This window comes from Pseudomonas moorei (genome assembly GCF_008801475.1).
In the GTDB taxonomy this organism is placed as follows: Bacteria; Pseudomonadota; Gammaproteobacteria; order Pseudomonadales; family Pseudomonadaceae; genus Aquipseudomonas; species Aquipseudomonas moorei.
This window is the reverse complement of sequence record NZ_VZPP01000004.1, coordinates 114,752-226,870: the sequence shown is the minus strand read 5'-3', so window position 1 is coordinate 226,870 and position 112,119 is coordinate 114,752. Positions and strand designations below refer to the sequence as shown.

Genomic DNA, 112,119 nt, shown 5'->3' with positions numbered 1-112,119 from the left:
AGTTGGTCGGCCACGATTCTGCCCAGCGGTTTCAGTATCAAATGGTATGCGCAGCTGTGGAGCGATCCACGGTTTCTCAGTGCCTTCGGCCAATCGCTGCTGGTCTGCATCGGCGCGCTGATTCTCTCGGTGGTGCTGATTCTGCCGCTGCTGTTCGTGGTGCATTACCACTTCCCGAAACTCGACGCGCTGATGAACATCCTGATCCTGCTGCCGTTCGCCGTGCCGCCCGTGGTGTCCTCGGTGGGCCTGCTGCAGCTCTACGGTTCCGGACCGTTTGCGATGGTCGGCACGCCCTGGATTCTGATCGGTTGCTACTTCACCGTCGCGTTGCCATTCATGTATCGGGCGATCACCAACAACCTGCAAGCGATCAACCTGCGCGACCTGATGGACGCCGCGCAACTGCTCGGTGCCAGCACCTTTCAAGCAGCGTTCCTGGTGGTGCTGCCGAACCTGCGCAAGGGCTTGATGGTGGCGTTGCTGCTGTCGTTCTCGTTCCTGTTCGGTGAGTTCGTGTTCGCCAACATCCTCGTCGGCACCCGTTACGAAACCCTGCAGGTCTACCTCAACAACATGCGAAACAGCAGCGGCCACTTCACCAGTGCGCTGGTGATTTCCTACTTCTTCTTTGTGCTGGTTCTGACCTGGGCGGCCAATATCTTGAACAAGGACAAAAGCGAATGAGCTATGTCAGCGTCCAACATCTTCAAAAGAATTACGCGGGCACCACGGTGTTCAGCGACATCAACTGCGAAATCCAGAAAGGCGAGTTCGTCACCCTGCTCGGCCCGTCCGGTTGCGGCAAGTCGACGCTACTGCGCTGCATCGCCGGCCTGACCTCGGTAGATGGTGGCAAGATCCTGCTCGATGGTGTTGATATCGTCCCATTGAGCCCGCAGAAACGCGGAATCGGCATGGTGTTCCAGAGCTACGCACTGTTCCCCAACATGACCGTGGAGCAGAACGTCGCCTTCGGTCTGCGCATGCAAAAGGTCAACGCCGACGACAGCCACAAGCGTGTTGCCGAAGTGCTGAAACTGGTCGAGTTGAACGACTTTGCCTCGCGCTATCCGCATCAACTGTCTGGCGGCCAATGCCAGCGCGTGGCTCTCGCCCGCTCGCTCGTCACGCGACCACGCCTGTTGCTGCTGGATGAACCGCTGTCGGCGCTTGACGCGCGAATTCGTAAACACTTGCGCGAACAGATCCGTCAGATCCAGCGCGAACTGGGCCTGACCACGATCTTCGTCACCCACGATCAGGAAGAAGCGCTGACCATGTCTGACCGCATTTTCCTGATGAATCAGGGAAAAATCGTACAAAGCGGTGACGCCGAAACCCTGTACACGGCGCCAGTGGATGTGTTCGCCGCCGGTTTCATCGGCAACTACAATCTGCTGGACGCCGACGCCGCCTCGAAGCTGCTGCAGCGGCCGATCAGCCATCGCATCGCCATTCGCCCGGAGGCCATCGAACTGAGTCTCGACGGCGAGCTGGACGCGCAGGTGCGCAGCCACAGCCTGTTGGGCAACGTGATCCGTTATCGCATCGAAGCCCGCGGCGTGGAGTTGGTGGTGGATGTGCTCAACCGCTCGACGTCCGATCTGCACCCCGATGGTCAGCGCCTCGCGCTTTCCATCGATCCGACGGCGCTGTGTGAGGTAGCCTGATGCCCTTGTTGATGTTGAAGAGAGAACTGCACTGATGGCCCTGGCAATTTTTGATCTGGACGAAACCCTGATCCACGGCGATTGTGCCTCGCTGTGGAGCGAGCAAATGGCCCGTCTCAACTGGGTCGACGGCGAATCCTTCCTGCGCCGCGACAGGGAATTGATGGACGCCTACGGCCGGGGCCACCTGGCCATGGAAGACTACATGGCCTTCAGTCTCGAACCGTTGATCGGGCGCACGCCGGAAGAGATCGAGCACTTGGTCAGTCCATGGGTGGAGGAGATCATCGAACCGATCATCTTCAGCGGCGCCACCCGCGCTATTGCCGAGCACCGCAAGCTCGGCGATCGCATTCTGGTGATCTCCGCCTCGGGCACGCACCTGGTGCGACCGATTGCCGAACGCCTGGGCATCGACGAGATTCTCGGCATCGAGCTGGAAGTGGCTCACGGGGTCTATACCGGCCAAACCGTGGGCACTCTGACCTACCGCGAAGGCAAGATCACCCGGCTGCTGGAGTGGCTGGATGCGGAAGAGGAAAACCTGGAAGGGGCGAGTTTCTATTCAGACTCACGCAACGATTTGCCGTTGCTGTTGAAGGTGGATTTCCCGCATGTGGTCAATCCGGATCCCGTGCTCCTTGAGCACGCCGAGAAAGCGGGCTGGCCGATCCACCTCTGGAAATAACAACGATCCCCTGTGGGAGCTTGCTCGCGATTCAGGCGACGCGGTTTAGCTGTCAAACCGCGTCATCGTTCATCGCGGGCAAGCCACGCTCCCACAGGATTCAGCTCAAGCTTTCGTCGATCACCAACACCACCTTCCCCGCCACCTTGTTGCTCGCCAGCTCCGCGAACGCCGCTTCGGCGTCCTTGATCGCAAAGGTCCTGGCCAACTGCGGGCTCAAACGCCCTTCGGCAAACAACGGCCATACCTGCTGGCTCAGATCGCTGAACAGATCGGCCTTGAACTGCTCGTCGCGGCTGCGCAGGGTCGACCCCAGCAACTGCACGCGCTTGGCCAGTACCTGAGCCAGGTCCAGCTTCGCCTCGCGGCCACCCATCAGGCCAATCAGCACCCAGCGTCCGTCCTGCTCCAGCAGCTTGAGGTTCAACGCCGAATAATTACCGCCCACCGGGTCGAGGATGACATTGAACGGTCCCAGGTCGCTCAAGCTCTCCAGATCGGTTGTGCGCACCACGCCACCCTGGGCTCCGAGCGCTTCGCAATACGCCAGACGCTCGGCAGACCCCACGCTGACCCAGCACGGGTTACCAAACGCCTTGCACAACTGAATGGCAGCTGAACCAATTCCACTGGCGCCGGCGTGCAGCAGAACTTTTTCACCAGGCTTGAGCGCTGCGAGTTGAAACAAGTTCAACCAAACGGTCGCATACACTTCCGGCAACGCGGCGGCTTCGACCAATGACATTCCGTCGGGAACCGGCAACACATGCCGTCCGTCGACAACCACCTCTTCGGCCATCCCGCCCCCGGCCAGCAAGGCGCAGACCCGATCCCCCAATTGCCAGGACGAGCCCGGCCCGACCTCGCTGATCACCCCCGAACACTCTAGACCAAGCACCTGGCTGGCCCCCGGCGGCGGCGGATACAAACCTGCTTTCTGCAACAAATCGGCACGATTGAGACCTGCTGCCGCCACTCGGATCCGAACTTGGCCGACATCACATGCCGGACTTGGCTCTTCAACCCACTCCACTTGACCGTCAACGCCTTGCAATGCTTTCACAGTGCCTCCATAGTGAGTCTGGACTGAGCCCGAAGCTGTAGCGCCGGGCTTTTTGCATCATGCGACCGGCCCTTGTGGAACCGGCGACTTCAAAGACGGCCTAATATGCGTTATCAATTGTCCCCGCGTCGAATCAACATGAAGCGTTTGTTCCCCAGCACCGCCCTCGCCCTATTCATCGGTATCGGCCTGTTGCCGATGTCGAGCAGTTCTTTCGCAGCCAACAGCTGGGACAACCTTCAACCTGACCGTGACGAAGTCATCGCCAGTCTGAACGTCGTGGAGTTGCTCAAGCGTCATCATTACAGCAAGCCGCCGCTCGATGACGCGCGCTCGGTGATCATCTACGACAGCTACCTCAAGCTGCTGGATCCGTCGCGCAGCTACTTCATGGCCAGCGACATCGCCGAATTCGACAAGTGGAAGACCCAGTTCGACGACTTCCTCAAAAGCGGCGACCTCAACGCCGGGTTCACCATCTACAAGCGCTATCTGGACCGCGTCAAGTCGCGTCTGGACTTCGCCCTTGCAGAGTTGGACAAGGGCGTCGACAAGATGGACTTCAGCACCAAGGAAACCTTGCTGGTCGATCGCAAGGACGCCCCTTGGCTCAAATCCACCGCTGAACTCGACGACCTGTGGCGCAAGCGCGTCAAGGACGAAGTGTTGCGGCAGAAGATCGCCGGCAAGGACTCCAAACAGATCCAGGAAACCCTGACCAAGCGCTACAAGAACCAATTGGCGCGCCTGGACCAGACCCGCGCGGAAGACATCTTCCAGGCGTACATCAACACCTTTGCCATGTCCTACGACCCGCACACCAACTATCTGTCGCCGGATAACGCGGAAAACTTCGACATCAACATGAGCCTGTCGCTGGAGGGCATCGGCGCCGTGTTGCAGAGCGATAACGATCAAGTGAAAGTCGTGCGCCTGGTGCCGGCAGGTCCGGCGGACAAGACCAAGCAGGTTGCACCGGCCGACAAGATCATCGGCGTTGCCCAGGGCAACAAAGAAATGGTCGACGTGGTCGGCTGGCGCCTGGACGAAGTGGTCAAGCTGATCCGCGGCCCGAAAGGCACCGTGGTGCGCCTGGAAGTGATTCCAGCCAGCAATGCGCCGAACGACCAGACCAGCAAGATCGTGCCGATCACTCGCGAAGCGGTGAAGCTTGAAGATCAGGCGGTGAAAAAATCGGTCCTCAACCTGAAACAGGATGGCAAGGACTACAAGCTCGGTGTCATCGAGATCCCGGCGTTCTACCTGGACTTCAAGGCATTCCGTGCCGGCGATCCGGATTACAAGAGCACCACCCGCGACGTCAAGAAACTGCTGACCGAGTTGCAGAAAGACAAGGTCGACGGCGTGGTCATCGACCTGCGCAACAACGGCGGCGGCTCCCTTCAGGAAGCCACTGAGCTGACCAGCCTGTTCATCGACAAAGGTCCGACCGTGCTGGTGCGCAACGCCGACGGACGTGTCGATGTACTGGAAGATGAAAATCCGGGTGCGTTCTACAAGGGCCCGATGGCGTTGCTGGTCAACCGCCTGTCCGCCTCGGCCTCGGAGATTTTTGCCGGTGCCATGCAGGACTACCACCGCGCGTTGATCATCGGCGGCCAGACCTTCGGTAAAGGCACCGTGCAGACCATCCAGCCGCTGAACCATGGCGAACTGAAGCTGACCCTGGCCAAGTTCTACCGGGTTTCCGGCCAGAGCACCCAGCATCAGGGCGTACTGCCGGACATCGATTACCCGTCGATCATCGACACCAAGGAAATCGGCGAGAGCGCCCTGCCGGAAGCCATGCCGTGGGACACCATCAAGGCGGCCATCAAGCCTGCGGTCGACCCGTTCAAACCGTACATCAGCCAGCTCAAATCCGAGCATGACGTGCGTACGGCCAAGGACGCGGAGTTCGTGTTCATTCGCGACAAGCTGGCCCTGGCGCAGAAACTGATGGCAGAAAAAACCGTCAGCCTCAATGAAGCCGACCGTCGTGCGCAACACGCCGATATCGAAGCCAAGCAACTGGCCATGGAGAACATTCGTCGCAAGGCCAAGGGCGAAGAGCCACTCAAAGAGCTGAAGAAAGAAGACGAAGACGCCATCGCGGCCGAGCCGGACAAGACCAAGCCAGAAGACGACGCCTACCTGAGCGAAACCGGGCGCATTCTGCTGGACTACCTCAAGCTCAATACCGCGGTAGCCAAGCACTAAGATGATGGCAATTTAATGCTGACGCTCCCCGGAGCGTCATCAAACAGTCATCATTCTGTCGTGAAATAGAGGACTGGGCGTGCTCCCTTACCAAGAGCACGCCCGGTCCTTTTTTTATCGCCAGAGATCGCCATGACCACGACAGAACAGCTGAGTGCGTTGAGTTCAATCCTGACTCAAGGCGGTTTGCACAGCCTGTTCCAACCGATCATTTGTCTTTCTGAACGACGGATTCTCGGCTACGAAGCACTCAGTCGCGGCCCCTCCAACAGCCCGCTGCACTCCCCTATTGCATTGTTTGCCGTCGCCCGCCAGGCCGGGCGCTTGAGCGAACTCGAAATCGCTTGCCGTGAAAGCGCCTGTCGACGCTTCAATGAACAGCAACTGCCCGGCAAGCTGTTCCTCAACGTGTCCCCGGAATCCCTGCTCGAAGCCGCACACCAACCCGGCCGAACCCTGCAACTGCTGGAGGATTTCGGCATCCCGCCGAGCCAGGTGGTGATCGAACTCACCGAGCAGACACCAACCGACGACTTCCAGTTGTTGCAAACCGCCCTGCATCACTATCGGGCGATGGGGTTTTCCATTGCCCTGGATGACTTGGGGGCAGGCTATTCAAGTTTGCGTCTGTGGTCCGAGTTGCGACCGGACTATGTGAAGATCGACCGGCACTTTATCGATGGCATACACCAGGATGCCCTCAAGCGCGAATTCGTCGGCTCGATCCTGCAGATCGCCAAGGCCTCGCGGGCACAGGTGATCGCCGAAGGCATCGAATTGCCGGAAGAACTCGCGGTGCTGACGGAAATGGGGGTCGATCTGATCCAGGGCTATTTGCTCTGCCGACCGCAAGAACATCCGCCCCGGGATGCCCGCTCCCTGATGCCGCGTCAGGACAATGCCGTTGTAGTGCTCAATGATGAAGGCAGCGACCTCAGCGCTCTGCTCAACGAGCAACCGGCGGTAGCGCGTGACACGCCGACTGCCACGGTACTGGAAGCCTTCCGCCGCCAGGCCAATCTGAATTCGCTGGCGGTGCTGGATGAGCACGGCCAGCCGTGTGGCATCGTCCACAGGCACTCGCTTTCCGATGCCCTGCTCAAGCCGTTTGCCACCGACCTGTTCGCCCGCAAACCCATCAGCCGCTTGATGAACGATGACTTCCTGGCCGTCGAAATGAGTCAGTCGCTGCAACAGGTCAGCCGCCTGATCACCAGCCGCGCCCGCCAACGTATCGAAGAAGACTTCATCATCACCCTCAACGGCAGCTATCTGGGCCTGGGTCGGGTCATCGATGTGCTCAAGCTGATTACCGAACTGAAGATCCAGCAAGCGCGCTACGCCAATCCCCTGACCCTGCTGCCAGGCAACGTGCCGATCCAGCAATGCCTGACACGGCTGCTGCAACAGCAACGGGAATCGGTGATCTGCTACGTCGACATCGACAGCTTCAAACCCTTCAACGACATCTATGGCTACGGCCGTGGCGATGAAGTCCTGCTCTGCCTGGCACAATGTCTGAACGACCGCGTCGACCCATCCCGCGACTTCGTCGGCCATATCGGCGGCGATGATTTCCTGCTGGTGCTCGGCCCGGAAGACTGGCGCAAACGTTTGAACCAGTTACTGGATGACTTCCAGAGCCAGTGCCGACGCTTCTACCGCAGCGAACACCTCGAAGCCGGCTGTTTCATCGCGCCCAATCGCCAGGGCGTGCGCCAGGAGTTTCCGTTGCTGTCCCTGTCCATCGGCGTGGTGCATTTGCATCCACAGGCCTGTGATCAACTCGACGCCAGTCAATTGGCCGAAATGGCGTCCCAGGCCAAACACCATGCGAAGAATGTGCAGGGATACAGCGTGCATGTGATCGATAGTCTGGAGGCGCCGGAGAAAGAGGATGTGCTGCTGGCCGGGCATCGATGAATGGTCTGACGCCATCGCGTCCCAAAGGGGAATGCTGAGTCACACGAATTGTGCGTCTTCAACAGATCCATTGTGGGAGCGAGCCTGCTCGCGATGGCACCCGCCGGAACAACACAATTCTGGGCTATAGCCCATCATCTCGAGCCGCCAGCTCTTTTAGCTTGAGCTCGGCCAACGGATGCCCGGCCTTCGCTGCAATGCTCCAGAAGCGTGCCGCTTCAGTCGGATCCGGCGCCTTGCCCGGCGTCCCGGCGAGGCTGATCACCCCGACCTGATAGGCCGCTTTGCCATCGCCGGCCAATGCCGCCAGGCGCAGCAGGCGAAGGCCCTCTTCGCGAGCGCCCAGACCGACACCGCGAAAGGTCAGGATGTGGCCATAGAAGCTCTGAGCGTCGACATCGCCCAAGTTAGCCATACGGGCGAACTGGCCTTCAAGCCAGCTCCAGCCACGCGGCTGTCGCACGAACCATTGCCAGTGAAAAAGCCTGCGTGCCAGCCAGTAACTGACCTGCGCCTTGAGTCGAAAAAACACTCAGGCCTCCGCCGACTCGGGGTACTCGTACTCAAATACGCGCACCACTTCCGAGGCGTGCCAGGATGCGGCGGCGACGCCATCGGATGGCCCGGAGAATCGCCCGAGGCGCTCGACACATTCAAAGAAGCCGGTGCGTGGCAGACGGCTGGCGCCCTGGCTGATCACCAGCGAACTGCGCAGCGGCTGTTCAGCTTTGGCGTCCAGCGCCGCCAAATGCTCAAGCGCGGCAGTCAAGGTTTGCATGGCGGGCGTGGGAAGCTGTAAACGCTCCAGCAGTGCCCGATAAGTCAGTAGATGACGCTGACGGCGAGCCTGATCCAGCTCGCCCAGCAACCCGTCCCAATGTTGACGACTGATGCGTACGCTCACGATTCATCCCTCCACCCTGGCACCGTCAATTCCCAGGCCAGGCTTCGGCGAATGGCAGCGTCGGGCAGACGTTCACCACTTTCGATCATGGCCAGATAAGACGGGCTGATGCCTACCGTGCGGGCCAGCGCCTCGATGGCGATGCCCTTCCCTTCGCGCAAACTGCGTAGTTGATCAAGACCTGGAAGAATCGGGTCCTGGGGTGTCGCAAGCGGCGCTGCGGCCGGACGCGACGGTGCTTCGTTGATGCCTGCTGCTTTCAGTAGAGCCTGATACTGAGCCCATGGCAGAACCGCATATTCGGGCTCGCCTTCGCGTGTAATTATCTGAATATCCATGACTACCCCGTAGGACAAAAACACTTAGCGAATCGGCACTTTTCCCTAGAAGTGTAATCCTAACAGCGGCTAAGGTCGCGGGGGGCATCTATCTGCGGGCAAGATGGGAACCGATCAGGTTTTTTTCGGTCCCTGAAGCTGGAGTTGCTCAAGGGTATCGGGCAGGCGCTCGACCACTGCGAGCTTCTCTGGCATCTGGCGTTGGCGCCAGACGCGAAACGCGTTGAGTTCGTCATCGAAGACTTTCATCAACCAGGCCAGGACCGCAATGTCGTCCAGCATGCCGAATACCGGAATGAAATCCGGAATCGCATCCACCGGACTGAGGAAATACATCAGGCCCGCTACGACCGAGACCAGCGCTTTGGGGCTGATGGCCCGATACTCACCGCGCCAGTAGGCCAGGCAAAGTGCCTGCAACAGGCGCAGATCATCCTTGAACTTGCCCAGGCGATTGCCTTGGCTGGCACCTTTGCTGGCCACTGCGAACAACAGGGTAGGCAAACGTCCACGAGCGAGCAGTCGTCCAGCCAGAGGCAGGAAACGAGCAAAATTCCAGGGCGTTTTCATCATTCCTCCCATGTAAATGTTATCCACACAAATTGTGGATAACCTTGTGAACAGAGCGACTTTTCAAGGCTGAAAGCCCCGCTGCACAAGGGCCGAACTCAGATCGGGCGTTTTTTGCCCATCTAAAAAAACCCAAGATTTCATTGACTTGGCGCTCTGGCGCGGTTAGCACCACACCTACAATGGCTATGACTCCAGCCTGCCGCATCTGTTCGCTTTGTTTACCCGCACCAGACACCAGATGCAACAACGCCCCGCAAAAGCGAGGCGTTGTTCTAAGAGCAGACGCTGATTACTTGGCAGCGTCTTCTTTTGCCGGATCCTTGATCGCCAGCAGCTCCAGGTCGAACACCAGCACCGAGTTGGCCGGGATCGCCGGGCTTGGGCTTTGCGCGCCGTAAGCCAGTTCGCTAGGAATGTACAACTTGTACTTCTCGCCTACGTGCATCAGTTGCAGGCCTTCGACCCAACCCGGAATCACACCGCTAACCGGCAGATCGATCGGGCTGCCACGCTCGACGGAGCTGTCGAAAACGGTGCCATTGGTCAGCTTGCCGGTGTAGTGGACGGTCACTACATCAGTCGGCTTTGGCTGAGCGCCATCGGCTTTCTTGATCACTTCGTACTGCAAGCCCGAAGCGGTGGTCACTACGCCAGCTTTCTTGGCGTTTTCTTCGAGGAATTTCTTGCCAGCGGCTGCCGACTCTTCGCTCATCTTGGCCATACGCTCTTCGGCACGCTTTTGCAGCGCGGCGAAGGCTTCAACCAGCTCTTCATCTTTCAGTTTCTGTTCTTTCTTGCCGACGGCATCTTCGATGCCCTGGGCTACGGCTTTGGAGTCCAGGTCATCCATGCCTTCCTGAGCCAGACTTTTGCCCATGTTCAGGCCAATTCCGTAGGAAGCTTTTTGCGCCGGGGTTTTCAGCTCTACGCTGGTCTGCGAGTCGCAACCCGCAAGTACCAGGCTAACCAGGGCCACCGCCGCCGCCAACCGATGCTGTTTCATGCTATTTCCTTGTTCATGCGCCTAAAGGGCAATCGAGTAAAGCCGCGAGCTTATCAGGCGGCCACGACCAATGGCTACCGGCATGAGAGCCGGAAATTTCGGATAAGTTCAGCTGTTTAAACGCTTTTCGCAGTGTAGATGATGAAACATCTGTCATCCGACTCATATCGAGACAGATCCCGTATCCCACAATGTCTGGCGTAATGGCCACTTGCCGCTGATCTGAGGCTAAGGCATAACAAAATATTAATCGACAGGGATGTTCATCTTGCGCCTCTTATTCCGCTCGCTCATGGCGATCGCAATCCTGCTGGGAGTGGCTCTGGCCGTGGTTCTGTACTACGTTGCCAACCCTAAGCTACCGCTCTGGTCACCCGCACAACAGGTGCATTATCTCGACCAATGGGACGATGCCGACCGCCAGACATACTACTTCACGCCTCAAGGTACGCAGGTCAAGGGCCTGCACTACGACTGGTTCACGGCCCTTGAATTGCCCTTTTCGCAACAACGATTCGCCTCCCCTGAGTACCTCGCACGCTTCGGCTTTCTGATCGACCCCAGCCAGAAACCCACCCCGAACAACCCTGGAAATCTTCCGGTGGGCTTTGCCCGGCACCAAAATCCCGGGAGTGCGGATACGTTTCTGGATATTACCTGTGCCGCCTGCCATACCGGAGAACTGCGTTTCAACGGTCAAGCCGTGCGCATCGATGGCGGTTCGGCACAGCATGTGTTGCCCTCCAGCGTTCCTACACTGCGAGGTGGCAGTTTCGGACAAGCCTTGGTAGCGAGCCTGGCCGCGACTTATTACAACCCCTGGAAATTCGAACGTTTCGCACGCCAGGTACTGGCCGGGGATTACGACTCCCGGCGCCAGCAACTGCGCAACGAATTCAAGGCTTCGCTCGATACCTTTCTGAAAGTGGCCTGGAACGATACCCATCGCGGGCTCTACCCGACTGAGGAAGGGCCCGGGCGTACCGATGCCTTCGGTCGTATCGCCAACGCCAGCTTCGGCGATGCCATTTCTCCCGACAATTATCGCGTGGCCAATGCCCCGGTGGACTACCCGCAGTTGTGGGACATGTGGACCTTCGACTGGGTGCAGTGGAACGGCTCGGCGCAGCAGCCGATGGCGCGCAATATCGGTGAAGCCCTGGGTGTCGGCGCCACACTGAATTTCTTCGACCGCGATGGTCAGCCCTTCAAGGGCGACGATCGTTACCCCTCCAGCGTCCGGGTGCGCGATCTCCATCTGATCGAAGCAACCCTGCAACGGCTCGCTCCGCCTGCCTGGCCCGAAGAACTGCTGGGGCCCATCGACAAACCCTTGGCAGCAAAGGGTCGCGCACTGTTCAGCGAAAATTGCGCAGGCTGTCACGTACCGCGGACGACCCAAGGCGAAGGACGAAACGTGCAACACCTGAAAATGCTCCCCGTGGTATACATCGGCACCGACCCCGGCGCGGCCAACAACATCGCCGATCACCGCTACGACTTGACGGCACTGCAATGGAATCCGGCGGAGCTCGGTCAACTGGATGTCGAACCCAAACCCACGCACCCCCTTGATCTGAGCCAGATGTCCGTGGCCAAAGGGCTGGCCTATGTCACGGCGTTTGTGGCAAACCGGGCCTATCGCGAGGCGGGCATCACACTCGCCGAACGGCCTGAAATGGACGGGTTCGGCTTGCCGATCGGTGTCCGCGAGTTACGCGCCTACAAGGCCCGTCCGTTGGCGGGCGTGTGGGCGACACCGCCGTTCCTGCACAACGGCTCGGTGCCAAGCCTTTATCAATTGCTCTCGCCTCAGGATGAACGCTCAACCACCTTCTACAAAGGCACGTTCGAGTACGACCCGAAGCACCTGGGCTATCGCACCGAAGCCTTTACCAATGCCTTTCTGTTCGACACGCGCATCACCGGCAACCACAACAGCGGTCACGAGTTCCGTGCCGGCAAACTGGGCAACGGCGTGATCGGACGTCTGCTGCAACCACAGGAGCGCTGGGCGCTGCTGGAGTATCTGAAGGTGTTGGGCGGCCCGCTGGAGTCGCAATTGCCATGACCCTCGCCCATTACAAAAGGAATTCCCCATGCTCATGACCCTCTGGCTGCGCCTGGCCGCTTTTCTCGGCAAGACTCTGCTCTGGCTATTGGGTCTTGGGTTGCTTGCCTGGGCCTTGGCCTCGGCGTGGTTCGCCTGGCAACACGGCGGTCCGGTATCGGCGCAAGAGCAGATTCCGGACGTTGAAGCAGCGATGACTCAGGACATCATTCAGACGGCCGTGCGCATCGTCGACCAACACCGTGAAAGCACCCGCTATCTGCGCGACGCCCATGCCAAGGCCCACGGTTGCGTACAGGCTGAAGTCCAGGTGCTGCCAGACCTGGCGAACGACTTGCGTCAGGGCGTGTTCAACGAGCCTGGCAAAACCTGGCAAGCGACGATGCGCCTGTCCAACGGCAATGCCTATCCACAGTTCGACAGCATCCACGATGCCCGGGGCATGGCGATCAAGCTACTCGACGTACCGGGCAAACAACTGCTGAGCGATCAGACGCAGCGAAGCGAACAAGACTTCGTGATGTTCAGCCACCCGAACTTTTTCGTCAGTAATGTCGCCGAGTATCGTCAGAACGTTGCCGCGCAGGCAGATGGCAAAAAAATCATGGCCTTTTTTCCGGGCTGGGATCCGCGCACCTGGCAGGTTCGTCACCTGTTCATTGCATTGGCGACCTTGTCGCCCGCGCCGCCCAGTCCGACCCAGACCACCTACTTTTCAGTTTCGCCCTACAAATTCGGTGAAGCCAACGCCAAGTTTCGTGTGATGCCCGACCCGCAAAGCTGCCCGCCCTACAGCTTGCCTGCGCAAAACCGGAAATTGCCGAACTTCCTGCGCAATGCGCTGAATCAGCAGCTGTCGACTGATCGGGTACCTGCGTGTTTCGTCTTGCAGATCCAGCGCCAGGACGCCAACAAGTACATGCCGATCGAAGACACCAGCATTGAGTGGAGCGAGAACGATGCGCCCTTCCAGACCGTGGCACGAATCAAGGTGCCCGCCCAGGACTTCGATACGCCTGCGCTGAACCTGCAATGCGATAACCAGTCGTTCAACCCGTGGTTTGGACTCGAGGCTCATCGCCCTATCGGCGGCATCAACCGGTTGCGCAAAGCCGTTTACGAAGCCGTCAGCGATTACCGACACGCCCGCAACGCCGAACAGTAGGAGCGAGCCAGCTCGCGAAAAAAACCGAGAACACCACGGAGGGGCGGATTTGCAGCGCTATCCTTGACGACCATCGTCGGAACGGCGCCCGGAGCACGTTCGCTCTTACCATGGAAGGACCGACTCGCTGCAGGAATAGCCAAATTCCAGACAGCAAAAAGCCCGCATTGAGCGGGCTTTCTGTGGTGACCTGGCGTTCAGTGTTCCAGGTTACCGAATATGGCGCAGCGGACGGGACTCGAACCCGCGACCCCCGGCGTGACAGGCCGGTATTCTAACCGACTGAACTACCGCTGCGCGTAGCGTTGAAAGTGGTGGGTGATGACGGGATCGAACCGCCGACATTCTGCTTGTAAGGCAGACGCTCTCCCAGCTGAGCTAATCACCCTTTACCTTCGTTGCGGGACACATTATGCCACAGGTTTTTATAAAGTGTTGATTTAATTGAAGTTTTTTTTCAAAAAAATCTAAAACCGGTGAAACGATGCAATCCGCAGGAACAACATACAAACTTGGGGCAGAAAAAAGCCCGCTTCAGCGGGCTTTTCCGTGGCGACCTGGCGTTCAGTGTTCCAGGTTACCGAATATGGCGCAGCGGACGGGACTCGAACCCGCGACCCCCGGCGTGACAGGCCGGTATTCTAACCGACTGAACTACCGCTGCGCGTAACACTGAATGCGAATGGTGGGTGATGACGGGATCGAACCGCCGACATTCTGCTTGTAAGGCAGACGCTCTCCCAGCTGAGCTAATCACCCTTCACGTTCGGTGTGGCGCGCATTCTACGGAGCGACCCCACCTCTGGCAAGCACTTTTTTAATTAATTTTTTCATGCCTTCCAAAGGCTTAGAGAAGGGTTGGCCTATGGCACCGCGAAGTCAATAATGCCCCCCTTTGTATAAAGGAGAGACTCACCCCATGTGGTTCAAGAACCTGCTTATCTATCGCCTGACCCAAGATCTGCCTGTTGATGCCGAGGCGTTGGAAACTGCACTGGCCACCAAACTGGCGCGTCCATGTGCAAGCCAGGAGTTGACCACCTACGGTTTCGTCGCGCCGTTCGGCAAGGGCGAAGATGCACCGCTGGTGCACGTCAGTGGTGACTTCCTGCTGATCAGCGCCCGCAAGGAAGAACGCATTCTGCCTGGCAGCGTCGTGCGTGACGCAGTCAAGGAAAAGGTCGAAGAGATCGAAGCCGAGCAAATGCGCAAGGTCTATAAGAAGGAGCGCGATCAGATCAAGGATGAAATCATCCAGGCGTTCCTGCCGCGCGCCTTCATCCGTCGCTCGTCGACCTTCGCCGCCATCGCGCCGAAGCAAGGCCTGATCCTGGTGAACTCGGCCAGCCCGAAACGCGCCGAGGACCTGCTGTCCACCCTGCGTGAAGTGATCGGTACCCTGCCGGTGCGCCCGCTGACGGTAAAAATGTCTCCGACCGCGACCATGACCGAGTGGGTCACCACCCAGAAAGCCGCGGACGATTTCTTTGTGCTGGACGAGTGCGAACTGCGCGACACCCACGAAGACGGCGGCATCGTGCGTTGCAAGCGTCAGGACCTGACCAGCGAAGAAATCCAGCTGCACTTGAGCACCGGCAAAGTAGTCACTCAGTTGTCGCTGGCCTGGCAGGACAAACTGTCCTTCGTCCTCGACGACAAGATGGTGGTCAAGCGCCTGAAGTTCGAGGATCTGCTGCAAGACCAGGCGGAACAGGACGGTGGCGACGAAGCCCTCGGCCAACTGGATGCCAGCTTTACCCTGATGATGCTCACCTTTGGCGACTTCCTGCCGGCGCTGGTCGAGGCATTGGGCGGAGAAGAGACTCCGCAGGGGATCTGAAGCCTTGTGATCTCTAATGCAGGAGCAAGCTTGCATGCGATGGAGTGTCAGCCTCCCTTTTTGTCTGACACTCCATCGCGAGCAGGCTCGCTCCTACAGGGGTCTTGTGCTGCTACTTAATAAAAAGGATCAGGCCATGCGCGCACTGGCTGCTTTAAGTCGTTTTGTCGGCAACACCTTCGCTTACTGGGTACTGATTTTCGCCGTCGTGGCGTTTCTCCAACCGACGTGGTTCATCGGCCTCAAGGGCGCCATCGTGCCGCTGCTGGGGCTGGTGATGTTCGGCATGGGCCTGACCCTCAAGCTCGAAGACTTCGCCGAAGTGGCTCGCCATCCATGGCGCGTGGCCCTGGGCGTGGTTGCACATTTCGTGATCATGCCCGGTGTGGCGTGGTTGCTCTGCCAGGCGTTTCACCTGCCGCCCGAAATCGCCGTCGGCGTGATCCTCGTCGGCTGCTGCCCAAGCGGCACCTCGTCGAACGTGATGACCTGGCTGGCACGCGGCGATCTGGCGCTGTCGGTGGCCATTGCCGCCGTCACCACCCTCCTCGCCCCGCTGCTGACTCCGGCCCTGATCTGGTTACTGGCCTCGGCCTGGTTGCCGGTGTCGTTCATGGAGCTGTTCTGGTCGATCCTCCAAGTGGTGCTACTGCCGATCGTGCTCGGCGTCGTAGCCCAGCGCCTGCTCGGCAATCGGGTTCGTCACGCGGTCGAGGTGCTGCCACTGGTGTCGGTGGTCAGCATCGTGATCATTGTCACGGCGGTGGTGGCCGCCAGCCAGGCGAAGATTGCCGAGTCCGGCCTGTTGATCATGGCCGTGGTCATGTTGCACAACAGCTTCGGCTACCTGCTGGGCTACTTCACCGGGCGTTTGTTCAAACTGCCCTTGGCTCAGCGCAAATCCCTGGCGCTGGAGGTCGGCATGCAGAACTCGGGATTGGGCGCAGCCCTGGCCAGCGCGCATTTCTCGCCCCTGGCGGCGGTGCCCAGTGCGCTGTTCAGCGTCTGGCACAATATTTCCGGGGCGTTGCTCTCGACGTATTTCCGTCGCATGAGCGAGAAGCAAGATCGGGAAATGGCGGCTCGGCAAGTCACCGATTAATCCGCAAACTTGATCCCCGGGTTAATGCTGGGCACTATATTGCGCATCGCGAGGACGACCTCGCGGCTCAATCGAGTCATTAATCTGGGGACGACCCCGTCAATCGATGGAGGTCTTCGATGTCCTGGATCATTCTGTTTTTCGCCGGCCTGTTCGAAGTCGGCTGGGCTGTCGGCCTGAAATACACCGACGGCTTCAGTCGCCCTCTCCCCACCGCACTGACCGTTGCAGCCATGGGCGTCAGTCTTGGCCTGTTGGGCCTTGCCATGAAGGAACTGCCGCTGGGCACGGCCTATGCGATCTGGACCGGTGTCGGTGCCGTCGGCACGGTGATCGCCGGGATCATTCTGTTTGGCGAGTCCATGGCGCTGGTGAGGCTGGCCAGTGTGGCGTTGATCATCACCGGACTGGTTGGGCTCAAGGTCAGCGCATAAGTCTCTAACACCATCGCGGGAAAGCCTGCTCCCACAGGGTTTGTTTTGTGCCAAACATAGCAGGCACATCACCAATCCTTGTGGGAGCGGGCTTGCCCGCGATGAGGCACGCACGAACAACTTTTATCTAACGGCCCCGCGCAACTCCCCGACCAACGCCTGCAATCTGGCTGGCTCAGCCACCTCGACCGCCACCGCCGGCCCGGCCACCAACGTCACCCGCGACCACAATCGACGAAACAACCCTTTATTCGGATCGCGACTGAAGAAACTTCCCCACAACCCTTGCAGCGCCAATGGAATCACTGGCACCGGCGTCTCTTCGAGAATCCGTTTCAGTCCCCCCTTGAACTCGTTGATCTCGCCATCGGCGGTCAATTTACCCTCGGGGAAGATGCATACCAGCTCACCATCCTTCAGATACTGCGCAATGCGCGTGAAGGCCTTTTCGTAGATCTGGATGTCTTCCTGGCGCCCCGCTATCGGAATCGTCCCGGCCGTGCGAAAGATAAAGTTCAACACCGGCAGGTTGTAGATTTTGTAATACATCACGAAGCGAATCGGCCGACGCACCGCACCGCCAATCAGCAGCGCATCGACGAACGACACGTGGTTGCATACCAGCAGCGCCGCGCCTTCGTCAGGGATCAAATCCAGATTGCGATGCTCCACACGGTACATGGAATGGCTGAGCAGCCAGATCATGAAACGCATGGTGAATTCGGGGACGATTTTGAAAATGTAGGCATTGACGCCGATGTTCAGCAGCGACACCACCAGGAACAGTTGCGGGATCGACAGTTTGACCATGCTCAGCAGGATGATCGAGACAATCGCCGACACCACCATGAACAGCGCATTGAGAATGTTGTTGGCGGCAATGACCCGCGCCCGCTCGTTTTCGGCGGTGCGCGACTGGATCAGTGCGTACAGCGGGACGATGTAGAAACCGCCGAAAACACCCAGGCCGAGGATGTCGATCAAGACCAGCCAGGTGTGGCCAAAGCCGAGAATCTCGACCCAGCCATGGCCTTCGACGCTGTCCGGAATCCCGCCAGAATGCCACCACAGCAACAAGCCGAATACGGTCAACCCGAAAGAACCGAATGGCACCAGGCCGATTTCGACTTTGCGTCCGGACAATTTCTCACACAGCATCGAGCCCAGTGCGATACCCACCGAGAACACCGTCAGAATCAAGGTCACCACGGTCTCGTCGCCGTGCATCCATTCCTTGGCATAGGCCGGGATTTGCGTCAGATAGATCGCCCCGACAAACCAGAACCACGAGTTGCCGACAATCGAGCGCGACACCGCCGGGGTTTGCCCCAGGCCGAGTTTCAAGGTGGCCCAGGACTGACTGAAAATGTTCCAGTTCAGGCGCATCTGCGGCGACGCCGCGGCGGCCCGTGGAATGCCGCGGCTGGCCAGGTAGCCCAGCACGGCAATCCCGACGATGGCCGTGGAAACGATGGGCGCATAGTGACTGGACGACATCATGATTCCGGCACCGATGGTCCCGGCCAGGATCGCCAGGAAAGTGCCCATTTCCACCAGACCGTTGCCACCCACCAGTTCATCTTCATGCAGCGCCTGGGGCAGGATCGAGTATTTCACTGGTCCGAACAGCGCCGAATGCGTACCCATGGCAAATAGTGCTACCAGCATCAGCGACAAATGATCGAACAGGAAACCCACCGCGCCGATCGCCATGATGACGATTTCGCCGAGTTTGATCAGGCGGATCAGCGCGTCCTTGGCGAACTTCTCGCCGAACTGCCCGGCCAGGGCCGAAAATAGAAAGAACGGCAGGATGAACAACAGCGCGCACAGGTTGACCCAGATCGAACGATCACCGTCGATGGTCAACTTGTACAGGATGGCGAGGATCAACGACTGCTTGAAGACGTTGTCGTTGAATGCCCCGAGGGACTGTGTCACGAAAAAAGGCAGGAAACGTCGGGTGCGCAGCAAGGTGAACTGTGAGGGGTGACTCATCTTCCGTGTCCCTGATTCAGGTGTGAGTGGCGTGGATACATTTATTGGAATGTCGCACGGCGATCCAGGCCACACATTACCTAATCTTTGCCGGTTATTTCTTCAATCCGGCAATGCACGGCGAGACAAAAAGTTCACCGCGCCAGGCACCCTGCACGGTGCGTTTGGCGACGATCAGCCACATCACGGCCAGCAAACTCACCAGCACACAACCGAAGACACTGAAAAACGTCAGGTGCAAGGTGCTGGCCAGTTTCAGCGTTGCCAGGGAATAGACGCCCAACGGAAAGGTGAAGCCCCACCAGCCGAGATTGAAGGGAATGCCGCCGCGCAGATAACGCAGAGTGATCAGCACGGCCATCAGCATCCACCACAGGCCAAAGCCCCACAGCGTGATCCCGGCGACCAGCCCCAGCCCGGCAGCGATTTCACCGATACCCGGCAGCCCATTGGCGGCGAAGATGGCCGGCGCATCGGCACCCAACAGCAACATGCCCAGTGCCCCCGTACCAATCGGCCCGAGCGCCAGCCAACTCGAAGCGGCCATGTTTTCGTGAGGCAGTTTATGCAGCGCCATGCGCAGCAACAGAATCGTCAGAATGCTGAACGCCACGGGCAGGGAAAAAGCCCAAAGCACGTAGCTGGTCACCAGCACCACCAATTGCGAGTGAGCATCGACCAGGTGTGGCGCCAGCAGGCCACCACTGGCGGCCGCCACTTCCGCCGCCACCACCGGCAACAGCCAAACCGCGGTCATCTGGTCGATGCTGTGTTCCTGGCGAGTGAACATCATGTAGGGAATCAGTACGCCGCACGCCAGCGACATCGCCACATCCAGCCACCACAACACTTCGGCCACGTGGATCACGCCTTCGCCAAAGCGCGGCAGGCCAAACACCAGAAAACCGTTGATGATGGTCGCCAGGCCCATGGGGATCGTGCCGAAAAACATCGAAACCGTGGAGTGACCAAAAATCCGCCGGGCCTCATTGAAAAACAGCACCCACCGCGCCGCGTACAGGGCGGTGAACAACACGAACAGAAAGATGTTAAACAGCCAGAGCGCTTCGGCGATAGCGCGCAAACCGGGAGTGACGACGGGCAATTGTGCCAGCGCCAACGCCAGCACTCCGGTGCCCATGGTGGCGGCAAACCAGTTTGGAGTGAACTGGCGAATGACTTCGCGGGGGTGCTGAAGGTGGCTGAACGGCTTGATACCGGGCTTGATCGTGTTGGGGCATGTCATGTCTGAACTCCTGTCCTCAAGTGAGGTGGAATCCATCATAGATCCGGATCGAATATCTATATAACGGGTAATTTCTCTAAGAGTTATCTAGTTTATAGATAAGCAATCAGACATTGCCTTCCGCCTGGATCACCATAATTCGAGCCGCCCTCAGTGAACTGGCGGCTCGGGTGCGTTTTTTCACGACTGCCCGGTAGCGCTGCAAACCCTGGAAGAGCGCCGAAGACGGTGCGCCAGCCAAGCCCCCAGGGCCAGGATGATCAGCACGACACCATAACCATCGGTGGTCATCACCAGCCCAAAGGTGCGCGTCAGGTTACCGGCCAGCAGTGACGGCAGGCAAAAGGCCAGGTAACTGAGCACGTAGTACGCCGACATCAAACCGGCGCGCTCATGGGGCAAGGCCAACGGTACTACGCTGCGCAAAGCCCCAAGAAAACCGGCACCAAAACCACAACCGGCGACCAGCGTGCCAAGGAAAAACAGCGGCAAACTGGCGTCATGCGCCCCCAGGAGAATCAGGGCAACGCCCGTCGCCAGGCAACCGGCCCCCAACTGTAGCGCGTTGCCGGCAGGCCGATTGCGCAGGATGAAAATCATCGAGGCACCGGTCAACGTCAGCACGGCGACGGTCGCGCCGCCAATCAGGTTCGAGGTTGACCCCGTCGCCGTGCGCACCAACGAAGGCGCCAGAGACGCGTAAAACCCGCCAAGCGCCCAGGTTGCGGTATTGAGCGGCAGTACCCGCCACAAGGTCGAACGCGCCTGAACCGGCACATGCAGGGTGGGTCGCAATGAAGCCCACGCTCCCGGCTGACGCGAGACACTTTCCGGCAAACGCCAGACGTACAACCCCTGCATCACGAACAACACGAGCAGTAGCCAATAGGTCAAGTGCAACGGAGCCGGGGCAAATTCGGCCAACAAACCGCACCCCATCCCACCCAGCGCCATGCCGATCAAGGGGGCGACGCTGTTGATCAGCGCCCCCTGCTGGCGATCGGTATCGAGCTGCGTAGCGCTCAATACCGCCGTCGCCATGCCGGTGGCAAAGCCTTGCAGCACCCGGGCACTGATCAGCCAGGCGACGCTGTCAGCCTGGATAAACAGCAGCATCGCGACAATGTTCAGCAGCACCGCCGTGAAAATCACCGGCTTGCGTCCAAGGTGATCCGACAGCGAGCCGACCGTCAGTAGCGCGACCAGCAGGCTGAGGGCGTACACCGCGAAAATCAGCGTCAGGATGGCGGCTGAAAACTGCAGCTGTTCCTGGTACAGGTGATACAACGGCGTGGGTGCCGTGGAGGCGGCGAGAAAACTGAGCAAGGTGATGGCCAGGAACCACAGACTTGCGCGGTTTGAATGGGTATTGGACATGGGCATACTCCGCAAAAGCTAATATTTTGCTTTTGCGGAGTGTGCTACCGCCTGGCGCTTAAAGCAAATTCTTTGTGTTAAGGTCCGATACAGCGTTTTCAGGATCGAGGCAATTGCTGGCTGGCAGGCTTCGACGCGAGACAGGAAAAGTGTGATGACAGCTCCGACTTTACGTCCCGGCGGCCGCAGTGCCCGGGTGCAGGAATCCATACACAAGGCCGTGCGCGAACTGCTCGAAGAGCAGGATCGGGCCAGCGTGACCGTGCCGCAAATCGCCGCTCGCGCGGGCGTCACGCCCTCGACCATTTATCGGCGCTGGGGTGATCTGTCGGCGCTGCTGGCGGATGTAGTCCTCGCCCGCATGCAACCGGAAACCGAGTCGGCCAATACCGGCAGCCTGCGCGGCGACGTGTGTGCCTGGGCGGAACAGTACCTCGACGAAATGAGCTCCGCCCCCGGCCGCCACATGCTGCGCGACGTGCAATCAAGCCTCAAGCCGAGCTATTGCGCGACAATCATTGGCGGACAGTTACAGGCGATTCTGGATCGCTATCCGGATCAGCCCCGCCCCAGCGTCGACCGCCTGATCAACCTGGTGGCTGCGCCCATCGTGTTTCGCATTCTGTTCTCCGAGGCACCGTTGCAAGTCGAGGAACTGCATCAGCTGATCGAAATTGCGTTGAGTCAGTAAGGCCACCATCGCGAGCCAGCTCGCGATGCGGCCGGCACAAACCGCAAAAAACCAGCTGCCCGCCCCGCTGCGACACCCCGCCACGCCACGACCTTGGTCGACACTGACTAACCGGGGCGGTCGTGCGAGACTGTCTGTCCGGGCGGGAGGCCCGGGTGTCTTTGGTTGCCGGGAGTTCCCATGTCGCTGTCCAGCGGGCTGATTGCCGCCGTCGCCCTGGCCTATATGGCCATCATGTTCACCATCGCCTTTTACGGTGACCGACGCAGTGCGCCGCTGCCGCCGCGGGTGCGTGCCTGGGTGTACAGCCTTTCGCTCGCGGTCTATTGCACCAGCTGGACCTTCTTTGGCGCGGTGGGCCAGGCCGCGGAACAGCTTTGGTCATTCGTGCCGATCTACCTGGGGCCGATCCTGCTGCTGGTCGGTGCACCGTGGGTGCTGCAAAAAATGGTGATGATCAGCAAGCAGGAGAACATCACCTCCATCGCCGACTTCATCGCCGCCCGCTACGGCAAATCCCAATCGCTGGCGGTGGTGGTCGCTTTGATCTGCCTGGTCGGCGTATTGCCCTACATCGCCCTGCAGCTCAAGGGCATCGTGCTCGGGGTGAACCTGCTGATCGGTGCCGGCGCCGACGCCATGGGCGTACGTGCGCAGGATACCGCATTGATCGTGTCGCTGGTGCTGGCGCTGTTCACCATCGTTTTCGGCACTCGCAACCTCGATGCCACGGAGCACCACCGCGGGATGGTGCTGGCCATTGCGTTCGAATCGCTGGTGAAGCTGTTCGCCTTTCTGGCAGTCGGTGCGTATGTGACCTACGGCCTCTATGACGGTTTCGACGACCTGTTTAACCAGGCCATGCTCGCCCCGCGACTCGAGGAATACTGGAAGGAAACGGTCAACTGGCCATCGATGGTGGTACAGACCGGTGTGGCGATGATGGCGATCATCTGCCTGCCACGGCAGTTCCATGTGACAGTGGTGGAAAACATCGATCCGCAGGACTTGCGCCTGGCCAAATGGGTCTTCCCGGCCTACCTGGCGTTGGCGGCGATGTTCGTCGTGCCCATCGCGCTGGCGGGTCAGATGCTGCTCCCGAGTTCGGTGCTGCCGGACTCCTTCGTCATCAGCCTACCACTGGCCCAGGCGCATCCGGCCTTGGCCCTGCTGGCGTTTATCGGCGGCGCATCGGCGGCGACCGGCATGGTGATCGTGGCCAGCGTGGCGTTGTCGACCATGGTCTCCAACGACATGCTGTTGCCATGGTTGCTACGCCGCAATAACGCCGAGCGCCCGTTCGAAGTATTTCGCCAGTGGATGCTCTCGGTACGTCGGGTGAGCATCGTGGTCATTTTGCTGCTGGCCTACGTCAGCTATCGCTTGCTGGGCTCGACCGCAAGCCTGGCGACCATCGGCCAGATCGCCTTTGCGGCGGTGACCCAACTGGCTCCGGCCATGCTTGGCGCGCTGTACTGGAAACAGGCCAATCGCCGTGGCGTGTTCGCCGGCCTCGCCGCCGGTACGTTCCTGTGGTTCTACACCCTGATCCTGCCGATTACCGCCCTTAGCCTGGGCTGGTCGCTGAGCAGCTTCCCCGGCCTGGCGTGGCTGCACAGTAACCCGCTGCATCTGCCGATCACACCGCTGACCCAGGGTGTGGTGCTGTCCCTCGCCGGCAACTTCACCCTGTTCGCCTGGGTCTCGGTACTGTCTCGCACGCGGGTTTCGGAACATTGGCAGGCCGGTCGCTTCATCGGCCAGGAAATCAGTGCCCGCCCCAGCGCACGCTCGATGCTGGCGGTACAGATCGACGACTTGCTGCAATTGGCGGCACGCTTTGTAGGCGAGGAACGTGCGCGCCAGAGTTTCATCCGCTTTGCCTACCGCCAGGGCAAAGGCTTCAACCCGAACCAGAACGCCGACGGCGAATGGATCGCCCACACTGAACGCTTGCTGGCCGGCGTGCTCGGCGCCTCTTCAACGCGTGCGGTAGTAAAAGCCGCCATCGAAGGTCGGGAGATGCAACTGGAGGACGTCGTGCGCATCGCTGACGAAGCCTCGGAGGTACTGCAATTCAATCGCGCGCTGCTACAGGGGGCGATCGAGAACATCACCCAGGGCATCAGCGTGGTCGACCAGTCGCTGAAACTGGTGGCCTGGAACCGGCGCTACCTGGAACTGTTCGACTACCCGGATGGCCTGATCAGCGTCGGCCGACCGATTGCCGACATCATTCGCCACAACGCCGAGCGCGGCCTGTGCGGTCCCGGTGAAGCCGAAGTGCACGTCGCCCGCCGCCTACACTGGATGCGCCAGGGCCGTGCACATACCTCCGAGCGTTTGTTTCCCAATGGCCGGGTAATCGAGCTGATCGGCAATCCGATGCCGGGCGGCGGTTTCGTCATGAGCTTCACCGACATCACCGCGTTCCGCGAAGCCGAACAGGCATTGACCGAAGCCAATGAAGGCCTGGAACAACGGGTCACCGAACGTACCCACGAGCTGTCTCAGCTCAACATTGCCCTGACTGAAGCCAAGGGCACCGCCGAGGCCGCCAACCAGTCGAAAACCCGTTTCCTGGCGGCCGTCAGCCATGACTTGATGCAACCCTTGAATGCCGCGCGACTCTTCTCCGCCGCCCTGTCCCATCAGGACGAGGGACTGTCCGGAGAGGCACAGAAACTGGTCCAGCACCTGGACAGCTCGCTACGTTCAGCCGAAGACCTGATCAGCGACTTGCTGGATATTTCCCGCCTCGAAAACGGCAAGATCAATCCCCATCCCAAGCCGTTCGCGCTTAGCGAGTTGTTCGACACGCTCGGGGCCGAGTTCAAGGCATTGGCGCGTGAACAGGGACTGGAATTTCGTGTGAGGAGCAGCACGCTGCGCATCGACAGCGATATCAAGTTGTTGCGTCGGATCCTGCAAAACTTCCTGACCAACGCTTTCCGCTATGCCAAAGGCCCGGTGCTGCTGGGTGTTCGCCGGCAAAAGGGCGAGTTGTGCCTGGAGGTCTGGGACCGTGGCCCCGGTATTCCGGAAGATAAGCAGCAAGTGATTTTCGAAGAGTTCAAACGTCTCGACAGCCATCAGACCCGTGCCGAGAAAGGCCTGGGGCTGGGCCTGGCGATTGCCGACGGTTTGTGCCGCGTACTCGGGCATTCCTTGCGCGTTCGCTCGTGGCCGGGGCGCGGCAGCGTGTTCAGCGTCAGCGTCCCGCTGGCCAGGGCGCAAACCGCACAGCCGGTCAAGGCTGCCGAACTCAATGGCAAATTACTCAGTGGTGCGCAGGTGCTGTGCATCGACAACGAGGACAGCATCCTGATCGGCATGAACAGCTTGCTGACTCGCTGGGGTTGCCAGGTCTGGACTGCACGCAATCGCGATGAGTGCGTGGCATTGTTCGATGAGGGGGTGCGGCCGCAATTGGCGTTGGTGGACTTCCATCTCGACCACGGCGAAACCGGCACGGAGCTGATGGCCTGGCTGCGCACCCGCTTGGGTGAGCCGGTGCCGGGCGTGGTGATCAGCGCCGACGCACGCCCCGAGACCATGGCACAGGTGCACGCAGCCGGACTGGATTACCTGGCCAAACCGGTGAAACCGGCGGCGTTGCGGGCGTTGTTGAGTCGGTATTTGCCGTTGTAGTGCCTGGCTGCCGCGGTGGTGCGACTACCGCCATCGCGAGCAGACTCGCTCCCACATTCGCCGCATTCCCCTGTGAGAGCAAGCCTGTTCGCGATGCGGTTTCGCTACTCCGGCAACTCGACCAGCCCGTCCACATCCGTCATCGCACGCTCAAGCAAATCGGCTGGCAGGCTTTTGCTTGCCCTCGCCCCCAGCAACTTGAGTTGTTCACTGCGACTGACCAGGTTGCCACGGCCCTCTGTCAGCTTGTTGCGCGCCGAACTGTAGGCCTTGTCCAGCTGCTGCAGGCGATTGCCGACCTCATCCAGATCCTGAATAAACAGCACGAATTTGTCGTACAGCCACCCGGCCCGCTCGGCGATCTCCCGCGCATTCTGACTTTGGCGTTCCTGTTTCCACAGGCTGTCGATGACACGCAGCGTCGCCAGCAACGTGGTCGGGCTGACGATCACGATGTTGCGGTCGAACGCCTCCTGGAACAGCGTCGGTTCAGCCTGCAGCGCGGCGGAAAATGCGGCTTCGATCGGCACGAACAACAAGACGAAATCCAGGCTGTGCAGGCCGTCCAGACGCTTGTAATCTTTGCCCGCCAAGCCCTTGACGTGGTTGCGCAGGGACAGCACATGCTGCTTGATGGCGATCTGGCCGATGGCTTCGTCTTCTGCGGCCACGTACTGCTGATACGCCGTGAGACTGACTTTGGAGTCGACCACCACCTGCTTGTCGCCCGGCAGGTAAATGATCACATCCGGTTGAAACCGCTCGCCATCCGGCCCTTTGAGATTGACCTGGGTCTGATATTCGCGCCCCTTCTCCAGACCGGCATGCTCAAGCACTCGCTCAAGAATCAGTTCGCCCCAGTTACCCTGGGTTTTCTGCCCTTTCAAGGCACGGGTCAGGTTGGTGGCTTCATCGCTCAGGCGCAGATTGAGTTGTTGCAGGCGCTCCAGCTCCTTGGCCAGCGAGAAACGCTCCCGGGCCTCAGCCTGGTAACTTTCCTCCACGCGTTTTTCAAAGGACTGGATGCGCTCCTTCAGCGGGTCGAGCAACTGGCCGAGGCGCTGCTGACTGGTTTCGGCAAAACGCTGCTCACGCTCATCGAAGATCCTCCCCGCCAACTCGGCGAACTGCGCTCGCAGCTCGTCGCGCGAGCCTTGCAAGTCATCAAGGCGCTGCTGATGGCTTTCCTGTTGTTCGCGCAACTCCGCGCTGAGAGCGGCGGCCTGGGCGTCCAGGCGACGCAGTTCGGCGTCCTTGCCGGCACGCTCGATATTCCAGGCGTGGGCGGCGTCGCGCGCATCGTCCCGTTCGATCTGCAGCAGTTCGACTTCGCGGCGCACGGCGGCAAGGTCGGCTTGCCGGGCGGAATTGGCCTGGCTTAAATCGGCGATTTCATCGCGACAGGCTTCAAGCTGGGCAGTCAATCCATCTTGAGCCAGATGCGCCGTGGCCAGGCGCTCTTCGAGCAACGCCACCTGCGCCTGCGCATTGCTTGCCCGGCGTTGCAGTTGCCAGGCCAACACCAGTAGCGGCAGTGCAGCACCCGCCAGACCGAGCAATGCGCTGGTCACGTCCATAGCCATAGCCATTCCTGCCATTGAAATAAAGCTTGAAGGTTAACCAAGCCGTCAGGTCTTGGACAGCTCAGTCTTCGATCAGGCCCAGTTCCTTTTGCGCGCGCAGATCGCCTGCACGCGCGGCCTGGCGCAGAAGGTCATGGCCAATCCGCCGATCCCGGGCGTTGCCACATTCCCGGCACATCAGTTGGCCGAGTCGGCTTTGCGCAGCCACGACCCCATCACGGGCCGGTTGCTTGAGCAAACGCCCGGCGATGTGTTTCACATTCGGGTTTGCGCCCAGGTGCGGACTATCCAGAAGCCACTCGGCCACACGCATCGAAAAGCGCTTGGGCGGGACAACAGCGGAAGGTTTGGCAGGGCTGGAAAGAAATTGTGAACGAAACTTCATAAAGCACTGTGGGGCATTTCGGAAGGCGCGCCACTCTACTCTTTTTTTCTTACAGGTAAAGTCAAAAAAAACGCTGCACGCCCGTCCTAGAGCAAGCGCTAGGGACAATCCACAGAAGCTGTGGATAACTCAGTGGACAACCGCCCCTGAACTCTCGCAAAGCCCTGTGGAATGGGGCCTGCAGTCAAACTGACGATTTTTTCACCAGTAAAAAAAAGCGATGTTTTTCATTGACTTAAATTTTGGTTACAGGCACCCACTGCGGTTGAAGGCTGGATGACAGTGGGGTGACAGACTGCGCAACTTATGTGCACAAGTACCTTCTCGAGGGTTATATCGATGCGCTTTTTCGGCGCATTTTGGCAACACGCTTGGGGATAAACTGTGACAAACCCATGACCAAAGCGGGTTCTGACTGGTTGGATCTCCACCGCCACTGGTCGGATGAAGGGCTATTTCAGGGCGTATCGGGAAAGCAGCAGTTGCGATCAACCGCCCTGGGGCGATGGAATTGAATGCTGCGTCAGTGATCTTTTTTGCTATCACACTTCCCTTCTCCAATTCAATCGGTTAGTATCCGCGGCGTTAGTACCAAGCTGAAAGTCAATTCTGGTCGAACAAATCCCCCCGGACAGCCTTCCCAAACGAAGCCTCCACCGAACAAGCGGGATCGACCACCTCGATGGTTTCCAGGTAAATCTTGCGCCAACACAGCCTTTGAATCGAAAGCAAAGGGTGTTGCCAGGCTCACTTACTCTGACCGAACCAACCTGCAAATTGATCAGGATCTTCACCCCGGGCCCAGAACCTTTGCCCTCGATGTGTTGCCTGCCCTCCTAAGTACCTACCTGCCAGCCCAAGCGCGCCAACTTTATCAGCGCTTCAAACTGGCTGCTTTGTTCCAGTCAGGTTCTTCGTTCGACCAATGGTGGTCGTCGTCACTGGAACGTTTTAATTTTGCACGGTTCTTATCCGTGTCGCTTGTAGGAACACCAATGACTATGTCTACTCAAATCCATACCCAGGATGCCATCCGCACCCTAACCAACGCTTTTGCACCAATGAACTGCCTGATCATGGCTGCTCGCAAAGGCTGTTTCAGCTTCACGCTGGTCAACGAACACGGCATCGCTCGTCACAGCGAACGCCTGTACCCCGATCAATACTCCAGCGCCGAACCGCTGCAGGCCGTGATCGAGCGTACCCGTCAGGCACTGGTTGCCTGATACGCCAGCAAGGCTGTAACACCAAGAGCCCCGCCTAGAAAGCGGGGCTTTTTGTTGCCCGGAATTTCACAATCCAGGCGTGCCGACTAAGCACTAACCGGTATAACGGTTATAACTCGACGCCGGAAATATTTTAAAAACAGACCTTTACGTCGTGAATATGACACTACACTTCAACTCAAGCGGCTTGTTCCGCTTCCGGCGAGCCTGAGTCGATCCACTGCTGCCAAGGCCCATTCAGGTATCGCCGCCCCATTGAGTGTTTCGAGGGTTTTATGGGTATCGCTGCCAGCGAACTGTGCCGCTATGTGATCCGTCCGACACTCCTCTATCTTGGACGCCACAGCGCAACTGCCGAATCCCTGCTGGTGGGCATCGCCGCCAGCCAGTCAGCCCTCGGCACCGCCCTTCACGACCGCCGAGGCCATGGTCTCTACCGGATCGCCGAACCACGCCATCAGGCGCTCTGGGACCACTACCTCGCACTCGACCCCGAACGCGCCAGCCTGGTACGCGGCCTGGCCAGTCAACATGCTTTCCTCAGCGGTCCGCACCTCGAATTGACCGTTAACCTGCGTTACGCCACCGCCATTGCCTGGCTGCTGGTCGAAGAACAAAACACTCCCCTGCCCGAAGCGGACGACCTGCTGGGAATGGCGCGAATCTGGCGTCAGACCTTCCAGCCCCAGGGACGCCTGCGAGACTTCACCCACGCCTGGCAAACCTGTGTTTCACCGCTGAATCAGGTAGCCTGCTGATCACCTCTGGATCCAAAGTTCGCACATCGAGCTGCGAATCTGGTCGGATTGTCCTACAAAACCGCTCTAAATCAAGCGATACAGCCTATAGCGCCGGGACGAAAATGTTGGTAATTTTCGCCCCGGTGATCACCAGGAGTTCTAATAATGAAAAAAGTAATGCTCAAAACCACCATTAGCCTCGCCGTTGCCATGGCATCCACCCAGATCTTCGCAAGTGGCTTTGCCCTCAACGAACAAAGCATCAGCGGGATGGGGACTGGTTTTGCCGGGCGATCTTCTTCTGCCGATGATGCAAGCACAGTTTTTGGTAACCCTGCCGGTATGGCCCGCCTCAAAGGCCAGCAAATCACTGGCGGTATCGCATCGATCGACGCCTCGACCGACATCAGCGATACCGGTGGCCGTTCAAGCGGAACCAACAAAGGCGATATGGTTCCGTTCACCACAGTACCGATGGGTTTCTACACAAACAAAATCAACGATGAATGGGCTTTTGGCCTTGGTGTCTACGCTCCGTTCGGGCTGATCACCAACTACGAAAACGGCTTTCAGGGCCGCGCTTTCGGCAGCAAGAGCGAAGTCAAGGTCGTCACTCTGCAGCCAACCGTCAGCTACGCGTTCAACGATAAAGTGTCGATCGGTTTTGGCCCTACCATCAACCGGATTTCCGGCACCCTGGAATCGGACATTGCCATCCCCAGGACGACTGGCGACAACAATGTGGAGATCAAGGGCGACGATACGGCCCTGGGCTTCAACGCCGGCATCCTGGTGCAAGCCACCGATACCACTCGCGTGGGCCTGACCTATCACTCGAAAGTGAACTACAAGCTCGACGGCCACACCGATGTGACTGCCAGCGCTGGCGTGCCACCTCAGGTACTCCGATCCAACCGTTACGATGCCTCGCTGAAGATCGAAACACCTGAGTCCTACGACCTTTCCGTGACTCAGGACATGAATGATGCCTGGAAGCTCTATGCCGGTGCGACCTGGACTCGCTGGAGCCGCCTGAAAGACATCACCGTCAACAACGACGGCGTAACCGCACAAAGCGGTGGTGCCCTCGCTCCACAAATCCTTGGCACCATCACGGAAGAACAAAACTGGCATGATACCTGGGCCTACGCCGTGGGTACTTCCTACCAGTTGAACAAGCAGTGGGTACTGCGTACCGGTCTCACTTTTGACCAGTCGCCTACCAACAACACTGATCGTTCGCCACGCATTCCTACCGGCGACCGGACTATCTTCAGCATCGGTGCAGGCTTTAGCCCAACCGACGACTGGACCATCGATGTGGCCTACTCCTACCTCAAGGAAGAGTCTGTCACTGTCAATCGCGCTAACGCCTTGGGTCAGTCCTACAACGCCAAGTATGAAAACAGTGCAAACGGTTTCGGTGTCGGCGCTACCTACCGCTTCTGATGATTCACGGCGAGCCTGAATCCCTCGCCACCTGAATCAAAAAAGCCCCGCACTCTTGCACAGAGGCGGGGCTTTTTATTGGGCATCGATCAGGGTGTTGAAGCTAGAGGCGGTGAAGCCAGCGCCTTCTCCACTGCCGCGATGAAGTCCGGATCATCAGGCTTGGTCAGACTGGAGAAACTGGCGATCACCTTGCCCTGGCGATTGACCACGTATTTGTAGAAATTCCACTTCGGTGCGCTGGACTGCTCGGCGAGCACCCGGAACAGGTGTGTCGCATCGTCGCCACGCACCTTCTGCGGTTCGGTCATGGTGAAGGTCACGCCGTAGTTCACGTAGCAGACCTTGGCGGTTTCCGCGCCATCTTTGGACTCCTGCTTGAAGTCATTGGACGGCACACCGATCACCTCCAACCCCTGATCCTTGAAACGCTGGTTGAGCGCTTCAAGGCTTTTGAACTGCGGGGCGAAGCCACAGAAACTGGCGGTATTGACCACCACCAAGGGTTTGCCGGCGAATCGCTGGCACAGGTCGATGGACTCCTTAGCCCGTAGTCTGGGCAGCGAACCTTCCAACAACGTCGGGCATTGCGCCGCTTGAGCCAACCCGGTAAACGCGACCAATAATGCAGGTACTGCCAGCCAGCGCATCAACATGTCAGGGCTTCCTTGTAAGTCGTCAGACTTCGAAGTTACTCGCCCGCGCATCCCGCTAGCAAGCGCCCATCCCCAATTGCATCAGGGCCAGGCCGCCCTGATGCCAGCCCCACCATGCCAGGGCAAGCAGCAAGGCACAGACAGTAAGAACAGTGATTCGCGGCCAGAGATGGTTCATGTTGCACTCATTTGCGGTTGCAGGCGCGCCACCGGTGTTTCACGCACAGGCCAGTTCAAGGCGGCGGCCATCAGGCTTAACAGAATCGCTACCTGCCAGATCAAGTCGTAGCTCCCGGTCCGGTCGTACACCACCCCGCCCAACCAGCCACCGAGGAACGAACCGAGCTGGTGAAACAGGAAAACTATCCCACCCAGCATGGACAGATTTCGTACACCGAACAAGGTCGCTACCGTGCCATTGGTCAACGGCACCGTCGACAGCCACAGGAAACCCATGGCCATACCGAACAGATAGGCGGTAGTCGTTGTTACCGGCGCCCACAGGAACAGCGCGATCACCACCGCGCGCAACAGGTAAAGTCCCGTGAGCAAACGTGGCTTGGACATGCGCCCGCCGAGCCAGCCTGCGGTGTACGTGCCGAAGATATTGAACAAGCCGATCAGCGCCAGCACCGTGGTACCGACCGTCGCCGGCAGGTGTTGATCCACCAGGTAGGCCGGCAGGTGGACGCCAATGAAGACCACCTGAAAACCGCAGACAAAAAAACCGAACGCCAGCAGCCAGAAACCCGAATGGGAACAGGCTTCGCGCAGTGCCTCGGACAAGGTCTGCTCATGACCCAGCACTGGCAAGGGCTTGTCCTTGAGCATGCTTACCAGCGGCACGATCAAGGCCACCAGACAGCCCAGGGCCAGCAGCGCCGCGGACCAGCCGAGCCAGCCGATCAACCCCAGCGTACCGGGCAACATGGCGAACTGGCCGAATGAACCGGCGGCGCTGGCAATGCCCATGCCCATGCTGCGTTTCTCCGGCGGTACCACGCGCCCGACCACGCCGAGGATCACCGAAAACGAAGTACCGGACAGCCCGATACCGATCAACAGGCCAGCGCTCAAGGACAGGGTGACTGCCGAATCCGACAAGCCCATGCACACCAGGCCAAGGGCGTACAGAACGCCACCGATCAGCACCACTTTCGCCGCGCCGAAACGGTCAGCCAGCGCCCCGGTAAAGGGTTGCGCCAGCCCCCAGATGAGATTCTGCAGGGCGATGGCGAAGGCAAAGACTTCCCGCCCCCAACCAAATTCCGCACTCATCGGCGCCAGAAACAGGCCAAAGCCGTGTCGCACGCCAAGAGACAATGCAAGGATCAGCGCACTCCCCAATAACACCCAACCACAGGTACGCCACATCGATGTCATTCTTATTCTCCAATCGCGGGTATATACCCACTTAAGGTCGGAAAAACCGGCATCAAGCCAGTTCGTCCAGCAGCTTCAACAAGGTTTCACGCTTCTCGGCGCCCAGGCGATCGATCAATCGCTGTTGCGCCGCTTCCCAGGCCGGCAAGGCCGCTTGCAAACGCTCGGCCCCGGCATCCGTCAGCCGGACGATGCGATTGCGCATGTCTTCGCCCTCGACCAGCATCACCAGGCCCTCGCCTTCCAGAACCCGCAAATTACGCCCCAGGGTGCTGCGGTCCAGCCCCATGGCCTCGGCCAGGGTGGAAATACTCGGTTGATCCAGGCGTTGCAGATTGCACAGCAAAGAATACTGCGCAACGTTGATCCCGAAACCGTCGAGAGCGCCGTCGTAATGCCTGCTGACGCCACGGGCGGCGCGACGCAGGTTGATGCATAAGCATTGGGATTCGAGCATGGTGCGTGTATATACCCGTGGTTAAATGAAAGCAATTTTTTTGTTACAGGCAACTCACAGAGCAAGCCCGCTCGCGAGTGCGTTACATCAAGGCCAGCCCGACCAGCATCGCAACTTCCAGTAATTCCAGCAACGCCCCGGCCGTATCGCCCGTCGTCCCGCCCAACCGTCGCAGCATCACCTGTCGCAGCCAGACAAACAGCACCACAGCCAGCATCACCGTAAAAAAACCACTCAGGCCAGCAATCAGCACGCAAACCAACCCACCGACCGCCAACACCTGCTTGCCCGCCGAGCGCGGCAGATGATCAGCCAGCGCCTGGCCCAAACCACCGGCTCGAACATAAGGCGTGGTCAGGAACAACCCCAGCAACGCGCTGCGCCCGAGCAACGGCACGATGATCAGCGCCATGGCCTGCTGCTGTTCGATCAAGGCCAGCAGCGCGGCAAATTTCAGCAGTAGCACCAATACCAGGGTGACCACCGCAATCGGGCCGCTGCGCGGGTCTTTCATGATGGTCAACGTGCGTTCTCGGTCGCCGAAGCCACCCAGCCACGCATCGGCGCTATCGGCGAGCCCATCCAGGTGCAATGCGCCGCTGAGCAGCACCCAGACCGTCAGCAGGAGTGCCGCGTGCAGCAGCAGCGGTGTGCCGAGCATGAGCCAGTTGAGCACCCATAGAATCCCGCCGAATAACAAGCCCACCAGCGGATAAAACAGCAGCGACCGCCCCAGCTCCTGCGGTGCCGGCATGCCCGGCAGACGAATCGGCAGGCTGCTGAGAAACTGCAAGGCGATCCAGAACGGCAGCATGGTCAGTGCACTTCCCTTAGCAATCCGCCGGATTCGACCGACAGCGAGAACAGTGCGCCATGACCGACTTCAACGTTGAGCAACTGCTCCCGCGGCAAGCCGCGCGCCTGCGCCAGCAGCAAACGCATGACGCCGCCATGGCTGACGAGCAATACCCGCTCGCCCGCGTAGGTGGCATGCAAACGCGCTACCGCCGCCAGCACCCGCGCGGCGAACGCCGCCACCGGCTCACCTTGCGGTGGTGTGAATGCGTAGGGATCGGCCCAGAACAAACCCAGGGAATCGGCATCGGTTTCCATCAGCGCCGCAGCGCTCTGCCCCTCCCAGGCGCCGAAATGCAGTTCTTGCAGGTCTGCCTGCAACTCGACCGGCAAGCCCAATCGCCCTGCCAGTTCTTCAGCGAACCGCGCACAACGCTGCAGGGGCGAACTGACCAGACGATCCCAAGGCCCTTGCGCCAATACCGCCTCGCGCATTTGCTGCCAGCCTTTTTCGGTCAGCGCATCGTCGAGGCTGCCGCGCAGGCCGCCACCGAGTTCGGTTTCGCCATGGCGCAGCAAATCCAGACGCAACGTCATGCCGGACGATCCGCCACCGCCGCCTCGGCGAACGTCGCCATCTGCCCGTGCAGGTCGCAGGCCAGGCGCAGCAATGGCACGGCCAGCGCAGCACCACTGCCCTCACCCAGACGCAGGCCGAGGTCGAGCAAGGGGTCGGCGCTCAAGGTTTCCAGGACATGGCGATGTCCCGGCTCGGCGCCGCGATGGCCGAACAGCAGCCACTGTCGGCACTCGGGATTCAAGCGCACCGCGACCAGCGCCGCGACGCTGCAAATGAAACCGTCCACCAGCACCGCAATGCCTTCCTGGGCGCAGGCCAGGTAAGCGCCCACCAAGGCCGCGATTTCAAAACCGCCAAGGTTCAACAGGGTCTGCAACGCATCGCCACGCTGAGCGCCGTGCAGGGCCAATGCGCGCTCGATCACCTGAGCTTTATGGCTGACGCCTGCCGCATTCAACCCGGTGCCCGGCCCGGTCAGATGCACCACCGGACACTCCAGCAATGCGCACGCCAGGGCACTGGCCGCCGTGGTGTTGCCGATGCCCATCTCACCACCGATGAACAGCTGGGCGCCTGACGCGAGTGCGCGCTGCACGCTGTCGCGACCGGCCTGGAGAGCTCGCTCACCTTGAGCCTGGGTCATCGCCGGACCCTGCACAAAATTCGCCGTCCCCGGACCGATGTTCAGATGACGCACACCCGACAGGTTCAATGCCGGCGTCACCGTGCCCAGGTCCACCACTTCGAGGGAAGCCCCCAACTGCCGCGCCAGCACGCTGATCGCTGCACCGCCGGTGACGAAGTTATGCAGCATCTGCCCGGTAACCTCCTGGGGAAATGCCGATACGCCTTCAGCCACCACACCATGGTCACCGGCAAAAATCGCGATCCACAGCTGATCCAGGCTTGGCTTGATCTGCCCTTGCAATCCCGCCAATTGCACCGCCACCGCTTCGAGCTGACCGAGAGAGCCGGCCGGCTTGGTCAGTTGTTGTTGACGGGCCTGCGCCTGCTCGACCACGTCGACGTCGATCGGTTTGCACGGGTTCAGCCACCAGGATTGGGTCATAACGCAGTTCCTTTCAAAGTCAGGGGCAGGCCGGCGACGGTCAGGATGACTCGCTGACAACGCTCGGCCAGAGCTTGATGCAGCCAACCGGCTTCATCGACATAGCGGCGAGTCAATTCGCCCAGCGGCACGACACCCATTCCGGTCTCGTTGCTGACAAAAATGATTTCACCCGGCAACGACGCCAGGCACTCCAGCAGGGCATCGCGCTCGGCGCCCAGGCGTTGCGCATCGTCGAGCATCAGCAGATTGGTCAGCCACAGCGTCAGGCAATCCACCAACAGGCAGCGATCGGCACTGGCGGTTTTCTGCAGGACACGAGCGAGCTCCAGCGGCTCTTCGATCAAGGCCCATTCGACCGGACGACGGGCGCGGTGATGGGCGACCCGGTCGCTCATTTCACCGTCCAGCGGTTGGCTGGTGGCTATGTAGGTCACTTGCAGCTGACTGTCCAATGCGAGTTTTTCGGCCAGACGACTCTTGCCGGAGCGGGCGCCGCCGAGGATCAGTTGGAGCATATTCTTAACCTTTCATTTGGCGGTGTAGCGACAGGCCTCATCGCGGGCAAGCCCGCTCCCACAGGTTCTGTGTGCAGACCGAAAATCGGTAGACAGCCCCGATCCTTGTGGGAGCGGGCTTGGCCGCGATGGGGCCTGTGCAGTCACTTCAAATCCCACAGAGTTCACGCAACAGCGAGGTATCCAGATGCTTCTCCACCAGATCCGCCAGCCGCTCGATATCGCGCTCGCGCAAACCGTGGTAATCCACGTCCTGCACAGCCTGCAAACCTGCCCAACGTAACAGTGCGCTGCAGGCCGCCGGGGATTCGAACAGACCATGCAGGTAGGTGCCGAGAATCTGCCCATCGACACTTTGTGCGCCGTCGCAGCGTCCGTCGTCGAGTTGTACGGCGGCGTTTTCCAGCGCCGGGCCGGTGGTTACGCCGGCATGGATTTCATAGCCGCTGACTTCCGCATTCTCCAGCGCCAGACGCCCGCGCACATTACGCAACTGCTTGTGTTCTTCGAGTCGGGTTTCAAACGCCAGCAACCCCAGCCCGGCACTGGACCCCGGAACGCCTTCCAGGCCCAACGGGTCGTGCACCTGCTCGCCGAGCATCTGCAAGCCGCCGCAGATGCCCAGCACTTTGCCGCCGTAGCGCAAGTGTCGGGAAATGGCCTGTTCCCAACCGTTGGCGCGCAGATATGCCAGGTCGCTGCGCACACTTTTCGAGCCGGGAAGGATGATCAAATCAGCTGGCGGAATCGCCTGGCCGGGACCGATGAATTGCAAGTCCACTTGCGGGTGCAAGCGCAGCGGGTCGAAATCGGTGTGGTTGCTGATGCGCGGCAGCACCGGCACCACCACTTTCAGTACCTGATCGACCTTGTCAGTCTGACGCTGGTCAATGCCGTCCTCGGCCTCCAGGTGCAGGTCCAGCACGTAGGGCAGCACACCGATCACCGGTTTGCCGGTGCGCTGTTCCAGCCAGTCGAGACCGGGTTGCAGCAAGGCGATATCGCCGCGAAAGCGATTGATGATGAAGCCCTTGACCCGCGCCTGTTCAGTGGGCGACAGCAGCTCCAGCGTGCCCACCAGATGCGCGAACACACCGCCACGATTGATGTCGGCGATCAGCAGCACCGGGCAATCCACCGCTTCTGCAAAGCCCATGTTGGCGATATCGCCAGCACGCAGATTGATCTCGGCCGGCGACCCCGCACCTTCGACCATCACCAGCGGATAGGCCTCACTCAAGCGTGCATGGGACGCCAGCACCGCTTGCATGGCGATGGCTTTGTAATCGTGATAAGCGACGGCATTCATGGTGGTGACCGCGCGACCATGGATAATCACCTGGGCGCCGGTATCGCTGTTGGGCTTGAGCAGCACCGGGTTCATGTCGGTGTGCGGCTCGAGAAAGGCGGCCTGCGCTTGCACCGCCTGCGCGCGACCGATTTCGCCACCGTCGCCCGTCACGGCACTGTTGAGCGCCATGTTCTGTGGTTTGAACGGCACCACGCTAACGCCCTGACGCGTGACCCAGCGGCACAGCGCCGTCACCAGCGTGCTTTTACCGGCGTCGGATGTGGTGCCCTGCACCATCAGCGTTGTCATTGGCATTCCCTGGCAAAAGCTTCGAACGCCGTGGCAAGACGCGACCAGTCAGCCTCATCGCCAGGCAAACCGAAACGCAGGCTGCTGTTTTGCGCGAACAAGCGCAGCAAAATGCCCCGACCGGCCATGAACTCGTGCAGTTCTTCGGCGCGCTCGGTGATCAGCCACTGGAACAACGCACAGCCACCCTGAGGTTTGAAACCGTGTTGCTCCAGTAACGCCGCCAGACGTTCGCTGGCCTCTTCAGCCCGTCTGCGCTGCAGCGCATGCCCTTCGGTGTCGCGCAGGCAGGCCTCGCCCACTACCCGGGTCGGACCGCTGACAGCCCATGGTCCCACTTGCTCGGCGAGCAACTTGAGCAACTTGCGCTCGGCCAGGACGAACCCCAGCCGTACCCCGGCCAGACCGAAAAACTTGCCGAACGAACGCAGCACGATCAAGCCGACCTGATGGGAAAATGGCGCCAGGCTCAGCTGCGGTGTGTTGTCCATGAACGCTTCGTCCACCACCAGCCAGCCACCGCGTTGGGCCAGCCGCGAGTGCCAGTCGAGCAAGCGATTGGGTGTCAGGCTCAGACCGGTCGGATTGTTCGGGTTGACCACCACCAGCACATCGAGGCTGTCGACAAAAAAGTCGACTTCCTGCTCGAGCACTTCACGCACGATGTAGCCGTTACGCCGCCAGGCTTCGGCGTGCTCGGCGTAACAGGGAGACAGCACGCCGACCTTGCCGGCCCGGCGCAGGCGCGGCAGCAACTGGATGGCCATTTGCGAACCGGCCACCGGCAACACCTGCAGAGTGCCGTAGTAGTCGCAGGCGGCCTGTTCCAGCCCGTCATCGGTTTCCGGCAAGCGCGCCCATGCCCGCAGGGGGATATCCGGAATGGGAAACGGCCAGGGCGCAAGGCCGCTGGACAGGTCAAGCCAATCGGCTTCCTCGATGCCGTATTCGAGCGCCGCCTTGCGCAACCGTCCACCGTGCTCAAGCATAAAATTCAGCCCCCAGGCAGAGAATCAGCAGCCATAACCATACCCCGCGCTGGACCAATTGCCAGCCACGATCGATGGAGTCGGCATCCGCCGGCAGGCCTTCGCCCAGTTGCGGACGTTGATGCAATTCACCGTGATAGATCGCCGCCCCACCCAACTCGACACCCAGCGCACCGGCCCCTGCGGCCATTACCGGACCGGCGTTCGGGCTGTCCCAGGTCGGACCCTGGGTCCGCCAGCATTTGAGGGCCAGTCGGGTTTTGCCCAGCAAGGCGTAGGTCAACGCCACCAGACGCGCAGGAATGTAATTGAGCACATCATCGATCCTGGCTGCCGCCCAGCCGAAACGCTCGAAGCGCTCGTTGCGATAACCCCACATGGCGTCCAGGGTGTTGCTCAAACGGTAGAGCACCACGCCTGGCGCGCCGGCCACGGCAAACCAGAACAGTGCGGCAAACACCGCGTCACTGCCGTTTTCCAGCACCGATTCGGTGGCGGCACGGGCCACTTCGGTTTTATCCAGTTCGCTGGTCTTGCGGCTGACCAGGTAACTGACGCGCGTACGCGCCTCGTCCAGATCATCGCTGCGCAAGGCCTTGGCCACCGGCTCGACGTGTTCGCCCAGGCTGCGCATGCCAAGGGCGCAATACAGCGCGAGAATCTCGACCATCCAGCCCACATAAGGCGCCCAGGAAAATGCCGTGGCCAACAAGGTCAGCGGCAACACCGCAATCACCCACGCGGTGACCCCGTGACTGCGCCAGCCGCGACCACCACCGTTGAAACGTTGCTCGATACGCTCGGCAAACCGGCCGAACGCCACCAGCGGATGCCAGCGCTTGGGTTCACCCAGCAGCGCATCCAGCGCCACAGCGGCGACACTCAACAACGCCACACTCATTGGCGCACTCCCCAATAATTTTCATACAACAGTTCACTTAGCGGACGCGCCTGCGCCCACCCTTCAAGAACCAGCATCGGCGCCGGGTAGAATTCCTTGACCGGTCCCAGGCACAAAACGGCCAGTGGCTTGGCCCCGGAGGGCAAGCCGAGCAAATCGGCCAGGGCTTGCGGTTCGAACAGCGAAACCCAGCCCATGCCCAAACCTTCGGCCCGGGCCGCCAGCCACAGGTTCTGGATCGCGCAGGACAACGACGCCATGTCCATTTCCGGCAAGGTGCGACGACCGAAAATATGCCGCTCACGATCATCCATCAGCGCCGCCACCAACACCTCGGCGCAATCATTGATGCCTTCGACCTTGAGCTGCATGAATTCGTCGGTGCGTTCGCCGAGGGCTTCGGCGGTGCGAATGCGTTCTTGCTCCACCAGTTCCTGGATCTGGCCGCGCAAGGTTCGGTCGCTGATGCGGATAAACCGCCAGGGCTGCATCAAGCCGACACTCGGCGCCTGGTGCGCGGCTTCGAGCAACCGCCGCAGCAATTCGGGCTCGACCGTACCGCCACTGAAGTGACGCATGTCGCGACGTTCGCCGATGGCGCGGTAGACCGCTGCGCGTTCGGCTTCGGTGAAGGCGTTATCGGTCATGGCCTCTTCGCTGGCAAGCCAGCGCCTACAGGGTTCAAGTGATCAACTGCAGGAGCCGGCTTGCCGGCGAAGGCGTCCTCAAGATCGGGTGCAAACAATGCGGCAATCGCAGTCGGATTGGACGGAAAATAGAAATGCACATAAGAGGCTGTCATCCGCCCCTCACGATAAACCGCCTCCGCCCCGCGTCCGCCATTGGGGCTCAAGCCTCGGGCAATCGGTACAAGCTCAGTGGTGGTCAGCGAATGGTGATAGGTGTGCCCGCGCAGCGAACCTTCCGGCAATTCGACAGCCTGCAGCGCCAGCGCCGCCAGGCGCTTTTGCATCACCGCATCCCCGGCCAGCAAGCTGACCAGTTCTGCACGCGAACCCTCGACATCAGTCAGCGAATCGAGCAGATACAGCATGCCGCCACATTCAGCGAGCAACGGCTTGCCCGCTTCGTGGTGCGCGCGGATCGCGTTCAACATCGAGGTGTTTTGCGACAACGCCACATGGTGCAGTTCGGGATAACCACCCGGCAGATAGAGGCTGTCTGCGTCGGGCAATCCGGTGTCACGGATCGGCGAGAAGAACGCCAGCTCGGCGCCCATGGCCCGCAGCAAATCCAGGCTTGCGCCGTAGGTAAAGGCAAAGGCTTCATCACGGGCCACGGCAATGCGCACACCGGCCAGCAAGGGTTCAGCTGCGATGACATCCGGGGCCGCGAATTGCACGGCCGGCGGCAGCGCCACCTCGCAACTGCTGGCCAGGGCATCGGCCGCCGCATCGAGGCGCAGATCGAGATCGTTCAACTCGCTGGCCTGCACCAGGCCGAGGTGACGACTTGGCAATTCGATTCCGGTTTCACGGGACAACGCGCCATACCAGCGCAGGCCTTCGGTCAGGCTGCCCTCAAGCAATTGCGCGTGACGCAGGGTGCCCACGCGGTTGGCCAGGACACCGGCAAATGGCAAGTCGGGTTGATAGCGCGCCAGCCCCAGGGCCAGGGCACCAAAGGTCTGGGCCATGGCGGTGCCGTCGATCACCCCCAGCACCGGCACACCGAAGTGCCGTGCCAGGTCGGCACTGGACGGCGTGCCGTCGAACAGGCCCATGACACCCTCGATGAGGATCAGGTCCGCTTCGCCCGCGGCCTCCCACAACAGCCGACGACTCTCCTGCTCGCCCACCATCCACATGTCCAGTTGATACACCGGCGCACCGCTGGCGCGCTCCAGAATCATCGGGTCGAGAAAGTCCGGGCCACATTTGAACACGCGAACCTTGCGCCCCTGATTGCGATGCAAACGGGCCAACGCAGCGGTGACGGTAGTCTTGCCCTGACCGGAGGCCGGCGCGGCAATCAGCACCGCCGGGCATTGACGAGGGATATTCATACAATACGACTCACAGCTCGACGCCTTTTTGCGCCTTGATACCGGCCTGGAAGGCGTGCTTGATCATGCCCATTTCGGTGACGGTGTCGGCCAGCTCGATCATCTCCGGCTTGGCGCCACGGCCGGTAACCACCACATGTTGCATCGGCGGGCGTGCCTGCAGATCGCCGAGCACCTGATCGAGATCGAGGTAGCCGTGCTTGAGGGCGATGTTCAACTCATCCAGCACCACCAGGCCGATGGCGGGGTCGCGCAGCAACTGTTGCGAAACCGCCCAGGCCGCTTCGGCGGCGGCGATGTCGCGCTGGCGATCCTGGGTTTCCCAGGTGAAGCCCTCGCCCATCACATGAAAACGCACCTGCTCCGGGAAGCGCCGGAAGAACAGCTCCTCACCCGTGCTGTTGCGCCCCTTGATGAACTGAACCACACCGCACTGCATGCCATGGCCCATCGACCGGGCCAGCATGCCGAACGCCGAGCTGCTCTTGCCCTTGCCGTTGCCGGTGAGTACCAGCAGCAGGCCGCATTCGTTCGGGGAATTAGCGATGCGCTCATCGATCACGGCTTTTTTGCGCAGCATGCGCGCCAGATGACGTTCGTCACGATCAGGGGTATCAGTCATGGGAGAGCTCTCCGTTGAGGCAGGATAACGGCGGGCAGGCACAAGAAAGGACGGCAAGAAGCCTGGCATCGCCCACCGTGACGCCGCTTGGATGGATCAGGCCGGTCTCCGGGCTCATGAGCGGCGTTGGCCTGACTGTGCGCCTTCCCGTGTCGATACTCGGCACAGTGGCTCAAGGCACAGTCTTCACTCATTTACCGTTGCGGGGGCAGCGCCGGGATCGCGGCCTTCGTGCTCGAAGCGTCCACTCACCGGCTTCCCTGTTTCACTCTGTCGACCCAAGCCACAGAGCACCTGAAACAAGCCGCGAAGGTTAGAGGGTTGGGGGTGGAGCGTCAAATGAAGACCGGCCGAGCGAGTGAATAACTGCCGTTGATCAATAAACTGACGCCAATCTTGTGCCACACTGCAAGCAATGATATCAAAGAGCCACAACCTACATCACAATAACAAGGGTAAGCCCCATGCAAGGCATCATCATCAGCAATCCGAAGCTGGAATTCCTGCGCCCGGTGCTGGAGCGCTGGTTTGACTGTATCGACCGCTACAACGCCGTGCGCGGCGATAACGAAACGCCTTACTGGCTCGACGAAAAAGCCAATCTCGGCCTGCTTTCCGCCGCCGCCTGGATGGCCGAAATGGTGACCCTGCAACAATCGCCCACGCGCAAACACATTGAGGAAGGCGAGCGCAACGGCCGCGCCGATCTGTTTATCGCCACGCCTGAATCACGCGCCTGGTTACAGGCCACGCAACGCTGGCCACGGGTCAACAGCCTGAACCTGACGCAAGCCCTGCAGGACATCACCAGTGACGCCAAACGCATCAGCTACGCCAGCGACCTGAAACTCGGCTGCCTGTTCGTGGCACCGCACAAAGCCCAGCAAGGCGCCACCCCGGAAGAACTGCAGGACATGGTCGACGACCTGCAAAAAGAGCACACCTGCGCCGTCGCCTGGTACTTCCCTTACGCCTACCGCAAGTTACGCAACGAAGGGGGGCACTACCACCCCGGTATCGCCGTGCTGCTCAAGGAAGCTCGCGGCTAACGGTTGAACCATCGCGCAACGAAACTTCTCTATTGATCAGGTCACTGCATTCATAGGGAAGATCAGTATGCGCAAGCCCCAGCTCGTTCTCGTTATCGCGCTCGCCGGAGGGCTCGCCGCTTGCGGTGAAACCTCCAGCCTGCAAGTCGCCGACGGCACCGGCCCGTCACCCAAGTTGCCAGAACCCAACAAGACGCTGCTCCCGACGATCAACATCGCCCCGGCGATCGGCTGGCCCGACGGCGCGAAACCCGTCGCCGCTGCCGGCACTCAAGTCGCCGCGTTCGCCGAGAACCTCGACCACCCGCGCTGGCTCTATGTGCTGCCCAACGGCGACGTGCTGGTCGCCGAAACCAATGCACCGCCCAAACCCGATGACGGCACCGGCCTACGCGGATGGGTCATGAAGAAAGTCATGGGCCGCGCCGGTGCGGGCGTGCCGAGCGCGAATCGCATCACCCTGCTGCGCGACCGGGACCACGACGGCATCGCGGAAACCCGCACGGTGTTTCTGGAAAACCTGAATTCACCCTTCGGCATGACGCTGGTCGGCAATGACCTGTACGTCGCCGACACCGATCGCTTGCTGCGCTTTCACTATGAAACCGGTGATACGGCGATCAAGTCGCCACCGGTCAAAGTGCTCGACCTGCCCGGTGGTACGTTGAATCACCACTGGACCAAAAACGTCATCGCCAGCAAGGACGGCAGCAAGCTGTACGTCACGGTGGGCTCGAACAGCAACGTCGCCGAAAACGGCATGGACAAGGAAGAAGGTCGCGCGGCGATCTGGGAAGTGGATCGAGCCACCGGCAACCACCGGATATTTGCCTCGGGCTTGCGCAACCCCAATGGCCTGTCCTGGGAGCCACAAAGCGGCGCACTGTGGACGGCGGTCAATGAGCGCGATGAAATCGGTAGTGATCTGGTGCCGGACTACATCACCTCGGTCAAGGACGGCGCGTTCTATGGCTGGCCATTTAGCTATTACGGCCAGCATGTCGACGTTCGCGTCGAGCCGCAGAACCCGGACCTGGTGGCCAAGGCGATCGCGCCGGACTATGCAGTCGGCCCGCACACGGCGTCACTGGGCCTGACATTTGCCGAAGGCAGCCGGTTGCCGGCGCCGTTCACCGAAGGCGCCTTCGTCGGCCAGCACGGCTCATGGAACCGCAAGCCGCACAGTGGCTACAAAGTGATCTTCGTACCGTTCAGCGCCGGTAAACCCAGCGGGCAGCCGGTGGACGTACTCACGGGCTTCCTCAATAACGAAGAAAAAGCCATGGGCCGGCCGGTGGGCGTGGTGATCGATCAGCAGGGCGACTTGTTGGTGGCAGATGATGTGGGGAACAAGGTTTGGCGGGTTTCAGCGGCTAAATAATGACACGTCAAGCCCGCTCCCACATGGAACCACAAGGGATCAGCGTTTGCGGCAAAGCGTGAGCCCATCGCCCAGCGGCAACAACGACAGATCCACCCGCGAGTCATCCTTCAAGGCACGGTTGAGTGCCTGGATGGCTCGGGTATCTGCACTCTGCGGATTTTCTTCCAGCACCCGCCCGCTCCACAGCGTGTTATCGAATATCGCCAAGCCACCCACCCGCAGCAGTCGCAGCGCGTGCTCGAGATAAGTGGGGTAATTGGCCTTGTCGGCGTCGATGAATACCAGATCGAACCGCCCGTCCTGCCCTTGCCGTTCCAGTTCGTCCAGGGTTTGCAGCGCAGGTGCCAGACGCAGATCGATTCGCCCGGCCAGCCCGGCCTCCTGCCAGTAACGGCGTGCGGTGGCGTTGTAGTCACCCGGCATGTCGCAGCAGATCAATGAGCCGTCATCGGGCAATGCCGCGGCCATGCACAGCGCGCTGTAACCGGTGAAGGTGCCGATTTCCAGCAGACGTCGGGCACCGGTGAGTTTCACCAGCAATGCAAGAAACTGACCCTGCTCCGGCGCCACTTGCCAGCGCGCCATGGGCAGCGCCTGGGTTTCGTCGCGCAAGCGCTTGAGCAGCGGCGTTTCGCGCAGGGATACGTCGAGCAGGTAGTGATAGAGCGAGTCGTCGAGATTGAGCGTGCGAGCGGTCATGAGAGCACTCTCTGGCAATTACGGGTTGCGCGCCAGGTGTTCCGGTTGCAGGACACGCTTGGCGCTCAGGTAGGCTTTCTGCCAATACGCCTTGGACAAGCTGTCGAGCTTGACTGTGCCGCCGGTGGCAGGTGCATGCACGAAGCGGCCTTCGCCGACGTAGATGCCCGCATGACTGACCTGTGAACCGCCATTGGTGGCAAAGAAGATCAGATCACCGGTCTGCAGGCCTTCCTTGCCCACATCGGCCGCTTGCATGGAGATCATTTCCCGCGTGGTGCGCGGCAGGGAAATGCCGGCGACATCGCGGTACACATAGCCGATCAACCCACTGCAATCAAAGCCGGAATCCGGCGTGTTGCCACCCCAGCGATAAGGCGTCCCCACCAGTCCCAACGCGCGGAACAGCACATCCTCCGCTTCAGGCGAAAAGGCCTGGGAAGAACCGAAAATAATGGGAGCGCGAACCACAGGCGCAGGTGGCGGCGTGCGGCTGGCACACGCACTGAGCAGCGCTGCGAAAAGCATGATTGTGAGGCGGGCCGACGTCGACATAAGCAGAACATCCTGATCTGGCTGCGGCTTTTTTCTGCTGGGGGCGCAGAAAACAAAACCGCCTGCGCGTCACGCAGGCGGTTTGCCATCATTCATGGATCAGATTCTAGCGCTTATGTGGCAAACTTCAAGTAAGACTTTAAGTTCGCCTTAGAAATGTCCGCTTACTTGCGTGCAGTGACGATCGGTTCAGCATTCGGTGCCATGGCGAGTGCACGCTTGGCTTCGATGAAGGTCTTGCTCCAGTAGCTGTCGCCCAGGCTATCAATCCGCACGCCACCGCTTTTGCGGCTGCTGGAGTGGATGAACTGGTTGTCACCCAGGTAGATCCCTGCGTGACTGACACGACCGCGACGACCGTTGGTCGCGAAGAACAGCAGGTCACCAGGCTCAAGCTTGCTGCGAGCCACCAGTGGCGCGTCCACGTTGATCATTTCGCGAGTGGAACGTGGCAGGTTCATGCCCGCTTCTTCGCGGAACAGATAGCCGATGAAACCACTGCAATCGAAACCGGCTTCAGAGGTACCGCCGAAACGGTAACGGGTACCGATCAGGGACATGCCACGTTCGAGGATACTGTCGGCCAGAACCGGCAGTTTGTAGGACTTGCCATCAGCGAAGGCAGCCAGTTCTTTTTCGGTGGCCGTCTCTTCCTGGAAAAGAGCTTCCTGATAACGAGCGGAAGATTGGGCGGTAACACTATTTTTAACCTGTTGGTCCTGCTGGGACACCGGAGTGTGAGCAGCGCAACCGAACAACAGGGTGACGAGTGCGAGAGGCACGAGGGGTGCGAAGCGCTTTAGCATGGGCACGACCGTGGCTGATAGTTGTAAAGAAGTCGAGACTATGCCCGCTATCAACCTCATTTGCAAATTCAATCGAACTTTTTGTGACTTTTCAGTTTCTCGCCAACATCTAAGCGCTTAAGCCCAATTTAGACACCTGCGCAGCCTACAACCCTGTAGGAAGGCGGATTTTCTGGCGCCTGAAATATGCCGAAAGCCCCGCCAGCCTTGGCATTCCCGGCTTTTTTCTACCAGCCAAGCGTCTCTTTCAAGAAGGGAATTGTCAGCTTGCGCTGTGCCTGGAGGGAGGCCTGATCGAGTCGCTCGAGCAACTCGAATAGCGCGCTCATGCTGCGAGTGCCGCGGGTCAAGATAAAATGTCCGACTTCGTCGGTCAGGTGCAGCCCCCGACGCGACGCGCGCAGTTGCAGGGCACGCAACTTGTCTTCGTCGGACAGCGGACGCATCTGGAAGATCAACGCCAGGGTCAGGCGGGACTTGAGGTCCGCCAGCTTCACCGGCAGTTCACGTGGAGATGTCGATGCGGCAATCAGCAGGCGCCGGCCACTGTCGCGCAGGCGATTGAACAGATGGAACAGCGCTTCTTCCCAGTCGGCCTTCCCGGCCACTGCCTGCAGATCATCCAGGCAGACCAGTTCGTACTGTTCAAGGTTGTCGAGGATTTCAATACCGCGATCCAGCAACTCGGCCAATGGCAGGTAGACCGCCGGTTCGCCCAACTGCTCGAAGCGCAGGCAGGCCGCCTGCAAAAGATGCGTACGCCCTACCCCGTCCTTGCCCCAGAGGTAAATCAGGCTTTCGGTCCAGCCGGCGTCGGCTTCGCATAGCCGCTCGACATAGCCGAGTGCAGCGGCATTGGCGCCTGGGTAGTAGTTGATAAAGGTGGCGTCGTCACGCAGACGCACACCTAGGGGCAGCTGAATCGGTTTCATGCTGACTGAACAGTTCCAAAGGAACCGTTAGTGGCCTCTGTGTAAAGTTTGCGAAGTTTATACCCGTGAAGCCGACCGCACAATGCGACAGACCACATGCAAAATCAAAGGTTTGCGTTGGTGCCCCGGTTTTATGACAGTTTCTTTGGCGGTGCGGACGGCAGCCCGGCATCGAACCGGGCTACCTGCGACCAGACCTAGAGCTCTGGCTCGTCGACGCCGCTGTACATATCAGAATCCTTATATAAATCATGCACATGGCGAACCAGCACCATGATCACAGCGGCAACCGGCAGCGCCAGCAGCACGCCGGTAAAACCGAACAGCTCGCCACCGGCCAGAATCGCGAAAATCACCGCCACCGGATGCAGGCCAATCCGGTCTCCCACCAACAATGGCGTCAGCACCATTCCCTCCAGCGCCTGCCCCACCATGAACACTGCGACGATCCCGACCATGGGGTACAGATCGCCACCAAACTGAAACAGGCCCGCGATCAGCGCCGCGCCGATCCCGATGACAAACCCCATGTACGGCACAATGGCCGCCAGACCGGCAATCAGGCCGATCAACAGCCCCAGCTCCAGCCCCACCAGCATCAGACCTGCGGCGTAGATCACACCCAGCGCCACCATCACCAGCAACTGGCCACGGACAAACGCTCCGAGCACTTCATGGCATTCACCGGCCAGCAACACCACGCGCTCTTCACGATCACGCGGCAGCAGGCTGCGAATCTTGGCCATCATCAGGTCCCAGTCCCGCAGCAGATAGAAACTGACGACCGGGATCAACACCAGATTCGCCAGCCAGCCAATCAATGCCAGGCCGGATGCCGTGGCCTGGCTCAGCACCACACCGACGATGTCGGTGGTCTGACCCATATGCTCGCTGATCGCGGCCTTGAGCTTGTCGAATTTCCAGAAGCCTTCCGACAAACCGAACTTCGATTGCGCCCATGGCAGGGCGGTGTGCTGCAACCAGTCGAGCATCTGCGGTGCCAGCTCATACAAGCGGAACAGTTGCTTGGCGAGCAGCGGCACCAGGACCAGCAGCAACGTGGTGAAGATCAGGGTAAACAGCGCGAACACCGCGACCACGCCCAGGGTCCGGGACAAACCGGCCTTTTCCAGACGATCGACCAACGGATCGAACAGGTAGGCCAACAGTAACGCCACCAGGAACGGCGTGAGGATCGGATGCAACAACCAGACAAACGCGCAGATAAAAACAACGCCACCCAACCAGAACCAACGCCGCGTATCGGCCATGAACCACTCCATTGCTTCTATATAAAGAAAGAATATCTACCAGCGAAAATGCAACTGCGGCGTCACCACCGGAGCGGGCGCCGCGGCCGGGGCCGAACCTGTCGAAGGTTGGGCCGGAGCGACCGGGACCGGGGTCGGCGCAGCGGCCACCTCCTGCAATTTGGCGAGCGACAATTGCGCCCGCAATTGATCGACACTGCCATTGACCCGATACAGAATCCGGTCGCCGTCGACACTCTGTGGCCGCCCGCCAAAAGGTTCCAGCAAACGTCCGAGCGTCGCATAGCGCTCAAGATTCATGCCCTGCACTTCCAGCAACTGCTGCGTCGAAGCCCCGGCCCTGGCGACGAATCGAGGCGCCAGACGTTCATTGACCGCCAGCATCACCGCATCCGCCACGGCGGCCTGATCGGCACCCTGTACGCTGCCGGCCTCTTTCTGGTCGCCCAGCCACAAATGCCATTTGGCCTGCCATTGGCCGCCCTCTTCACGGGCATGCACCGCCAGCACAGCGTCGGCGCTATAACGCTCCGAGGCGGCACGCAACGCTGCCGGATCGGAGCTTTCCAGATTCGGTGCGGTGGCGACCACCTGCTCGTTCAGATCCGCCAGCGGCAGACGCAACGGCAGGCCACGGTGTTGCGCGGCTCGACGCAAAGGCGCCGCACTGGCCTGGCCATCGCCCACCAGGCTTGAACCCTCCGCGGAGTCGTTCAACCACCAGCCGAGGATCGATGGCCGGTTGGCGCCCCACAAGGCCAGCCCGGCGCGGCGCAACGCCTGCTCGGTGGTTGTCGGGTCGAAATCGACTTTCAGCACTTGCGGCGGGCCGGCATCGAATCCGTACTGACTGATGATTTGCTGCGGGTCTTTGCGAATCGCTGCCAGCCCCGGATTTTGCGCCGCCTTGGGGTCGCCGGTCAGGCGCAACACCAGCGTATCCAGCGCGCGCTGAGTCGCTTGATCACGCTCCTCCTGCGTCTGACTGCTGACGGGCTCGCGCACCTGATAGAGGCCTTTGACGGTTTCGGCATGGCTGGCCAGACTGACCAGCGACAAACAGCCCACAAACAAGAATTTACAAAAACGCATGGAAGATTCCTGACGACAAGAGCGGCTGGAACAGACCGCATGAAGACGATCGAGCAAGGCTGTGACCATCGCCCGGCGCAAAACATTCACACGTCCTGAGTAAGTTTTCGCACTGTCATAACGATAGACGCTTAATGGCGATAGCTTGTGCAGGCGTAAAGGATGCCAGTAACACGGGGCAAATGCGGTTTTTTTAGGCGGATATGCCCCTGCCGTCGGCCTGAGGATGGCCGCTGCCCTTCAAGCCTGATAAAATCGCGCGCCTTCGCAGACCGGCAACAGCCGGGCACTTTCGAAATTCGCGTGAGGCAATCGCCCTCGTCGGTTTCGGCGGCCCCGCTGAACTCGGTCGTTACCCCTGAATCCCCCCTAAAGGCCTGGATCATGAGCAAGCAACCCTCCCTGAGCTACAAGGACGCCGGTGTAGACATCGACGCCGGTGAAGCATTGGTCGAACGCATCAAGAGCGTCGCCAAGCGCACTGCGCGCCCGGAAGTCATGGGCGGCCTGGGCGGTTTTGGCGCCCTCTGCGAAATCCCGGCTGGCTACAAGCAGCCCGTGCTGGTTTCCGGTACTGACGGCGTCGGCACCAAACTGCGCCTGGCATTGAACCTGAACAAGCACGACAGCATCGGCATCGACCTGGTTGCCATGTGCGTCAACGACCTGGTGGTGTGCGGCGCCGAGCCGCTGTTCTTCCTCGACTACTACGCCACCGGCAAACTGAATGTCGACACCGCGGCCCAGGTCGTGACCGGCATCGGTGCAGGCTGCGAACTGTCCGGCTGCTCCCTGGTTGGCGGCGAAACCGCTGAAATGCCTGGCATGTACGAAGGCGAAGACTATGACCTCGCCGGCTTCTGCGTCGGCGTCGTGGAAAAATCCGAAATCATCGACGGCTCCAAAGTCGCGGCGGGCGATGCCCTGCTCGCCCTGCCGTCGTCCGGCCCGCACTCCAACGGTTACTCGCTGATCCGCAAGATCATCGAAGTCTCCGGTGCCGACATCGAAAACACCCAGCTCGACGGCAAGCCGCTGACCGACCTGCTGATGGCCCCTACCCGCATCTACGTCAAGCCGTTGCTCAAGCTGATCAAGGAAACCGGCGCGGTCAAAGCCATGGCCCACATCACCGGTGGCGGCCTGCTGGACAACATCCCGCGTGTCCTGCCAAAAGGCGCTCAGGCAGTGGTTGACGTGGCAAGCTGGACCCGTCCGGCGGTGTTCGACTGGCTGCAAGAGAAAGGCAACGTCGACGAGAACGAAATGCACCGCGTACTGAACTGCGGCGTGGGCATGGTCATCTGCGTGGCGCAAGAGCATGTGGAAGCTGCCCTGAAGGTCCTGCGTGAAGCCGGCGAGCAGCCATGGGTCATCGGTCAGATCTCCACTGCTGCCGAAGGCGCAGCCCAGGTTGAACTGAAGAACCTCAAGGCTCACTGATGCCCAAGACCTGTGATGTTGTGGTGCTGTTGTCCGGCACCGGCAGTAACTTGCAGGCCTTGATCGACAGCACGCGGACCGGCGACAGCCCGGTCCGCATCGCTGCGGTGATCTCCAACCGCGCCGACGCCTACGGCCTGCAACGCGCCAGGGACGCGGGCATCGACACCCGCACCCTGGATCACAAGGCTTTCGAAGGCCGCGAGGCCTTCGATGCCGCGCTGATCGAACTGATCGACGCCTACAATCCCCAACTCGTGGTTCTGGCCGGTTTCATGCGCATCCTCAGTGCCGGCTTCGTGCGCCACTATCAAGGACGCCTGCTCAATATCCATCCCTCGCTGCTGCCCAAATACAAAGGCTTGCACACTCATCAGCGAGCGCTGGAAGCCGGTGATACCGAACACGGCTGCTCCGTACACTTTGTCACCGAGGAACTCGATGGCGGACCACTGGTCGTACAGGCAGTAATACCGGTAGAGTTACACGACTCGCCGCAGAGCCTCGCTCAGCGGGTCCATGTTCAGGAACACCTGATCTACCCGTTGGCCGTCCGCTGGTTCGCCGAAGGCCGGTTATCGCTCGGCGAGCAAGGTGCTTTACTGGATGGACAGTTACTCGCGGCCAGCGGCCACTTGATTCGAACCTAGGAGATTTTATGCGTCGTGCCCTGCTCTTCGCTTGTGCTCTGCTCGCCTTGCCATTCGCGCAGGCTGCGGACCTTCAACCTTTCTCCGCCAGCTACACCGCAGACTGGAAGCAGTTACCCATGAGCGGCACCGCCGAACGCAGCCTGACCCAGGAAGCGAATGGTGTCTGGAAGCTCAGCTTCAAGGCTTCGATGATGATCGCCAGCCTCACCGAAGAAAGTACGCTGACCCTGGACAAAGACACCTTGCTGCCACAGTCCTACCACTTTGAACGAGGCGGCCTGGGCAAGGCCAAGAAGTCGGACCTGGATTTCGACTGGAACACCAAAATGATCACCGGCACCGATCGCGGTGATGCAGTCAAGGTTCCGCTGAACCGTGGCATGCTCGACAAATCCAGCTATCAGCTGGCCTTGCAGGAAGACGTCGCCGCCGGCAAGAAAAGCATGAACTATCAGGTGGTCGACGGCAGTGATGTCGATACCTATGACTTCCGCGTATTGGGCACTGAAAAAGTCGACACCAAGGCCGGCATGATCGATGCGATCAAGGTCGAACGTGTGCGCGACCCGACACAGAACAAACGCATCACCGTGATGTGGTTCGCCAAGGATTGGGACTACCTGCTGGTTCGTCTGCAACAGGTCGAAACCGACGGCAAGGAGTACAACATCATGCTCCTGGACGGCAAGGTCAACGGCAAGACCGTCAAAGGCAGCTGATCCCTGTGGCGAGGGGGCAAGCCCCCTCAACACATTTGATCTACGCCAGCCGACAAACACGCCCCGCCATCGCGGGGCTTTTTTTTTCTGGCACCTAGACCGAAAACCGCGCCACCATCGTATTCAGATCCACCGCCAGGCGTGACAACTCCTGACTCGCGGCACTGGTCTGATTCGCCCCCGCCGAGCTTTGCAGCGCCAGATCGCGGATGTTCGTCAGGTTTCGATCCACTTCCCGTGCCACGGCCGCCTGCTCCTCGGAAGCGCTGGCAATCACGATGTTGCGCTCGTTGATCAGGGTGAATGCCGAAGCGATGTCCTCCAGTGCTTCGCCCGCCGCTTTCGCCGCCTCCAGTGTAGAGCGCGCACGGGTATTGCTGTGCTGCATCGAGCTGACAGCCAGATCGGTGCCTTGCTGGATGCCCGCGATCATCTGCTCGATCTCCCGGGTCGACTGCTGGGTGCGATGCGCCAGCGCCCGCACTTCATCGGCGACCACCGCAAACCCGCGCCCCGCTTCCCCCGCCCGCGCGGCTTCAATCGCGGCATTCAACGCCAGCAGATTGGTCTGCTCGGCAATCGCGCGAATCACGTCCAGCACTTTGGTGATGCCATGTACCTTCTGCGCCAGATCCTCGACCTGAGTGACATTGGTGGTGACGTCCTCGGCCAGCGACTGGATCGACAACACCGTCTGATGCACCTGCTCACGACCATGCTGGGCAATGCGGTCGGACTCGCGAGAGGCCTGCGAGGTCGCCGCCGCATTGCTCGCCACTTCCTCCACGGCGGCGGTCATCTGATTGACCGCCGTGGCCGCCTGCTCGATTTCCAGGCTTTGCTGATGCAGGCCACGAGTGGCGTCTTCCGTGACGCAACTGAGCTCTTCCGAGGCCGAGGCCAATTGGCTGGATGAATCGGAGATGCGTTGAATGGTTTCACGCAGGCTCTGTTGCATGCTCTTGAGCGCATGCAGCAACCGTGCGGGTTCGTCCTTGCCGGTGATGTTGATGACACCGGTCAGATCGCCGCCAGCAACCACCTCGGCCACTTTCAGCGATTGCGACAGCGGCAACACGATACTGCGAGTCAACAGGAGCGCCAGGCCAATGGTGATCAGCGCGCTCACACCGATCATCACCCCCACCCAGACCCGCGACTGGTTGAACACCTGACGCCCGGCCTCTGTCGCCAGATTGGCGTTGTTCTGATTGAGTGCAACCAGCTCCTTGAGGGCTACGGTGATCTCATCGGCCAACGGATTCATCTCGCCGTTGAGAATGGCCGCCGCCTCATCCATCCGTCCCTGGGTAGCTTCGGCCATCACCTGACTCTGAAATTGCAGATACTTGCGCTCGGCCGCTTTGAAGCGATCGAACAACGCACGCTCCTCCGGCAGCACGATCAACTTGTCGTAGCGTTGCTGGGCTTGGTCGAGAACACTTTTAAGTTCGTTGATTTTGCTGACATTCTGCGCCTGCGCCTGCGGATCGCGATTGATCAGCAAGCGCATGGTCAGCGCTCGCAGTCGCAACATGTCCTGACTCATATCTCCGACTGCCATCACGCTGGGCAGCCAGTTGTCATCGACTTGATCGGACTGCGCCCGCATGTTCGACATTTGCAGCAGCGCAAATACCCCCAAGCCAAAAACCATCAACGCCAACAGGCCAAAACCCAGACTCGCGCGCGGCGCAATATTGAGACTTCTGATACTCATTCCCCTGGTTCCTTCCAAAAGCGCTGCGTCAGGCAGCTGGTCTCTTAGACGGTATCGGACTGTTGAAAATTTGCGTAAGACGAAAAAGTGATATCAAAGAGCCTTACTACTACGTTCAACAGGCAGTAACGATTCAGCGTCAAATCCACGATTGGCAAATCAACCTGAACACGCATCCTCAAGAATGCTCTATACCTTCGAGGTCTTTTTTGATCGAATAAATATCCAGTTGCCTGCGAGGTTTCCCATGACAGTTACCGTGAACACCGTCTCCAGCGAAGGCTTTCGTCACAGCGTCCAGATTGATGACCACGAGCTATTTGCCGATGTACCACCTTCGGCAGGCGGCGAAGGCTCGGCCCCTGAACCCCATGACTATTTCGACGCTGCCCTCGGTGCCTGCAAGGCCCTGACCCTGAAGCTTTACGCGAAGAAAAAAGACATTCCGCTGACCGGAGTCGGGGTCGAGGTCAAGCGCGACAACAGCCAGGAGCAGAAAGGCCAATACGCACTGCACGTCAAACTGACCCTCAAGGGCGTACTCACCGACGCCCAGCGCGAAGAACTGCACCGCGTGGCCGACCGTTGCCCGATTCACAAGTTGATGACCACCAGCGACGTCAGCATCGAAACCCATTTGTCCGAGGGTGCGTTCAGCCAATAGCGGCAAGGGCTGCACAAGCGGGTTATGCTCGAACGCATCACCCGCCCCAGCCTGGAATGCACCATGAACACTCCGCTCGTGATCCGCCCCCGCGCCGAAGATGTCGAGGGCCAGCCGATTCTTCGTCCACTGCCGTCCGCCAAATGCCGCAGCGTCGGACCCTTTGTGTTTTTCGACCATATGCTGGAAACCCGCTACCCGCCGGGCAAAGGCATCAACATCCGCCAACATCCGCACATCGGCCTCTCCACCCTCACCTACCTGTTCCAGGGGCAGATTCAGCACAAGGACAGCCTCGGCTCCGATCAGGTGGTGGATACCGGCGATGTCAGCTGGATGACCGCTGGCAGCGCGATTGCCCATGTCGAGCGCACGCCAGAGGCGCTCAAGGAAAACGGCTTTACGATGCACGGCCTGCAGATCTGGCTGGCCTCGCCCAAGGATCATGAACAAGGTCCTGGGCATTACAGCCATCACCCGGCCGCCACACTGCCGGTCAGCGAGAACCTGGGAGTGAAAATCCGCATGATTGCCGGGACAGGCTTCTGCCTGGAATCGCCGGTACCCGTACTGTCTCCGACGCTCTACGCGGAGTTGACCCTGCAATCGGCGACGACGCTGCTGATCCCCACCGAACATGAAGAACGTGCGCTGTATGTCTTGAGCGGCGAGGTGCAACTGGACGGCGAGACTTTGGAGCCCCATGCACTGGTGGTCTTGCCTGAAGGGGAGGAAATGACTTTGTTCGCCGAAAGCGACTGTCATGCAGTGTTGTTTGGCGGTGCCCCGCTGGATGGTCCGCGACGGATCAACTGGAATTTTGTGGCGAGCGATCCGGCAGCTATCGATGAAGCGCGCCGACGCTGGGCGGCCGGGGATTGGCCTACGGTGCCGGGGGAAGTCGAGCGGATCGAATTGCCGTAGTTTTGTATCGCTTGGCAGGTCGCCTTCGCTGGCAAGCCAGCTCCCGCAGGGTTCGAGGTGAGTCACAAATTATGCGAACGCCATCAGCTCCTGTGGGAGCGGGCTTGCCCGCGAAGAGGCCAGCCCGGGCACTGCATTAGCCAATGCCGGACAACATCAGCCCTTGAACACTTCATCCAGCAAGTTGTGCATCGAGGTAAACGCCCGAGCAGCAACCTTGGCGTTATACATCATCATGCCCGGCACATTTGCATGCGGATCGGTGAATGAATGGAACGCGCCGCCGTAGCTCAGCAGCTGCCAATCCACGCCTGCGGCATTCATTTCCTCTTCAAACGCCGGCAGTTGCTCTTTCGGCACCAACGGATCGGAAGCACCATGCAGGACCAACACCTTACCCTTGATGTTTTTCGCATCATTGACGTCCGGGGTGTCGAGGGTGCCATGGAAGGAGACTGCCGCTTTCACCGGCGCACCGGTACGGGCCAACTCCAGCGCGCAGCATCCACCAAAGCAGAAACCGAACGTGGCCAGCTTCGAGGTATCAACGGCCACTTCGCCCTGGCTTTGCAGCTGTTCGAACGCTGCTTGCATACGCTTGCGCAACAATGGACGGTCGTTCTTCAACGGCATCATCGCCGCGCCCGCTTCATCGTTGTTCTGTGGACGAATCGATTGGCCGTAAAGATCAGCGATCAGTACCACGTACCCCTTGGCCGCCACCGACCTGGCGATTTCCTCGGCGCCAGCGCTGACGCCCATCCAGTTCGGCGCCATCAACAGGCCCGGACGCGGGCCCTTAAGGTCGGCGTCAAAAGCCAGACGGCTTTCGTAAGGCTGACCGTCAATTTGATAGGCAACGGAACGTACAGTGATTTGGCTCATTTCTGACTCCTGATTGTTAAACACCAGAATGAAAAAACCCGCCGAAGCGGGTTTTTCTACAACGCAGTTAAGCCGACAGCTCAACCAATAGCTTGTTCAGACGACGCACGTACGCCGCCGGATCCTTCAAGCTGTCGCCGGCCGCCAGGGCCGCCTGATCGAAGAGGATGTGCGACAGGTCGCCGAAGCGTTCGTCGCTCTGCTCGTTGTCGAGCTTCTCGATCAGCGGGTGAGCCGGGTTGAATTCGAAGATCGGTTTCGAATCCGGAACCTTCTGCCCGCTGGCTTCCAGGATCTGACGCATTTGCAGGCCCAGGTCCTGCTCGCCGATGGCCAGAATCGCAGGGGAATCGGTAAGGCGATGGGAAACCCGAACTTCGGCAACGGATTCGCCCAGCGCAGTTTTCAGACGCTCAACCAGACCTTCCTTGGACTTGGCGACTTCTTCCGCGGCCTTTTTGTCCTCTTCCGAATCCAGGTTGCCCAGGTCCAGGTCACCGCGTGCCACGTCAACAAAGCTCTTGCCGTCGAAGTCGTTGAGGTAGCTCATCAGCCACTCGTCGATACGGTCGGTCAGCAGCAGCACTTCGATGCCTTTCTTGCGGAAGACTTCCAGGTGCGGGCTGTTCTTGACCTGCGCGTAGGTTTCGCCGGTCAGGTAGTAGATCTTGTCCTGACCTTCCTTGGCGCGAGCCAGGTAATCGGCCAGACCCACCACTTGCTCGCCGTCGTCACCGTTGGTCGATGCGAACCGCAGCAGGCCAGCGATTTTCTCTTTGTTGGCGAAGTCTTCTGCCGGACCTTCTTTCATGACCTGGCCGAAGTTTTTCCAGAAGCCTTTGTATTGCTTAGGCTCGTTCTTCGCCAGTTTTTCCAGCATGTCCAGAACGCGCTTGGTCAGCGCCGACTTCATGGAGTCAATGATCGGGTCTTTCTGCAGGATTTCCCGCGACACGTTCAGCGACAGGTCATTGGAGTCGACCACACCCTTGATGAAGCGCAGGTACAGCGGCAGGAACGACTCAGCCTGGTCCATGACGAACACACGCTGCACGTACAGCTTCAGGCCTTTCGGCGCTTCACGCTGGTACAGGTCGAACGGAGCACGGGCCGGCACGTACAACAGCGAGCTGTATTCCAGCTTGCCTTCGACCTTGTTGTGGCTCCAGCTCAGCGGATTTTCGAAGTCGTGAGCGATGTGCTTGTAGAACTCCTGGTATTCCTCGTCCTTGATCTCGGTACGCGGACGGGTCCACAGGGCGCTGGCGCGGTTGACGGTTTCCCATTCGGCGGCCGGCTTCTCTTCGCCTTCAACGGCGGCCACTTCTTTGGGCAACTCGATCGGCAAGGCGATGTGGTCGGAATACTTCTTGATGATGTTGCGCAGGCGCCAGCCATCGGCGAACTCGTCTTCACCGGATTTCAGGTGCAGGACGATACGGGTGCCGCGCTCGGCTTTATCGATGGTTGCAACTTCGAAGTCGCCTTCACCCTTGGAAGACCAGTGCACGCCTTCGCTGGCGGCGCTGCCGGCACGACGGCTGTACACGTCGACTTTGTCAGCGACGATGAAAGCAGAGTAGAAACCGACACCGAACTGGCCGATCAGGTGCGAGTCTTTCTTCTGGTCACCGGTCAGGTGTTTCATGAAGTCGGCGGTGCCGGATTTGGCGATGGTGCCCAGGTGCGTGATCGCATCCTCACGGCTCATGCCAATACCGTTGTCTTCGAGGGTGACGGTCTTGGCGTCCTTGTCGAAGCTCACACGGATTTTCAGTTCGGCGCCGCCTTCCAGCAGTTCTGGCTTGGACAGCGCTTCGAAACGTAATTTGTCTACAGCGTCAGAGGCGTTCGAGATCAGTTCGCGAAGGAAAATTTCCTTGTTGGAATACAGCGAATGGATCATGAGGTGCAGCAGTTGCTTCACCTCGGTCTGGAAGCCCAGGGTTTCCTTTTGAGTTTCCACACTCATGGTCATCAAACTCCAATCAGATGGCTAAGCCGCGACCCTGAGGGCCAGCAGCGGGATGTGATCAGAGTTGGGGGCGGTGTTCAGGATTTCAAGGGCTCCTCAAGTTTGAAATGTGCCCGGGCCGTGGCGATGGGTTCCGTTTCGGTACTTTGCCAGGCGGTGATTGCGACGTTGGCGACCCGGCGTCCCTGGCGACATACCTGGCATCGGGCCCAGGTATCGCGAAACTGCCCGGCGCGCAGATAGTCGAGGGAGAAGTCGATAATCTTCGGCACACCTGGCGACCCGGTGAACACCAGCAGGTGCAGCGCAGCAGCAAGCTCCATGAAACCGGCAATCACTCCGCCGTGGATGGCCGGCAATAAGGGATTGCCGATGTTGTCCTTGTTGGCCGGCAGACGAAACAACAGTTCGTCCCCCACCCGCGAGCATTCGACGCCGATCAGCGTGGCATAGGGAATGCGCTGCAACAGCACGGCATAGTCGCCCCGCTCATGAGCCAGCCGCAGTTGCTCCTTGAAGGAATCAGTCATTTTTTGCGCCTCCTGAGATCGCACCACCAAAGCCTTTGGCGCCCTTGATGCCCTTGCCCATCCGCATGAAGGTGCCCACCACGTGGGCAACGGGCTGCTCTGGATCGTCCTGATAGGCGAAGCCGCGGGCAAAGATCACATCGGTGGTCACGCGGTAGCACTGGGCGAAACCGAAGACATCTTTATTCGGCTCGGCGGCGTGCATGTAGTCGATGCGCAGGTCGAGGGTCGGGCAGACCTCGAACTCCGGCAGTACACAGAGGGTGGACATGCCGCAGGCGGTGTCCATCAGTGTGGTCAGCGCACCGCCATGGATGACTCCGGTTTGCGGATTTCCGACGATTTGCGGGCTATAGGGCAGCACCACCGTCAGCCCTTCGCTGCTGGCACTGTGAACGCGCAGCCCAAGGACCTGGCAATGGCGCAGTGCCGACAAGAATCGTGTGGCGCGCTCAAAAACGGGGTTTTCGGCCATTTGATAGAAACTCACATTTAAAAATTCGAGCAGTGAAGTAACGGTCCCGGCAAAAGTTCCGCATTAGAACAAACTTATATATCTGAACGTTTTGAGGAACTTAACCTTGATGGCTGCGCTCGAAAGGCCAGTAGATATTTTCCATAAGGAGAAACACCCCATGCGTAAGACTTTAGCTATTGCCTTGATGTTGACCGCTTCCCTCGGTCTCGCTGCCTGCGATAAAAAATCCGAGGACAAAGCTCAAGATGCCGCCAAACATGCTGAGCAAGCTCAGCAAGACATGAACAAAGCTCAGGATAAAGTGAACGACGCTGCGAAAGAAAACGCTGAAGCTGCCAAAGCTCAGGCTGAATCGAACGAAGCAGCGGCAAAAGAAGCCGCGCCTAAAAACTGAAACGGTTTTTAGCGTGATAAAGAAAACCCGCCAAGTGCGGGTTTTTTTTGCCTGCAATATGATTAGCCATAACCTCGTTAGAGCAAAATCGTTCGAAAAGTCGGACTAATCATCAGCAATAGCGAACAGACCAATCCCACCAGCCAAACCAGGCTGCGCTGCCATGTCAGATCTTTCCAGTAACACAGCAAATAGATCACTCGCGAGATGACAAAGATGATCGCCAGCCAATCAATGAGCCATCCCGCCGTTTGCGTGGTGTGCGCCATCAGCACACCCACTGCAAACAATATGAAGGCTTCAAAACTATTCTGGTGAGCCGCCAACGCACGAGCCCCCAAGCCAGTCAGTTGCCCCTGCTGCTGGCGCGGCAGGTGATTGTTGTAACCGCCCTGCTCCTTCATAGCCTTGGTCACGGGTATTCGCGCGATATAAATCAGCAAGGCACTGATAAACACACACCAGAATGGAATACTCATCAAGCAGCCTCTTTATTCACCTCGGGCAACGGTGCCTCTGTAGGGGTATAGACCATCACGTCGAGAACGTCGGAGTGAAACTCCCGGCGATACAGCACAAACACGACACCGGCACTCATCAACATGAACAACCAGGGGCTGACGAACCAGGCCAACATGGTCATCCCGAAATAATAAGAACGCAGGCCAAAGTTGAACTGGTTGGCCGCCATGGAAATAACCCGGGCAGCCCGGGCCGCAAAAGCCTTGCGCTCCTGTTCGGACACCTGGCGCTCACCGACCATGGGGGCCGACCCCACCAGAACGGCCGCAAAGTTGTATTGGCGCATGCACCAGCTGAACGTGAAGAACGCGTAGACGAACACCAGCGCCAGGCAAAGCAACTTGATTTCCGACATCCCCTGGGAAGCCTGCTGTACCATCGGGATATCCGCCAGCAGTGACAACGCCCTTTCCGAAGCGCCGAGTACCGTGAGAATACCGGCCAGGATAATCAGCGTGCTCGAAGCGAAAAACGATGCATTGCGCTCCAGGTTACCAATCACGCTGGCATCGGCAATGCGGTTATCGCGCAGCAACATGCGGCGCATCCAGTCTTCACGATACAGGTGCAGCACGCTGGCCAGGCACGCGGTATCGCGGCCCTTCCATGTCGCGTACCGGGTGTAGCCCCCCCAGCAGATAACAAACCAGAGGGCAGCGAGGATGTGGATCAGGTTGGCTTGGATGAACGACATGCAGGTCCTTGTGATGTAGTGGCAGGGACACCGTATCCCTTGTAGGAGCGAGCTTGCTCGCGAAGGACGCGAATAGTGGCGCGTGTTTTCTGGATAAACGCGTTGCTCTGAGGTTCTTCGCGAGCAAGCTCGCCCCTACAAGTGGATTGAGCAACCCTTCGACGTTAGCGCAGAAGAAAAGGCACCGCATTCCCCCATAAAAAATGCCCCGTATCGATTGATACGGGGCATTTCGGTTTCCTGCTCGATCGGCCTGCTTGTGACGGGCCGGATAAGCTTAGGCCAGGGCTTCCTGGCGCTTGCCCAACATACGGTCACAGACCACGGCGACCACCAGGGTCATCACCGAAGGCACCAGCCAGGCCAGCCCTTGCTCGCTCAGCGGCAAGTGGGCCAATTGGGAAGGCATCCAATCCGCAAGACCCGCGCCCTTGAGGGCGTCGATCAGGCCGAAAATGAACGACACCAGCATCACCGGGCCGACAATGCGGCCTTGCTCGTGCCAGAAGTCCTTGCAGAAGCTCAGCGCCACCAGGGCGATGCACGGCGGGTAGATCGCCGTCAGCACCGGGATCGAGAACGCGATCAGCTTGGTGAGGCCCAGGTTGGACACCAACAGGGAAAACGCAGCCAGGATGATGACCAGCGTCTTGTAGGACAGTGGCAGTACACGACTGAAATACTCAGCGCAGGCGCAGGTCAGGCCAACCGCGGTCACCAGGCACGCCAGAGAAATCAGTACCGCAAGGAAACCGCTGCCGAGGGAGCCAAAGGTGTGTTGTACGTAGGCATGCAGTACCGCCGCACCGTTGGTAGCACCGGCCGCCACTTCATGGCTGCCCGAACCCAGACGGAACAGGCTGACATAAACCAGCGCCAGCCCCACACCGGCAATCAAGCCGGCAATGATCGCGTAGCGGGTGATCAGGGCCGGCGATTCGACGCCACGGGAGCGGATGGCATTGACGATGACAATGCCGAACACCAATGCGCCCAGGGTATCCATGGTCAGGTAACCATTGATGAAGCCTTGGGAGAATGGCGCCGCAACGTATTCGGGCGTTGCATGCCCGATGTCACCGGCCGGCAGGGCGAATGCCGCGATGCCCAGCACCGCCAGGGCAATGATCTTCAAGGGCGCGAGGAAGCGCCCGACCGTGTCCAGCAAACGCCCGGGGTACAGGGAGATGAAGAACACCAGCAGGAAGTAGACCGAGCTGTACAGGAACAGCGCCAGCGGGCTTTCGCCAGTCAATGGCGCCAGGCCCACTTCGAAGGATACGGTCGCGGTACGTGGCGTCGCGAACAGTGGACCAACAGCCAGATAGCACGCAGCCGCCAACAGTCCACCAGCGACTTTACCGATCGGACTGCTCAATGCATCCATCGCACCACCGACCTTGGCCAGTGCGACAACGGTGATCACCGGCAGACCGACGGCGGTGACCAGGAAACCCAGCGCCGCCATCCAGACATTAGGCCCGGACTGCAAACCGACGATAGGTGGGAAGATGATGTTGCCGGCCCCGACAAACAGGGCAAACGTCATAAAACCAAGTGCCAGGATGTCCTGGCCTTTCAACACTTTCATTAAGGAAATACCACACTACTGAATCGGAATTTAGAGAGGGATTTCCCTATGGGTGAGGGAAATGCTGTCGGTCCGTATGAGACTGACCCGTTTAGCGCGTCGCTGCCTTGTGGGCCGCGGACGCAAAAATGGCGCGTATCCTAACGAATTTGCGCGTGAAGCGCACTGTTAAGGGGCGAACTATCCGATACACGACATTTCCGTGTCGTGTTTACGCCTATATTTTTCCACTAAACCCCTGTGGCGAGGGAGCTTGCTCCCCCGCCACAAAGGCCTCGAGCATTTCCAAGAACCAGAAGCGACAAAGGCCACCCGAAGGTGGCCTTTGCTTGGTGAAGCGTCAGTTAAGCGCGAAGCTTACTTGACAGCCCAGCCAGTCAGCTCGGCCAGGGCCTTGCCGATGTCTGCCAGCGAACGCACGGTTTTAACGCCTGCGTCTTGCAGAGCAGCGAATTTCTCGTCTGCAGTGCCTTTGCCGCCAGAGATGATTGCGCCAGCATGGCCCATGCGCTTGCCCGGAGGAGCAGTCACACCAGCGATGTAGGAAACAACCGGCTTGGTCACGTGTGCCTTGATGTAGGCAGCCGCTTCTTCTTCAGCCGAACCGCCGATCTCGCCGATCATCACGATCGCTTCGGTCTTCGGGTCTTCCTGGAACAGCTTCAGGATGTCGATGAAGTTCGAACCCGGGATCGGGTCACCACCGATGCCGACGCAAGTCGACTGACCGAAACCGGCGTCAGTCGTTTGCTTCACAGCTTCGTAGGTCAGGGTGCCGGAACGGGAAACGATACCGACCTTGCCTGGCAAGTGAATGTGACCTGGCATGATGCCGATCTTGCATTCGCCTGGAGTGATCACGCCTGGGCAGTTAGGGCCGATCAGGATTACACCCAGCTCGTCGCACTTAACTTTAGCGTCCAGCATGTCCAGGGTAGGAATGCCTTCGGTGATGCAAACGATCAGCTTGATGCCGCCGAAAGCAGCTTCCAGGATCGAGTCCTTGCAGAAAGGAGCCGGAACGTAGATCACGCTGGCGGTGGCGCCAGTGGCAGCTACAGCGTCTTTCACGGTGTTGAACACTGGCAGACCCAGGTGCTCGGTGCCGCCTTTGCCTGGAGTTACACCACCAACCATCTTGGTGCCGTACTCGATGGCTTGCTGGGTGTGGAAACTACCTTGCGAACCGGTAATACCCTGGCAGATAACTTTGGTGTCTTTATTGATCAGGACGCTCATTATTTGCCCTCCGCAGCTTTGACAACTTGTTGAGCAGCGTCGGTCAGGCTGGTAGCAGCGATGATGTTCAAACCGCTTTCTGCCAGTACTTTAGCGCCCAGCTCAGCGTTGTTGCCTTCAAGGCGAACAACAACCGGGATTTTCACGCCGACTTCTTTCACGGCGCCGATGATGCCTTCGGCAATCATGTCGCAACGAACGATGCCGCCGAAGATGTTGACCAGTACTGCAGCGACGTTGGTGTCGGACAGGATGATCTTGAAGGCTTCGGTCACGCGCTCTTTGGTAGCACCACCACCTACGTCGAGGAAGTTGGCTGGCTTGCCGCCGTGCAGGTTGACGATGTCCATGGTACCCATGGCCAGGCCGGCACCGTTGACCATGCAGCCGATGTTGCCTTCCAGTGCCACGTAGTTCAGTTCGAACTTGGCAGCGTGCGCTTCGCGCGGATCGTCTTGCGACGGATCGTGGAAAGTCTTCAGCTTAGGCTGACGGTACATGGCGTTGGCGTCGATGTTGATCTTGGCGTCCAGGCAGTGCAGATCGCCGTCAGCCTTGATCACCAGCGGGTTCACTTCCAGCAGGGCCAGATCGTGATCCTGGAACAGTTTGGCCAGACCTACGAAGATCTTGGCGAACTGGGCAACTTGCTTGCCTTCCAGACCCAACTGGAATGCCAGCTCGCGACCCTGGAACGGCTGAGCGCCAACCAGTGGATCGATAGTGGCTTTCAGAATTTTTTCTGGAGTGTCGTGAGCGATTTTCTCGATGTCCACGCCACCTTCGGTGGAAGCCATGAACACGATGCGGCGGCTCGAACGGTCAACGACAGCGCCCAGGTACAGCTCTTTAGCGATATCAGTGCACGATTCAACCAGGATCTTGGTGACTGGCTGACCATTGGCGTCAGTCTGGTAAGTCACCAGACGCTTGCCCAGCCACTGCTGTGCGAAGGCTTTGGCGTCTTCTTTGTTGCGAACCAGCTTGACGCCGCCCGCTTTACCGCGACCACCGGCGTGAACCTGGGCTTTGACAACCCACTCGCTGCCGCCGATTTTGTCGCAAGCTTCTGCCGCTGCTTCCGGGGTGTCTACCGCGTAACCGGTGGATACTGGCAGGCCGTACTCAGCGAACAGCTGCTTACCCTGATACTCGTGAAGATTCATGCTTATTACCGTCTTCGTTAGGTACTGCGCATTCGGTGCTGCACTTATTGAAGTGCCGCACCACCTGTGACTGCTGCTTGCGTAGCTGAGCTACGCAAGACTGCGTCCAGCGGACATTCCGCGGTGAGTCTTGCACGCAAGGCTCACGACGGGCCGCAACCGCCGTGGTTTCTTATTGTCTTAACGCTTCTTGCGGTTGGCGATGTGGATGGCGCCGCCATTCACAGCCAGGGCTGCTTCGTGCAGGGCTTCGGACAGGGTCGGATGGGAGAAGACCATCATGCCCAGGTCTTCAGCGCTGGTGCCGAACTCCATACCGATTGCGCCCTGCTGAACCAGTTCTGCAGCGCTTGGGCCAATCACGTGGACGCCCAATACGCGGTCTGTCTTGGCATCTGCGATAACCTTGACGAAACCACCGGTATCGTTGGCAGCCATGGCACGGCCAGAAGCTGCGAACGGGAAGGTGCCGACGTTAACTTCAACGCCTTCAGCTTTCAAGGCCTGCTCGGTTTTACCCACCCACGCAATTTCCGGGTGAGTATAAATAACCGAAGGGATCAGGTCATAGTTCATTTGAGCCTTGTGGCCCTTGATGCGCTCGACAACCATGATGCCCTCTTCCGAGGCCTTGTGAGCCAGCATCATGCCGCGAACCACGTCACCAATGGCGAAGACGCCCGGAACGGTGGTGGCGCAGTGATCGTCAACGTGCACGAAACCGCGCTCGTCCAGGGTCACGCCGCTGTCGGCAGCCAGCAGATCGGTGGTCACCGGACGGCGACCAACGGCTACGATCAGCTTGTCGAAAGTGATGGTCTGTTCGCCGTTGGCATCGGTGTAGTTCACAACGACTTCGTCGCCGTTCACTTTGGAACCGGTCACACGAGCGCCCAGCTTGATGTCCAGGCCCTGTTTGGTCAGGGTTTTCAGCGCTTCCTTGGAAACAGCGGTGTCGGCTGCCATCAGGAAGGTGTCCAGGGCTTCCAGAACAGTCACTTCTGCACCCAGACGCGACCAGACCGAACCCAGTTCCAGACCGATCACGCCAGCGCCGATTACGCCCAGACGTTTAGGTACGGATTGGAATTCCAGAGCGCCAGTCGAATCGACGATGACTTTCTGATCAACCGGAGCCGGCGGAATGTCGATCGGGCGAGAACCTGGAGCCAGGATGACGTTTTCAGCTTCGATGATTTCAACCGAACCGTCTGGCTTGGTGACTTCGACTTTCTTGCCGGCCAGCAGTTTGCCGTGGCCCTGGATCGAAGTAACGCCGTTGGCCTTGAACAGGGTAGCAACGCCGCCGGTCAGGTTCTTGACGATGCCAGCCTTGCGGCCAACCATCGCAGCGACGTCCATTTTGACTTCGCCGGTCGAGATACCGTGAACGTTGAAGCTCTCTTTGGCTTCCTTGTACTTCCAGGAACTGTCCAGCAGCGCCTTGGACGGAATGCAGCCGACGTTCAGGCAAGTACCGCCGAGGGCTTGCTTGCCTTCAGCGTCGGTGTACTTCTCGATGCAGGCAGTGGTGAGACCCAACTGCGCGGCCTTGATGGCAGCCACATAGCCGCCAGGGCCGGCACCGATCACTACTACGTCAAATTTCTGCGACATTCAAAAAATCCTCTTTAGCGAAAAGCTTGAAGCCGCGAGCTGCAAGCCGGGCTGCGGGTTTTCCGACAGCTCGAGCCTGCAGCTCATGGCTGCTTCTATCAGATATCCAGCAACAGACGAGCCGGATCTTCCAGCAGGTTCTTGATGGTCACCAGGAAGGTTACAGCTTCTTTGCCATCGATCAGACGGTGATCGTAGGACAGTGCCAGGTACATCATCGGACGGATCACGACTTGGCCGTTGATCGCCATTGGACGCTGGATGATGTTGTGCATGCCCAGAATCGCTGCCTGCGGCGGGTTGACGATCGGAGTCGACATCATCGAACCGAAGGTGCCACCGTTGGTGATGGTGAACGTACCACCGGTCATCTCTTCCATCGACAGTTTGCCGTCACGGGCTTTCTTGCCGAAAGTGGCGATGCCGCCTTCGATTTCAGCCAGGCTCATCAGTTCGGCGTTACGCAGAACCGGTACAACCAGGCCGCGGTCGCTGGAAACAGCGACGCCGACGTCAGCATAGCCGTGGTAAACGATGTCGGAGCCGTCGATCGACGCGTTGACTGCCGGGAAGCGTTTCAGCGCTTCGGTGGCCGCTTTCACGAAGAACGACATGAAGCCCAGGCGCACGCCGTTGTGGGACTTCTCGAACAGGTCCTTGTACTTCGAACGCAGCGCCATGACTTCGGTCATGTCGACTTCATTGAACGTGGTCAGCATCGCCATGTTCGATTGAGCTTCAACCAGACGCTCGGCAACCTTGGCACGCAGGCGGGTCATCGGAACGCGTTTTTCAACGCGGTCACCGGCAGCGAAAACCGGAGCAGCGGCAGCCGGAGCAGCAGCCTTGGCAGGTGCGGCAGCCGGAGCCGCCTTCTTGGCAGCAACGGCTGCAACCACGTCTTCCTTGGTCACACGACCGCCTTTGCCAGTACCGGCAACGGAAGCGATGTTGATGCCATTCTCTTCAGCCAGCTTGCGAGCAGCCGGTGCAGCAACAGGATCGTCTTCGCCTTCGGCAGCCGGAGCAGCAGCCTGGGCAGCAGGAGCGGCAGCGGCTGGAGCAGCGGCAGCAGCGCCGCCTTCAACGATGGAGCCAAGGACTTCGTCGGACAGAACGGTGTCGCCTTCGTTCTTGACGATAGCGCCCAGCACGCCGTCAGCAGTGGCCAGAACTTCCAGTACGACTTTGTCGGTTTCGATGTCGACGATCAGTTCGTCACGTTTGACGGCGTCGCCCGGTTTTTTGTGCCAGGTGGCAACGGTGCCATCGGCAACCGATTCCGGGAAAGTGGGGGCTTTGATCTCGATAGCCATTATCTGTGGTTCCTTAAATTCGGTTTCAGGTGCGCGAAGGCGTTAAACAGTAAAGGCGTCTTTCAGCAGTTGTTCCTGCTGTTCGGCGTGCATCGATGCGTAACCACAAGCAGGTGCAGCAGAAGCCTCACGGCCCGCGTACTCGAGTACGAGAGACTTGTTGAGGTTGCTGATGCTGCGACGCAGGTGGTGTTGGCTGCAGTACCAGGCACCCTGGTTCATCGGCTCTTCCTGGCACCAGACGGCATACTTGGCGTTGGTGTAAGGAGCCAGGACTTCTTTCAAGTCGTCCTCAGGGAATGGGTACAGCTGCTCGATACGCACGATGGCAATGTCGTCACGGCCTTCGGCACGGCGTTTTTCCAGCAGGTCGTAGTAGACCTTGCCGCTACACAGAACAACGCGCTCGACCTTTTTCGGGTCCAGGGCATCGATTTCCGGAATAACGGTCTGGAACGAACCTTCGGCCAGATCTTCCAGGGTCGAGATGGCCAGTTTGTGACGCAGCAGCGACTTCGGAGTCAGGACTACCAGAGGTTTGCGCAGCGGGCGAATCACCTGACGGCGCAGCAAGTGGTAGATCTGAGCCGGCGTCGTCGGCATGCACACCTGAATGTTGTGCTCGGCGCACAGCTGCAGGTAACGCTCAAGACGAGCCGAGGAGTGCTCTGGACCCTGACCTTCATAACCGTGCGGCAGCAGCATGGTCAGACCGCACAGACGGCCCCACTTGTGCTCGCCACTGGTGATGAACTGGTCAATCACTACCTGGGCGCCGTTGGCGAAGTCGCCGAACTGGGCTTCCCAGATAACCAGGGCATTCGGCGTGGTGGTCGAGTAACCGTACTCGAACGCCAGCACCGCTTCTTCAGACAGGAACGAGTCGTACAGATCGAAACGCGGCTGACCGTCGTACAGGTTCTGCAGCGGGATGTAGGTGCCCGCGTCTTTCTGGTTGTGCAGCACAGCGTGACGGTGCGAGAACGTACCGCGGCCGATGTCCTGACCGGTCATGCGAATCGGGTGACCTTCGAACGCCAGGGTCGCGTAGGCCATGGTTTCGGCGTAACCCCAGTTGATCGGCAGGCCGCCGGCTTGCATTTTCTGACGGTCTTCGTAGATCTTGGCAACCTGGCGCTGAACCACGAAGCCTTCCGGAATTTCCAGCAGCTTGGCGGACAGTTCCTGCAAGGTTTTCAGGTCGAAGCGAGTGTCGTGACGCGCAGTCCAGGCATGGCCCAGGTACGGACGCCAGTCCACGAACAACTCTTTGTTCGGCTCTTTGACCAGGCTTTTCACTACGTGCAGACCGTTGTCCAGCGCATTGCGGTATTCATCGACTTTCGCCTGAACACGCTCTGCGTCCAGCACACCGCTCTGGGTCAGACGATCGGCATACAGCTCACGGGTGGTGCGCTGCTTGGTGATCTGCTGATACATCAGAGGCTGGGTACCGCTTGGTTCGTCGGCCTCGTTGTGGCCGCGACGACGGTAGCAGACCAGATCGATCACCACGTCACGCTTGAACTGCATGCGGTAGTCGATGGCCAGCTGGGTCACGAACAATACGGCTTCCGGATCATCACCATTCACATGGAGGATCGGCGCCTGGATCATCTTCGCAACGTCGGTAGCGTACTCGGTGGAACGCGAGTCCAGCGGGTTGCTGATGGTGAAACCGACCTGGTTGTTGATCACGATGTGCACGGTACCGCCGGTCTTGAAACCGCGGGTCTGCGACATCTGGAAGGTTTCCATGACCACGCCTTGACCGGCAAATGCCGCGTCACCGTGGATGGAGATCGGCAAAACCTTCTCGCCGGTAGGGTCGTTGCGACGATCCTGACGAGCACGGACCGAACCCTCGACCACTGGAGAAACGATTTCCAGGTGGGACGGGTTGAAAGCCATGGCCAGGTGAACTTCACCACCGGTGGTCATCACGTTGGACGAGAAGCCCTGGTGGTATTTAACGTCACCGGAGCCCAACTCGACCTTCTTCTTGCCTTCGAACTCATCGAACAGTTCGCGCGGGTTCTTGCCGAAAGTGTTGACCAGCACGTTCAGACGGCCACGGTGGGCCATGCCGATGACGATTTCCTTGGTGCCGTAGGAACCGGAACGCTGGATCAACTCGTCGAGCATCGGAATCAGGCTCTCGCCGCCTTCCAGACCGAAACGCTTGGTGCCCGGGTATTTGGTACCCAGGTATTTTTCCAGGCCTTCACCGGCAGTGACGCGCTCGAGCAGGTGGCTCTTGATGTCAGCGGAGTACGTCGGACGACCACGCACGCTTTCCAGACGCTGCTGGAACCACTGGCGCTGCTCGGAATCGGTGATGTGCGTAAATTCAGCGCCGATGGTGCGGCAATATGTCTGCTGCAACGCTTCGTGAATTTCGCGTAGGCTCGCTTCCTCTTTGCCGATGAACAGGTCGCCGGCACGGAAGGTCGTATCAAGATCGGCATTGGTCAAGCCGTAATGATTGATCGACAGGTCTGCAGGTGCAGGACGCTGCCACAGCCCCAGCGGGTCAAGCTGGGCTGCCTGGTGGCCACGCATACGGTAGGCCTGGATCAATCGCAGCACTTCAACTTGCTTCTTCTCGTGCTCACTGCTCACGCTGCCGGCGGAAACCGGTTGAGCGCGGCGCTGGTTCTTTGCCAGCAAGACGAAATGATCGCGAATTGTGGAGTGCGAAACATCGGTGGCAGGGTTGCCGTCAGCAGGCAACTTCTGGAAGTAGGTGCGCCACTCTTCTGGCACAGCGTTAGGGTCGTGCAGGTAGAGCTCGTAGAGCTCTTCCACATAGGCAGCGTTACTACCGGATAGGTAGGCGCTGTTCCACATGCGCTGCATCACGCTTTCTTGCATGCTTGGTCACCCTCGGTTAGGGGAACACCATCGGTGTCGACACCGAGCAAACTTGCAGAAGTCCGAATGCAGCGACCAAAACAAGCCACTAGGATCACACTGATAGTCCGGGTACCAGCCCGGATGCCCCTGCTTGTCTCATTTCTTCAAAATAAGAGCGGCAGCTTTTTGAGCTGCTGCTCAGGTTAAAACTACGGTGCCGGTTGAAGCCTGCACCGTAGCATCTACGGGTACAGCGGTCCTACGGGTACAGCAGCTGAATCACACGCCGCTGGAAAGCAGCATGTTACGAATGTGACCGATGGCCTTAGTCGGGTTCAGGCCCTTCGGACAAACGTTGACGCAGTTCATGATCCCCCGGCAGCGGAATACGCTGAACGGGTCATCCAGCGAAGCCAGACGCTCGGACGTCTTGGTGTCGCGGCTGTCTGCCAGGAAGCGATACGCTTGCAGCAGTGCAGCTGGACCCAGGAACTTGTCCGGGTTCCACCAGAAGGATGGGCAAGAGGTCGAGCAGCAAGCGCACAGGATGCACTCGTACAGACCATCGAGCTTTTCACGCTCTTCAGGGGACTGCAGACGCTCGATGGCCGGAGCCGGCGTGTCGTTCTGCAGGTAAGGCTTAACCTTCTCGTATTGCTTGTAGAAGATGCTCATATCGACGACCAGGTCACGGATAACCGGCAAACCTGGCAGAGGACGAATGATCAACTTGTTACCTTTTACGACGGCAGACAGCGGCGTGACGCACGCCAGGCCGTTTTTGCCGTTGATGTTCATGCCGTCGGAACCGCAAACACCTTCACGGCAAGAGCGACGATAGGAGAAACCTTCGTCCTGCTCTTTGATCAGTGCCAGTACGTCCAGCACCATCAGGTCTTTACCACCGGTATCAACCTGGAATTCCTGCATGAACGGCGCAGCGTCCTGATCAGGGTTGTAACGATAAACACTGACTTGCAACATGGCGGCCACCCTTAATAAGTCCGAATCTTAGGTTCAAAAGTCGGAACAGTTTTCGGCGAGAAGTTTACGGCACGCTTGGCGACGCGTTTCTCACCCGGGAAGTACAGGGTGTGGCACAGCCAGTTTTCGTCGTCACGATCTTCGTAGTCTTCACGGGCGTGAGCGCCACGGGATTCCTTACGTACTTCGGCGGCGATGGCGGTAGCTTCAGCCACTTCCAGCAGGTTCTGCAGCTCAAGAGCTTCGATACGCGCCGTGTTGAACGCCTGCGACTTGTCGTTGATCTTGACGTTGGCGATGCGCTTGCGCAGATCAGCCAGCTGGGCAATACCCTTCTGCATGTATTCGCCAGTACGGAATACACCGAAGTAGTTCTGCATGCAGCTTTGCAGCTCGCGACGCAGGGTCGCCACGTCTTCACCATCGGTACGCTCGTTCAGAGCGGACAGGCGTGCCAGGGCCGCATTGATGTCGGCGTCGGTAGCGTCGTCGTATTCGATGCCGTCGGTCAGCGCCTTTTCCAGGTGCAGGCCGGCAGCACGGCCGAATACCACGAGGTCGAGCAGCGAGTTGCCGCCCAGACGGTTGGCGCCGTGAACCGATACGCAAGCCACCTCGCCAACAGCGAACAGACCAGGGATGATGGTGTCTACGCCGTCGGCATCCTGAGTGATCGCCTGACCGTGAATGTTGGTGGCAACGCCGCCCATCATATAGTGGCAGGTCGGAACAACCGGAACCGGAGCAACAACCGGGTCAACGTGAGCAAAGGTTTTCGACAGTTCGCAGATACCTGGCAGACGGCTGTGCAGCACTTCCTCGCCCAGGTGATCGAGCTTGAGCATTACGTGGTCGCCGTTCGGGCCACAGCCGTTACCGGCAATGATTTCTTTAACCATCGAACGGGCAACAACGTCACGACCCGCCAGGTCTTTGGCGTTCGGAGCATAACGCTCCATGAAACGCTCGCCGTGCTTGTTGATCAGGTAACCACCTTCACCACGGCAACCTTCAGTCACCAGTACACCGGCGCCGGCGATGCCGGTCGGGTGGAACTGCCACATTTCGATGTCTTGCACCGGAACGCCAGCACGCAGAGCCATGCCAACGCCGTCGCCGGTGTTGATCAGGGCGTTGGTGGTGGACGCGTAGATGCGACCTGCACCGCCGGTTGCCAGAACGGTAGCCTTGGCACGGATGTAGGTGGTTTCACCGGTTTCGATGCAGATTGCGATCACACCGACGAACTCACCTTTCTGGTTTCTCACCAGGTCGACAGCGTAGTACTCGTTCAGGAACGTGGTACCGGCTTTCAGGTTGCCCTGATAAAGGGTGTGCAGCAGTGCGTGACCGGTACGGTCGGATGCCGCGCAAGTACGCGCAGCCTGGCCGCCCTTGCCGTAGTCCTTGGACTGACCGCCGAACGGACGCTGGTAGATGCGGCCGGTTTCGGTACGGGAGAATGGCAGACCCATGTGGTCCAGTTCGAAAACTGCAGCCGGGCCTTCCTGACACATGTATTCGATAGCGTCCTGGTCACCGATGTAGTCGGAACCCTTGACGGTATCGTACATGTGCCAGCGCCAGTCATCGTTCGGGTCAGCGGACGCGATGGCGCAGGTGATGCCACCCTGTGCCGATACGGTGTGCGAACGAGTCGGGAAAACCTTGGTGATTACGGCAGTCTTGTGACCGCCTTGTGCCAATTGCAGCGCTGCGCGCATGCCAGCACCGCCACCACCAATAATGATGGCGTCGAAAGAAATCGTTGGAATGTTAGCCATGACTCAGATACCCCAGAGAATCTGCACACCCCAGACGAAGTAAGCGAACATCGCAACGCCGCATACTGCCTGGAAAAGGAAACGTACAGCAGTCGCGGACTTGCCGAACGCCATTGGCGTCAGGTAGTCGGTCGCGATGGTCCACATGCCGACCCAGGCGTGAGCGCCAAGGGCAACGAGGGCCAGGAGACTGAAGATACGCATCCAGTTGTTGGCGAACAGTTCATGCCACTGGGCATAGCCGAGACCCGGGTGGGCAACGACGTATCCGATCAGGAAAATGAAGTAAGCCGCGAGAACGACCGCAGACACACGTTGCGCCATCCAGTCATAGAGGCCCGAACGCGACAGGTTCGTGACGTTAGTTACCATATCCAAACTCCTGCCAGAACGATTACCACCACGGAAACGGCGATAACGATTTTCGAGCCCAGTTTGCCGCCTTCCAGCGTCTCACCGATGCCCATGTCCATGATCAAGTGGCGCACACCGGCAACCAAGTGATACAGCAGAGCGGACAAGATGCCCCAAATCACTAGCTTCGCTAGCGGACTGGTCAGACACGCTTTCACCTGACCGAAGCCTTCCTCGGAGCTCAGCGACTTGTCCAATGCGTAAAGCATGATGGCAAGGCACACGAAGAGGATGACACCGGAGATACGGTGAAGAATGGACGTGTAAGCAGTGACTGGGAGTTTGATGGTCCTTAGGTCTAGGTTTACAGGTCGTTGGCTTTTCACGGCTTTTTTTTCACACTGAAGAGCCCCTAACAATCAGGGCAAAGTTGTTGGGGAGTGCACTGGTCAGGTAACCACCACCCAGGGAGGCGACCCCCAATAAAGCAAGCCCAAAAGCCCTTGGCGGTCGGCTGCCGAGTATAGACAGTTAGGCTACTAATGACAACGCAAACACCTCACCCAAACAGCGGATTGCGCATCTGGCATAAAAGGCGTAAATGGCAGGCAATTTCGAGAAAAAAGTCCGGTTAAAGCCTTCTGGAGCAAGACTTTAGGCAAATTGACATTCGAATTTATCTCACTATAGTGGTGCGGGCCCTGCGTGGGGGGTCTGTCTGATGATTTCAAGCATAAATAGGAGGCCACATGGCTGACAAAAAAGCGCAGTTGATCATCGAGGGCGCAGCCCCCGTCGAGCTGCCCATTTTAACCGGCACCGTTGGTCCCGATGTTATCGATGTTCGGGGCCTCACGGCCACGGGCCGTTTCACCTTCGACCCTGGCTTCATGTCGACCGCCTCCTGCGAGTCGAAGATCACCTATATCGACGGCGACAACGGCATTCTGCTGCACCGCGGCTACCCGATCGAACAGCTGGCTGAAAAGTCGGACTACCTGGAAACCTGCTACCTGCTGCTCAATGGCGAGTTGCCAACTGCAGAACAGAAGGCCCAGTTCGTCGGCACCGTGAAGAACCACACCATGGTTCACGAGCAGCTGAAGACCTTCTTCAACGGCTTCCGCCGCGACGCCCACCCGATGGCCGTCATGTGCGGCGTAGTCGGCGCCCTCTCGGCCTTCTACCACGACTCCCTGGACATCAATAACCCGCAGCATCGCGAAATCTCCGCGATCCGCCTGGTTGCCAAGATGCCGACCCTGGCAGCGATGGTTTACAAGTACTCCATGGGCCAACCCATGATGTACCCGCGCAACGACCTGTCGTATGCGGAAAACTTCCTGCACATGATGTTCAACACCCCGTGCGAGATCAAACCGATCAGCCCGGTACTCGCCAAGGCCATGGACCGGATCTTCATCCTCCACGCCGACCACGAGCAAAACGCTTCGACCTCCACCGTACGCCTGGCCGGCTCTTCGGGTGCCAACCCGTTCGCCTGTATCGCCGCCGGTATCGCTGCACTGTGGGGCCCTGCCCACGGCGGCGCCAACGAGGCCGTTCTGACCATGCTTGATGAGATTGGCGATGTTTCCAACATCGACAAGTTCATTGCCAAGGCCAAGGACAAGAACGATCCGTTCAAACTGATGGGCTTCGGTCACCGCGTTTACAAAAACCGCGACCCGCGCGCTACCGTCATGAAGCAGACCTGCGACGAAGTATTGAAGGAACTGGGCATCCAGAACGATCCGCAACTCGAACTGGCCATGCGCCTGGAAGAGATCGCCCTGACCGACCCTTACTTCATCGAGCGCTCGCTCTACCCGAACGTCGACTTCTACTCGGGGATCATCCTCAAGGCGATCGGCATTCCAACCAGCATGTTTACCGTAATCTTCGCCCTGGCGCGGACTGTCGGCTGGATCTCCCACTGGAAAGAAATGCTCTCCAGCCCGTACAAGATTGGCCGCCCGCGCCAGCTGTACACTGGCTACGAGTCGCGTGACATCACCAAGCTGGAAGACCGCAAGTAAGACCTGTCTTGCGATAACGTCTTGGGTTGCACCGGAAACGGCCTCTATTTATATAGAGGCCGTTTTTGTTTGTGCGCTTTCTTTTGCGCGTCTGTACATATCCGTTCGGTCGGTAACGATAACGCGCCCTGTCTAACCGCCCGAGTTATCCGCTAGTTTTTCGCGATCAAGCTCGCCCCTACTGTCCTATCGGGGGATATTCACGGAATCGTGCGATCACCGCCCAATAAAAAATGCCCCGATCTTTCGACCGGGGCATCTTTTACAACTGCGTTACTTATATAAAAGCATCAAGCCTTAGTGCGAAACCGCCCCACTCGCGCCCAGCCCGGTCTGCGAGCGAACAAATTGCGGGAAGAACAGCGCCCGCTCACTATCAGCCGCCGCCGACTTGTCGGTGATCGAGAAGAACCAGATACCGATGAAGGCAATGATCATCGAGAACAGCGCCGGGTACTCATACGGGAAGATAGCCTTCTCGTGATGCAGAATCTGCACCCAGATGGTTGGCCCAAGGATCATCAAGCCCACAGCACTCACCAGACCCAACCAGCCACCGACCATCGCACCCCGAGTGGTCAGCTTCTTCCAGTACATCGAAAGCAGCAGCACCGGGAAGTTACAGCTCGCCGCGATGGAGAATGCCAGGCCTACCATGAACGCGATGTTCTGGCTTTCGAACAAAATGCCCAGGCCGATCGCCAGCACGCCCAAAATGACGGTGGTGATTTTCGAAACCCGGATTTCGTCCTTGTCGTTGGCCTTGCCCTTCTTGATCACACTGGCGTACAGGTCATGAGACACCGCCGAGGCACCGGCCAGGGTCAAACCGGCAACCACTGCCAGAATGGTCGCGAACGCCACTGCCGAGATGAAGCCCAGGAAAATACTGCCACCCACCGCATTGGCCAGGTGCACCGCCGCCATGTTGTTACCACCCAACAGCGCGCCGGCCGCATCTTTAAAGGCCGGATTGGTGCTGACCAGCAGGATCGCGCCGAAGCCGATGATGAAGGTCAGGATGTAGAAGTAGCCAATGAAGCCGGTTGCGTACAGAACACTCTTACGCGCTTCTTTCGCGTCACTCACGGTGAAGAAACGCATCAGGATGTGCGGCAGGCCAGCGGTACCGAACATCAGAGCCAGACCAAGAGAGAATGCCGAAATCGGATCCTTCACCAGACCACCGGGGCTCATGATCGCCTCACCTTTAGGGTGAACCTTGATCGCCTCGGAAAACAGCATGTTGAAGTCGAAGTTGACGTGCTTCATCACCATCAGCGCCATGAACGAAGCACCGGACAGCAGCAACACCGCCTTGATGATTTGCACCCAGGTGGTCGCCAGCATGCCGCCAAACAGCACGTACATGCACATCAGGATGCCTACCAGTATCACTGCAACGTAGTAGTCGAGACCGAACAGCAGCTGGATCAGCTTGCCGGCACCGACCATTTGCGCGATCAGGTAAAACGCCACCACCACCAGCGAACCGCAAGCCGACAGCGTGCGGATCTGGGTTTGCCCCAGGCGATAGGACGCCACATCGGCAAAGGTGTATTTACCCAGGTTGCGCAGACGCTCGGCGATCAGGAACAGAATGATCGGCCAGCCCACCAGAAAACCGATCGAGTAGATCAGGCCATCGTAGCCGGAGGCGAATACCAGGGCGGAAATACCCAGGAAGGACGCTGCAGACATGTAATCACCGGCAATCGCCAGACCATTCTGCAAACCGGTGATATTGCCGCCCGCCGCATAGTAGTCGGCCGCCGACTTGTTACGCTTGGAAGCCCAGTAGGTAATGCACAGCGTCGCGCCGACGAACACCACGAACATCAGAATCGCGGCAACGTTGAGCGGTTGTTTATGCACTTCGCCGGTCAGCGCTTCGGCTGCCCAGGCGCCAGGTGCAAATGCTGCAATGCTCAATAGAGCCATTAGACGCCGGATCATTGCTGAGCCTCCTTGAGAATCGCATTGTTCAGGTCGTCGAATTCGCCATTGGCGCGTCGCACGTAAATACCCGTCAGGACGAAGGCCGAAACAATCAGCCCGACGCCGATCGGTATGCCCCAGGTAATCGAAGATTCCGGGCTTATTTTCGCTCCCAGAATATGCGGCCCGTAAGCAATCAAAAGGATGAAACCGGAGTAAAGCCCTAGCATGATCGCCGAGAGAATCCAGGCGAATCGTTCTCTCTTGCTAACCAGCTCCTTGAATCGCGGGCTGTTTTGAATCGAGAGGTAAATGCTGTCGTTCATTGTTTTTATCCTCGCAGCACAGATTTAGTTGGAACGATATCCACTCTATGCGGCTGCGAGCCAGGTTCCAGACGACCTTAGTCTTAGAGCGGCATGACGTTTTCGCCAAATTCCGGTCGATAAAAAACAGCCGTCACGCGACGTTAATCCATTGGCAATAAAAAGGGCCGCCCGACATGGATATCGGGCAGCCCTGTAAAGCGCGGATCAGACGCTTGCCTTGCTCTTACTTGGTCCAGTCGGCAACACGCTCAGGGTGTTTCGCCACCCAGTCTTTTGCGGCAGCTTCAGGTTTGGCACCATCCTGGATCGCCAGCATGACTTCGCCGATTTCGTCTTTCGAGGCCCATTGGAAGTTCTTAAGGAACTTGGCCACTTCCGGTGCCTTGGTTGCCAGTTCCTTGCTGCCGATGTTGTCCACGGTTTCAGCCGCGCCATAGACGCCTTTCGGGTCTTCCAGGAAACGCAGTTTCCACTTGGCGAACATCCAGTGCGGCACCCAACCGGTGACGGCAATGGATTCGTTTTTCTTCTCGGCCCGGGTCAATTCGGCAATCATGCCGGCGCCGGAACTGGCCTTGAGTTGATAGCCGGTCAGATCGTAGTCCTTGATCGCCTGTTCGGTCTTGAGCATCACGCCTGAACCGGCATCGATACCGACAATACGCCCCTTGAAGCTGTCATCGGTTTTCAGATCCGCCAGGGACTTGGCCTTGACGTACTCCGGCACGATCAGGCCGATCTTCGCATCCTTGAAGTTCGGACCGTAGTCGACGACTTGATCCTTGTTCTTGGCCCAGTATTCGCCATGGGTTACCGGCAGCCAGGCCGACAGCATGGCATCGAGTTTGCCGGTCGCCACGCCCTGCCACATGATCCCGGTCGCAACGGCTTGCAGCTTCACGTCATAACCGAGTTTCTGCTTGATCACTTCTGCCGCTACGTGAGTAGTCGCGACGCTGTCGGACCAGCCGTCAACGTAACCGATGCTCACGGTCTTGCTTTCGGCATTGGCGAATGTGGAGCCAATCGCAAGTACCAGAGCGGCACTCGCGCCTAAAAGTCGTCGCATCTTCATCGTTACTTCCCCGAAAGTGCTGCGCTCGACGGATGCCGAGTCGCGTCAACGTATTGTTATGGTGCACAGCGCCCCCATCACGCCCACCGCAAACCCGTTCGATCATCAGCGCGTTTATCAACGAGGGAACTGACGCCTTCGATAATCAACCTGACGACAATGGCGACCTGCTCTACCAGCGACCTCAAGGCATCGAGAAACGACATCAGAAAGCCATTAATCCACGGCACAGCGAATGCACCGGCCAGTCCGCCCGAACTTTGCATGTCAAAATCATGCGGGTCACCAAGCGCACAGCAAATGCAGGTAACATGCGCGGCTTTGTTCCCAGACGGCCTGATCATGCCTGCGACATCACGCTTTCCTTTTTTTGCTTATCTATTCGCCTGCCTGCTGGGCCTCTTTGCCCTGTGTGGTTTCTGGTACGGCCTCGGCAAACCGGTGATCCTGCCGGACGTCGCCAGCGCGACGCACAAGCTGCAATGCGCCTCCTACACCCCTTTCGACAAGGATCAATCGCCGTTCGATCAACCGTTCAAGTTGCGCCCCGAGCGCATGGACGCTGACCTCGCTCTGCTGGCGACCCGTTTCGAGTGCATCCGTACTTACTCGATGACCGGCCTTGAGGCGCTGCCGGACCTGGCGCGCAAGCATGGGTTGAAGCTGATGATCGGCGCCTGGGTCAACAGCAATCCGGTGGACACCGAAAAAGAAGTCGACCTGCTGATCGCCTCGGCCAACGCCAACGCCGACGTGGTCACGGCGGTGATCGTCGGCAACGAAACCCTGTTGCGCAAGGAAGTCACCGGCGCGCAGCTGGCGAAGCTAATTAATAAAGTCAAAAGCCAGGTGAAACAGCCTGTCACTTATGCCGATGTCTGGGAGTTCTGGCTCAAGCACCCGGAAATCGCGCCTGCCGTGGATTTCCTCACCATCCATCTGCTGCCCTATTGGGAAGACGATCCTTCGAACATCGACGCCGCGCTGCAACACGTGGCCGAAGTGCGCCAGGTGTTCGGCAACAAATTCGCGCCCAAGGACGTGATGATTGGCGAGACAGGCTGGCCAAGCGAGGGCCGCCAGCGCGAAACCGCTTTGCCGAGCCGGGTCAATGAAGCCAAGTTCATTCGTGGTTTCGTGGCCATGGCCGAGCAGCAGGGCTGGCACTACAACCTGATCGAAGCCTTCGACCAACCGTGGAAGCGCGCCAGCGAGGGTGCGGTCGGCGGCTACTGGGGCCTGTTCGATGCCGATCGCCAGGACAAGGGCGTGCTGGCCGGGCCGGTGACGAACGTGCCGTACTGGTCGCAGTGGCTGATGGTGGGTGGCTTGATCTTCCTCGGAACGCTGATCCTTGGCGGTCGCGTGCGCAGCACTCGCGCGGCACTGGTGTTGCCACTGCTGGGAGCGTTGGCCGCCTGCGCGATCGGTGCCTGGGGCGACCTGGCCCGGGTCACCACACGCTTTACCAGTGAATGGCTCTGGGTGGCCTTGCTGACAGCGCTGAACTTGTTGGTGCTGACTCATGCAGCGCTGACGCTGAGCGCACGCACTGGCTGGCGCGAACGGGCATTCAATGCGCTGGAACGTCGGGCTGGAGGGTTGTTGGCAGTGGTCGGGTTTGCGGTCGCGGTCATGATGCTGGAAATGGTGTTCGACCCACGCTATCGCAGCTTCCCGAGCGTCGCATTCATCGTGCCGGCATTGGTTTATCTGTGCCGCCCGGTGAACGTGCCGCGTCGGGAGATTGCCTTGTTGACCTTCATCATCGGCGCCGGCATTGCGCCTCAGCTGTACCGCGAAGGTCTGCAGAACCAGCAGGCCTGGGGCTGGGCGCTGGTGAGCGTGTTGATGGTGACGGCGTTGTGGCGCAGTTTGCGGGTTCGCAAGGGCTGATCTTTAGCGCCTTTATTGGCCTCATCGCGGGCAAGCCACGCTCCCACAGGAATCTTTGTCTTACGCAGACTCCGTATTCACTGAAACCCAGCGTGGAGGCAGGCTTGCCCGCGCTGACGATCTATCAGGCAGTGCGCGACGCACGCACCAACCGCAACCCGGCAATCACCACCGCAAAAACAGCCAGGGTCGTGTTGTACAGCGCCAGCGCCGGAAACCCGAACACCAGCGCCAACACCGCCAACCACCACCCTGCCCGCCCCGGCAGTACGAAGCCGATCACGGCAGCCGCCACCGCACTCCAACCCAATACGTTGAAGTGAATCATCAGGCCCAGATTCGAACGGACCTGACACTCCCAACGACTCGCCTCATCCACGCAAATGCCGACCCATTGCGCATCCTCCATGAAGCCGTACCGCGCGCCATAACTGGCGGCCAGCCATAAAGGCAGCAAAACGAGCAGCAAAACCACAGACAGACGACGGGACATGAAGCACTCCAATAAGCGAAAAACGGCGGCCAGCTTAATCGCCCGCCAGCCTTACGCAAGCGCTAACAACAGTTAACTGGCCATTCAAACGCTGCAAAGTGTATCGTCAAGCTACTATTACTTCGAAATTAGGCCTGTTTGGTGCCGATGCGTGGCACTTTGGCGCAAATTCAATGGTCATAGCCTGCGAACTTCATTCGACACCTTTTTTAAGGGATCTAGTCATGCTCCGTTCCTTGCGCTTCGCTGCCCTGTTTGGCGGCCTGATATTAAGTGCGTCCGCAATGGCGGTCGATATCGACGCCGCCAGTTATGGCTACCCCTTGACCAACCCGTTCGAGGCGACCATCGCCACGACGCCACCAAACTTGCGTCCGGAGCTTCCGCTGGACGACGACATCCATCAGTCGGATCGCAGCATGACCTTGCGCCCGGAGCGGGCATTCAACTTGCCGGACAACTTCTGGGCGGTAAAGAAACTCACCTACCGCATTGCCACCCAGGATAAAGCCGCTCCATTGATCTTCCTGATCGCCGGCACTGGCGCGCGCTATGACAGCAGCATTAACGAATACCTGAAAAAGCTCTACTACAAGGCCGGCTATCATGTGGTGCAACTGTCGTCGCCCACCAGCTTCGACTTCATGAGCGCCGCTTCACGCTTCGCCACCCCGGGCATTACCAAGGAAGACGCCGAGGACATGTACCGGGTGATGCAGGCCGTGCGCGCGCAAAACCCGAACGTGCCCGTTACCGAGTACTACCTGACCGGTTATAGCCTGGGCGCCCTGGATGCCGCCTTCGTCGCGCACCTGGACGAAACCCGCCGCAGCTTCAACTTCAAGAAAGTCCTGCTGCTCAACCCGCCGGTCAACCTCTATACCTCGATCACCAACCTCGACAAGCTGGTGCAGACCGAGGTCAAGGGCATCAACAACACCACCACCTTCTATGAACTGGTGCTGAACAAACTGACCCGCTACTTCCAGCAGAAAGGCTACATCGATCTCAACGATGCACTGCTCTACGACCTCCAGCAGTCCAAGCAGCACCTGACCAATGAACAGATGGCCATGCTGATCGGCACCTCGTTTCGCTTCTCGGCGGCCGACATCGCTTTCACATCCGACCTGATCAACCGTCGGGGCCTGATTACCCCACCGAAGTACCCGATCACCGAGGGCACCAGCCTGACGCCTTTCCTCAAACGCGCGTTGCAATGTGACTTCGACTGCTACATCACCGAGCAGGTGATTCCGATGTGGCGCGCCCGCACCGATGGCGGCAGCTTGCTGCAACTGATCGACCAGGTAAGCCTGTATGCGCTGAAGGACTATCTGCACGACAGCCCGAAAATTGCCGTCATGCATAACGCCGACGACGTGATCCTCGGCCCTGGCGACCTCGGCTTCCTGCGCAAGACCTTTGGCGATCGCCTGACCCTTTATCCGCTGGGCGGCCATTGCGGCAACCTTAACTACCGCGTCAACAGCGACGCCATGCTGGAGTTTTTCCGTGGCTAAATACCTCCTGCTTATCGCCGCGTTACTCTGTGCAGGCGCGGCCAACGCCGACAACAGCAAAGCCAACGCCCCGGTTGTGGTCGACAGCGACGGTTTCAAGGAACCCCTGAGCAAACTCAAGATCAATCCGGGGCTGGATCAGCGTGAATTCGAACGCTCTACGCTCAGTGCATTGAACGTCTACGATCCGCTGGAACAGTGGAACCGCCGCGTGTACCACTTCAATTACCGGTTCGATCAGTGGGTATTCCTGCCCGTGGTCAACGGCTATCGCTACGTCACGCCAGGCTTCTTGCGCACGGGGGTCAGCAACTTCTTCAACAACCTCGGCGACGTACCGAACCTGTTGAACAGCCTGTTGCAGTTCAAGGGCCACCGTTCAATGGAAATTACCGGGCGCCTCCTGCTCAACACCACTATCGGCATCGCCGGACTTTGGGACCCGGCCACCGCCATGGGCCTGCCCCGCCAGGACGAAGACTTCGGCCAGACCCTGGGTTTTTATGGAGTGCCGGGCGGCCCCTACTTTGTCTTGCCGATCCTCGGCCCCTCGAACATCCGCGACACCGGCGGGCTGGTGGTGGACTTCAGTGCGGAGTCGGCGATCAACTACCTGAACGTCTCTGAAGTCAGCTCCAACCATCCGGAAATCTGGGTCCTGCGCGGCATCGACAAGCGCTACCAGACCAACTTCCGCTATGGCCAACTGAACTCGCCGTTCGAATACGAGAAGGTACGTTACGTGTACACCGAGTCACGCAAATTGCGGATTGCCGAGTAACTCCAGCGGGTACAAAAAAGGCCATTCGACTCACATCGAATGGCCTTTCAATATTCGTGTCACACCACAATTCACTGTGGGAACGACCCACAGGTTCAGGTTTTCACCCTTTTCCAGGCTTTGCTGACAGCCATCACCCCCACCAACACCACCGCCCCCGCCACAATCCCCGCCGCAGCATTGAGCAACGTCGGCACAATAAACCCGGCACCGCCCGCCCCCGCGCCAATCGCTTCGATCCAGTGATGCAGCACCGGCACGCCATGGGTCAGGATGCCGCCACCGACCAGAAACATCGCCGCCGTACCGATCACCGATAGACTCTTCATCATGTACGGCGCCGCGCGCAGAATCCCGCGGCCGATGCGCTGGGCCATCCGTCCGGGCTTTTGCGTCAGCCACAAGCCCAGATCATCAAGCTTGACGATGCCCGCCACGAGCCCGTAGACACCAATGGTCATGACGATGGCAATGCCCGAAAGCACGATGACTTGCTGGGTCAGCGATGCACCGGCCACGGTGCCGAGGGTAATGGCAATGATTTCTGCGGAGAGGATGAAGTCGGTACGGATGGCGCCCTTGATCTTGTCCTTTTCGAATGCCACCAGATCGACCGCCGGATCGGCAACCGCCTCGACCAGTCCGGCATGTTCGGCCTGATCTTCGGACTTGCTGTGAAGGAATTTATGGGCGAGTTTCTCGAAGCCTTCAAAGCACAGGTACGCGCCGCCGACCATCAACAACGGCGTGACCAGCCACGGGATGAACGCACTGATGGCCAGCGCCGATGGCACCAGGATCAGCTTGTTGACAAACGAGCCCTTGGCAACCGCCCATACCACCGGAATTTCCCGCTCGGCACGCACACCGCTGACCTGCTGGGCATTGAGCGCCAGATCGTCACCGAGCACGCCGGCGGTCTTCTTGGCGGCCATTTTGGTCATCAACGCAACGTCGTCGAGTACGGCGGCGATGTCGTCGATCAGCACCAGCAAACTGCTTCCTGCCATGAATCAGGCTTCCTTCTTGTAGGGGTGGCGTGCAGCATAACGCGGCCGAGCGCCGCACGGCGCATTCTTGAGCGCCGCCAAAGGCCGGTGCTACCATGCGCAACCGCCAGTACAGGCAAGGAACCACCTGGTTTATGAGCACTATCCGCGAGCGCAACAAACAACTGATCCTGCGTGCCGCCAGTGAAGAATTTGCCGACAAAGGCTTCGCTGCGACCAAAACCAGCGACATCGCAGCCAAGGCGGGATTGCCCAAGCCCAACGTCTACTACTACTTCAAATCCAAGGAAAACCTCTACCGCGAGGTTCTTGAAAGCATCATCGAGCCGATCCTGCAGGCCTCGACCCCTTTCAACCCCGAGGGTGTACCCAGCGAAGTATTGAGTGGCTACATCCGCTCGAAGATCCGCATCTCCCGCGACCTGCCGTTTGCCTCCAAGGTGTTCGCCAGCGAAATCATGCACGGCGCCCCGCACCTGAGCACCGACCTGGTCGAGCAACTCAACAGCCAGGCCAAACACAACATCGACTGCATCCAGACCTGGATCGACCGCGGCCAGATCGCCCCGATCGACCCCAACCACCTGATGTTCAGCATCTGGGCCGCGACCCAGACCTACGCCGACTTCGACTGGCAAATCACCGCCATCACCGGCAAGGCCAAGCTGGATGAAGAGGATTATGAAGCGGCGGCGCAGACGATCATCCGGTTGGTGCTCAAGGGGTGTGAGCCGGACTGAGGGATTGTGGTGCTGCCACCGCCGGCAAGCCTGCTCCGACGGGATTCTGTGTTGAATTCAAACTCTGTGAACGACACAAATACTTGTGGGAGCTGGCTTGCCAGCGATGAAGGCAACTCGGTGCTGGCTCAAACCCAGATGGCATCCCATAGCGGATAGTCGCCAAGCTTCTCGACCAACCCTGCTCGCAACGGGTTAGCCACCACATACCTTGCCATTTTCACCAAGTCTTCATCCCGCCGCAGCGCTCGGTTATGAAACCCTTGCTGCCAAAGCACCCCGCTCCTGCCACTGTATGAGTTCACCTCTCGAGGGATCAGAGACTTCGTCTCACGCATCAGTCTGCGCAGGGAACAGTTTTCCAATTCGACCAGCCAATGGAAATGGTCGGGCATGACTACCCAAGCCAGAGAGTTCGCCAACCCAATATTTTTTGCTCGGCGAAATTGATGAACAACCAATCTGCCCAGAGCAAAGTCGGCAAAGATCGGCTCACGATGAAGTGTGTTGGTTGTCAGTAGATAGATTCGATTTGGCTCGTCATAGCGGCCAGCTCGCAGACGACTTGAAGCGGGAAGACCAGGCAATCCATTGCCCCTTGATGATGAGTTCATCAGAAGGCTAGACCGCAGTTATGCCATTGGCAGGTACCGCTATTTAATCTTGATGTATCTGGAGGCCACCATCGCTGGCAAGCCAGCTCCCACAAGGTTTTGTGTCGTTCGCGGAATTTCGACTCTACGCACGATCCTGTGGGAGCTGGCTTGCCAGCGATGACTTTCGATCAAACGCTGAAGATCAAGCCACTACCCCCGCATCCGCCCTCAACCCCAACGCCTCAATCGCCGTGATCGCACACTGCTCATCGACATCCGACAGATCGCCGCTGATCCCTACTGCGCCCAGCACTTTCCCCTCCTGATCCCGAACCAGCACACCACCCGGTGCCGGCACGACGCTGCCCTGGCCCAGGCTGTTCAACGCAGCGATAAACGCCGGGCGTTGTTGTGCATCCAGCGCCAGCAGGCGCGAGCCTTTGCCCAGCGCGATGGCGCCCCAGGCTTTGCCGATGGCAACGTACGGGCGCAGCAGGCTCGCGCCATCTTCGCGCTGCAGGGCAATCAGATGCCCACCGGCATCCAGTACCGCAATGGTCAACGGTGCCGCGCTGATTGCACGCCCCGCGGTGATGGCCTCGTTGACCAGGTTGACTGCGACTTTCAAGGTTAAAGCGCTCATGGTGCCGTCCTCATTTTGTTTTTCGGAAAGCCGTTGGGCTGCTTCGATGTGCCGCAGCCCGATGCAACAAATAGAACACAATGAATTATTTTTTTGTATACAATAATTATCGAAAAGCGCCACATGCGACGAAAAGCCACACTGATTCGGGCTTCCGACGAATGAAACAACCGCTTGAGAAAATGGATTGACCTGCGCCGTCCGCCGTGAATACACTCTGCGCAAAGCCACTTGTATACAATTACAAAACGTAAAGAGGCACAAAACCATGAGCAAAATGAGAGCAATCGAAGCCGCCGTTCTGGTGATGCGCCGTGAAGGGGTTGATACCGCTTTTGGCATCCCCGGTGCCGCCATCAACCCGCTGTACTCCGCCCTGCAAAAGGTCGGCGGCATCGATCACGTCCTCGCCCGCCACGTTGAAGGCGCGTCGCACATGGCCGAGGGCTACACCCGCACCAAGGCCGGCAACATCGGCGTGTGCATCGGCACCTCCGGCCCTGCCGGTACTGACATGGTCACCGGGCTCTACAGCGCCTCGGCCGACTCGATTCCAATCCTGTGCATCACCGGGCAAGCACCCCGCGCCCGTATGCACAAGGAAGACTTCCAGGCTGTCGACATCACCAGCATCGTCAAGCCAGTCACCAAGTGGGCAACCACGGTCCTGGAGCCGGGCCAAGTGCCTTACGCGTTCCAGAAAGCGTTCTACGAAATGCGTTCCGGCCGTCCTGGCCCGGTGCTGATCGACCTGCCATTCGACGTACAGATGGCCGAAATCGAATTCGACATCGACGCTTACCAGCCGCTGCCGCTGGCCAAGCCGACGGCTACCCGCGTTCAGGTCGAGAAGGCACTGGCCCTGCTCGATCAGGCCGAGCGCCCATTGCTGGTGGCCGGTGGCGGCATCATCAACGCCGACGCCAGCGAGCTGCTGGTTGAATTCGCTGAACTGACCGGCATCCCGGTCATCCCGACCCTGATGGGCTGGGGCACCATCCCGGACGATCACCCGCTGATGGTCGGCATGGTCGGTCTGCAGACGTCGCATCGCTACGGCAACGCCACGATGTTGAAATCCGACGTGGTACTGGGTATCGGTAACCGCTGGGCCAACCGTCACACCGGTTCGGTGGATGTCTACACCGAAGGCCGCAAGTTCATCCACGTCGATATCGAAGGCACACAGATCGGCCGCGTGTTCACCCCGGACCTAGGCATCGTTTCCGACGCCGCCGCCGCGCTGACCGTGTTCATCGAAGTCGCTCGCGAATGGCAAGCCGCCGGCAAGCTGAAAAACCGCAGCGCCTGGTTGCAGGATTGCCAGCAGCGCAAGGCCAGCCTGCAGCGCAAGACTCACTTCGACAACGTGCCGGTCAAGCCGCAGCGTGTGTATGAAGAAATGAACCAGGTGTTCGGCAAAGACACTTGCTACGTCAGCACCATCGGTCTGTCGCAGATTGCCGGCGCGCAGTTCCTGCACGTCTACAAGCCGCGTCACTGGATCAACTGCGGTCAGGCAGGCCCGTTGGGCTGGACCATTCCGGCGGCGCTGGGTGTGGTCAAGGCTGACCCGGACCGCAAGGTTGTCGCACTGTCGGGCGACTATGACTTCCAGTTCATGATCGAAGAACTGGCGGTGGGCGCGCAGTTCAAGCTGCCGTACATCCACGTCGTGGTGAACAACTCGTACCTGGGGTTGATCCGTCAGGCACAGCGCGGTTTCGACATGGACTACTGCGTGCAGTTGTCCTTCGATAACCTCAACGCACCGGAACTCAACGGCTACGGTGTCGACCACGTCGCGGTTGCCGAAGGCCTTGGCTGCAAGGCGCTGCGCGTATTCGAACCGGCTCAGATCCAGCCTGCCCTGCGCAAGGCCCAGGAGCTGATCGAAGAGTTCAAGGTGCCGGTGATCGTTGAAATCATCCTGGAGCGCGTGACCAACATTTCCATGGGCACCGAGATCAACGCCGTCAACGAATTCGAAGACCTGGCGCTGGTTGGCAACGACGCACCGACAGCGATTTCGTTGCTTGATTGATTCCTCCGTGTGAGCGCGCCTGTGTGGCGAGGGAGCTTGCTCCCTCGCCACAGACTCGCTCCCATAAGGGACCTGACAAATTTACAGGAGACCACCATGCCGCGTTTCGCAGCCAACCTGTCCATGCTGTTCACCGAACAGGACTTTCTCGCCCGTTTCGACGCGGCCGCCAAGGCCGGCTTCACGGGTGTCGAATACCTGTTCCCGTACGACTTCAGCTCTGCCGAAATCAAGGCCAGGCTCGACGCAAACGGTCTGACCCAAGTGCTGTTCAACCTGCCGGCCGGTGACTGGGCCAAGGGCGAACGCGGCATTGCCTGCCTGCCGGACCGTGTCGAAGAATTCCGCGCCGGCGTCGATCTGGCCATCGCTTACGCACAGGTGCTGGGCAACACCCAGGTCAACTGTCTGGCCGGGATTCGTCCACAAGGCTTCGACGACGCCACCGTGGAAAAAACCTTCGTCGCCAACCTCAAGTACGCGGCCGACAAGCTGCAGGCGGCGGGCATCAAGCTGGTGATGGAAGCGATCAACACCCGCGACATCCCGGGCTTCTACCTGAACAACACGGCGCAAGCCCTGTCGATTCGCGAGCAGGTCGGCAGCGCCAACCTGTTCCTGCAATACGACATCTATCACATGCAAATCATGGAGGGCGACCTGGCCCGCACCCTGCAATCGCACCTGGGCGAGATCAACCACGTACAGCTCGCGGACAACCCGGGGCGCAATGAACCAGGCACCGGTGAAATCAACTACCGCTTCCTGTTCGAACACCTGGACCGCATCGGTTACCAGGGTTGGGTCGGCTGCGAATACAAGCCGTTGACCACCACTGAAGCAGGCCTGGGCTGGCTGAAAACCCATAACGCGATCTGAACGAACGACACAAAACCCTGTGGGAGCGGGCTTGCCCGCGATGGCGGCAGCACACAAGACAAATAGGTTGCCTGACCCAACGCCATCGCTGGCGAGGCAGCTCCCACAATGAATCCGCTGCGTCCAAGACTGCATTGCAGCATCGAAATACAACGAGGATTTTCTCATGGCTAAAATCGGATTTATCGGCACCGGCATCATGGGCCACCCAATGGCGTTGAACCTGCAGAAAGCCGGTCACAGCCTGTTCCTGTCCGCGCACCACGACGCCGCGCCTGCCGACCTGGTCGCCGCTGGCGCCGTTGCCCTGGCGAACCCGAAAGAAGTGGCCCAGGAAGCCGAATTCATCATCGTCATGGTGCCGGATACCCCGCAGGTCGATGACGTGCTGTTCCGCGCCGATGGCGTTGCCGCTGGCGTTGGCAAAGGCAAGATCGTGATCGACATGAGCTCGATCTCGCCAACCGCCACCAAGGCGTTCGCTGCCAAGATCAACGAGAAAGGCGCCCAGTACCTCGACGCGCCTGTGTCCGGCGGTGAAGTCGGCGCCAAAGCTGCGACCCTGAGCATCATGGTCGGTGGCGACGCCGATGCCTTCGAACGCGCTTTGCCGCTGTTCCAGGCCATGGGCAAAAACATCACTCTGGTCGGTGGCAATGGCGACGGTCAGACCGCGAAAGTGGCGAACCAGATCATCGTGGCCCTGAACATCCAGGCCGTGGCCGAAGCCCTGCTGTTCGCCTCGAAAAACGGTGCCGATCCAGCCAAGGTGCGTGAAGCGCTGATGGGCGGTTTCGCTTCGTCGAAAATCCTGGAAGTGCACGGTGAGCGCATGATCAAGGGCACCTTCGATCCGGGCTTCCGCATCAGCCTGCATCAGAAGGACCTGAACCTGGCCCTGCAAGGCGCCAAGGAGCTGAACATCAACCTGCCGAACACCGCCAACACCCAGCAAGTGTTCAGCACCTGCGCGGCCATCGGTGGCAGCAACTGGGATCACTCGGCACTGATCAAAGGCCTGGAGCACATGGCGAATTTCTCGATTCGCGATAAGTAACATTCGCCGCAATACCTGTGGGAGCGGGCTTGCCCGCGGTGACATCGCCTCGGTCTGCCTGTAAGACCGCGGCGCCTGCATCGCGGGCAAGCCAGCTCCCACAGGGACCGAGCCGAAACACCTGTTTTCGCCCTACTCCAATAACAAGAATTCCGGGAGCCCGCCATGTCGGTCGATCCGCAACAATTCCTCCGCGAGCTGTTCGCCACAGCCATCGACGCCGCCCATCCGCAGCAAGTCCTCGAAGCCCATTTGCCCAAGGATCGCAGCGGTCGGGTAATCGTCATCGGTGCCGGTAAAGCCGCCGCGGCCATGGCCCAGGTGGTCGAACGCTGCTGGCAGGGTGAAGTGTCCGGCCTGGTCGTGACGCGTTATGGCCATGGCGCGCCCTGTGAAAAAATCGAAGTGGTCGAAGCCGCGCACCCGGTACCGGATGCAGCCGGCCAGGCCGTGGCCAAACGGGTATTTGAACTGGTCAGCAACCTGACCGAAGCCGACCGCGTGATCTTCCTGCTCTCGGGCGGGGGTTCGGCATTGCTCGCCCTGCCCGCCGCCGGCATTACCCTGGCCGACAAGCAGTCGATCAACAAAGCCCTGCTCAAATCCGGCGCGACCATCGGCGAGATGAACTGCGTGCGCAAGCACCTCTCGGCGATCAAGGGCGGTCGTCTGGGCAAGGCCTGCTGGCCCGCCACTGTTTATACCTATGCGATTTCCGATGTACCGGGCGACCTCGCCACGGTCATCGCCTCCGGCCCCACCGTGGCCGACCCCAGTACTTCGGCCGAGGCGCTGGCGATTCTCAAGCGCTACGACATCGAAGTTCCGCCGTCCGTGCGCACCTGGCTGCAAAGCCCGGAATCGGAGACGGTCAAGCCCGGCGACCCAAGCCTGGCCCGCAGTCATTTCCAATTGATCGCCCGCCCGCAGCAATCGCTGGAAGCTGCCGCCGTGAAATGCCGCCAGGCCGGCTTCAGCCCGCTGATTCTCGGCGACCTGGAAGGCGAATCCCGCGAGGTGGCCAAAGTCCACGCCGGCATCGCCCGCCAAGTGGTCCTGCATGGGCAGCCAGTGCCGGCGCCGTGCGTGATCCTTTCGGGTGGCGAAACCACCGTGACCGTACGCGGCAATGGCCGGGGCGGACGCAACGCTGAATTCCTGCTCAGCCTGACTGACAGCCTCAAGGGCCTGCCCGGTGTCTACGCGCTGGCCGGTGACACCGATGGCATCGACGGCTCCGAAGACAACGCCGGCGCGATCATGACCCCGGACAGTTACGAGCGTGCCGCCGCCCTCGGCTTGAGCGCCAGCGACGAGCTGGACAACAACAATGGTTACGGTTACTTCGAGGCGCTGGACGCACTGATCGTCACCGAGCCGACCCGCACCAACGTCAATGACTTCCGCGCCATTCTGATTCTCGAGAGCCCAAAACCATGACGCCTGATAAAAAGGTCAAAATCCTCGCCACCCTCGGCCCTGCCACCGACGGAATCGACGACATCCGCGAGCTGGTGCAGGCCGGGGTCAATATCTTCCGCCTGAACTTCAGCCACGGCGACCACGCCGACCACGCCCAGCGCTATCAGTGGATCCGTGAAGTCGAGCGTCAGCTGAATTATCCGCTTGGCATCCTGATGGACCTGCAAGGCCCGAAACTGCGGGTCGGCAAGTTCGCCGAAGGCAAGGTGCAACTGGTCCGCGGTCAGGCCCTGCGCCTGGACCTCGACACCACGCCGGGCGATGAGCGCCGGGTCAACCTGCCGCATCCGGAAATCATCGCCGCGCTGGAGCCGGGCATGGACCTGCTACTGGACGATGGCAAGCTGCGCCTGCGGGTGGTCACCAAGTACGCCGACGCCATCGACACCACCGTGCTCAATGGCGGCGAACTGTCGGATCGCAAAGGGGTGAACGTGCCGCAAGCGGTGCTCGATCTCAGCCCGTTGACCGCCAAGGATCGCCGCGACTTGAGCTTCGGTCTCGAACTCGGTGTGGACTGGGTGGCACTGTCGTTCGTGCAGCGTCCGGACGACATCCGCGAAGCCCGCGCCCTGATCGGCGACAGAGCGTTCTTGATGGCCAAGATCGAGAAACCATCGGCGGTCACCCAACTGCGGGAAATCGCCGAGTTGAGCGACGCGATCATGGTTGCCCGGGGTGACCTCGGCGTGGAGGTGCCGGCCGAAAGCGTGCCGCAGATCCAGAAAAACATCATCAGCACCTGTCGCCAACTGGGTAAACCGGTGGTGGTGGCCACCCAGATGCTCGAATCGATGCGCTTCTCGCCGGCCCCGACCCGCGCTGAAGTCACCGATGTGGCCAACGCCGTGGCCGAAGGTGCCGATGCGGTGATGCTGTCGGCGGAAACCGCCTCCGGCGAATACCCGCTCGAAGCCGTGCAGATGATGAGCAAGATCATCCGTCAGGTGGAAAACGGTCCGGACTACCAGACCCAACTGGACGTCAGCCGGCCGAAAGCCGAAGCGACCGTTTCCGACGCGATCAGCTGCGCGATCCGTCGCATCAGCAATGTGCTGCCGGTGGCCGTACTGGTGAATTACAGCGAGTCCGGCGCGTCGACCCTGCGAGCGGCACGGGAGCGGCCGACGGTGCCGATCCTCAACCTGACGCCGAACCTGCAAACCGCCCGTCGCCTGAGCGTGGCGTGGGGCGTGCACTCGGTGGTCAACGATCGCCTGCGCCAGGTCGATGAAGTCTGCTCGACAGCACTGGAAATCGCCCAGGCCCAAGGCATGGCCCAGCGCGGCGACACGTTATTGATCACGGCAGGTGTGCCGTTTGGGCAGCCGGGATCGACTAACTCTTTGCGCATCGAGACGTTGATCTAGAGCGCCCATACCGGCCTCATCGCCAGCAGGCTGGCTCCCACATGGTTTTTGTGTCGATCACGAAATCAATACTGAACAGAGATTCAGTGTGGGAGCCAGCCTGCTGGCGATCAGCCGGGGTCGCGCTCGACCGACTCGCTCCCTTTGACTTTCAGAACTGCCATGCCTGCCAACCACTTCAACACCCATTGCCCTGATTGGGCAACGGCCACGCTCAACGGCTTCAGCCAGATATTCCTCCAGCGTCATCCGCTGTTCGGTCTGTTGTGCCTGCTTGCCATTCTGTTTACCGCACCCGCCCTGCTCGGCGGCGCGCTGCTCGGCGGCGTCGCCGGGTTGCTCACCGCACAACGTCGCGGCTACGCCAAGGCCGATCGCCAGGCCGGGCTGTTCAGTTACAACGGCGTCCTGCTCGGGTTGTTGCTGAGCCTGTACTTCCCCTGGTCGGCCATGCTGCCGCTGGTGATCATCGCCTGCGGCGGGCTGAGCGCGATGCTCACTCAACAGTGGCTCAAGCGCGCCCGGTTCAACCAATGCCTACCCGCCTACACCACGCCCTTCGTGGTATTGAGCTGGGTGCTGCTGTGCTTCGCCACGCCCTCGACCCAGGCACATTTGATCGAAGTCGACACGCTGAACATGCTCGCCGCGCCCCTAAAAGGCTTTGGTCAGGTGATGTTCCTCGGTCATCCGCTGGCCGGTGCGATGATTGCCGCCGGCTTGCTGATTGCTGACCGTCGCGCATTCTGCTGGGCGCTGTTGGCGTCTGTCGCGGGCATGGGCTGGAGCCTGCTGCACCATGATTTCTACACCGCCCTGCTCGGCCTCGGTGGCTATAACGCCGTGCTCGCTGCCCTCGCCTTCAGCTCGCAGCGCCTGCAACCGTGGCTGCCACTGGCCGGCATTGCATTGGCGCTGCTGCTGACGCCGGTGTTCGCCACGATCGGCCTGCCCACGCTGACCGCGCCGTTCATCCTCGCCTGCTGGCTGGTCCGTTCGGTGGCTCAAGTGTTCGGCAACGCCATGGATGCCTCTGCGCCTTGCGCTCCCGGGGAGAATCGACCTAGGCTGCGCTGATTCTCGAGTCAGGCGTTATCCATGGACATCAGTACTAAAAAATGGCGTGAACAGCTCTACGTCATGGTTTTCCAGACCGACACCAAGGCCGGTCGGCGTTTCGACGGCATTTTGCTGTTGATCATCCTCGCCAGCCTGGTGGTCGTGATGCTCGACAGCATCGATGCGGTGCACCAGGACTACGCCGATGTGCTGGCGTATATCGAATGGGGTTTCACGGTCATCTTCGCCATTGAATATGGCCTGCGCCTGTACTGTTCGCCCAAGCCACTGCGCTACGCCTTCAGCTTTTATGGACTGGTGGATTTGCTCGCCATCGTGCCCGGCATCCTCGCGCTGTACTATTCCGATGCGCAGTACCTGCTGATCATCCGGATCATTCGGATGCTGCGGATTTTCCGCGTGCTCAAGCTCAGCCCTTACCTGAAACAGGCCAACTACCTGATGTCTGCCCTGCGCGGCAGCAAGCAGAAAATCGTGGTGTTCCTGGTCAGCGTCTGCACGCTGGTGACGGTGTTCGGCACCTTGATGTATGTGATCGAAGGCCCGGAACACGGCTTCACCAGCATTCCCAAAGGCATCTATTGGGCTATCGTGACCCTGACCACCGTAGGCTTCGGCGACATCGTGCCGAAGACGCCGCTGGGGCAGGTGGTTTCCTCGCTGGTGATGATCACCGGTTACTCGATCATCGCCGTGCCGACCGGCATATTCACCGCTGAACTGGCCAACGCCATGCGGGGTGAAAACCTTGACCACGAATGCCCGGTGTGCCGGAAAAACAGCCATGAACCCGACGCCGCGTTCTGCTCTCGTTGCGGCAATGCATTGTTCAAGAAACTGGAATAAGCAAAGTGCTTTTTAATCTTTAAAGGACTATGCGAGCCCGGCTATAGTCGCTGGCAAATTGCCTCACCTTTAAAAACAAACTTTCAGAACAAGGATTGCGCAGTGAAAAAACTCTTAGGCGCCTCGCTTCTGGCCGCTGGCCTGGCACTGACCAGTGTGGCTCAGGCCGCACCGACCCTGCTCAACGTTTCCTACGACGTGATGCGCGATTTCTACAAGGACTACAACACTGCGTTCCAGAAACACTGGCAAGCCGAACACAACGAAAACATCACCCTGCAGATGTCCTTCGGCGGCTCCAGCAAACAGGCGCGATCGGTCATCGATGGCCTGCCGGCTGACGTCATCACCATGAACATGGCCACCGACATCAACGCCCTGGCAGACAACGGCAAACTGGTCCCGGAAAACTGGGTGACGCGCCTGCCGAATAACAGCGCGCCGTTTACCTCGGCCACCGTGTTCATCGTCCGCAAGGGCAACCCGAAAGCGCTGAAGGATTGGCCGGACCTGCTCAAGGATGGCGTGCAAGTCATCGTGCCGAACCCGAAAACCTCGGGTAACGGCCGCTACACCTACCTGTCGGCGTGGGGCTATGTGCTGAAGAACGGCGGCGACGAGAACAAGGCCAAAGCCTTCGTCGGCAAACTGTTCAAACAGGCGCCAGTGCTCGATACCGGTGGCCGAGCCGCTACCACCACCTTCATGACCAACCAGATCGGCGATGTGCTGGTGACCTTCGAAAACGAAGCGGAAATGATCGCCCGCGAGTTCGGCCGCGATCAGTTTGAAGTCATCTACCCAAGCGTCTCCGCCGAAGCCGAGCCGCCGGTGTCGGTGGTCGACAAAACCGTCGACAAGAAAGGCACCCGCGCAGCCGCCGAGGAATACCTGAAGTACCTGTGGTCGCCGGAAGGCCAGGAGATTGCGGCGGCGAACTACCTGCGTCCGCGTGACCCGGCCGTGCTGGCCAAGTACACCGATCGCTTCCCGAAAGTGGAATTCCTCTCGGTGGAGAAAACCTTTGGCGACTGGCGCACCGTGCAGAAAACCCACTTCAATGATGGTGGCGTTTTCGACCAGATCTATAGCGGTCAGTAATCACCTGAACGAACACTGCAACGACGGTGGGAGCGAGCTAGCTGGCGATGGGGTCATGGCAGTCAACGACGATGTTGATTGTGCAGATATCATCGCGGGCAAGCTCGCTCCCACAGTTTTTTTCACCTGCTGTTTCAGCTCAAGTTGCCGCAGAAAATACTCTGGTGACCATCGGCCGGACTTTCCCGCACCACCAATGCATAGCCGCCCGCTCGAAGCGTCTCGACGGCTACCGGTGCGCTTTTCCAGAAATACTGGTGCGATGCCTGGGAATAGAACCGCGCGTTCGGACCGTCGTTCATGTCATAGGCCGGTTTCGAACCCAGGCTCGCACAGCTTCCCGGATAGATGTAGGCCATCAGACGGCCTGGTAAAGCGCTGCCCATGCTCTCGCCACTGACGGCAAACCAGAACACGGTTTCATGACCACTGGACATCATGATGGGCCGGGCGATATGCCCGGCGTTGATGGAAGTAGCGTTGAGGGGAACATTGGTGACCTGACGGTCAGGCACTGTTGAGCATCCGCAGATGCACCCGACCGCTACCACCAATGCCAGCGAAGATACGATTTTCATCGTGATGCTCCCGCTTGGTAAGGACGCGTTGAAGTGATCCCCCTGTAGAGTCTAGCCGTCAGGGCTAAGCGGGTTTTTCTTCGGATGGTCGGTAGGCCTTACATCGGCGGCGTCACCCCGTCCTTGCCGGCCGAAATCGACTGCGCCGTCAACGTGCCGTCGGCGCTTTGGGTGACGAACGTGACGATTTTCGTCCCCACTTTGAGCAAGCTGCGATCCCCCGGCAGCACGTTGACGATGGGCACGTCCTCCGGCACCAGAATCTTCTGCTGGCCGCCCTTATAGTTCACGGTCAGGATCCGGCCGTTGCTGACCACCAGGTCGCCGACGCTGCCATTGGTCATGCTGCTGCCCTTGGCCAGATCAAAGGGGCGATGCCCGTCGCCACTGCCCGCCAGTTCCGGTGGGAAAACGTGGACTTCCAGCGCCTTCAGGCTGCCATCCTCTTGAGGAATGGCGGCCGAGCCGATGTAACTGCCGGGTTTGATGTCTTCGATATTGGCCAGGGTAACGGCGCGGATCCTGGTGTCCTTGTTCAGGTTGACGGTCAGGTTTTCACCGCTGTTGGCATGGACTTTCACCCAATCGGCGCTGACCTCGATGATCTCGCCGCGCACACCAATGTGCATGCCGGGCGCCTCTTGTGCCTGAGCCCAACTGACCGAGAACAAACCGACCAACGTAACCAGAGAGGCGCCGCGAATCAGGTAACGCAACATCGCATTCATGGACGTGACTTCCGCTAATGAACGTTAAGGAGGCAAGGGAGAACATAAGCATGCTATCGAACAAGATGTAAGTGAATGTATCATCAGCCCTCAAAGTTTCGACGCAAGGTTCACGGGCCGATGGCACATGATCCCGTCACTCATTCCGCAACGGAATGAGTGCTATCACTCCAATCACTCTTCCGCCGTACTCGTCACGTCATTAGCCTGCGCGCATTCCCTTTTTTCAGCGAGAAACGTTATGAACCCAGCGACCCCAGTGCCCCACGGCACGGCGACAATGACCCGAGGCATGGTGTTGCTGTTCGCTTTTTGTTGTGGCGCCATCGTGGCCAACATTTACTACGCGCAACCCATTATCGGCCTGATCGCTCCGGACATCGGCCTGACCAACACCATGGCCAGCCTGATTGTTTCGTTGACTCAGATCGGTTATGCGCTGGGCCTGTTCTTCCTGGTACCACTGGGTGATTTGCTGGAGAACCGTCGGCTGATGATCATCACCACCGTGGTGGCGATTGCCAGCCTGCTGGGCGCGGCGTTCACCGATCAGCCGAACGTGTTTTTGCTGATTTCGCTGCTGGTGGGCTTCAGTTCGGTGTCCGTGCAGATCCTGATTCCACTGGCCGCGCATCTGGCACCGGAAGAATCTCGCGGTCGTGTGGTCGGCGGGATCATGGGCGGCTTGCTGCTGGGGATTCTGTTGGCGCGGCCGGTCTCCAGCGTCGTTGCGGACCACTTCGGCTGGCGAGCGATGTTTGTCATTGCGGCGCTGTTGATGGCCGCCATCAGCGTTGTGCTCGCCGTGACCATCCCCAAGCGCCAACCGGATCACAGTGCTTCTTATGGCCAGTTGCTGGGCTCGCTGTGGACGCTGTTGCGCCAGCAACCGGTGCTGCGTCAACGCGCCTTCTACCAGGGTTGCATGTTTGCCACGTTCAGCCTGTTCTGGACGGCGGTGCCCCTGGAACTGGCGCGCAACCATGGCCTGTCGCAAAGCCAGATTGCGATCTTCGCGCTGGTCGGTGCCATCGGCGCCATCGCCGCGCCCATCGCCGGGCGCCTGGCCGATGCCGGCCACACCCGCGTCGCGTCCTTGCTGGCCCTGCTGTTCGCCAGCCTGAGCTTCCTGCCGGCCTTCATCCATCCGGCCTACAGCGTCATCGGTCTGGCGGTGACCGGTGTGGTACTCGATTTCTGCGTGCAGATGAACATGGTCCTGGGCCAACGCGCGGTCTACGCTCTCGATGCCAAAAGCCGCAGCCGACTCAACGCCCTGTACATGACCAGCATTTTCATTGGGGGTGCGTTCGGATCATCGGTAGCCAGCCTGGTGTACGAACAGGGTGGCTGGTTGTGGATCGTGGTGGTTGGCAGTGCGTTTCCGCTGCTGGCGTTGCTGCGGTTTTTGACGGCTTCAAGACAACCGTCCCTGGTTACCGCATAAATGGCAGGCAGGCTGACTCCACGCCGGCTCGCCGACCTCGTCTAGCGCTGCAAAAGGACCTGTGATAGACCGCCTCGCCGCAATGGAAACCTTCATCTACGTGGTGGAAACCGGTTCGTTTTCCGCAGCCGCCCGTCGCCTGAACATCGGTCAGCCAGCCGTGTCGAAAACCATTGCGCAACTGGAGGCACGGCTCGCCGTTCGGTTATTGCTGCGTTCGACCCGCGGCCTCACGCCCACCGAAGCGGGCCTGGCTTTTTTCGAACGGGCCAAACGCGAGGTGCTGGCAAAGGCGCTTTGAATTTACCCGACATGCGCCAGCGACATCAGGCTCATGCTTCTGGTTTGTCGATGCAGACCAGCAAGCGCTCCACCGTGTACTCCAGCGGCCCGGAGTTGTCGAGCAGATGCACGGCAGGCTCGCTATCGGCCAGCAAGCGCTCATTGAAACGGGCGTTGCGTGCCAATCGCTGATCGATCTCGACCACCGATTCACGCCCGCGCGCCAGCAGGCGCTGGCGCAACACGGCTTGATCCACCGTCAGTAACAGCACTATTACGTCGGGATAGCGCTCGTGAGTGTTCTGCAGGTGCCCGCGAGAGCCATTGACCAACACGTCGTCCCCCGTCGCAAGCCAGTCATCGATTTCCCGCGGGATGCCATAGGCCAGACCGTTAGCGTGCCAACTCAAGGCAAAGGCGCCCTGGGCCTCCATCTCGGCGAACTCTTGCATGCTGACACCCAGCGCCGCCTCCCCCACCGCCTCTGCCGAGCGAGTAATGACTCGCCGCACGACTCGGCAGCCGCGTTCGGCCAGCCGTGCTCGCGCGGCATCCAGCAGGCTGTCCTTGCCCGAACCGGAAGGTCCGATGAGATAGATCAACCTGCCCGCCATCAGAACACCCTCTTCGCTAGTCGCCAGACTTGTTGTTGGACCACCGACAGCCCTTGAGCCGCGAGGTCAGCGGCGGCCACGTTACCCGAGTGCGATCCGCCGCGCACGCTGTTCGGGGCGAATAACGCGGTCAATCAGACAGCACGCATCATCGTTGACCGCCATCGCGCCTACAGAGAAACGCGTTCTCCTGGAGCTGCCTGGCCCGCCGTGCGAGCACGCAAGCGCGGGGTCACAAAGTCGAGGAATGCCCGCAACTTCAGGGGTAACGGCGCCTGCCCCTTATGCACAAGGCTGACAGGCAGCGGCAACGATTCGAAAGGCTCGAGCACCACACGCAGGGCGTCTTTGCGCAGGGCATCGGCAACCTGATAGGACAACACCCGTATCACGCCCACCCCGAGCATCGCCGCGTCGATGGCCGCTTCCGCCGTATTGACGGCCAGCCGGGAATGAACGCGCACGGACACCTCTGATTTGCCCGTTTCGAACACCCAGGCCCCTACGGACGCCAGGACTTCGAAGGTAATGCAGGCGTGCCCGGCCAGATCAGCAGGCTTGAAGGGTATGCCATGGGTCGCGAGGTAATCCGGGCTTGCACAAACAACCCGGCGCACGGCCCCCACTTGTGTGGCCATCAGCGAGCTGTCGGGCAAGTCGCCAATGCGCACCGCGACGTCGCAGTGCTCTTCCATCAGATGCACGACACGATCGGTGAGCATCAGATTGATCTCGATCTCCGGATAATGCGCGAGAAATTCCGCAATCACCGGCACCAGATGCAAGCGTCCGAAAACCACCGGAGCGGTGACCACCAGTTCACCTTTGGGCGAGGCGTATTCCCCGGTCGCGGCGCGCTCGACCTCGGCGATGTCCTCAAGAATACGCCGACAGGCCGCCACGTACGAAGCGCCGGCTTCGGTCAACGAGAGTTGCCGGGTGGTGCGGTGAAGCAGACGCGTCTGCAGGTGTGATTCCAGCTCCGCCACCTTGCGGCTGACCGTAGCCAGTGGCATGCCGAGCTGCCGCGCAGCGCCCGACAAACTGCCCGAATCGACCACGGCGATCAGCACAGACATGGATTCAAGGCGATTCATCGTGACCCTATCAAATTATGGAAGGATGATTCCCGATCCTAGGGGATTATCCATATTTATGCGAACCCGTAAGGTTGGTCATTCAACTTCCGCGCGCGATATCACGTCGCACATGCCGGAAAACCAACCTGGAAGGAGAGTTTCGTGAGCGCCCTGCCCTTATCATCCGAAAGTACGACAGCGCCGGCCCTGGCGTCCCGCGGCAAGATCATCATGATGGCGATCATCGCCGGTGCGGTGATCACCAACATTTACTGCACCCAGCCGATCCTGCCCTTGATTGCATCGGACCTCGGGCTCGACGTGACGACAGTCGATCTGGTAGCCGGCGCAGCCCTGTTGGGGTTCGCCACCGGGCTGGCCCTCTTGCTGCCTATGGGCGACCGTTTTGACCGGCGCAAACTGGTGCTGGGTCAAATCGCATTGGCGTTCTGCTTCGCGATCGCGGCAGCCATTTCGCCCGGCGTCGGCACGCTGATCGCGGCGTCTTTCGGCCTCGGCATCGTCAGCTGCGTGCCCCAGCAACTGGTGCCATTCGCCGCCGTGATGTCAAAGCCGAGCGAGCGCGGGCGTAACGTCGGCACGGTGGTCAGTGGCATCATGGTTGGCATCCTGCTCGGTCGCACCATCAGTGGCGTGGTCGGTGAGACTTGGGGCTGGCGCGCGGTCTATGGCGTGGAAGCCGCGTTCATGATCCCGGTCTGGATCGCTGCGGCCACACTGCTTCCGCAAGGTGTGCCGAGCACCCATCTTTCCTATCCGCGCCTGCTCGCCTCACTCTGGCCACTGATGCGCGATAACTCGGCGATTCGGCAATCGATGATCGTCCAGGCATTGTTGTGGGCCTGCTTCAACGCCTTCTGGGTCAACCTGGCGACCTTGCTGGCCAAGGGTCCCTGGCAGCTGGGCAGTGCCTGGGCGGGAGGCTTCGGCATCATCGGCGCGGCCGGTGCACTCGCTGCATCGCTGGGTGGCCGTGCTGCTGATCGCTTGGGCTCGCGCAGTGTGATTGGCGCCAGCATCGGTATCGTCACCCTGGCCTACCTGCTGCTGGCCGGCGCGCAGACCTCGCTGGCATTGCTCGTACTGGGGGTGATTGTGCTCGATATCGGTGTGCAGTCCGGCCTGGTATCCAACCAGACCCGCGCATTCGCCGTAGACCCCAAAGCACAGGGTCGCATCAACAGCCTGTACATGACTGCCACCTTTTTCGGCGGTGCGGTGGGTGCGGCGGTCAGTGGCTGGCTGATGGCACGCTACGGCTGGTCAGGCATCGCCGTCTTTGGTGTCGTGCTTGGACTCATCGCCCTGGCAATCCATTGGAGCGGTGCGCCGCGCCAGGCGAAGGCTTGATCGAGACAGGTGCCGGTGTTGCAGAAGTGAAGCTTGCTTGCGACGACACCTGGCCAATCAACCAAGTGCCTCCTGACACACCGCCATCGCTGCGATGCGGCGCCCCGACAAGCCAGCGCCTACAAGCCATTCAAGCCCCCACAAAAAAAGGCGACCCCGAAGGTCGCCTTTGCATTACTGCCCGAATTGCCGCCCCAAACCACCCGGCACCCCATGGATATCCGTCTCTTCCCACGGCCCGTTCGGACTGATCGAACGGCTCCAGCCATTATCCCAGCGGTAGTAGGTGCGCTGACGGTAAAACGTATTCGGTTGATCGTCGAGCACATAGACCCCCAGTTTCGGGTCCCAATGGCTATTGCCACCCGGCGGCGGCGCGAAGCTGGCCGAGGTGCGCGGCAGCGGCTTGGCGGGCTTGCCCGGTGTGGTCGGTTTGCCCGGCGCGGTCGAGGGCGTCGGCTTGGTGCCAGGCTGTGACGGGATCGGTGGCGGGGTCTGATGCTCGGGTGGCCGTTGGACCGCACAAGCGCTCAGCCCCAAAACAACGCTGAGCAAGGTGATACGAGCGATGGCGGTCATGGTGGCGTTTCCTGTTATTTATCCGGGCTGTCGATGGTCAGTGTCTGCGGCGCGGTGGTGCTGCTGGCCAGGGGTTGGCTGCGACCGACCCACTCACCTGCCGTCGGTTGACCGGCACGGGAGATGCGCGCAACCAGTTGGACTTCAGGGAAGTTCGACAGTTTCAACTGCGGCATCATCGCATCGGCATCGCCCAGTTCGACGGTTGCCGGCAAGTCCGCCACGGTCAGGCGCTTGGCTGCCAACGGCGCGGGTGGGCCGGAGGTGGCGCGGGCGAAGATGAACACGCTGTCACCCGGCTGGACCTTGCCCTTCAGCTCGGCAGCCAGGTCAACATGGACCTTGAGCCGCGCCGCCGGTTTGGCCGCAGGTGCCTCGGCCACCTTGCCGCCGCTGGCCACCAGTTTCTCGGTGGCGCGGGTGATGCCGCCCTGCAGCGCCACTCGGGACTGGTCGTCTGGCGGCAATTGCTCCATCAGGCGATTCCAGTAATCAATGGCTTGCTGATAACGCTGACCTTCGAAAGCCGCGATACCCAGCAGCCCGAGGCTGGTGACTTCTTTCGGATCAGCCTTGAGTGCTTCGTCAGTCAGTGCCTGGATTTTCTCGGACCACTGCTTGCCATCGGCGAAGTACTGGGCCTGGGCCCATTGACCGAGCAGTTCCGGCTGACGACCGGCCAGGTTCACCGTGCGCTCGAAAATCTTCGCGGCATCGGCAGGACGATCCTGGGTCATGTAGGTACGACCGAGGAAATACAGGGCCTCGGCAGAATCCGGCTGCGCCGCGACCGCACGCTCCAGACGCCGGGTCATTTCCTCCATCGACTGCGGTGGCTGGGAGAATTCCCGGGTCAGCTCTACCTTGTCGCTGGCGCCGAAATGCAGGTACAAACCCAGGGCCAGCACCGGCACCAGGACCGCTGCCAGCAACGGCGCGGGCTTGCCAAGGCGCGATACCCGCGGCGCGGCGACGCCTTCAGTGTCGGCGAGCAATTCACGGGCAGCTTCGGCACGACCGGCGTCCATTTGCGCCGCATCGAGTACGCCCTCTTCCTGCTGAGTCTGCAACTCAGCCACGCGCTCTTGATACAGCGCCACGTTAAGGGCGGTACGATCCTCTTCGAGCTGGGCGCGACGACTACGCAGAACGGGGATCAGCAGAAAACTCAGGGCCACCAGAAGCAGCAGACCTGCAGCGAGCCAGAAATCAATCATTCTTGGTTTTTATCCAACAGGTGGTCGAGGCGCTCGCGCTCCTCGGCAGAAAGCGAGCCCGGGGTGCCGGCGCGTTGCGCGCGACGACGGCGGACGATCACCGCGATGATAACGAAACCGCCCAGCAGCAGACCGGCAGGGCCGAACCAGAGCAGTGCAGTCTTGGCATTGAGAGCGGGTTTATAGCGGACGAAGTCACCGTAGCGATCAACCATGAAGTCGATGATCTGCTGGTTGTCCTTGCCCTCGCCGAGCATGCGGAAAATCTCTTTGCGCAGGTCCGCGGCGATGGGCGCGTTGGAGTCGGCGATGTCCTGATTCTGGCACTTGGGGCAGCGCAACTCCTTGGTCAGCTCGCGAAAACGCTCGCGATCCGCTTCCTTGGCGAACTCATAGGTGTCGATGGCCGCCTGCGCCACACCGGCCAGGCTCAAACCCAAAATGACGGCGGCGATCCAGCGCTTCATGGCTTGGCCTCGTCGACCAGCGCCTGATACTTGGCGGCCAGTTTTTCACGCCAGACCTGCTCGTCGATCACGCCGACGAACTTGTCGCGGATGATGCCCTTGGCGTCGATGAAGAAGGTTTCCGGGGCGCCGTAGACGCCGAGGTTCAAGCCCAGGGTGCCTTCGTCATCGCGGATGTCGAGCTGGTAAGGGTTGTGGTACTCGTTCAGCCACTTCAGGGCGTCGGCATTGACGTCCTTGTAGTTGATGCCGTAGATCACCACGCCCTTCTCGGCGAGCTTGTTGAGCACCGGGTGCTCGACCCGGCAGGAAATGCACCAGGTGCCCCACACGTTGACCAGCGCCGGCTTACCCAGAATGTCGGCACGGGTCAGGGTCTTGTCGCCCTGCACCGCTGGCAGGGAGAACTCGGGGAACGGCTTGTTGATCATGGCCGAAGGCAACTCGGCCGGGTCCAGGTACAGACCGCGATACAGGAAAACAGCGACCACCAGAAAAATCACCAGTGGCAAAAGCATCAACCAACGTCTCATGCAGTGGCTCCCGACATGCCCAGTGCTTCACGCACGCGGCTTTTCACCTTGACCCGATAGCGTCGATCCAGCGCCGCCAGCAACCCGCCCAGACCGGTGAGCAACCCGCCGAACCAGATCCAGCGCACGAACGGCTTGACGTGCACGCGCACGGCCCATGCGCCATCACCCAGCGGCTCGCCCAGTGCGACATACAGGTCACGGGTGAACCCGGCGTCGATCCCGGCTTCGGTCATCACCGAATTCTGCACGGTGTAGAGGCGTTTTTCCGGGTGCAGCACGGTGACTTCCCGACCGTCGCGGATGACCCGGATGGTGCCCTTGTCAGACGTGAAGTTCGGGCCTTCGAAGTGCTTGGCGCCTTCGAAGATGAAGTGATAACCGGCCAGGTCCATCGATTCGCCGGGCGCCAGGCGCAGATCGCGCTCGGCACTGTTCTGACTCGACAGCACCACGCCGAGGGCGCAGACCGCGATGCCCAGGTGGGCCAGCTGCATGCCCCAATAACTGCGGGTCAGGGTCGGCAGGCCTTTGATCAGGCCCTTGTGGCGTGTCTTGTCGAAGATGTCACGCACACCGGCCAGCAACACCCAGGCGGCCAGCATGAAGGTCGCCAGTACTGCCCAGTTGAAATCGCCATAGGCGACGCCGGCTACCACGGCCAGCGCAGCACTGCCGAGCAACACCGGGGTCAGCATGCCCGCCAGCCATTTCACCGGCGTGTCTTTCCAGCGCACGATCACGCCGACCGCCATCACCAGCATCAGCAGTGCCATCAACGGAATGAACAGCGCGTTGAAATACGGTGGGCCGACCGACAGCTTGGCGCCGGTCATCGCGTCCAGAACCAACGGATACAAGGTGCCCAACAGGATCATCGAAGCCGCGACCACCAGCACCAGGTTGTTGCCCAGCAGCAGGGTTTCCCGTGACCAGAGGTTGAAGCCGACCTGGCTCTTGACCACCGGAGCGCGCAGCGCGAACAGCGTCAGCGAGCCACCGACCACAAACAACAGGAAAATCAGGATGAACACGCCGCGCTCCGGGTCGGAGGCAAAGGCGTGCACCGAGGTCAGCACGCCGGAACGTACCAGGAACGTGCCCAGCAAGCTCAGCGAGAAAGCGGCGATGGCCAGCAGCACGGTCCAGCTTTTGAACACGCCACGTTTTTCCGTGACCGCCAATGAGTGAATCAGCGCAGTGCCCACCAGCCATGGCATGAAGGAAGCGTTTTCCACCGGGTCCCAGAACCACCAGCCGCCCCAACCCAGTTCGTAGTAGGCCCACCACGAGCCAAGGGTGATGCCGATACCGAGGAACGCCCAGGCCACGATAGTCCAGGGGCGCGACCAGCGAGCCCACGCGGCATCAAGACGACCGCCCAGCAATGCGGCGATGGCGAACGCGAAGGCCACGGAAAAACCGACATAGCCCATGTACAGCATCGGCGGGTGCACGATCAGGCCGATGTCTTGCAGCAACGGATTCAGGTCGCGACCGTCTGCCGGAATCTGCGGCAGGATCCGCGAGAACGGGTTGGACGTGAGGATCAGGAACAGCAGGAAACCAGTGCTGATCATGCCCATGACCGCCAGTACCCGCGCCAGCATCACTTGCGGCAACTGCCGGGAGAACACCGACACCGCGAAGGTCCAGCCGCCAAGGATCAGCGCCCAGAGCAGCAACGAACCTTCGTGCGCGCCCCACACGGCGCTGAATTTGTAGTACCAGGGCAACGAGCTGTTGGAATTGCTGGCGACATAGGCGACGGAGAAGTCGTCAGTCATGAACGCGTAGGTCAGGCACCCGAAGGCGAATACCAGAAAGGCGAACTGGCCCCAGGCCGCGGGCTGGGCCAGGCTCATCCACAAGCGGTCACCGCGCCAGGCACCGAGCAACGGCACCACGGCTTGTACCAGCGCAAAACACAGCGCCAGGATCATGGCCAGGTGGCCCAGTTCGGGGATGAAGATTGCGGAAGTCATGGATCAACCCTCCTTCGCAGGTGTTGGAGCGGTTTGACCACTGTCCTTGAGGGCCTTGGTCACTTCCGGCGGCATGTACTTTTCATCGTGCTTGGCCAGCACTTCATCGGCCACCACCACGCCATCGGCATTGAGCTTGCCCAGGGCGACGATGCCCTGCCCTTCGCGGAACAGGTCCGGGAGGATGCCGCGATAGGTGATGGTGACCGATTTGTTGAAGTCGGTGACGATGAACTTCACGTCCAGGGAATCGCTGGAACGTTGCAGCGACCCCTTCTCGACCATGCCGCCGGCGCGGATGCGCGTGTCATGCGGCGCTTCGCCGTTGGCGATCTGGGTCGGGGTGTAAAACAGATTGATGTTCTGCTGCAGGGCGCTCAGGGCCAGGCCGACGGCAGCGCCGACACCGACCAGGATCGCGAGAATGATGATTAGACGCTTTTTACGCAGGGGATTCACTTGCCGCTCTCCCGGCGCAGACGTCGCGCCTCTTGTTGCAGATACCGCTTGCGGGCCAGGATCGGCGCCGCCACGTTGATGGCCAGCACCGCCAGGCAAATGCCGTAGGCTGACCAGACATACAGGCCATGATGGCCCATGGCGATGAAGTCGCCGAATGAAGCAAAACTCATCGAGCGACCTCCAGACTGTTTTCCACTTCGGCTTTCACCCAACTGGCCCGCGCTTCGCGCTTGAGCACTTCAAGGCGCATGCGCAGCAACAACACCGCGCCGAAGAAACAGTAGAAACCCAGCGCCGTCAGCAACAACGGCAGCCACATTTCGGCGGGCATCGCCGGTTTTTCGGTGAGGGTGAAGGTCGCGCCCTGGTGCAGGGTGTTCCACCACTCCACCGAGTACTTGATGATCGGGATGTTGATCACACCGACAATGGCCAGCACTGCGCACGCCTTGGCGGCGCTCTCACGATTGCTGATCGCATTGCCCAGCGCAATGAGACCGAAGTACAGGAACAGCAATATCAGCATGGACGTTAGTCGGGCATCCCAGACCCACCACGAGCCCCAGGTCGGTTTGCCCCAGATCGCGCCGGTGACCAGCGCCACGGCGGTCATCCAGGCACCGATGGGCGCCGCGCATTGCAGGGCGACATCGGCCAGTTTCATTTTCCAGACCAATCCGACGATGCCGCACACGGCCAGCATCACATAAATGGACTGCGCCAGCATGGCGGCCGGAACGTGGATGTAGATGATCCGAAAACTGTTGCCCTGCTGGTAGTCGGGCGGCGCGAAGGCCAGGCCCCAGACCACGCCAACGCCGATCAGCAACAACGCCGCGACACTCAGCCACGGCAGCAATTTGCCGCTGATGCCGTAGAACCACTTGGGCGAGCCGAGCTTGTGAAACCACGTCCAGTTCATACTGTTTCCATCACGGTTGCCGCTCGTTGTCACGAGCCAGCCAAAGGGTCTTTACTGGTTACTTTTTAACCAGACCTCATTATTCGCCGACGCTGATCTTCAGGCCAGCGGCTATTGCAAAGGGTGTCAGGGTTATCGCCAGGGCGGTCAGGCTACCAAGCCACAGCAGATAACCGGTCGCCGGCATGCCTTGCAACGCCGCCTGCAAGGCGCCACTGCCAAGAATCAACACCGGGATGTACAACGGCAGAATCAGCAACGCCAGCAACAGGCCACCGCGCTTCAAACCCACCGTCAGTGCCGCGCCCACCGCACCGAGCAGGCTCAGCACCGGTGTACCCAGCAATAAGGAAAGCAGCAACACCGGCAGACAAGCGGCAGGCAAACCGAGCATCAACGCCAGCAAGGGCGCGAGCAAAACCAGTGCCAGGCCGGAAAACATCCAGTGTGCCAGCACCTTGGCCAATACCAGAAGAGCCAGGGGGTGCGGCGAAAGGACCCACTGTTCCAGTGATCCGTCTTCGAAATCACTGCGGAAAAGCCCGTCCAGCGAGAGCAAAACCGATAAAAGGGCTGCGACCCAGACCAGTCCCGGAGACAAGGTTTGCAACAATTGAGACTCAGGTCCGACCGCCAACGGGAACAACGAAACGACGATGGCGAAGAATACCAGCGGATTGGCCAGTTCCGCCGGACGGCGAAACAGCAAACGGGCCTCACGGGCGACCAACAGGCCGAAAACACTCATACGGCCCATTTCCCCAGATCAATGTCGCGATAACCGGCCGGCATCCGGCTCAGGGTATGGTGAGTGGTCAACACCACCATGCCACCGCGCTCGCAGTGCGCGGCGAGGTGCTCTTCGAGTTGCGCCACGCCTTGTTTGTCGAGGGCGGTGAACGGTTCGTCGAGAATCCACAGGGGTGGGCAATCCAGGTACAACCGGGCCAGCGCGACACGACGCTGCTGGCCAGCGGACAGTGTGTGGCAGGGAACATCCTCGAACCCCCGCAGTCCGACCGCCGCCAGGGCTTGCCCGATGGCTTCATGGGAGGCCGGCTGATGCAGCGCACAAAGCCAGCTCAAGTTCTCTTCAGGCGTCAGCAGGTCCTTGATCCCGGCGGCATGGCCGATCCACAGCAGGTTGCGCGCCAGTTCCGTGCGTTGTTCGTTAAGTGGCTGGCCATTGAGCAGCACTTGACCGTCGGTCGGCTGCATCAGGCCCGAAAGCAGGCGTAGCAGGCTGGTTTTCCCACTGCCGTTGGGGCCGCTGATCTGTACCATTTCGCCACTGGCCAGTCTCAAATCGAGATTTTCGAAGAGCAGCCGAAGGTCTCGCTCACAGGCAAGGGCAACGGTTTGCAGGACAGGACTGGTCAAGGGTTCACGGGCCTTATACGGTTCAAGTCGGCTCTGGCGCGGCCGTTAAAGAGAGGCAGAATAAAGGTATTGGCAGCCCGAACTAGAGAGCTGGGTCAAATAATTGCAATGTTTCGGCCACTCTGTATACAACGGGGCGGCATTATACATGCCATTTCCTACTCTAAAGAGCGCATTTTCCCAAGGTTGTGACCGCGTATGACAGGCGACATGAACATCCTCCCGCTACCGCAGACCGCACCGGCGACCGCACGTCCGCTGGCGGTCAGTGGCGAGCTGATCAAGCTACTGACGCCAATGGAGGGGCTGATCGACGCC

At 59.8% G+C, this 112,119-nt stretch carries 109 protein-coding genes, 4 tRNA genes, 2 pseudogenes and 1 riboswitch (2 of these 116 only partly in view); of the genes and pseudogenes, 40 read left to right on the top strand and 75 right to left on the bottom strand.

Translation table 11 applies throughout. The features are described from left to right. The 3 genes in view from F7R06_RS08850 to F7R06_RS08840 are tightly spaced (at most 34 nt apart) and all read left to right on the top strand, a layout consistent with a single transcriptional unit that may run on beyond the window. Positions 1–687: the 3' portion of an ABC transporter permease gene (locus F7R06_RS08850; RefSeq protein ID WP_090324088.1), read on the top strand. 114 nt of this gene lie to the left of the window's left edge; the window shows 687 of its 801 coding nt (coding positions 115–801); the start codon falls outside the window, past its left edge; its stop codon occupies positions 685–687. After that, on the top strand, positions 684–1,673 hold the full coding sequence (locus tag F7R06_RS08845) for an ABC transporter ATP-binding protein (protein WP_090324090.1): 990 nt from the start codon (positions 684–686) through the stop codon (positions 1,671–1,673). Before F7R06_RS08850 ends, F7R06_RS08845 begins: the two co-directional genes overlap by 4 nt. Before the next feature lie 34 nt (positions 1,674–1,707). Further along, positions 1,708–2,361 (top strand): HAD family hydrolase, encoded by a 654-nt coding sequence (locus F7R06_RS08840; protein WP_090324092.1) that lies wholly within the window; start codon positions 1,708–1,710, stop codon positions 2,359–2,361. 100 nt (positions 2,362–2,461) lie between these two features. On the opposite strand, the gene F7R06_RS08835 is transcribed toward F7R06_RS08840, so the two are convergent. Next, complete coding sequence (locus tag F7R06_RS08835) at positions 2,462–3,424, bottom strand: zinc-binding dehydrogenase (RefSeq protein WP_090324093.1); 963 nt, start codon at positions 3,422–3,424, stop codon at positions 2,462–2,464. 138 nt (positions 3,425–3,562) lie between these two features. Here F7R06_RS08835 and F7R06_RS08830 point away from each other — a divergent pair, with 138 nt between their 5' ends. Next, positions 3,563–5,644, top strand: coding sequence for a carboxy terminal-processing peptidase (locus tag F7R06_RS08830; RefSeq protein ID WP_162842379.1), 2,082 nt, complete (start codon positions 3,563–3,565; stop codon positions 5,642–5,644). Positions 5,645–5,776: 132 nt separating this feature from the next. Next, complete coding sequence (locus tag F7R06_RS08825) at positions 5,777–7,567, top strand: bifunctional diguanylate cyclase/phosphodiesterase (RefSeq protein ID WP_090324096.1); 1,791 nt, start codon at positions 5,777–5,779, stop codon at positions 7,565–7,567. Positions 7,568–7,691: 124 nt separating this feature from the next. Here the strand turns inward: F7R06_RS08825 and F7R06_RS08820 are convergent, their stop codons facing one another. The 5 genes from F7R06_RS08820 to bamJ all read right to left on the bottom strand — a co-directional run bounded on the left by F7R06_RS08820 (position 7,692) and on the right by bamJ (position 10,385). Next, positions 7,692–8,099 (bottom strand): SEL1-like repeat protein, encoded by a 408-nt coding sequence (locus F7R06_RS08820; protein WP_090324098.1) that lies wholly within the window; start codon positions 8,097–8,099, stop codon positions 7,692–7,694. After that, complete coding sequence (locus F7R06_RS08815) at positions 8,100–8,471, bottom strand: hypothetical protein (protein WP_003223109.1); 372 nt, start codon at positions 8,469–8,471, stop codon at positions 8,100–8,102. It abuts the gene before it with no gap. Next, on the bottom strand, positions 8,468–8,809 hold the full coding sequence (locus F7R06_RS08810) for a helix-turn-helix domain-containing protein (protein WP_090324100.1): 342 nt from the start codon (positions 8,807–8,809) through the stop codon (positions 8,468–8,470). The genes F7R06_RS08815 and F7R06_RS08810 overlap by 4 nt, the downstream gene beginning before the upstream one ends. Before the next feature lie 114 nt (positions 8,810–8,923). Further along, a complete protein-coding gene (locus F7R06_RS08805) occupies positions 8,924–9,379 on the bottom strand; it encodes a YkvA family protein (protein ID WP_090324101.1) in 456 nt (151 codons plus the stop codon). Positions 9,380–9,671: 292 nt separating this feature from the next. After that, positions 9,672–10,385 carry a BamJ family beta-barrel-assembly machinery protein gene (gene bamJ, locus F7R06_RS08800; protein WP_090324103.1) on the bottom strand — a complete coding sequence of 238 codons (714 nt, stop codon included), beginning with the start codon at positions 10,383–10,385 and terminating at the stop codon, positions 9,672–9,674. Positions 10,386–10,644: 259 nt separating this feature from the next. Here bamJ and F7R06_RS08795 point away from each other — a divergent pair, with 259 nt between their 5' ends. Both F7R06_RS08795 and F7R06_RS08790 read left to right on the top strand, forming a co-directional pair. Continuing rightward, positions 10,645–12,456 carry a di-heme-cytochrome C peroxidase gene (locus F7R06_RS08795; protein WP_425415212.1) on the top strand — a complete coding sequence of 604 codons (1,812 nt, stop codon included), beginning with the start codon at positions 10,645–10,647 and terminating at the stop codon, positions 12,454–12,456. 28 nt (positions 12,457–12,484) lie between these two features. Beyond that, on the top strand, positions 12,485–13,621 hold the full coding sequence (locus F7R06_RS08790) for a catalase family protein (protein ID WP_090324105.1): 1,137 nt from the start codon (positions 12,485–12,487) through the stop codon (positions 13,619–13,621). A 220-nt stretch (positions 13,622–13,841) separates the two neighbouring features. On the opposite strand, the gene F7R06_RS08785 is transcribed toward F7R06_RS08790, so the two are convergent. From F7R06_RS08785 to F7R06_RS08770, 4 genes are all read right to left on the bottom strand, one after another. Beyond that, positions 13,842–13,918: transfer RNA gene (locus tag F7R06_RS08785), tRNA-Asp, on the bottom strand. A gap of 15 nt (positions 13,919–13,933) precedes the next feature. Next, positions 13,934–14,009, bottom strand: a tRNA-Val gene (locus tag F7R06_RS08780). Positions 14,010–14,208: 199 nt separating this feature from the next. Beyond that, positions 14,209–14,285 (bottom strand) — tRNA-Asp (locus F7R06_RS08775). Between the two features lie 19 nt (positions 14,286–14,304). Next, positions 14,305–14,380, bottom strand: a tRNA-Val gene (locus F7R06_RS08770). A gap of 160 nt (positions 14,381–14,540) precedes the next feature. Here F7R06_RS08770 and rdgC point away from each other — a divergent pair. The 3 genes from rdgC (at position 14,541) to sugE (ending at position 16,997) form a co-directional block, all read left to right on the top strand. After that, positions 14,541–15,461: a recombination-associated protein RdgC gene (gene rdgC, locus F7R06_RS08765; RefSeq protein ID WP_008060875.1), complete on the top strand. Its 921-nt coding sequence runs from the start codon at positions 14,541–14,543 to the stop codon at positions 15,459–15,461. A gap of 136 nt (positions 15,462–15,597) precedes the next feature. Next, positions 15,598–16,563: a bile acid:sodium symporter family protein gene (locus tag F7R06_RS08760; protein ID WP_090324107.1), complete on the top strand. Its 966-nt coding sequence runs from the start codon at positions 15,598–15,600 to the stop codon at positions 16,561–16,563. A 119-nt stretch (positions 16,564–16,682) separates the two neighbouring features. Next, a complete protein-coding gene (gene sugE / locus F7R06_RS08755) occupies positions 16,683–16,997 on the top strand; it encodes a quaternary ammonium compound efflux SMR transporter SugE (protein WP_090324109.1) in 315 nt (104 codons plus the stop codon). A 123-nt stretch (positions 16,998–17,120) separates the two neighbouring features. Here sugE and F7R06_RS08750 read toward each other — a convergent pair whose 3' ends face one another. The 3 genes from F7R06_RS08750 to F7R06_RS08740 form a co-directional block, all read right to left on the bottom strand. Next, positions 17,121–18,995 (bottom strand): MFS transporter, encoded by a 1,875-nt coding sequence (locus F7R06_RS08750; RefSeq protein ID WP_090324110.1) that lies wholly within the window; start codon positions 18,993–18,995, stop codon positions 17,121–17,123. Between the two features lie 94 nt (positions 18,996–19,089). Further along, positions 19,090–20,241, bottom strand: a complete 1,152-nt coding sequence (locus F7R06_RS08745) for a TDT family transporter (RefSeq protein ID WP_090324112.1) — start codon at positions 20,239–20,241, stop codon at positions 19,090–19,092. Between the two features lie 180 nt (positions 20,242–20,421). Next, complete coding sequence (locus F7R06_RS08740) at positions 20,422–21,618, bottom strand: MFS transporter (protein ID WP_090324113.1); 1,197 nt, start codon at positions 21,616–21,618, stop codon at positions 20,422–20,424. Between the two features lie 154 nt (positions 21,619–21,772). On the opposite strand from F7R06_RS08740, the gene F7R06_RS08735 reads away from it, so the two are divergent. Together F7R06_RS08735 and F7R06_RS08730 are read left to right on the top strand one after the other, a co-directional pair. After that, complete coding sequence (locus tag F7R06_RS08735) at positions 21,773–22,309, top strand: TetR/AcrR family transcriptional regulator (protein WP_090324115.1); 537 nt, start codon at positions 21,773–21,775, stop codon at positions 22,307–22,309. Between the two features lie 180 nt (positions 22,310–22,489). After that, positions 22,490–25,960 (top strand): hybrid sensor histidine kinase/response regulator, encoded by a 3,471-nt coding sequence (locus F7R06_RS08730; protein WP_090324116.1) that lies wholly within the window; start codon positions 22,490–22,492, stop codon positions 25,958–25,960. A 104-nt stretch (positions 25,961–26,064) separates the two neighbouring features. On the opposite strand, the gene F7R06_RS08725 is transcribed toward F7R06_RS08730, so the two are convergent. Continuing rightward, positions 26,065–27,429, bottom strand: a complete 1,365-nt coding sequence (locus F7R06_RS08725; RefSeq protein ID WP_162842393.1) for a DNA recombination protein RmuC — start codon at positions 27,427–27,429, stop codon at positions 26,065–26,067. 175 nt (positions 27,430–27,604) lie between these two features. Beyond that, positions 27,605–27,928: an SEL1-like repeat protein gene (locus F7R06_RS08720; protein ID WP_090324119.1), complete on the bottom strand. Its 324-nt coding sequence runs from the start codon at positions 27,926–27,928 to the stop codon at positions 27,605–27,607. Between the two features lie 1,001 nt (positions 27,929–28,929). Here F7R06_RS08720 and F7R06_RS08710 point away from each other — a divergent pair. The 3 genes from F7R06_RS08710 (at position 28,930) to F7R06_RS08700 (ending at position 31,343) form a co-directional block, all read left to right on the top strand. Then, positions 28,930–29,154, top strand: a complete 225-nt coding sequence (locus tag F7R06_RS08710; protein WP_007898912.1) for a hypothetical protein — start codon at positions 28,930–28,932, stop codon at positions 29,152–29,154. A gap of 275 nt (positions 29,155–29,429) precedes the next feature. After that, on the top strand, positions 29,430–29,912 hold the full coding sequence (locus F7R06_RS08705; protein WP_090324121.1) for a hypothetical protein: 483 nt from the start codon (positions 29,430–29,432) through the stop codon (positions 29,910–29,912). Positions 29,913–30,059: 147 nt separating this feature from the next. Further along, complete coding sequence (locus F7R06_RS08700) at positions 30,060–31,343, top strand: OmpP1/FadL family transporter (RefSeq protein ID WP_090324123.1); 1,284 nt, start codon at positions 30,060–30,062, stop codon at positions 31,341–31,343. Between the two features lie 89 nt (positions 31,344–31,432). Here the strand turns inward: F7R06_RS08700 and F7R06_RS08695 are convergent, their stop codons facing one another. The 14 genes from F7R06_RS08695 to cobO all read right to left on the bottom strand — a co-directional run bounded on the left by F7R06_RS08695 (position 31,433) and on the right by cobO (position 42,939). Continuing rightward, the gene (locus tag F7R06_RS08695; protein ID WP_090324124.1) at positions 31,433–31,999 is read right to left on the bottom strand and encodes a glutathione peroxidase; all 567 of its coding nucleotides are present in this window, start codon (positions 31,997–31,999) and stop codon (positions 31,433–31,435) included. A 55-nt stretch (positions 32,000–32,054) separates the two neighbouring features. Continuing rightward, positions 32,055–32,177: a hypothetical protein gene (locus F7R06_RS31235; RefSeq protein WP_281198493.1), complete on the bottom strand. Its 123-nt coding sequence runs from the start codon at positions 32,175–32,177 to the stop codon at positions 32,055–32,057. Continuing rightward, the gene (locus F7R06_RS08690) at positions 32,174–33,382 is read right to left on the bottom strand and encodes an MFS transporter (RefSeq protein ID WP_090324126.1); all 1,209 of its coding nucleotides are present in this window, start codon (positions 33,380–33,382) and stop codon (positions 32,174–32,176) included. The genes F7R06_RS31235 and F7R06_RS08690 overlap by 4 nt, the downstream gene beginning before the upstream one ends. A 52-nt stretch (positions 33,383–33,434) precedes the next feature. After that, complete coding sequence (locus F7R06_RS08685; RefSeq protein WP_090324127.1) at positions 33,435–33,839, bottom strand: MarR family winged helix-turn-helix transcriptional regulator; 405 nt, start codon at positions 33,837–33,839, stop codon at positions 33,435–33,437. Between the two features lie 82 nt (positions 33,840–33,921). Next, on the bottom strand, positions 33,922–34,653 hold the full coding sequence (locus F7R06_RS08680; RefSeq protein ID WP_090324128.1) for an adenosylcobinamide-GDP ribazoletransferase: 732 nt from the start codon (positions 34,651–34,653) through the stop codon (positions 33,922–33,924). Between the two features lie 2 nt (positions 34,654–34,655). Then, positions 34,656–35,231: an alpha-ribazole phosphatase family protein gene (gene cobC, locus F7R06_RS08675; RefSeq protein WP_090324130.1), complete on the bottom strand. Its 576-nt coding sequence runs from the start codon at positions 35,229–35,231 to the stop codon at positions 34,656–34,658. Continuing rightward, a complete protein-coding gene (cobT, locus tag F7R06_RS08670; RefSeq protein ID WP_090324131.1) occupies positions 35,228–36,283 on the bottom strand; it encodes a nicotinate-nucleotide--dimethylbenzimidazole phosphoribosyltransferase in 1,056 nt (351 codons plus the stop codon). Before cobT ends, cobC begins: the two co-directional genes overlap by 4 nt. Beyond that, positions 36,280–36,801: a bifunctional adenosylcobinamide kinase/adenosylcobinamide-phosphate guanylyltransferase gene (gene cobU, locus F7R06_RS08665; protein WP_090324133.1), complete on the bottom strand. Its 522-nt coding sequence runs from the start codon at positions 36,799–36,801 to the stop codon at positions 36,280–36,282. The genes cobT and cobU overlap by 4 nt, the downstream gene beginning before the upstream one ends. Positions 36,802–36,949: 148 nt before the next feature. After that, entirely contained in the window at positions 36,950–38,401 is a 1,452-nt protein-coding gene (locus F7R06_RS08660) for a cobyric acid synthase (protein ID WP_090324135.1), read from the bottom strand. Next, positions 38,398–39,390, bottom strand: a complete 993-nt coding sequence (cobD, locus tag F7R06_RS08655; RefSeq protein ID WP_090324136.1) for a threonine-phosphate decarboxylase CobD — start codon at positions 39,388–39,390, stop codon at positions 38,398–38,400. The genes F7R06_RS08660 and cobD overlap by 4 nt, the downstream gene beginning before the upstream one ends. Then, positions 39,383–40,291, bottom strand: coding sequence for an adenosylcobinamide-phosphate synthase CbiB (gene cbiB / locus F7R06_RS08650; protein WP_090324138.1), 909 nt, complete (start codon positions 40,289–40,291; stop codon positions 39,383–39,385). The genes cobD and cbiB overlap by 8 nt, the downstream gene beginning before the upstream one ends. Then, on the bottom strand, positions 40,288–40,938 hold the full coding sequence (bluB, locus tag F7R06_RS08645) for a 5,6-dimethylbenzimidazole synthase (protein ID WP_090324139.1): 651 nt from the start codon (positions 40,936–40,938) through the stop codon (positions 40,288–40,290). Before bluB ends, cbiB begins: the two co-directional genes overlap by 4 nt. Further along, positions 40,935–42,317, bottom strand: coding sequence for a cobyrinic acid a,c-diamide synthase CobB (locus F7R06_RS08640; protein ID WP_090324141.1), 1,383 nt, complete (start codon positions 42,315–42,317; stop codon positions 40,935–40,937). Before F7R06_RS08640 ends, bluB begins: the two co-directional genes overlap by 4 nt. A gap of 10 nt (positions 42,318–42,327) precedes the next feature. Then, complete coding sequence (cobO, locus tag F7R06_RS08635; RefSeq protein ID WP_090324143.1) at positions 42,328–42,939, bottom strand: cob(I)yrinic acid a,c-diamide adenosyltransferase; 612 nt, start codon at positions 42,937–42,939, stop codon at positions 42,328–42,330. An 82-nt stretch (positions 42,940–43,021) separates the two neighbouring features. Next, a riboswitch (cobalamin riboswitch) is annotated at positions 43,022–43,252 on the bottom strand. Between the two features lie 151 nt (positions 43,253–43,403). On the opposite strand from cobO, the gene F7R06_RS08630 reads away from it, so the two are divergent. Then, positions 43,404–43,988 carry a hypothetical protein gene (locus tag F7R06_RS08630; RefSeq protein WP_090324145.1) on the top strand — a complete coding sequence of 195 codons (585 nt, stop codon included), beginning with the start codon at positions 43,404–43,406 and terminating at the stop codon, positions 43,986–43,988. A gap of 67 nt (positions 43,989–44,055) precedes the next feature. Then, positions 44,056–45,369, top strand: a complete 1,314-nt coding sequence (locus F7R06_RS08625) for a PQQ-dependent sugar dehydrogenase (protein WP_090324146.1) — start codon at positions 44,056–44,058, stop codon at positions 45,367–45,369. Between the two features lie 39 nt (positions 45,370–45,408). Here the strand turns inward: F7R06_RS08625 and F7R06_RS08620 are convergent, their stop codons facing one another. The 6 genes from F7R06_RS08620 to F7R06_RS08595 all read right to left on the bottom strand — a co-directional run bounded on the left by F7R06_RS08620 (position 45,409) and on the right by F7R06_RS08595 (position 50,727). Further along, positions 45,409–46,071 carry a class I SAM-dependent methyltransferase gene (locus tag F7R06_RS08620; RefSeq protein ID WP_090324148.1) on the bottom strand — a complete coding sequence of 221 codons (663 nt, stop codon included), beginning with the start codon at positions 46,069–46,071 and terminating at the stop codon, positions 45,409–45,411. A gap of 18 nt (positions 46,072–46,089) precedes the next feature. Then, complete coding sequence (locus tag F7R06_RS08615; RefSeq protein ID WP_090324150.1) at positions 46,090–46,626, bottom strand: C40 family peptidase; 537 nt, start codon at positions 46,624–46,626, stop codon at positions 46,090–46,092. 164 nt (positions 46,627–46,790) lie between these two features. Continuing rightward, entirely contained in the window at positions 46,791–47,432 is a 642-nt protein-coding gene (locus F7R06_RS08610) for a C40 family peptidase (protein WP_090324152.1), read from the bottom strand. A 227-nt stretch (positions 47,433–47,659) separates the two neighbouring features. Then, positions 47,660–48,364, bottom strand: a complete 705-nt coding sequence (gene hda, locus F7R06_RS08605) for a DnaA regulatory inactivator Hda (protein WP_007898944.1) — start codon at positions 48,362–48,364, stop codon at positions 47,660–47,662. A gap of 197 nt (positions 48,365–48,561) precedes the next feature. Continuing rightward, positions 48,562–49,635, bottom strand: coding sequence for an AI-2E family transporter (locus F7R06_RS08600; RefSeq protein ID WP_090324154.1), 1,074 nt, complete (start codon positions 49,633–49,635; stop codon positions 48,562–48,564). Positions 49,636–49,671: 36 nt separating this feature from the next. Beyond that, positions 49,672–50,727: a DUF2066 domain-containing protein gene (locus F7R06_RS08595; protein ID WP_090324156.1), complete on the bottom strand. Its 1,056-nt coding sequence runs from the start codon at positions 50,725–50,727 to the stop codon at positions 49,672–49,674. Positions 50,728–51,111: 384 nt separating this feature from the next. Here F7R06_RS08595 and purM point away from each other — a divergent pair, with 384 nt between their 5' ends. From purM to F7R06_RS08580, 3 genes are read left to right on the top strand one after another with little or no spacing between them, the layout of a single operon-like run. Beyond that, a complete protein-coding gene (gene purM, locus F7R06_RS08590; protein WP_090324158.1) occupies positions 51,112–52,170 on the top strand; it encodes a phosphoribosylformylglycinamidine cyclo-ligase in 1,059 nt (352 codons plus the stop codon). Next, on the top strand, positions 52,170–52,820 hold the full coding sequence (purN, locus tag F7R06_RS08585; RefSeq protein ID WP_090324159.1) for a phosphoribosylglycinamide formyltransferase: 651 nt from the start codon (positions 52,170–52,172) through the stop codon (positions 52,818–52,820). Before purM ends, purN begins: the two co-directional genes overlap by 1 nt. A gap of 8 nt (positions 52,821–52,828) precedes the next feature. Then, positions 52,829–53,542 (top strand): DUF3108 domain-containing protein, encoded by a 714-nt coding sequence (locus F7R06_RS08580; protein WP_090324161.1) that lies wholly within the window; start codon positions 52,829–52,831, stop codon positions 53,540–53,542. A 94-nt stretch (positions 53,543–53,636) separates the two neighbouring features. Here F7R06_RS08580 and F7R06_RS31375 read toward each other — a convergent pair whose 3' ends face one another. Both F7R06_RS31375 and F7R06_RS31370 read right to left on the bottom strand, forming a co-directional pair. Next, entirely contained in the window at positions 53,637–54,680 is a 1,044-nt protein-coding gene (locus F7R06_RS31375) for a methyl-accepting chemotaxis protein (RefSeq protein WP_425530739.1), read from the bottom strand. 96 nt (positions 54,681–54,776) lie between these two features. Further along, positions 54,777–55,199, bottom strand: a pseudogene (locus tag F7R06_RS31370) (MCP four helix bundle domain-containing protein); the annotation flags it as partial. Between the two features lie 310 nt (positions 55,200–55,509). Here F7R06_RS31370 and F7R06_RS08570 point away from each other — a divergent pair. After that, positions 55,510–55,926: an OsmC family protein gene (locus tag F7R06_RS08570; RefSeq protein ID WP_090324165.1), complete on the top strand. Its 417-nt coding sequence runs from the start codon at positions 55,510–55,512 to the stop codon at positions 55,924–55,926. 63 nt (positions 55,927–55,989) lie between these two features. After that, entirely contained in the window at positions 55,990–56,850 is an 861-nt protein-coding gene (locus tag F7R06_RS08565; protein WP_090327486.1) for a pirin family protein, read from the top strand. A 156-nt stretch (positions 56,851–57,006) separates the two neighbouring features. Here the strand turns inward: F7R06_RS08565 and F7R06_RS08560 are convergent, their stop codons facing one another. The 4 genes from F7R06_RS08560 to F7R06_RS08545 form a co-directional block, all read right to left on the bottom strand. Continuing rightward, positions 57,007–57,735 (bottom strand): dienelactone hydrolase family protein, encoded by a 729-nt coding sequence (locus tag F7R06_RS08560; protein ID WP_090324167.1) that lies wholly within the window; start codon positions 57,733–57,735, stop codon positions 57,007–57,009. A gap of 67 nt (positions 57,736–57,802) precedes the next feature. After that, complete coding sequence (htpG, locus tag F7R06_RS08555) at positions 57,803–59,707, bottom strand: molecular chaperone HtpG (RefSeq protein ID WP_090327488.1); 1,905 nt, start codon at positions 59,705–59,707, stop codon at positions 57,803–57,805. Between the two features lie 80 nt (positions 59,708–59,787). Then, on the bottom strand, positions 59,788–60,240 hold the full coding sequence (locus tag F7R06_RS08550) for a PaaI family thioesterase (protein WP_090324169.1): 453 nt from the start codon (positions 60,238–60,240) through the stop codon (positions 59,788–59,790). Then, positions 60,233–60,715, bottom strand: a complete 483-nt coding sequence (locus F7R06_RS08545; RefSeq protein ID WP_090327490.1) for a PaaI family thioesterase — start codon at positions 60,713–60,715, stop codon at positions 60,233–60,235. Before F7R06_RS08545 ends, F7R06_RS08550 begins: the two co-directional genes overlap by 8 nt. Positions 60,716–60,875: 160 nt before the next feature. On the opposite strand from F7R06_RS08545, the gene F7R06_RS08540 reads away from it, so the two are divergent. Then, entirely contained in the window at positions 60,876–61,112 is a 237-nt protein-coding gene (locus F7R06_RS08540) for a hypothetical protein (RefSeq protein WP_053156833.1), read from the top strand. A gap of 77 nt (positions 61,113–61,189) precedes the next feature. Here the strand turns inward: F7R06_RS08540 and F7R06_RS08535 are convergent, their stop codons facing one another. The 12 genes from F7R06_RS08535 to sdhC form a co-directional block, all read right to left on the bottom strand. Continuing rightward, complete coding sequence (locus F7R06_RS08535) at positions 61,190–61,591, bottom strand: MAPEG family protein (protein WP_090324170.1); 402 nt, start codon at positions 61,589–61,591, stop codon at positions 61,190–61,192. Then, complete coding sequence (locus tag F7R06_RS08530) at positions 61,591–62,328, bottom strand: DUF599 domain-containing protein (protein WP_090324172.1); 738 nt, start codon at positions 62,326–62,328, stop codon at positions 61,591–61,593. The genes F7R06_RS08535 and F7R06_RS08530 overlap by 1 nt, the downstream gene beginning before the upstream one ends. 277 nt (positions 62,329–62,605) lie before the next feature. Beyond that, on the bottom strand, positions 62,606–63,919 hold the full coding sequence (gene brnQ, locus F7R06_RS08525) for a branched-chain amino acid transport system II carrier protein (RefSeq protein ID WP_090324174.1): 1,314 nt from the start codon (positions 63,917–63,919) through the stop codon (positions 62,606–62,608). Positions 63,920–64,276: 357 nt separating this feature from the next. Next, the gene (gene sucD, locus F7R06_RS08520) at positions 64,277–65,158 is read right to left on the bottom strand and encodes a succinate--CoA ligase subunit alpha (protein WP_017127973.1); all 882 of its coding nucleotides are present in this window, start codon (positions 65,156–65,158) and stop codon (positions 64,277–64,279) included. Next, positions 65,158–66,324, bottom strand: coding sequence for an ADP-forming succinate--CoA ligase subunit beta (gene sucC / locus F7R06_RS08515; protein WP_003223015.1), 1,167 nt, complete (start codon positions 66,322–66,324; stop codon positions 65,158–65,160). Before sucC ends, sucD begins: the two co-directional genes overlap by 1 nt. Positions 66,325–66,504: 180 nt before the next feature. Further along, entirely contained in the window at positions 66,505–67,941 is a 1,437-nt protein-coding gene (gene lpdA, locus F7R06_RS08510; protein WP_090324176.1) for a dihydrolipoyl dehydrogenase, read from the bottom strand. A 98-nt stretch (positions 67,942–68,039) separates the two neighbouring features. Further along, complete coding sequence (gene odhB / locus F7R06_RS08505) at positions 68,040–69,257, bottom strand: 2-oxoglutarate dehydrogenase complex dihydrolipoyllysine-residue succinyltransferase (protein WP_090324178.1); 1,218 nt, start codon at positions 69,255–69,257, stop codon at positions 68,040–68,042. Positions 69,258–69,299: 42 nt separating this feature from the next. Beyond that, positions 69,300–72,131: a 2-oxoglutarate dehydrogenase E1 component gene (locus F7R06_RS08500; RefSeq protein WP_090324180.1), complete on the bottom strand. Its 2,832-nt coding sequence runs from the start codon at positions 72,129–72,131 to the stop codon at positions 69,300–69,302. A 261-nt stretch (positions 72,132–72,392) separates the two neighbouring features. Beyond that, complete coding sequence (locus tag F7R06_RS08495; protein ID WP_090324181.1) at positions 72,393–73,097, bottom strand: succinate dehydrogenase iron-sulfur subunit; 705 nt, start codon at positions 73,095–73,097, stop codon at positions 72,393–72,395. Positions 73,098–73,108: 11 nt separating this feature from the next. Next, the gene (gene sdhA / locus F7R06_RS08490) at positions 73,109–74,881 is read right to left on the bottom strand and encodes a succinate dehydrogenase flavoprotein subunit (RefSeq protein ID WP_090324183.1); all 1,773 of its coding nucleotides are present in this window, start codon (positions 74,879–74,881) and stop codon (positions 73,109–73,111) included. 3 nt (positions 74,882–74,884) lie between these two features. Next, the gene (sdhD, locus tag F7R06_RS08485) at positions 74,885–75,253 is read right to left on the bottom strand and encodes a succinate dehydrogenase, hydrophobic membrane anchor protein (RefSeq protein WP_090324185.1); all 369 of its coding nucleotides are present in this window, start codon (positions 75,251–75,253) and stop codon (positions 74,885–74,887) included. After that, positions 75,247–75,621 (bottom strand): succinate dehydrogenase, cytochrome b556 subunit, encoded by a 375-nt coding sequence (gene sdhC, locus F7R06_RS08480; protein WP_016773673.1) that lies wholly within the window; start codon positions 75,619–75,621, stop codon positions 75,247–75,249. The genes sdhD and sdhC overlap by 7 nt, the downstream gene beginning before the upstream one ends. Positions 75,622–75,984: 363 nt before the next feature. Between sdhC and gltA the strand changes: the two genes are divergently transcribed. Further along, positions 75,985–77,274, top strand: a complete 1,290-nt coding sequence (gltA, locus tag F7R06_RS08475; protein ID WP_007959044.1) for a citrate synthase — start codon at positions 75,985–75,987, stop codon at positions 77,272–77,274. 297 nt (positions 77,275–77,571) lie between these two features. Here gltA and F7R06_RS08470 read toward each other — a convergent pair whose 3' ends face one another. The 4 genes from F7R06_RS08470 to F7R06_RS08455 form a co-directional block, all read right to left on the bottom strand. Continuing rightward, positions 77,572–79,230 (bottom strand): cation acetate symporter, encoded by a 1,659-nt coding sequence (locus F7R06_RS08470; protein ID WP_090324186.1) that lies wholly within the window; start codon positions 79,228–79,230, stop codon positions 77,572–77,574. Next, the gene (locus F7R06_RS08465) at positions 79,227–79,538 is read right to left on the bottom strand and encodes a DUF485 domain-containing protein (protein ID WP_007939152.1); all 312 of its coding nucleotides are present in this window, start codon (positions 79,536–79,538) and stop codon (positions 79,227–79,229) included. The genes F7R06_RS08470 and F7R06_RS08465 overlap by 4 nt, the downstream gene beginning before the upstream one ends. A gap of 226 nt (positions 79,539–79,764) precedes the next feature. Continuing rightward, positions 79,765–80,616: a glycine betaine ABC transporter substrate-binding protein gene (locus F7R06_RS08460; protein WP_090324188.1), complete on the bottom strand. Its 852-nt coding sequence runs from the start codon at positions 80,614–80,616 to the stop codon at positions 79,765–79,767. Positions 80,617–80,693: 77 nt separating this feature from the next. After that, positions 80,694–80,882: a hypothetical protein gene (locus F7R06_RS08455; protein ID WP_245706717.1), complete on the bottom strand. Its 189-nt coding sequence runs from the start codon at positions 80,880–80,882 to the stop codon at positions 80,694–80,696. A gap of 34 nt (positions 80,883–80,916) precedes the next feature. Between F7R06_RS08455 and F7R06_RS08450 the strand changes: the two genes are divergently transcribed. Continuing rightward, complete coding sequence (locus F7R06_RS08450) at positions 80,917–82,512, top strand: glycoside hydrolase family 17 protein (RefSeq protein WP_090327493.1); 1,596 nt, start codon at positions 80,917–80,919, stop codon at positions 82,510–82,512. 124 nt (positions 82,513–82,636) lie between these two features. Here the strand turns inward: F7R06_RS08450 and F7R06_RS08445 are convergent, their stop codons facing one another. Continuing rightward, the gene (locus F7R06_RS08445) at positions 82,637–83,005 is read right to left on the bottom strand and encodes a hypothetical protein (RefSeq protein WP_090324191.1); all 369 of its coding nucleotides are present in this window, start codon (positions 83,003–83,005) and stop codon (positions 82,637–82,639) included. Between the two features lie 224 nt (positions 83,006–83,229). Between F7R06_RS08445 and F7R06_RS08440 the strand changes: the two genes are divergently transcribed. Both F7R06_RS08440 and F7R06_RS08435 read left to right on the top strand, forming a co-directional pair. Further along, complete coding sequence (locus tag F7R06_RS08440; protein WP_090324193.1) at positions 83,230–84,528, top strand: serine/threonine protein kinase; 1,299 nt, start codon at positions 83,230–83,232, stop codon at positions 84,526–84,528. Continuing rightward, positions 84,521–85,309 (top strand): MlaA family lipoprotein, encoded by a 789-nt coding sequence (locus F7R06_RS08435; protein ID WP_090324194.1) that lies wholly within the window; start codon positions 84,521–84,523, stop codon positions 85,307–85,309. Before F7R06_RS08440 ends, F7R06_RS08435 begins: the two co-directional genes overlap by 8 nt. 95 nt (positions 85,310–85,404) lie before the next feature. Here F7R06_RS08435 and F7R06_RS08430 read toward each other — a convergent pair whose 3' ends face one another. Next, on the bottom strand, positions 85,405–86,319 hold the full coding sequence (locus F7R06_RS08430) for a DUF808 domain-containing protein (RefSeq protein WP_090324196.1): 915 nt from the start codon (positions 86,317–86,319) through the stop codon (positions 85,405–85,407). Between the two features lie 134 nt (positions 86,320–86,453). Here F7R06_RS08430 and F7R06_RS08425 point away from each other — a divergent pair, with 134 nt between their 5' ends. Then, entirely contained in the window at positions 86,454–87,059 is a 606-nt protein-coding gene (locus tag F7R06_RS08425; RefSeq protein ID WP_090324198.1) for a TetR/AcrR family transcriptional regulator, read from the top strand. A gap of 128 nt (positions 87,060–87,187) precedes the next feature. Here the strand turns inward: F7R06_RS08425 and F7R06_RS08420 are convergent, their stop codons facing one another. Further along, the gene (locus F7R06_RS08420; protein ID WP_090324199.1) at positions 87,188–87,646 is read right to left on the bottom strand and encodes an REP-associated tyrosine transposase; all 459 of its coding nucleotides are present in this window, start codon (positions 87,644–87,646) and stop codon (positions 87,188–87,190) included. A gap of 211 nt (positions 87,647–87,857) precedes the next feature. Then, positions 87,858–88,298 carry a GlcG/HbpS family heme-binding protein gene (locus F7R06_RS08415; protein ID WP_090324201.1) on the bottom strand — a complete coding sequence of 147 codons (441 nt, stop codon included), beginning with the start codon at positions 88,296–88,298 and terminating at the stop codon, positions 87,858–87,860. 268 nt (positions 88,299–88,566) lie between these two features. Between F7R06_RS08415 and gcl the strand changes: the two genes are divergently transcribed. The 8 genes from gcl to F7R06_RS08375 all read left to right on the top strand — a co-directional run bounded on the left by gcl (position 88,567) and on the right by F7R06_RS08375 (position 98,157). Next, positions 88,567–90,342, top strand: coding sequence for a glyoxylate carboligase (gene gcl, locus F7R06_RS08410; protein WP_090324203.1), 1,776 nt, complete (start codon positions 88,567–88,569; stop codon positions 90,340–90,342). Between the two features lie 96 nt (positions 90,343–90,438). Next, a complete protein-coding gene (gene hyi / locus F7R06_RS08405) occupies positions 90,439–91,221 on the top strand; it encodes a hydroxypyruvate isomerase (RefSeq protein WP_090324205.1) in 783 nt (260 codons plus the stop codon). 166 nt (positions 91,222–91,387) lie between these two features. Continuing rightward, on the top strand, positions 91,388–92,278 hold the full coding sequence (locus tag F7R06_RS08400) for a 2-hydroxy-3-oxopropionate reductase (RefSeq protein WP_090324206.1): 891 nt from the start codon (positions 91,388–91,390) through the stop codon (positions 92,276–92,278). Positions 92,279–92,443: 165 nt separating this feature from the next. After that, positions 92,444–93,718: a glycerate kinase type-2 family protein gene (locus tag F7R06_RS08395; RefSeq protein ID WP_090324209.1), complete on the top strand. Its 1,275-nt coding sequence runs from the start codon at positions 92,444–92,446 to the stop codon at positions 93,716–93,718. Further along, on the top strand, positions 93,715–95,130 hold the full coding sequence (pyk, locus tag F7R06_RS08390) for a pyruvate kinase (RefSeq protein ID WP_090324211.1): 1,416 nt from the start codon (positions 93,715–93,717) through the stop codon (positions 95,128–95,130). The genes F7R06_RS08395 and pyk overlap by 4 nt, the downstream gene beginning before the upstream one ends. A gap of 162 nt (positions 95,131–95,292) precedes the next feature. Beyond that, on the top strand, positions 95,293–96,207 hold the full coding sequence (locus F7R06_RS08385) for an urea transporter (protein WP_090324213.1): 915 nt from the start codon (positions 95,293–95,295) through the stop codon (positions 96,205–96,207). A 21-nt stretch (positions 96,208–96,228) separates the two neighbouring features. Further along, a complete protein-coding gene (locus tag F7R06_RS08380; protein ID WP_090324214.1) occupies positions 96,229–97,056 on the top strand; it encodes an ion transporter in 828 nt (275 codons plus the stop codon). A 102-nt stretch (positions 97,057–97,158) separates the two neighbouring features. Beyond that, positions 97,159–98,157 (top strand): sulfate ABC transporter substrate-binding protein, encoded by a 999-nt coding sequence (locus F7R06_RS08375; protein ID WP_090324216.1) that lies wholly within the window; start codon positions 97,159–97,161, stop codon positions 98,155–98,157. 134 nt (positions 98,158–98,291) lie between these two features. On the opposite strand, the gene F7R06_RS08370 is transcribed toward F7R06_RS08375, so the two are convergent. Further along, positions 98,292–98,735 carry a hypothetical protein gene (locus tag F7R06_RS08370; protein ID WP_090324218.1) on the bottom strand — a complete coding sequence of 148 codons (444 nt, stop codon included), beginning with the start codon at positions 98,733–98,735 and terminating at the stop codon, positions 98,292–98,294. Positions 98,736–98,833: 98 nt separating this feature from the next. Further along, a complete protein-coding gene (locus tag F7R06_RS08365) occupies positions 98,834–99,463 on the bottom strand; it encodes a hypothetical protein (protein WP_174552484.1) in 630 nt (209 codons plus the stop codon). Positions 99,464–99,704: 241 nt separating this feature from the next. On the opposite strand from F7R06_RS08365, the gene F7R06_RS08360 reads away from it, so the two are divergent. Continuing rightward, the gene (locus F7R06_RS08360) at positions 99,705–100,910 is read left to right on the top strand and encodes an MFS transporter (RefSeq protein WP_090324220.1); all 1,206 of its coding nucleotides are present in this window, start codon (positions 99,705–99,707) and stop codon (positions 100,908–100,910) included. Positions 100,911–100,974: 64 nt separating this feature from the next. After that, positions 100,975–101,193, top strand: a pseudogene (locus F7R06_RS08355) (LysR family transcriptional regulator); the annotation flags it as partial. Between the two features lie 49 nt (positions 101,194–101,242). Here F7R06_RS08355 and phnN read toward each other — a convergent pair. Together phnN and F7R06_RS08345 are read right to left on the bottom strand one after the other, a co-directional pair. Further along, the gene (gene phnN / locus F7R06_RS08350) at positions 101,243–101,806 is read right to left on the bottom strand and encodes a phosphonate metabolism protein/1,5-bisphosphokinase (PRPP-forming) PhnN (RefSeq protein WP_090324221.1); all 564 of its coding nucleotides are present in this window, start codon (positions 101,804–101,806) and stop codon (positions 101,243–101,245) included. A 170-nt stretch (positions 101,807–101,976) separates the two neighbouring features. Beyond that, complete coding sequence (locus F7R06_RS08345) at positions 101,977–102,903, bottom strand: LysR family transcriptional regulator (protein ID WP_090324223.1); 927 nt, start codon at positions 102,901–102,903, stop codon at positions 101,977–101,979. Positions 102,904–103,047: 144 nt separating this feature from the next. Here F7R06_RS08345 and F7R06_RS08340 point away from each other — a divergent pair, with 144 nt between their 5' ends. Beyond that, on the top strand, positions 103,048–104,256 hold the full coding sequence (locus tag F7R06_RS08340) for an MFS transporter (protein WP_139204810.1): 1,209 nt from the start codon (positions 103,048–103,050) through the stop codon (positions 104,254–104,256). A 174-nt stretch (positions 104,257–104,430) separates the two neighbouring features. On the opposite strand, the gene F7R06_RS08335 is transcribed toward F7R06_RS08340, so the two are convergent. The 10 genes from F7R06_RS08335 to ccmA form a co-directional block, all read right to left on the bottom strand. Continuing rightward, positions 104,431–104,835: a hypothetical protein gene (locus F7R06_RS08335; RefSeq protein WP_090324224.1), complete on the bottom strand. Its 405-nt coding sequence runs from the start codon at positions 104,833–104,835 to the stop codon at positions 104,431–104,433. Between the two features lie 14 nt (positions 104,836–104,849). Further along, positions 104,850–106,052, bottom strand: a complete 1,203-nt coding sequence (gene ccmI / locus F7R06_RS08330) for a c-type cytochrome biogenesis protein CcmI (RefSeq protein WP_090324226.1) — start codon at positions 106,050–106,052, stop codon at positions 104,850–104,852. Then, on the bottom strand, positions 106,049–106,519 hold the full coding sequence (locus tag F7R06_RS08325) for a cytochrome c-type biogenesis protein (protein ID WP_090324228.1): 471 nt from the start codon (positions 106,517–106,519) through the stop codon (positions 106,049–106,051). The genes ccmI and F7R06_RS08325 overlap by 4 nt, the downstream gene beginning before the upstream one ends. Next, positions 106,516–107,052, bottom strand: a complete 537-nt coding sequence (locus tag F7R06_RS08320) for a DsbE family thiol:disulfide interchange protein (RefSeq protein ID WP_090324230.1) — start codon at positions 107,050–107,052, stop codon at positions 106,516–106,518. The genes F7R06_RS08325 and F7R06_RS08320 overlap by 4 nt, the downstream gene beginning before the upstream one ends. Then, positions 107,049–109,037, bottom strand: a complete 1,989-nt coding sequence (locus F7R06_RS08315; protein WP_090324231.1) for a heme lyase CcmF/NrfE family subunit — start codon at positions 109,035–109,037, stop codon at positions 107,049–107,051. The genes F7R06_RS08320 and F7R06_RS08315 overlap by 4 nt, the downstream gene beginning before the upstream one ends. Before the next feature lie 3 nt (positions 109,038–109,040). Further along, positions 109,041–109,496: a cytochrome c maturation protein CcmE gene (ccmE, locus tag F7R06_RS08310; protein ID WP_090324234.1), complete on the bottom strand. Its 456-nt coding sequence runs from the start codon at positions 109,494–109,496 to the stop codon at positions 109,041–109,043. Continuing rightward, a complete protein-coding gene (ccmD, locus tag F7R06_RS08305; protein ID WP_090324236.1) occupies positions 109,493–109,669 on the bottom strand; it encodes a heme exporter protein CcmD in 177 nt (58 codons plus the stop codon). The genes ccmE and ccmD overlap by 4 nt, the downstream gene beginning before the upstream one ends. Then, positions 109,666–110,421, bottom strand: coding sequence for a heme ABC transporter permease (locus tag F7R06_RS08300; RefSeq protein ID WP_090324237.1), 756 nt, complete (start codon positions 110,419–110,421; stop codon positions 109,666–109,668). The genes ccmD and F7R06_RS08300 overlap by 4 nt, the downstream gene beginning before the upstream one ends. A 79-nt stretch (positions 110,422–110,500) precedes the next feature. Beyond that, positions 110,501–111,169 (bottom strand): heme exporter protein CcmB, encoded by a 669-nt coding sequence (ccmB, locus tag F7R06_RS08295; RefSeq protein ID WP_090327501.1) that lies wholly within the window; start codon positions 111,167–111,169, stop codon positions 110,501–110,503. Continuing rightward, entirely contained in the window at positions 111,166–111,801 is a 636-nt protein-coding gene (gene ccmA / locus F7R06_RS08290) for a cytochrome c biogenesis heme-transporting ATPase CcmA (protein ID WP_090324239.1), read from the bottom strand. The genes ccmB and ccmA overlap by 4 nt, the downstream gene beginning before the upstream one ends. Before the next feature lie 198 nt (positions 111,802–111,999). On the opposite strand from ccmA, the gene fliK reads away from it, so the two are divergent. After that, positions 112,000–112,119: the beginning of a flagellar hook-length control protein FliK gene (gene fliK / locus F7R06_RS08285; protein WP_090324241.1), read on the top strand. 1,455 nt of this gene lie beyond the right edge of the window; 120 of the gene's 1,575 nt are visible here — the first part of the coding sequence; the start codon lies at positions 112,000–112,002; its stop codon lies beyond the right edge, outside the window.

Excerpts from the sequence above, each read along its gene's own strand:
- F7R06_RS08425 (WP_090324198.1), top strand. The coding sequence starts at position 86,454 with ATGAGCACTATCCGCGAGCGCAACAAACAACTGATCCTGCGTGCCGCC.
- F7R06_RS08565 (WP_090327486.1), top strand. The coding sequence starts at position 55,990 with ATGAACACTCCGCTCGTGATCCGCCCCCGCGCCGAAGATGTCGAGGGC.
- F7R06_RS08385 (WP_090324213.1), top strand. The coding sequence starts at position 95,293 with ATGCCTGCCAACCACTTCAACACCCATTGCCCTGATTGGGCAACGGCC.
- F7R06_RS08315 (WP_090324231.1), bottom strand. The coding sequence starts at position 109,037 with ATGACTTCCGCAATCTTCATCCCCGAACTGGGCCACCTGGCCATGATC.
- F7R06_RS08320 (WP_090324230.1), bottom strand. The coding sequence starts at position 107,052 with ATGAGACGTTGGTTGATGCTTTTGCCACTGGTGATTTTTCTGGTGGTC.
- sdhD (WP_090324185.1), bottom strand. The coding sequence starts at position 75,253 with ATGGTAACTAACGTCACGAACCTGTCGCGTTCGGGCCTCTATGACTGG.
- F7R06_RS08640 (WP_090324141.1), bottom strand. The coding sequence starts at position 42,317 with ATGAATATCCCTCGTCAATGCCCGGCGGTGCTGATTGCCGCGCCGGCC.
- bamJ (WP_090324103.1), bottom strand. The coding sequence starts at position 10,385 with ATGAAACAGCATCGGTTGGCGGCGGCGGTGGCCCTGGTTAGCCTGGTA.
- F7R06_RS08700 (WP_090324123.1), top strand. The coding sequence starts at position 30,060 with ATGAAAAAAGTAATGCTCAAAACCACCATTAGCCTCGCCGTTGCCATG.
- ccmB (WP_090327501.1), bottom strand. The coding sequence starts at position 111,169 with ATGAGTGTTTTCGGCCTGTTGGTCGCCCGTGAGGCCCGTTTGCTGTTT.
- phnN (WP_090324221.1), bottom strand. The coding sequence starts at position 101,806 with ATGGCGGGCAGGTTGATCTATCTCATCGGACCTTCCGGTTCGGGCAAG.
- htpG (WP_090327488.1), bottom strand. The coding sequence starts at position 59,707 with ATGAGTGTGGAAACTCAAAAGGAAACCCTGGGCTTCCAGACCGAGGTG.
- F7R06_RS08695 (WP_090324124.1), bottom strand. The coding sequence starts at position 31,999 with ATGTTGATGCGCTGGCTGGCAGTACCTGCATTATTGGTCGCGTTTACC.
- F7R06_RS08760 (WP_090324107.1), top strand. The coding sequence starts at position 15,598 with ATGCGCGCACTGGCTGCTTTAAGTCGTTTTGTCGGCAACACCTTCGCT.
- F7R06_RS08335 (WP_090324224.1), bottom strand. The coding sequence starts at position 104,835 with ATGACCGCCATCGCTCGTATCACCTTGCTCAGCGTTGTTTTGGGGCTG.
- F7R06_RS08730 (WP_090324116.1), top strand. The coding sequence starts at position 22,490 with ATGTCGCTGTCCAGCGGGCTGATTGCCGCCGTCGCCCTGGCCTATATG.
- F7R06_RS08720 (WP_090324119.1), bottom strand. The coding sequence starts at position 27,928 with ATGAAGTTTCGTTCACAATTTCTTTCCAGCCCTGCCAAACCTTCCGCT.
- F7R06_RS31235 (WP_281198493.1), bottom strand. The coding sequence starts at position 32,177 with ATGAACCATCTCTGGCCGCGAATCACTGTTCTTACTGTCTGTGCCTTG.
- F7R06_RS08550 (WP_090324169.1), bottom strand. The coding sequence starts at position 60,240 with ATGACTGATTCCTTCAAGGAGCAACTGCGGCTGGCTCATGAGCGGGGC.
- ccmD (WP_090324236.1), bottom strand. The coding sequence starts at position 109,669 with ATGAGTTTTGCTTCATTCGGCGACTTCATCGCCATGGGCCATCATGGC.
- F7R06_RS08805 (WP_090324101.1), bottom strand. The coding sequence starts at position 9,379 with ATGAAAACGCCCTGGAATTTTGCTCGTTTCCTGCCTCTGGCTGGACGA.
- F7R06_RS08415 (WP_090324201.1), bottom strand. The coding sequence starts at position 88,298 with ATGAGCGCTTTAACCTTGAAAGTCGCAGTCAACCTGGTCAACGAGGCC.
- F7R06_RS08845 (WP_090324090.1), top strand. The coding sequence starts at position 684 with ATGAGCTATGTCAGCGTCCAACATCTTCAAAAGAATTACGCGGGCACC.
- F7R06_RS08680 (WP_090324128.1), bottom strand. The coding sequence starts at position 34,653 with ATGCTGCCGTTCTGGATCGCCTTGCAGTTTCTCAGCAGCCTGCCGATT.
- cobU (WP_090324133.1), bottom strand. The coding sequence starts at position 36,801 with ATGCTCCAACTGATCCTCGGCGGCGCCCGCTCCGGCAAGAGTCGTCTG.
- cobO (WP_090324143.1), bottom strand. The coding sequence starts at position 42,939 with ATGACTGATACCCCTGATCGTGACGAACGTCATCTGGCGCGCATGCTG.
- F7R06_RS08710 (WP_007898912.1), top strand. The coding sequence starts at position 28,930 with ATGTCTACTCAAATCCATACCCAGGATGCCATCCGCACCCTAACCAAC.
- sugE (WP_090324109.1), top strand. The coding sequence starts at position 16,683 with ATGTCCTGGATCATTCTGTTTTTCGCCGGCCTGTTCGAAGTCGGCTGG.
- F7R06_RS08795 (WP_425415212.1), top strand. The coding sequence starts at position 10,645 with ATGTTCATCTTGCGCCTCTTATTCCGCTCGCTCATGGCGATCGCAATC.
- odhB (WP_090324178.1), bottom strand. The coding sequence starts at position 69,257 with ATGGCTATCGAGATCAAAGCCCCCACTTTCCCGGAATCGGTTGCCGAT.
- F7R06_RS08685 (WP_090324127.1), bottom strand. The coding sequence starts at position 33,839 with ATGCTCGAATCCCAATGCTTATGCATCAACCTGCGTCGCGCCGCCCGT.
- F7R06_RS08810 (WP_090324100.1), bottom strand. The coding sequence starts at position 8,809 with ATGGATATTCAGATAATTACACGCGAAGGCGAGCCCGAATATGCGGTT.
- sucD (WP_017127973.1), bottom strand. The coding sequence starts at position 65,158 with ATGAGCGTCCTGATCAATAAAGACACCAAAGTTATCTGCCAGGGTATT.
- F7R06_RS08440 (WP_090324193.1), top strand. The coding sequence starts at position 83,230 with ATGCTCCGTTCCTTGCGCTTCGCTGCCCTGTTTGGCGGCCTGATATTA.
- pyk (WP_090324211.1), top strand. The coding sequence starts at position 93,715 with ATGACGCCTGATAAAAAGGTCAAAATCCTCGCCACCCTCGGCCCTGCC.
- F7R06_RS08615 (WP_090324150.1), bottom strand. The coding sequence starts at position 46,626 with ATGTCGACGTCGGCCCGCCTCACAATCATGCTTTTCGCAGCGCTGCTC.
- F7R06_RS08365 (WP_174552484.1), bottom strand. The coding sequence starts at position 99,463 with ATGAATGCGATGTTGCGTTACCTGATTCGCGGCGCCTCTCTGGTTACG.
- purM (WP_090324158.1), top strand. The coding sequence starts at position 51,112 with ATGAGCAAGCAACCCTCCCTGAGCTACAAGGACGCCGGTGTAGACATC.
- F7R06_RS08380 (WP_090324214.1), top strand. The coding sequence starts at position 96,229 with ATGGACATCAGTACTAAAAAATGGCGTGAACAGCTCTACGTCATGGTT.
- F7R06_RS08535 (WP_090324170.1), bottom strand. The coding sequence starts at position 61,591 with ATGAGTATTCCATTCTGGTGTGTGTTTATCAGTGCCTTGCTGATTTAT.
- gltA (WP_007959044.1), top strand. The coding sequence starts at position 75,985 with ATGGCTGACAAAAAAGCGCAGTTGATCATCGAGGGCGCAGCCCCCGTC.
- F7R06_RS08620 (WP_090324148.1), bottom strand. The coding sequence starts at position 46,071 with ATGACCGCTCGCACGCTCAATCTCGACGACTCGCTCTATCACTACCTG.
- F7R06_RS08830 (WP_162842379.1), top strand. The coding sequence starts at position 3,563 with ATGAAGCGTTTGTTCCCCAGCACCGCCCTCGCCCTATTCATCGGTATC.
- hda (WP_007898944.1), bottom strand. The coding sequence starts at position 48,364 with ATGAAACCGATTCAGCTGCCCCTAGGTGTGCGTCTGCGTGACGACGCC.
- F7R06_RS08300 (WP_090324237.1), bottom strand. The coding sequence starts at position 110,421 with ATGAACTGGACGTGGTTTCACAAGCTCGGCTCGCCCAAGTGGTTCTAC.
- F7R06_RS08460 (WP_090324188.1), bottom strand. The coding sequence starts at position 80,616 with ATGAAGATGCGACGACTTTTAGGCGCGAGTGCCGCTCTGGTACTTGCG.
- F7R06_RS08825 (WP_090324096.1), top strand. The coding sequence starts at position 5,777 with ATGACCACGACAGAACAGCTGAGTGCGTTGAGTTCAATCCTGACTCAA.
- F7R06_RS08750 (WP_090324110.1), bottom strand. The coding sequence starts at position 18,995 with ATGAGTCACCCCTCACAGTTCACCTTGCTGCGCACCCGACGTTTCCTG.
- F7R06_RS08705 (WP_090324121.1), top strand. The coding sequence starts at position 29,430 with ATGGGTATCGCTGCCAGCGAACTGTGCCGCTATGTGATCCGTCCGACA.
- F7R06_RS08740 (WP_090324113.1), bottom strand. The coding sequence starts at position 21,618 with ATGTCCAATACCCATTCAAACCGCGCAAGTCTGTGGTTCCTGGCCATC.
- F7R06_RS08360 (WP_090324220.1), top strand. The coding sequence starts at position 99,705 with ATGAACCCAGCGACCCCAGTGCCCCACGGCACGGCGACAATGACCCGA.
- gcl (WP_090324203.1), top strand. The coding sequence starts at position 88,567 with ATGAGCAAAATGAGAGCAATCGAAGCCGCCGTTCTGGTGATGCGCCGT.
- cbiB (WP_090324138.1), bottom strand. The coding sequence starts at position 40,291 with ATGAGTGTGGCGTTGTTGAGTGTCGCCGCTGTGGCGCTGGATGCGCTG.
- F7R06_RS08325 (WP_090324228.1), bottom strand. The coding sequence starts at position 106,519 with ATGAAGCGCTGGATCGCCGCCGTCATTTTGGGTTTGAGCCTGGCCGGT.
- F7R06_RS08840 (WP_090324092.1), top strand. The coding sequence starts at position 1,708 with ATGGCCCTGGCAATTTTTGATCTGGACGAAACCCTGATCCACGGCGAT.
- cobT (WP_090324131.1), bottom strand. The coding sequence starts at position 36,283 with ATGACCCAATCCTGGTGGCTGAACCCGTGCAAACCGATCGACGTCGAC.
- F7R06_RS08455 (WP_245706717.1), bottom strand. The coding sequence starts at position 80,882 with ATGCAAAGTTCGGGCGGACTGGCCGGTGCATTCGCTGTGCCGTGGATT.
- rdgC (WP_008060875.1), top strand. The coding sequence starts at position 14,541 with ATGTGGTTCAAGAACCTGCTTATCTATCGCCTGACCCAAGATCTGCCT.
- purN (WP_090324159.1), top strand. The coding sequence starts at position 52,170 with ATGCCCAAGACCTGTGATGTTGTGGTGCTGTTGTCCGGCACCGGCAGT.
- F7R06_RS08400 (WP_090324206.1), top strand. The coding sequence starts at position 91,388 with ATGGCTAAAATCGGATTTATCGGCACCGGCATCATGGGCCACCCAATG.
- F7R06_RS08610 (WP_090324152.1), bottom strand. The coding sequence starts at position 47,432 with ATGCTAAAGCGCTTCGCACCCCTCGTGCCTCTCGCACTCGTCACCCTG.
- F7R06_RS08495 (WP_090324181.1), bottom strand. The coding sequence starts at position 73,097 with ATGTTGCAAGTCAGTGTTTATCGTTACAACCCTGATCAGGACGCTGCG.
- F7R06_RS08450 (WP_090327493.1), top strand. The coding sequence starts at position 80,917 with ATGCAGGTAACATGCGCGGCTTTGTTCCCAGACGGCCTGATCATGCCT.
- F7R06_RS08345 (WP_090324223.1), bottom strand. The coding sequence starts at position 102,903 with ATGAATCGCCTTGAATCCATGTCTGTGCTGATCGCCGTGGTCGATTCG.
- F7R06_RS08600 (WP_090324154.1), bottom strand. The coding sequence starts at position 49,635 with ATGGCCGATACGCGGCGTTGGTTCTGGTTGGGTGGCGTTGTTTTTATC.
- sdhA (WP_090324183.1), bottom strand. The coding sequence starts at position 74,881 with ATGGCTAACATTCCAACGATTTCTTTCGACGCCATCATTATTGGTGGT.
- F7R06_RS08545 (WP_090327490.1), bottom strand. The coding sequence starts at position 60,715 with ATGGCCGAAAACCCCGTTTTTGAGCGCGCCACACGATTCTTGTCGGCA.
- F7R06_RS08470 (WP_090324186.1), bottom strand. The coding sequence starts at position 79,230 with ATGATCCGGCGTCTAATGGCTCTATTGAGCATTGCAGCATTTGCACCT.
- lpdA (WP_090324176.1), bottom strand. The coding sequence starts at position 67,941 with ATGTCGCAGAAATTTGACGTAGTAGTGATCGGTGCCGGCCCTGGCGGC.
- F7R06_RS08370 (WP_090324218.1), bottom strand. The coding sequence starts at position 98,735 with ATGAAAATCGTATCTTCGCTGGCATTGGTGGTAGCGGTCGGGTGCATC.
- F7R06_RS08465 (WP_007939152.1), bottom strand. The coding sequence starts at position 79,538 with ATGAACGACAGCATTTACCTCTCGATTCAAAACAGCCCGCGATTCAAG.
- F7R06_RS08580 (WP_090324161.1), top strand. The coding sequence starts at position 52,829 with ATGCGTCGTGCCCTGCTCTTCGCTTGTGCTCTGCTCGCCTTGCCATTC.
- F7R06_RS08595 (WP_090324156.1), bottom strand. The coding sequence starts at position 50,727 with ATGCGTTTTTGTAAATTCTTGTTTGTGGGCTGTTTGTCGCTGGTCAGT.
- ccmI (WP_090324226.1), bottom strand. The coding sequence starts at position 106,052 with ATGATTGATTTCTGGCTCGCTGCAGGTCTGCTGCTTCTGGTGGCCCTG.
- F7R06_RS08625 (WP_090324146.1), top strand. The coding sequence starts at position 44,056 with ATGCGCAAGCCCCAGCTCGTTCTCGTTATCGCGCTCGCCGGAGGGCTC.
- F7R06_RS31375 (WP_425530739.1), bottom strand. The coding sequence starts at position 54,680 with ATGATCGGTGTGAGCGCGCTGATCACCATTGGCCTGGCGCTCCTGTTG.
- F7R06_RS08660 (WP_090324135.1), bottom strand. The coding sequence starts at position 38,401 with ATGACAACGCTGATGGTGCAGGGCACCACATCCGACGCCGGTAAAAGC.
- cobD (WP_090324136.1), bottom strand. The coding sequence starts at position 39,390 with ATGCTTGAGCACGGTGGACGGTTGCGCAAGGCGGCGCTCGAATACGGC.
- F7R06_RS08395 (WP_090324209.1), top strand. The coding sequence starts at position 92,444 with ATGTCGGTCGATCCGCAACAATTCCTCCGCGAGCTGTTCGCCACAGCC.
- F7R06_RS08445 (WP_090324191.1), bottom strand. The coding sequence starts at position 83,005 with ATGTCCCGTCGTCTGTCTGTGGTTTTGCTGCTCGTTTTGCTGCCTTTA.
- F7R06_RS08530 (WP_090324172.1), bottom strand. The coding sequence starts at position 62,328 with ATGTCGTTCATCCAAGCCAACCTGATCCACATCCTCGCTGCCCTCTGG.
- F7R06_RS08735 (WP_090324115.1), top strand. The coding sequence starts at position 21,773 with ATGACAGCTCCGACTTTACGTCCCGGCGGCCGCAGTGCCCGGGTGCAG.
- brnQ (WP_090324174.1), bottom strand. The coding sequence starts at position 63,919 with ATGAAAGTGTTGAAAGGCCAGGACATCCTGGCACTTGGTTTTATGACG.
- F7R06_RS08690 (WP_090324126.1), bottom strand. The coding sequence starts at position 33,382 with ATGACATCGATGTGGCGTACCTGTGGTTGGGTGTTATTGGGGAGTGCG.
- F7R06_RS08745 (WP_090324112.1), bottom strand. The coding sequence starts at position 20,241 with ATGACATGCCCCAACACGATCAAGCCCGGTATCAAGCCGTTCAGCCAC.
- F7R06_RS08560 (WP_090324167.1), bottom strand. The coding sequence starts at position 57,735 with ATGAGCCAAATCACTGTACGTTCCGTTGCCTATCAAATTGACGGTCAG.
- F7R06_RS08540 (WP_053156833.1), top strand. The coding sequence starts at position 60,876 with ATGCGTAAGACTTTAGCTATTGCCTTGATGTTGACCGCTTCCCTCGGT.
- F7R06_RS08570 (WP_090324165.1), top strand. The coding sequence starts at position 55,510 with ATGACAGTTACCGTGAACACCGTCTCCAGCGAAGGCTTTCGTCACAGC.
- F7R06_RS08630 (WP_090324145.1), top strand. The coding sequence starts at position 43,404 with ATGCAAGGCATCATCATCAGCAATCCGAAGCTGGAATTCCTGCGCCCG.
- F7R06_RS08500 (WP_090324180.1), bottom strand. The coding sequence starts at position 72,131 with ATGCAAGAAAGCGTGATGCAGCGCATGTGGAACAGCGCCTACCTATCC.
- F7R06_RS08790 (WP_090324105.1), top strand. The coding sequence starts at position 12,485 with ATGCTCATGACCCTCTGGCTGCGCCTGGCCGCTTTTCTCGGCAAGACT.
- sucC (WP_003223015.1), bottom strand. The coding sequence starts at position 66,324 with ATGAATCTTCACGAGTATCAGGGTAAGCAGCTGTTCGCTGAGTACGGC.
- cobC (WP_090324130.1), bottom strand. The coding sequence starts at position 35,231 with ATGACGTTGCGTCTGGATTTGCTGCGCCATGGCGAAACCGAACTCGGT.
- F7R06_RS08430 (WP_090324196.1), bottom strand. The coding sequence starts at position 86,319 with ATGGCAGGAAGCAGTTTGCTGGTGCTGATCGACGACATCGCCGCCGTA.
- bluB (WP_090324139.1), bottom strand. The coding sequence starts at position 40,938 with ATGACCGATAACGCCTTCACCGAAGCCGAACGCGCAGCGGTCTACCGC.
- hyi (WP_090324205.1), top strand. The coding sequence starts at position 90,439 with ATGCCGCGTTTCGCAGCCAACCTGTCCATGCTGTTCACCGAACAGGAC.